Source organism: Agrobacterium sp. DSM 25558, from assembly GCF_900100825.1.
Taxonomy (GTDB): Bacteria; Pseudomonadota; Alphaproteobacteria; order Rhizobiales; family Rhizobiaceae; genus Agrobacterium.
In genome coordinates this window covers 56,505-171,847 of the sequence record NZ_FMUD01000004.1, presented here as the reverse complement: position 1 = coordinate 171,847, position 115,343 = coordinate 56,505, and the positions used below count along the sequence as shown (strand labels likewise).

Sequence of the window (115,343 nt, the reverse complement as noted above, 5' to 3'; positions counted from 1 at the left end):
GACCTTTCTGGATATCAGCCATCAAGTGGAGGTTCTCGATCTTCTGACCGACCTGAACCATATCAGGGGCACAACCATCGTCATGGTCCTGCACGACCTCAACCTTGCTGCCCGCTATGCCGATCACCTCGTTGCAATGGCGGCGGGACGTCTTCATGTCACCGGTACGCCTGAACAGGTTTTGACAGAACAAAACGTCCGCGAAGTCTTCGGTCTGGAAAGCCGCATCATAGAAGACCCCACATCGGGCAGGCCCATCATGCTTCCCATTGGTCGCCACCGCATGGCATGATCGAAGAGCGAACGCCAGCTCCGATCAAACTTTGAATGCTGTAATCAAACTGTCATCAACCATGGGCATTTTGCCGACCATTGGCGACATCTGCTGTTGCACACTCAATTTGTACAAAATGAATAAGGAGGCTGTCATGGCCAATTTGGGCGCGTTCCCCTTGCTTCGTTCAGCGCTGCTGGCATCCGTGGCAGCGTTCGGCATCGCTTCCCATGCCCAAGCTTTCGACACATCTGAACCTTCAGGTGTCGGCTTCGGAATCAGCGTACCAACCCCACCTGTTCAGTATCCACTTCCGATCACCGAAAACTATCACAACCAGACAGGCAAAAATGCCAAGGGCGAAGAGGTTCGCGCCTATGATGACAAGGACAATCCGGTCATTGAACTCCTGTCCGGTTTCAATCGTATCTGGACGCTGGGTGATGAGAAATGGGCCGACGGTGGTGCCAATGGCGATGGTCCGACCGATTACAGCAAGGTGGAAGTTCTCAATCCGGATATCTGGATTGAAAACATGCGCTATGTTCTGTCCGTCACCGGCAAGAACCGTACGGATGCGGAAGCTCTCAATGCCTATCTGAACGACCGTCGTTCACAGGGTTATAGCGTGATCGAAGGCCTTGGGCCGTTGGCTGACTGGTACCGCGAGGGCGCGGGTGCCACCACCACCATCAACCACACGCTTGATGACTTCAACGTCAATGAGGTTATCACCAAGCGGGAAGACGATAAGGGCACGGAGGCTGGTGCGCCGGATTCCAAGTTGAAAGATTTCGTCGCCTTCATGAAGCTGATGCGTGGTCCGGAAGGGACGACGTCGCCAGCGAAGTACTTCTATTCGACACCACGCCCCTGGCGTATGAACGCCAAGGGCGAAGTCATCGAAACAGGCACCGAAACCATCGGTGACAAGACATTCGAGCGCTACGAGACCGAGCCTGACGTCACGGTGCCTGCCTTGCGATATGCGCGTGAAAATCGCGGTCGCGCCAAAGATGGTGGCTTTCCAAGTGGGCATACCAACGCGGCCTATCTCTCGGCCATCGCCTATGCTTACGCCGTTCCCGAGCGTTTTTCGGAATTGCTGACCAAGGCATCCGAGCTGGGTGATACCCGTATCGTGGCGGGCATGCACTCACCGCTCGATGTCATCGGCGGGCGGATCACCGCGACGGCCATCGCTGCTGCCATTTTACATGATCCGAAATTGGCGGATGCAAAGAAGGCTGCGCATGACGAGGTGCAAGCCTATTTGAGCAAACGTCTTCCGCAGGGGGAAAGCTTGAGGGACTATGCCCATAGTGCTGATATTTCCACTGACCGATTTGCCAATGACGCGCTCAACAAGGCGGATTTCCGCAAGCGTATGACCTACTCATTCAGCCGGGACACGGCTGCACCGCAAGCTGCGATGGTGGTGCCTGAAGGTGCCGAGGTGCTGCTGGAAACCCGCCTTCCCTATCTGGACGATGCACAACGACGCGCGGTTCTCTTCTCCACAGGCATAGAATCCGGCTATCCTCTACTGGACGATAGCAATGGCTGGGGCCGGATCAACCTTGTTGCCGCCGCCTCCGGTTACGGTTCGTTCAATGGTGATGTGACCGTGACGATGAATGCCGCAGCTGGCGGGTTCAATGCGCAAGATCGCTGGACTAACGATATTTCCGGGCCGGGCCGACTTGTGAAAACCGGAACGGGTGCGCTGGATCTTGACGGTGCCAACAGCTATTCCGGCGGTACTATACTGAAGGACGGAATACTGACCGCTGCATCCAGCACAGCGCTTGGAACCGGCAGCGTGCTGGTGTCTGGCGGAACGCTGAAGCTTGCAGCGTCAGAAGTAGTGAATGTCACCGGCGATTACAGCCAGACGGGTGGCACGCTTTCTCTGGATGCGAAGCACACTGCGCTGCACATCAAGGGCAAGGCTGTCATCGACGGAGCGGTACTTCAACTCAATTTCGAGGACGATGCTCCGGCGTCTGGATCGAGATTCGAAGTATTGTCGACGGATGGTCTCAGTGGCAACTTTGCGTCGATTGAAACGGGCGGCGTGACGGTACGCCCGGTCTACACCGGCACCACACTGTCCGTCATCGTAGAATAACCGGCGCATCACCTTTCATAGAGGTGCCGGTCCTAAAAGGCCGGTGCCTCTTCACAACGATCCCGACTTGCGCTAAAAGCCGCAACCGTAATCCGGTCGCAGCCCACCCGGTCAAAACAAGGGATCCAACCTATGAAAACCATCGTCATCTGCTCCGGCGGATTGGACTCCGTTTCGCTTGCGCATAAAATTGCAGCCGAAAACGAACTTATCGCACTCGTCTCCTTCGATTATGGCCAACGCCATAAAAAGGAACTGGACTTCGCAGCGCTCTGTGCAAGCCGCTTGGGTGTTCCACACCACATCATCGACGTCCGCACCATTGGCGCGCATCTGACAGGGTCCGCGCTGACGGATGACGTCGCGGTGCCCGATGGCCATTATGCCGAAGAAACAATGCGCTCGACGGTCGTTCCCAACCGCAATGCCATTATGCTGACAATTGCATTCGGCCTGGCTGCTGCCCAGCAGGCAGACGCCGTTGCCATTGCCGTTCATGGTGGCGACCACTTCATTTATCCTGATTGCCGTCCAGGTTTCATTGACAGTTTCAACGATATGCAGCGCCACGCGCTGGAAGGCTATGCAAACGTCAAGCTCTACGCGCCCTATGTCACCGGCTCCAAAGCCGACATCGTGACCGACGGTGCTAGGCACGATACGCCCTTTGCCGAAACGTGGTCCTGCTACAAGGGCGGAATGCGCCACTGTGGACGTTGCGGTACCTGTGTGGAGCGGCGCGAGGCTTTTCATCTGGCAGGGGTTGATGATCCCACGGACTACGAAGACCCGGACTTCTGGCTTGCGGCCACCAGCGCCTATGTCGCGCAGGAGGTGAACTGATGTTTCGCATTACCAAGGAATTCCATTTCTCCGCGTCGCACCAGCTGAAAGGCCTGCCCGCAGATCACCAATGCGCGCGGCTACACGGCCACAATTACATCGTGGAAGTGGAGCTTTCCGGCGAGGCGTTGAACGAGCATGGCTTCGTACGCGACTATCAGGAGTTATCGCCACTGAAGCACTATATCGATGATCACTTCGATCACCGTCACCTCAATGACGTACTGGGGCATGACATGGTGACCGCTGAGCGCCTTGCCCACCATTTCTATGACTGGTGCAAGGCGCGCCTGCCGGAAACCAGCGCGGTGCGTGTCAGCGAAACTGCAAAGACATGGGCGGAATATCGCCCGTCGCGTCAGTCATGAGCAGCACCAAGGACACACCCATCCGGATCAGCGAAATCTTCGGTCCGACCATTCAGGGTGAAGGTTTGCTGATCGGCGTTCCCACCATTTTTGTGCGCACCGGCGGCTGCGACTATCGCTGCTCGTGGTGCGATACGCTTCACGCGGTGGACAGCCAATATCGCGATGATTGGAAGCCGATGTCCGTCGATGCCATCTGGCAGGATGTCACAACGCTTTCCGGCGGCAAGCCTTTGACCGTCTCCCTATCCGGCGGCAATCCTGCCATCCAGCCGCTCGGCAAACTCATCGAGAAGGGGCATGGCGAGGGTTATCGTTTTGCGCTGGAAACGCAAGGCAGCATCGCCAAGGACTGGTTTGCCGATCTCGACTATCTCGTGCTCAGTCCCAAGCCTCCCTCCAGCGGCATGGACACTGACTGGAACGCGTTTGAGCACTGTCTAGAAAAAGCAGGAGGCGGCCCACAGACCGCTTTGAAATTCGTAGTCTTCGATGATGCGGATTACGCTTATGCGAAACATGCCGCGGCCCGCTATCCTCATCTCGCAGTCCATCTCCAGCCGGGCAACCATACGCCTCCACCACCGGATGACGACGATGCCCTGGTGGATATCGACGGTGTGATGGACCGGATGTTGTGGCTGGTCGACAGGGTCAGCGCCGACCGCTGGTTCGACGTGCGCGTACTGCCGCAACTGCATGTTTTGCTTTGGGGCAACAAGCGCGGCGTCTGAAACGGCATCACACCTTGCGGATATGAAACCTGTGGCCGGAACTCGTCGCAACGGCCTCCATCAGACGATGACCATCTTCCCTGCACATATGGGGAATATCGATGACGGCCAGAGGATCGCTGGTTTCGACCCAGAGTTCATCACCCGTTGCCATGGCCAATAGTTTTTTGCGGGTTTTTAAAACAGGAAGGGGGCATTTCAGCCCCCTTAGATCATAGATTTCAGCGTCGGGACGCGTCATTGCTTGGACCAGAATTTCCAGAATGGTTTCTTCTGGGCATCATCGGCCTGTGGCGGTGCCGAGAAAGCTAGCGGATTGAGGGCTGGAACTGGCACACTCTGGGCAACGGCCGTTGGCTGTGTTGGAGCCGCTGGCGCTGCCGTTGCCGCAACCATAACCGTGGGTGCAACGCGGGCAGCAGCCGGTTGTTGCGTTCCAACCGTCGCCGCAGTCGTTGCGCCCGGGTTGGATGCCGAGGCCATCGCTGTTGCGGCCTGTCCGGAGATACCCTTGGCCGCCTTCTTTTCCATCAGCGCAGCGAATTCGGTTTCCTTCATCAGCTTGCCAGCCTTGAGGGCAGAGCCGGTGGGCGCATAGGCAGGTTCGCGACCTTTGCGTTTGGCGGCAACCAGCGCCTTGCGCTCGGCTTCGCTTGGATCGTACCAGACCATGCCGTCCAGCTTGCTGGTCGCCTTGGCATAAGCGACATCATAGGTCTTGGCGTAGCTTTGAAGCGCGCTGGCAAGCGCTGGCGGCGTGCTCATCTTCGGGCAAGAGGCAGAAGCGTTGAATTGGCCGCCTTCAGCCTGCTGATTGAAGACATATTTCTTTTCGCAGACATTGACCTCTGGTGGGCGCTTGGTGACTTCGAAATTGTCGTAGCCAACCTTCAGCATTTTCCAGAATTCATAATGCTCGCTGTTGCGGTGGCGCGCCATATTTTCCGCCGACATGCGGAAAGGCAGTGCCTGAAGCTGCACGGTCTTTTGACCGCCCTTGAAGGCGTCACGTGCAAAACCGTAAATCTCCAGCACCTGCGCGTCGGTCATCGAATAGCAACCCGACGACGAGCATGCACCATGGATCATCAGATTGGTGCCGTTACGGCCATTGGCCTGATCATAACGGTTGGGAAAGCCGGTGTTGATGGCGAGGTAATAATTGGAGTTCGGGTTCAGATGCCCGGGCGTCAGATTATAGAAACCTTCAGGTGCCTGCCGGTCGCCTTCCTTGACTTTGGGACCCAGTTTACCCGACCACGCGCAGATGTCGTAAGACGCAATAACGTCAAAGCGATTGTCGCGTTTGGCCTTCCAGATTTCGAGCTTACCCTCTTCCTTGAAGATACGGATCATGATCGGCGCATTGCGATCCATATTCTTCTTGTCCATTTCAGCCAGAATGGACGCGGAAAGCGGGTAATCGACCTTGTTTTTTACATGCGAAACATCACGCTCGACTGTTTCGAGCGTTTCGTTGCAGCCTGCGAGCATAGATGCGGTGCAGGCAAGAAGCGCAATATGTCTCAAACGCATGGCGTTTCACCGGTTTGCAGGAGGTGACACGGTGGTAAAATATTTCCGATTTGAATACAAGTCTGCCGACTTGCGATCAAAAGGCTATTTTTGGAAGATATTTCCCGGAAAGCGTTCATCGTGTCATCGGCTTTATCAAAAATTCTTGGCACCCGATATAGCTTACAAAGCCTTAACACATCGCTACTCCACCACGGGGCGATGCGGCTTGCGGCTTGGCGCAACTCCATTATATTCCCTATATGATTGATCTCTTTACCACTTATTGGCCGCATATACTGGCCACCCTCTCCATTGTCATGGGTGCTATCGCTGCCATTCACGCAACGATGACGAAGCAGGAGGTGCGTACAGCCCTTGGCTGGGTCGGCGTCATCCTGCTGTCACCCTTCGTGGGTGCCGCAATCTACGGCGTCGCCGGAATAAACCGCATCCGCCGCAGTTCTCTTGGCCAACAGCGCTCTTTGATGCACGGAACCATCATGGACCGTGTTGCCCTTTTCGATGCCGATGATGACCTGGTGATCGCCCGCTTCGGTCGTCGGTTCCTAGCCATGAAAAATGTCGGCGACCGGGTGACGCGCAATGCGCTGACGACCGGCAATGTTGTCGAGCCGCTTTCCTCAGGCGACGAAGCCTATGCCGCGATGCTGGAGGCCATTGCCAACGCAAAGCGATCCATCATTCTTGAGACCTATATCTTTGACCAGGACGGCATAGGACTACGGTTCGTGGAGGCTCTGTCCAACGCGCAACATCGTGGTGTCGAGGTGCGCATATTGGTCGATGCGGTAGGCGCGCGCTATTCCGTTCCCAGCATCATGCCGGGCCTCCAGAAACTCGGCATCAAAGCGGCCGTTTTTAATGGCAATGTCATCATCGGCTTGCGTTTGCCCTATGCGAATTTGCGCACCCACCGCAAGATTTTGGTTGTGGATGGGCGCGTGGCCTTCACCGGTGGAATGAACATCCGGGAAGGTTTTACGCAGGAGTTTTCCGGAGATCGACATGCGCGTGACACGCATTTCAGGGTGACTGGCCCCCTCGTGGCAGACCTCTTCACCGTCGCAGCCGAAGACTGGCGCTTCACGACCCGCGAATTACTGGATGGCCCGGTTTGGGACGTGACGCTTCCGGACGGCGAACCCGGCTCCCCTATTCTGGGCCGCGTCGTTGCGTCCGGACCCGACAACAGCATCGAAACCAGCCATAAAATGTTGATGGGAGCGTTTTCCATTGCACGCTCCTCCATCCGCATCATGTCTCCCTATTTTCTGCCGGACAGAGAATTGATTTCAGCCCTGACAACCGCTGCCAGGCGCGGGGTGCAGGTCGATATCATCGTTCCCGCCAACAACAATCTGACGCTTGTCGACCACGCCATGACGGCACAATTCGACCAGATGCTGAAAAGTTATTGTCGGATCTGGCGCGCGACAGGCCCCTTCAATCACTCCAAGCTTTTGGTGATCGATGACCGATGGTCCTATGTCGGCTCGTCCAATCTCGACCCGCGCTCCTTGCGATTGAACTTTGAGGTGGACATAGAAGTTATCGATGAGGGTCTTGCAAATGCGGTTTCCCAACGCTTCGGTGACGCCATGGAAAACGCAAAACAAGTGAAGCTCGAGGAGCTACGCGCGCGACCGTTTCTGATGCGCCTTTTCGAAAGGGTCCTGTGGTTGGCGTCGCCATATTTGTAAGGTTGCAAATGCAGCGTCGCAAAAAGGCTTCATATTTTGTGCGATACGCTGTGAGCAGTGGGAATGGGTAATGGTAGATGCAAGATAAGAAACCAAAGCGTGCGAAGCCGGAAAGCCTGCCCTCTGTGCTGATGACGTCCTTTCGCAATCGCAAGAAACGTCTTATCGAAAGCGATCCATGCGGCGATGAAGGTTTCCCCGTCATCGCGTCCTACAATGTTCATAAATGCGTCGGACGGGACCGAAAATTCGACCCGGACCGCACAAGCCACGTCATTCAGGAAATCAAAGCGGATATTATCGCGCTTCAGGAGGCGGATAGCCGCTTCGGAGAGCGAACGGGTCTGCTCGATCTCATCCGGTTGGAGCGGGAATGCGGGCTGTCCCCTGTGCCAATAGCGGCCGGTACGAAGGCGCATGGCTGGCACGGCAATGTCGTCCTGTTCAAGGAAGGTGCCGTGCGCGACGTGCACCCTCTCAAACTACCGGGGTTGGAACCACGCGGAGCACTGGTGGTGGAGCTGGACCTGAAACAGGGCGGAACGTTGCGCATCATCGCGGCCCATTTCGGTCTGTTAAGGCATTCTCGGGCTCAACAGGCAAAGGCCCTGGTGGAGTTGCTCAACACGAGAGACAAACAGCCCACGATCCTACTGGGCGATCTCAACGAATGGCGACTGGGCAACGGCTCGTCTCTCAACACGTTCCGCGATGCCTTCGGAACATTGCCGCCAGCCGTTCCAAGCTTTCCCGCTGGCATGCCCGTGCTGGCTCTCGACCGGATCATCTCCAATCGCGCCGGACTGATCGACAATGTGACGGCGCACAATAGCGTTTTGTCTCGCGTAGCGTCCGATCACCTGCCTCTGAAGGCCACCATCAGAACAGATGTTCTAACGAACGACCCCACAGCCTGAAGTGGCGGATACCTTTGAGAGTATCCGCCAACTGTGTTTAACGTAGCAACGCCTGCGCTTCTTCGATACCCAAGGCCGCTGGCTGGGTGCAGGTTGTCGTCAGCTCGATGAAGCGGCCTTCTTCGCCTGATTTCAAGATGGATGTCATGACATCGATCCCGTGAAGTGAGCGATCCAGAGAGCAGCGTGCATCACGTCCCTCCGTCAAGGCAATTGCCATGTCCGCCAAACCGGCAGTGCGGTAGTTTGCGCGCGGTCCCTGTGGGCTTTCCTGATTGGCGATGCCGAACGGATGATCCCAATTTTCGAGCGGCTTGATATCCTTGTCGCGACCGCTGGCCTCGACCACACCACCGAAGAAGTTGGGGTCCGGCACATAGATCGAGCCTTCGGTACCATAAAGCTCCATATTTGCATGGCGATGTGACCATACATCCCAGCTGGCAGACAGCGTGATCGTCGCGCCGTTTACAAACTCCAAGAGAGCATGAATGTTCGTTGGCGTTTCAACCGGAATGAGCTGACCGTTCAGCGGCTGGCTGGTCACGGTACGCGTTGAGCTGGCCATGGAGGTCAATGCGCCGACGCGTTTGACCGGGCCGATAAGGTTGATGAGATTGGCGACGTAGTACGGGCCGAGATCGAGGATCGGGCCACCGCCGGCAAGGAAAAAGAAGCCGGGATTGGGGTGCCACATTTCCATTCCAGGGCTCATGACGTGGCATGTGCCCGACGTGATGCGCCCGATGCCGCCTTCATCGATATATTTGCGGGCCAGTTGATGCGAACCACCCAGGAACGTATCGGGTGCGCAGCCAACCGCCAGTTTTTTTTCGGTTGCCAGACGCCGCAGTTCCTCGCCTTGTTCAAGCGTCAGCACGAGAGGCTTTTCCGAATAGACATGTTTGCCCGCTTCGAGAATGGCTTTCGAAACGAAAAAATGCGCTGCCGGAATGGTGAGGTTAACCACCACATCGATCTCGTCGTTCTGAAGCAGTTCCTCGATGGACTGCGCTTTGACACCATACTCTTCGGCTCTCAATTCCGCAGCGCTGCGGTTGAGGTCGGCGCAGGCCAGGACTTTCAAACCCCTGAACAGCGGTGAGAGCGAAAAGTAGGTTGTTGAAATATTGCCGCATCCAATGATGCCGACGCCAAGTTCCTTGGCCATGTCTCAAACTCCAGATTGATGGATTAATAGGTATTGAAGGATGCGATGGAACGCGTGATCAGCTGATCTGCATCCTTGGGATTATCGTGCTCGACCACGTAATATTTGACAGCTGTCTTCTTCAGCACGTCCACAAGTCCCTTCCAGTCCACTGTGCCATGGCCGACATCTGCCCAGCCGTCCTCGTCCGTGTTCTCACCCGCTGGCGCGATATCCTTCACGTGCACTGCGGTAATGCGGCTGGCATAGCGTTCGATCCACTCGAACGGATCGGCTTTTCCGCGGATGATCCAGGCGATGTCCGCTTCCCATTCCAGCTCAGGTCCACCGGCAAAAATCTGATCCTGCGGCGTGGAGCCGTCGTCCAGCTTTACGAATTCGAAGTCATGGTTGTGCCAACCAAATGCAAGGCCCGCATCGCGGAAAGGCGTGGCGGCTTCTTGAAGGCGCTTGCCGAAAGAGAGCCAGCCAGCAGCATCGTTTGGACGCTGATCGGGCAAGAGATAAGGGCAATAGATCGCCTGAATACCCAGAGTTTTCGCTATGTTGAGCGCTTTCTGTGGCTCTCCTTCGAGCATATCGAGACCGAAATGTCCTGTCGGCATGGTCAGATTGTTGGCATCGAGATCGCTGCGCAGGGCTTTCAAGGCCGCGTCGTCCATGCTGCCATAAATGCCGCCGAATCCTTCGACGTGAGCGTATCCTGCCGCCGATAGCTTTTTCAAAACATCCGAAAGCGGCGGAAAATTGCGCGCGCTGTAAAGCTGGAAACCAAGTTTCGTCATCTGTCTCTCCTGACATTGGGCCTGACATTGGGCCTGACATTGGGATTGTGCCCGGTGGAATTTGGTAGTGTGGATTAGATGCGCTCTTCCGTTGTCGCTTCGAAGAGCGATGCCATGGACATATCAAAGGCGAGCTTGACCTTAGTCCCTGGCGAGAAACGCCTGTGTCCGCCGACACGAACAGACAGCGTATGTCCGGCAAGCTTCAGCCAGATGAGGTTATCCGCCCCCATCGGCTCTTCGATATCGACCACAGCATCGTGGATTTCGCCGCTGGTGATATCGCTATCGACACGCACATGTTCCGGTCGCACGCCAAGAACGGCCGAGGTGCCGGGATTGAGTGGCGACGATGCATCGTATCCATCCAGCGTGAAGCTAACGCCATTGGTGACGAAATGGACTTTCCCGTCCTTTTCGACCAATTCCCCGCGCAGAAAATTCATCGACGGTGAGCCGATAAAGCCAGCCACGAACAGATTTCTCGGCTTGTTATAGATCGAGATCGGGTCGTCCAACTGCTGAATGACACCGCTTTTCATGATCGCGATGCGGTCTGCCAGAGTCAGCGCCTCGATCTGGTCGTGCGTGACATAGATCATCGTGTTTTTCAGCGACTGGTGAAGCCGCTTGATCTCGACGCGCAGTTCGGACCGCAGCTTGGCATCGAGGTTGGACAGAGGTTCATCGAACAGGAAGACATCGACGTCGCGCACAAGCGCACGTCCAATGGCAACACGCTGACGCTGACCGCCGGACAGTTCTGCGGGCTTGCGTTTCAACAACGGCTCGATCTGGAGGATACCGGCTGCGCGCTTGACACGCTTATCGATCTCTTCCTTAGGGATCTTGGCGACCTGCAAGCCGAAGGACAGGTTCTTTTCCACCGTCATCTGCGGATAAAGTGCATAGGACTGAAACACCATGCCGATGCCTCGATCTTTCGGCTCTTCCCAGGTGACGTTTCGGTCCTTGATGAAAATCTGCCCGTCCGTCGGTTCCAGCAGCCCCGCAATGCAATTGAGCAAAGTGGATTTGCCACAACCCGATGAACCCAGAAGAACGAGAAACTCGCCCTCGTAAATATCAAGGTTGAGGTCTGAGAGCACGGTGACCGCGCCAAAGGACAGGGACAGGTCGCGAATGGAGACGCTTTTATTCATGAAGCTTAACCCTTGACTGCGCCTGCGGCGATGCCGCGGACAAAAAGTCTACCTGAAACAAAATAGACGAACAGCGGAACGGCACCGGTCAGAAGGGTCGCCGCCATGTTGACGTTGTATTCCTTCACACCCTGAACCGAGTTGACGATATTGTTGAGCTGAACCGTCATCGGATAATATTCCGGTCTGGTGAACACGACGCCGAAAAGGAAGTCGTTCCAGATGCCGGTGACCTGCAGGATCATTGCCACCACGAAAATCGGCAGCGACATAGGGGCCATAATGCGGAAATAGATTTGCCAGAAATTCGCCCCATCGATGCGTGCCGCCTTGAACAACTCCTCCGGCAAACCGGCGAAATAATTGCGAAACAGCAAGGTCAGGATGGGCATGCCGAAAATGGTGTGAACCATGATGAGGCCGGTCAATGTTCCGTAGACGCCCATTTCGCGCAACACGATCACGATTGGATAAATCATCACCTGATAGGGAATAAAGGCACCTATGATGAGGATGGAGAAGAAGAACTCGGAGCCTTTGAACTTCCAGTTGGCCAGTGCATAGCCGCTGACGGACGCAATCAGGATCGACACAAAGGTCGACGGTATCATGATGCGGACCGAGTTCCAGAAACCGCGCGAAAGGCCATCGCAGTTCAAACCCGTGCAGGCATTGGACCATGCCTTGACCCAAGGCTCGAAGGTAATTTCCATCGGCGGGGCAAAGATGTTGCCCATGCGGATTTCCGGCATGCCTTTCAGCGATGTCACGATCATCACGTAGAGCGGCAGCAGGTAATAAAGCGCGGCGACGAACAGGCTGCCATAGAGAATGATATTGCGTCGAGATATCCGCTTGCGCGGCTTGCGTCCGCGTGGGCCACCAAGTTGAGAGGACACCGGGTCCACGCCTGCGGCGACGGTATTGAGCGTTGAGATATTAGCCACGTTTGCGCCCTCCGAATTCGAGATAGGCCCATGGAACGACGATGATTGCGACAGTTAGCAACATCATGGTGGATGCGGCAAAGCCCTGCCCCAGATTCTGTGCCTGGAACATGTAGTCGTAGACGTATTTCGCAGGGACTTCGGACGCGATGCCGGGACCGCCGCTGGTCTGCGCGACCACGAGATCGTAAACCTTGACGATGCCGCTGGCGATGATGACGAGCGTTGTAATGAAGACCGGGCGCATCATGGGGATGACGATGAGAATATAGGTCTTCCACATGGGAATGCCGTCAACGCGTGAGGCCTTCCAGATGTCCTCATCTATCCCACGCAGGCCCGCTAACATGAGGCACATGACGAGACCGGTCCCCTGCCAGAGTGCGGCAATCAGAATACCATAGATCACAAAATCCGAATTATAGAGCGGATCGAAGGTGAAGCTTTCCCAGCCCAGCGACCGCACCACGGCCTGAATGCCGAATTCCGGGTTCAGGAGCCATTGCCAGACGAGGCCGGTAACGATGAAAGACAATGCAAAGGGATAAAGGAAGATGGTTCTGAATGTATTTTCAAAGCGTATCTTCTGATCCATCAACGCGGCGAGGACGAAGCCGATCACGAGGCTGAAAATCAAAGAAAGAATGCCATAGATGGCCAGATTCTGAATCGAAATAATCCAGCGGGGTGCCGCCCAAAGGCGTTCATACTGCTCGAAGCCGATAAAGGAAGCGCGCGGCAATAGCTTTGAATTGGTAAAGGAATAAACGACTGTCCAGATCGTTCCACCCATGAAGATGACCATTGCGGTCACGATCATGGGTATCGATGCAATCTTTGAATTCAGATTGCGGAATAGCTGGTTTGGACGACCAGAATGGCGTTTCACTGCCATGTCCCACTCCTTATCAATCGTAAAGGTTGATTGTGCAGCGGGTAGCTCGCAAGCATATCCCGCAACACATGTCCCAGACAAGCCAAAGGCGTTTCATGTCTGGCAAGGAGGTGCCTGCAAGCTGTCAGTTCGACTGATCGCTCACAGGCAAGACGATCAGTCTGCGGAGCCGATAATGTCAGCAAAGCGCTTTTGCGCAGCTTCAGCCGTCAGAGATGAATTGGCAAAGAACTCTGCCATCAAATCTTCTTTCTGCTTTTGCGTATCGGCTGAAATGAGCTGATCGGTACTCGTCAGGGCATTGCCCTTATTTACGATTGCCAAACCCTTTTTCATGCAGTCATTGGCCGCTGAGAGGTCGACATCACCCCTAATAGGAAGCGAACCCTTCTTCAGGTTGAACGCGACCTGCGTTTTAGGATCAACGATCACTTCAGCCAAGACTTCCTGCGCCTTTGATTTCGCTTCATCCTTCAGCAGAGGGAAGTAGAAAGCATCACCGCCCGTCGTGAGATAGTCGCTGAGGCCAAGCCCTGGCAGGCAACTATAATCAGTTCCGGCTTTCTGACTGGCAAGTTGGAATTCGCCCTGTGCCCAGTCACCCATGACCTGACCGCCAGCCTTGCCAGTGATGACCATGTTGGTTGCCTGGTTCCAGTCCTGAACGTTGGAACCCTTGGCAAGCTTGCGCGCTTCATCGGCTGCAGCAAAAATTTTCTGCATCTCCGGCCCGGCAGCAACTTCAGCGTCCTTATCCTTGTAGACCTTTTCGTAAAGGTCTTTGCCGCCTATCGACAGCACCAAAGTATCGAACAGTCCGTTTGCCTGCCACGCCTGGCCGCCAAGGGCAAGCGGCTGGATACCCGCTTTCTGCAGGGCTGGACCAGCTGCAATGAACTCAGTCCAGTTTTTGGGAACTTCTACGCCAGCTTTCTTGAAAGCAGCGTTGGAAAGCCATAGCCACTGCCACGAGTGAATGTTGACGGGCGCACAATAGATCTTGCCATCTATGGTGCAGCTATCCAAAAGGCTGGCTGGTTTGATGATGTCCTTCCATTTACCCTTTTCCGCGACATCGGTGAGATCGCGCATCAATCCAGACTGCGCAAGCTCCTCCGCTTGCCGTCCATGGTTGAACTGCGTTGCACCCATGGGATCACCACCGGTGATACGGCTGATCATGATAGGACGTGCGGTGCCGCCCGAACCGGCAATGGCACCATCCACCCACTTATTTCCGGTTGCATCAAATGCCTTGGCAAGCTCTCCCACCGCAGCAGCTTCACTGCCCGATGTCCACCAGTGCGTTACTTCCAAGTCAGTGGCCCCCGCAATACCTGCAGGTAACATGACACCAGCCGCCAGAGCGGCCAGAATAGAACGAATGCGCATGAGTCTCCTCCCTCACTGAAACGTTGCCGTAAAAACCTATGCGAAAGATCCCGCTTCTGCAACAGCGATGGCAGAAAAAAATAAAACTTAAAATAGTTATTTAATTACAATTAGTTGTGATCCGCATGTGAGGCTGGACGGTGCACACTTTGTCGAAATATCCCCAAGCCTGATGCAATCGTCGCGGATTGCTGTGGATACTGTAATCCCATTGAGAAGCCGCAACACAATTAGTGCATCTAAGGGGTTTCGAGAAATTGATTACTCAAGTGAGTTTACCCTCAATCAAATCGAAACGGTACTATGCTGGACTCGGACAATGTATATCTCCGGTAGAACCGGTCATTATTATTGAAAATTCAATGGATTATCGCATTTTAGCCACAAACTTTAAGATGCCTGCGACTAATCGCAACCTCCATTAACTGCGCCTTAACCACTACAGCCATATCAATAAGCTAATATGATAAGCAGTTACAACACATAGCGATTTCTCGCTGGGTTGTGGTGCTATCGCTGCGGGTTGCATGACGCCGATCCGATTTTCAAAAATGAACCGATTTGGAACGCTTTACTTGCTTGAGGCAAGGACAGCGCCGCGATGGCTATGTCTGAAATGACCAGGTGTATGTCGAGAGCTGTTAATCCAGCCAATTGACAGATGCCCTGCGTGTTCAGCGGCGACAGCTTGTCGTCTGTGCAAAACATAGCCTGCCGGGCACAAATCTTCAGAATGTTCCATCGACGCGGAGACGCCAGATCGCATTGGCGAAACTTCCAGCGTTGGAAGACACGCCAAAGGGCATTTTTTTGCTCGCCGTCAATTCGAGGCAGCCGGGAAGTAGGAAGACTGATGACGCCAGAAACACTCAATTTGCCTCCGTCACTCTCCATACGCGGTATCGTGCCCGTCCATGAGAGCCTCCTTGAGGCACTTCAGATGCACAAAGCAGTGACGATCGATATTCCCGCTGATGCGCAAACCGATTTGAGCTTCATCCAGCTCATCGAATCATCGCGGCTCTATGCGCGGGCGAACGGCAAGTACATCACACTGACAAAACCGGCCTCTGCGAGCGTTGTCGATACACTTCGCCGGGGCGGGTTCCTTACGAATATGGACGAGGCTTCTCGCCTCTTCTGGCTGCATGGAAAGGAAATTCAATGAGCGCCAATATTCTTACTGTCGATGACTCTGCCAGCATCAGAATGACAACCAAAATCGCACTGACGAATGCTGGTTATCAGGTGACTGAAGCGGTTGACGGCGCTGATGGACTGACAAAGGCAAAAGGCGGTCCGTTCGATCTGATCGTCACCGATCTCAACATGCCCAATATGAACGGTCTGGAAATGATCGAAGCCTTGAGGCAGTCGCCGGCACACACGGGCATACCGATCATATTCCTGACCACCGAGTCAGATGCGGACATGAAAGCACGTGCGAAAGCCGCTGGAGCGACAGGTTGGGTCACCAAGCCTTTCGATCCTGAAAATCTGGTCAAAATCGTCAAAAAGGTTCTTGGTAGATGAACATACTGGACCCCATTCAGGTTTTCAGAACAGAAGCAGCCGAGCTTTTCGAACAGATCGAGAGCGGTTTGCTGGACCTGTTGCATGACCTGTCCAACCAAGGACAGATCGACGCCGTGTTTCGCGGCCTGCATACCCTCAAGGGGTCCGGAGCCATGTTTGGTTTCGAAGCCTTGGCCGCCTTTACCCATCACTGCGAAACCGCGTTCGACCGCGTCCGCAAGGGTGAGGTTCCTGCAAGCAGCGAACTGATCGCAGCCGTGCTCGAGGCGCAGGACCACATGCGCCGCTTGGTCGATAATCCCGCAACTGCATTTCCAGAAACGGGCGATCGTCTGTTGGCAAAATTGCAGGCCGCGGTCGGCACGAACGAAAGTGCGACTGCAAAACACGCCCAACCTGTGGCGACCGTAAAAGCGGATGAACCGTCCACCGTAACTTGGCAGATCGATTTCAGCCTGCCGACCAATTCCATGGCAAACGGTACGAACCCGTTGGGTCTTCTGGATGAGCTGGCCGAACTGGGCGATTGCACGATTGCCGTTAATGCGACGGCAATTCCGGCACTGGATCTCATCGAACCTACCAATCTGCACCTCTCCTGGAGCGTCACTCTGACAACGGATCAGCCGCGCTCGGCCATTGATGACGTCTTCATCTTCGTCATGGACGATATGGAAATCGACGTCAAAAAAATCTCGAGCGACCCTGTAGCGACCGCCGAGATCGTTCAGCCACTCGCACCGGTCGAAGCGGCAAAGGCAAACCCGGCCGCCGCGCAGGCAAATAGTGATGGCAAACAGAACAGAAACGCCGAAAACGTCCGCGTTCCGGCCGAGCGTCTCGATGAATTGATGGACCGCGTCGGAGAGCTGGTGATCGCACAATCGCGGCTATCACAGCTTGCAAACACCAGTGTCGACATCCAGCTCCGCTCCGTTTCCGAAGATGTGGAGCGTCTTTCCGGCGAGCTTCGCGACACCATGATGGTGCTTCGCATGGTGCCGATCTCGCAATTGTTCAGCCGTTTCCGCCGTCTCGTCCACGATCTTGCCCGCGAAACCGGAAAGCAGATCGAACTTTTGACGGAAGGGGAAAGCACCGAGGTCGACAAGGTCGTAATCGAACGGCTGGCTGATCCTCTGGTGCATCTGGTCAGAAACTCCTGCGACCACGGGCTGGAAACTCCAGAAGACCGTATTGCTGCAGGCAAGAACCCTGCGGGTCAGGTGACGCTGGTAGCGCGCCAGACCGGCGGCGATGTGACCATCACCATCAGGGATGACGGTCGCGGCATCGATCGCGAGAGGGTTCGGGCAAAGGCTGAATCGTCCGGTCTGGTGGCCCCCGGTGCCACGCTGTCTGATCAGGAACTTCTGCAAATGATTTTCGAGCCGGGGTTCTCCACGGCAGCGCAGGTCACCAATCTGTCCGGCCGCGGCGTCGGAATGGATGTGGTGAAGAAGACCATCGAAGGGCTGCGCGGCACGATCAATGTCAGCAGTTCGCCTGGTGCAGGTTCAGAGATCACACTCGCCATTCCGCTGACACTGGCCATTATCGATGGTCTCCTGGTGCGCGTCGGCACAGGCTGCTACGTCATTCCGCTTTCCGCCGTGGAAGAATGCCTCGAGCTGACACCGGAAAACGACGTGAAATCACGTGGTCGCTCTTTCATCTCGCTGCGTGAAAGTCTCGTTCCTTTCATTCGTCTTCGCGAACTTTTCCATACGGGCACCACGCCGGACCAGTTCCAGAAGGTCGTCGTCATCTCCACGGGATCGGAACGCGTCGGCCTCGTCGTCGATCAGATCATCGGCGACCACCAGACGGTCATCAAGGCGATGTCGAAACTCCATCACGACGTCGCAACCTTCTCCGGCGCAACCATTCTTGGTGATGGCAGTGTCGCACTCATTCTCGACGTCGGGCACCTGGTGGCCGCAGGACAGCAGCAGGAGGCGCAGATGCGCATCGCCGGATGAACCAGTCTCGTTTGAAAAAATCCGAAGATTTGTGGGGCGACCGCGACAGCCTCGAAGTCCTGACCTTCTCCATCGAAGGAGAAACTTTCGCGATCGAGGCCATCCGGGTTCAGGAAATCCTCGATCTTCTCCCTGAAACCGCCGTGCCCGGTGCCAAGCCGTTCGTGGCCAGCGTCATCAACTTTCGCGGCAAGGTCATACCGCTGGCGGATATCCGCCTGGCGTTCGGCATGGGTGCCGCCGAAAAGACGATAGATAGCCGGATTATCGTTATCGAACTTCCGATCGAGGACGAGCGGTTACTGATCGGCCTGCGTACGGACAAGGTCTATGAAGTGACCAATTTTTCAAAGTCCGCCAGTGAACCGCCGCCGAGCGTAGGCATGCGCTGGAGGCCGGACTACATCCACTGCCTTATCAAGCGTGGCCCGCAATTCGTCATCATGCCGAACCTGATTGCGATTTTCACGGCCCAGCGCGACGCCTCAACTATGAAAGCCACGTCCAGAAGCAACGTCATCGAACTCTCGAAGGAAATCTGAAATGCGATTTACAATTAAATTGAAACTGGCAATCGCGTTCGGATTTCTGATCGTGATGCTCGCTGGAACAGCAGGCTACGGAATTTACAGCCTGGGCACCGCAAAAGACGCCATGGATGACGTGGTTGACGGCACCGTCGTTCGTCTCGACAAAACGCACCAGATCAACGCACTGTCGCTTGCGACCGTGCGTGCGCAGAAAAATCTTATTCTGGCGAGTTCTCCGCAGGAAGCGCAAAAACACATCGCTACCAGCAACGAGATTCGCGGTGAGATGGACAAGATGATTACTGACATGGCGGCCACGGCCAGTGCGGAAACACGCGGCTACTGGACCGACCTGCAGGCAATCACAAAGACATTCGAAACAAGTGACGATCGGGTTCGCGAATATGTTACCGAAGGCAACGTACCTGCCGCATCGGTTTATTCTTCGGGTGATGGCCGTGTGGCGGCAAGTGCACTAACGCAGAAACTTGATGATGGCGTGCAGATGAACCGCGCGCGTCTTAACGAAGCCAAGCAGTCTGCGGCTTCCGAGTACGAACAGACACGCATTATGTTAATTGCAGCATCGGTTGCCGCCGTTGTTATTGCTGCCATCACCGCATTGTGGATTGCGCTGGGCATCAGCAGCGGCCTCCGCAAGATTATGATGGTTGCAGAAGCCGTATCGATCGGCGACCTCGATCAGGAGGTCGAAATTAAGACGAATGACGAAATCAAGGATCTCGTCACGCGCATCAACACAATGACCGGCAATCTGCGCAACACGGCAAGCGTTGCCAACGAAATCGCCGACGGAAACTTGACGGTTACACCAAGACCGCTTTCTGACAAGGACACGCTGGGTCTTTCGCTTCAGCGCATGGTAGAGCGCCTTCGTGGCGTCGTTTCAGATGCGCTGTCGGCAGCCGACAACGTTTCGTCCGGTAGCCAGGAACTCTCTGCAAGCTCAGAGCAGCTTTCGCAGGGTGCAACCGAGCAGGCATCCTCTGCCGAAGAAGCATCTGCTTCGATGGAACAGATGGCCGCCAACATAAAGCAGAACGCCGACAACGCCGCTCAGACCGAGAAGATTGCTCGCCAGTCCTCGAAGGATGCGGAAGCCAGTGGCGAAGCCGTGGGTCGTGCGGTTTCGGCCATGCGTACCATCGCTGAAAAGATTTCGATCGTTCAGGAAATCGCTCGCCAGACCGACCTTCTTGCGCTGAACGCTGCTGTCGAGGCCGCCCGTGCTGGAGAACATGGCAAGGGCTTTGCCGTGGTCGCATCCGAAGTTCGCAAACTGGCAGAGCGTAGCCAGGCAGCAGCAGCCGAAATCTCATCGCTATCGGGCGAGACCGTTCAGGTTGCGACCGAAGCTGGCGAGATGCTGAACCGTCTGGTTCCAGATATTCGCAAAACGGCAGAACTCGTGTCGGAAATCTCTGCCGCATGCCGCGAGCAGGATATCGGTGCAAGCCAGATCAATGAAGCCATTCAACAGCTTGATATGGTAACGCAACAGAATTCCGGCGCGTCCGAACAGATGTCCTCGACCTCGGAAGAACTGGCAGCGCAGGCTGAAGAGCTTCAGGCAAGCATCGCGTTCTTCAAGGTGGAACGTTCCGGCACCAGCCAAGCACCAAAGGCCTACATGGCCCCACGTGCTGCCGCTCCCGCACATCGCCCAGTTGCAAAGCCCGCAAAGCCGGTACGTCGCCCGGATCAGTCTATTCAAGCACAACAGGCCCGCGCAAAGGGTTTCGCGCTTGATATGTCCATGGGTGGCCCAGACGCCAATGACGCCGACTTCCGCGAAAGCGCATAAAGCCAATTAAATATGGGTTCGGGGAATATTTTCCCGAACCCTTGAGACCGGTGCGACGATGAGTGTCGTAAATTTTATCGCGGAAAGTGAATGTATCACTTCGAGCGTGATTTTAGGGGCTGGAAATACCCCACACACAATCATTTCAAGCACTGTCTTAGAGGACTTATTATGCGGTTCACCATCAAACTGAAACTCGGCCTTATATTTGGACTACTCGTCCTTCTCATGGCGGCATGCGCTGTCTTCGGCATCAACGGCCTGAGACAAATGGACAGCCTCAAGGACAGCATGATCAGCGGCCCGATCCGTCAGGACGACGCCGCGAACGAAGTGTCGGGCGCGTTCGACGGTCTGGGTCTCGCCGAAAGCGACTTGCTTCTTTCAACATCGCCCGAGCGTATGCAAAACGCGTTGTCGATGATCGAAACCGAACGTAAGAACTTCACAGATGCCCTCACGATTGGCGAGCAAAGCGCGTCGGAAGAATTCAAACCAAAGTGGGCAGAAATTCGTAACTTCTGGGGCGATTTTATCACCCTTCAGGACCGCGTCATTAGTCTTGTGAAATCGAATAATCGTGACCAGGCGCTGGAACTCAACCAGAATGAAGGAACGGTCGCATCCGAAAAGCTCGATGCTATGACGGAAAACCTCGCCGTCCTGACGGAAGAGGGTATTACGGCATCCGACAAGGCCAGCGAAGCAGCTTACAACAGCACGTTCACCGCACTCTTGAGCCTCGCGATCGTCGCCGCCATCATCTCCGTGATTTCTGCAATCCTGATTTCGATCTCCATCAGTCGCGGCCTTAACAAGGCAATCGTCGCCGTTCGCAACGTCTCCGAAGGCGACCTGACGAATATGGCCACCATTACCACACGCGATGAAATCGGAACGCTTCTCGAGCATGTCAACACGATGATCGAACGTCTTCGCGGCGTGGTTTCGGATTCGATTTCCGCAGCGGAAAATGTTTCGTCTGGAAGCCAAGAGCTCTCCGCCAGCTCCGAGCAGGTATCGCAAGGCGCGACAGAGCAGGCATCTTCCACGGAAGAGGCATCCGCATCGATGGAGCAGATGGCAGCCAATATCCGTCAGAACGCTGAAAATGCTGCTCAGACGGAAAAAATCGCCCGTCAGTCTTCAACGGATGCCGAAGCAAGCGGCGCAGCCGTCGGCCGGGCCGTGGTCGCCATGAGGACGATCGCCGAAAAGATCTCCATCGTACAGGAAATCGCTCGCCAGACAGACCTTCTCGCCCTCAACGCTGCTGTCGAGGCTGCCCGTGCAGGCGAGCACGGAAAGGGTTTTGCCGTCGTCGCATCTGAGGTTCGCAAGCTTGCCGAACGCAGCCAGTCTGCCGCTGCCGAAATCAGCTCCATGTCCAGCGAAACGGTAAAGGCCGCGGCTGATGCCGGTGATATGTTGAACCGTCTGGTCCCCGATATTCGCAAGACAGCGGAACTGGTTGCAGAAATTTCTGCAGCCTGCCGCGAACAGGATATCGGTGCGAACCAGATCAACGAAGCCATTCAGCAACTGGACAAAGTCACACAGCAGAACACCAGCGCTTCAGAAGAAATGTCTTCGACATCGGAAGAATTGGCAGCACAGGCTGAAGAGCTGCAGACGAGCATCGCCTTCTTCAAGGTCGACCGTTTCAACACCCGCGGGGCGTCATCTGCTCCGCGTCCGGCGAGCCTTCAACAGAAGAAGCCCGTTCGCAAAGCTGCCTCCGACAACTCGGTCAGGACGCAACAGGCACGCGCCAAAGGCTTCGCTCTTGATCTTTCCATGGGCGGCCCTGACGACGATGACCACGATTTCCGCCAGTCCGCATAGGACCTGAGGCTGGCCGGTGCGGGAGAGTGTTCGTGCTCATCCGCGCCGGCTCATTTCGGAACCCGGCAACGGCACAGAGCAAATTGACTCAATGAACAGGACTTTGGAGACAACGTAAAATGGCGAGCCCATCCACTCATACTCAATACGTGACTTTTAGTCTTGGTGAGGAAATCTTCGCCGTCCCTGTGGATGTCGTTCGCGAAATTCTCGACCACGAAGAGGCATTTAAAATTCCTTACGGTCCGGACTACTTGCTCGGCCTTCGGGACGTTCGCGGGCAGGGCGTTCCTGTCATCGATCTTCGTTTGCGTCTCGGCATGTCCAAAACGGTAAAAACACCGCACACCCGAATATTGGTTCTCGATATTCCGTTCGGTGACAAGTTGCTGGCTCTGGGCTTGGTTGCCGACAAGGTTTTCGAAGTTACACCTTTCAACCTGGACCAGATCGAAACCGCACCTGACATCGGCATCAGCTGGAATTCCAGCTACATCGCCGGTGTCGTCCGTCGGGAAGGTGATTTTGTCGTGATCATCGACCTTGCACAGTTGTTTTCAAGCGAAGCGGGCGATCTTGCCAAGGTCAATGCCGGGCCAATGCGCGCTGCGTGAAAGGAATATAAGAGTTGAGTACCGCTGTAAGCGTTAATTTCGACGACAGCCTGAGCACACGCGATTTTCGTGAGCTTTCCAGTTTCATCTATGATTACTGTGGCATCAAGATGCCTGAAACGAAACGGTCCATGCTGGAAGGCAGGCTGCGAAAACGCCTGCGTGCAACCGGTCATCCAACCTTCAGCACCTATTGTGACTATTTGTTTCGCCATGATGGCATGGAAGCGGAAGCGATCTTCCTGATCGACGTCGTGACCACCAACAAGACCGATTTCTTTCGCGAGCCCAATCACTTCGATTACATGCAAAAGACCGCTCTGCCGGCTCTGGCTAAAAGAGGCATTGGTCGCGTTCGGGCATGGAGCTCGGCCTGTTCAACCGGCGCGGAACCCTACACCATGGCAATGGTCATGGCAGAGGCTGTCGAAAAAGGTGTGATCTCCGACTTCAACATCCTGGCGACCGATCTGTCTACCGACGTGCTGATGAAGGCTCAAAGCGGAATCTACAGCAAAGATCTCGTGGATCCGGTACCTCCGGAATTCAAACGCAAATACGTCATGCAGGCAAAGGAAAAGCAGCGAAACGATGTGCGTATCGCTACAAAGCTGCGCTCAAAGATCGGCTTTGCACGCATGAACCTGATGAACGCGACCTACGAAATCGGTGACCCTGTCCACATCCTGTTTTGCCGAAATGTACTGATCTATTTCGATAAGAAGACCCAGACTCACGTTTTGACCCAGTTGTGCAAGTGCCTTGCACCTGGCGGCTATCTTTTGATAGGCCATTCGGAGACTGTGACCGGCATCGATCTGCCCATCAAGCAGGTTGCCAATACAATTTTTATGAAACAATAGTCTCAGACATGGTCAAAAAAGTACGCGTCCTCATCGTTGATGACTCTGCCAGCGTCCGGCAAACGCTGACCGCGGTTCTTGAGGCAGACCCCGCAATCGAGGTGATAGGTGCTGCCTCTGACCCTTTCGCGGCGGCGAAGAAGATCCAGGAAGACTTACCGGACGTCATAACGCTCGATGTTGAAATGCCGCGCATGGACGGCATTACCTTTTTGCGCAAGATCATGGCGCAGCATCCCATTCCGGTCGTCATGTGTTCATCACTGACGGAAGCCGGCTCCGAGACCTTGCTTCAGGCGCTTGAAGCTGGCGCTGTCGATATTATTCTCAAGCCACGCATTGGTGCCGCCGACCATTTGGCCGAATCCGCCCAACGCATCTGCGAAGTGGTCAAGAGCGCCGCGCACGCCCGCGTCAAGGGCATCAAGACACTCTCGCGCCATGCAATTCCCAATGCCCCACAGGCAAAGTTGACCGCAGACGCTGTTCTCCCACCTCCTTCCGGCAAAGCGATGGCACGGACGACGGAAATGGTGGTCTGCGTGGGAGCTTCGACGGGTGGGACCGAGGCATTGCGGGAAATGCTGGAAAGGCTGCCTGCCAACTCGCCTGGCATATTGATCGTGCAGCATATGCCGGAAAAATTTACGGCAGCCTTTGCCCGGCGTTTGAACACACTTTGCGACGTTGAAATCAAGGAAGCCGAGGATGGCGACACCGTTCTGCGCGGCCATGTGCTGATCGCACCGGGTGACAAGCACATGCTGCTGGAACGTCAGGGTGCGCGATACTACGCGTCGGTCCGGAATGGCCCCCTCGTCTCCCGTCATCGTCCTTCCGTTGATGTGCTGTTTCGGTCGGCAGCACGCGCGGCGGGCTCCAACGCCTTGGGCGTGATCATGACCGGAATGGGCGACGACGGTGCGCGCGGAATGTTGGAAATGCATCAGGCCGGTGCGCTGACGATTGCACAGGATGAAGCCTCCTCCGTCGTCTTTGGCATGCCCAAAGAGGCGATCGCGCATGGCGGTGTGGATAAAATCTTGCCGTTGAATCAGATCGCCCAGGAAATCCTGAACGAAGACCGCCGCCGCCGATAGGGATTCGCCGGATTTCTTTAGAAATCATTAACCATAATGTTCAATGATTGGCACGCGCCATGATCTCGGCGTGCCAATCAGACGATGACCGTCTCAGCTCTTATCGGATCCATCATGGCGGTCATCACATTCGCAAACACCAAGGGCGGCGCGGGCAAGACAACGGCAGTTTTGCTGCTTGCGTCGGAACTGGCGCGGCGCGGATTGAAGATTTGTGTTATCGATACCGACCCGCAACGCTGGCTTTCCAAATGGAGCGAAGCTGCCGATCACCGCGTTGACCTCTCCGTCATCACCTATGTTTCGGCCTCCAGCCTTCAGCAACATGTGCTGAACAACCGCCGCAAATTCGACCACGTCATCATCGATCTGCCCGGCGCTCAATCACCCCTTCTGGCAACCGCGGTCGGACTTTCGAACCATGTGCTGATACCGGTGCAGGGTAGTACCATGGATGCACAGGGTGGAGCGCAGGTCCTCGAATTGCTTCGTTATCTCGATGACCGGGCATCCATCAAAATCCCACATTCGGTGGTGCTGTCCCGCGTCAATTCCATGGTGACGACACGGGCACTTCTTGCTGCCAAGGCCCTTTTAGCGAAACGCAACGTACATGTGCTGGATACGCCGATCATTGAACGCGCCGCGTTCCGCGACATGTTCGAGTTTGGCGGGTATCTGCACATGATGAGCCCGTCACAGGTCAGCAATCTGGACAAGGCATTGCAAAATGCAAACGCATTTGCCGACGAAGTTCTTCGGCTTTTGCCAGTCCAATCCGTCGCACGATATTCATCTGCCGCATAGGTTCGATCTGAACAATTTACAGAGTGACGTCCCCGGCCTTCCCGCAAAGGAAAACCAGGGACGCAGTTCATCAGACGGTGTGCGCCTTGGGCGACATTTGTCGTCACGTCACGGCGCTAGCTCGCGGGCAATGTCCTTAAGGTGTTTGTGCGGTGGTGGTGGGCCTTTCTGCGGGCCGAGTGCTTCCGTTTTCCCGTCCTGACGAACCAGATAGCTGGCATGCACGAAACCGTCGTCAAAGCGACCCTGTACCGTGACGGCCTCATTGCTGGTCACCAGTTTGCCATCCTCACCACCAGGACCCGTTTCGATCAACGCTTTCCCGCTGTCATCCTGAAGGACGAATTTGTTGCCGTAGATCTCGGCGACCGTGCCTTTGATGGTGACGAGACTGGACGCTGGCATCGTCGATATCGCAACGGGCGTCATGGGTGCCATCTCCGCTGATGGGCGCACCAGTTTCATGGCAGCTGCGCCACCGGCTGCACCCACGGCAAGGGCAACCACTGCGGCAAGAGCTGGCAGCGCCAGTCGGCGACGATGCTTGTGTGGCGGGTGGGCGGATGCTGTATTTACAGGCTCGTGGGCTTGATCTTCGTTGTGCATTTTCGGTGCTCCTTTTGAACGACAAGTCCAATCTAGCCGAACCACACCCACGCCTCGCTGAACCTTCCTGTTCAGTTTGAGTTAAGCTGCCATACTTAAGTTTTCGGTTTTTCTTTCATTCGAAAGTCCCCTCATGCGCGTACTGCTCGTAGAAGATGATGCCGACCTCAGCAGCAGAATAGCCAGCGCGCTTCGGCTCGAAAACTTCGTTGTCGACATTGCCCGCAACGGGGAAGATGCGCTTCATGCCGGGCTGACGGAATTGTTCGACGTTGCCATTCTCGACCTCGGTCTTCCCAAAGTCGACGGTATTTCCGTCCTGAAAGGATGGCGCGAAAGCGAGCGAAACCTGCCCGTTCTGGTGCTGACGGCGCGCGATGGCTGGCCCGACAAGGTGGCCAGCTTCAAGGCGGGTGCGGACGATTTCCTGCCGAAGCCATTCAAGGTCGAGGAACTGGTGCTGAGACTTCGCGCACTGGTGCGGCGTGCGGCCGGATATGCGTCATCGCGGCTCAATTGCGGGCCTCTTGTTTTCGATGCGCAACTGGGCACGTTCGAACTCGATGGTCTTCCATTGAAATTGACCGCCCTCGAATGGCGCGTTCTGTCCTGCCTGATCCTGCGAAAGGGGACAGTGGTGGACCGTCGCGAACTCAACGAGCGCGTTTATGAGGGCGATGCAGAAGTCGACTCCAACTCGATGGAGGTCATCATTGCGCGGCTGCGCAAAAAGGTGGGTGCCGAACGCATCGAAACGGTCAGGGGACGTGGCTACATGCTGACGGCTGCGGTGGCACAGTGAAGACGATTAGGCTGCGCGCACCGGCATCGCTTGCGAAACGTCTGCTGTTGTTTTCCGGGTTCTTCGTCACTGCGGCGCTCGTGGTTGCGTCGATCATTCTGTGGTTGGCTTTGAAGAATGTCGTGCGTGAGCAAATCGATCAAAGATTGGATACCCAGATCAGCGCGCTGGCCAATGCCGTTCAACCACTTTCGGATGGAAGGCTATCACTTTCCACGCCGATGGATGCTCCTCCATTCGACCGGAGCGGGTCAGGCTGGTATTGGCAAATCGACGCCGATGGACAGCATTTGACCTCCCGCTCCTTGATCCAAGGTGCCATGGATGCCCCTCCTCCCCGTCAGAGTTTGAAACACATGCTGACGGGCATGGCCTCGCCCGGAGAAGCTAGAGACAAGGATGGCCAGGCGCTCTACACGCGTCAAATCACGCGCAGCATTCACGGGACGATGATGACCATAACGGCAAGCGCACCTTCCGCAGCATTGGTCGACCCCGCTCTTCGGGCACTGTTTTGGTTGATCCCTTGCATGTTGCTACTGGGCATCGTTCTTTTAGGCGGAACGCTGTGGCAAATCCGGTTCGGTTTGCGCCCACTCGCATCCATGGTCGCGGATATCGATGCGATCAATCGCGGAGACCTGGAGCGCTTGCCGCAGCAACCGTCTCCAGAGCTTGCGCCGCTTTCAGCGAAGACGAACGCGCTTCTGATTGCAAATGAGGAGCGTCTGATCGCAACACGGATGCAATTTGCCAACCTCGCCCATGGACTTAAGACGCCGGTCGCGAGCCTTTTGCTGGCGCTAAGCGACAGCAATGACCCGGACGGCACTTTGCGCGACCTCGGCAGGCGCATCGACCACAGGATCAAGCATCACCTCAGTTCCACCCGTCAGGCCATGGCCACGGGTGGTCGTATCTCTAGTGCGCCCCTAGCCGACACCGTCGCGAATTTGCATCTGGCAATCAGCTCTATTCATGCGGACAAGGATGTGAGGTTCGAGACGGAGATCGACGGAGATTTTTCGGTTGCTTGCGAAGAAAACGACCTAGAAGAAATGCTGGGTAACCTGATCGAGAACGCTTTCAAGTGGACCTCTTCGACAGTCAAAGTCGTCGCCACCAAAGAAGGATCGAACATTCGTATATCCATAGAGGACGACGGACCGGGCATTGCCAATGATCGAATGGACGCTGTGTTGCTTCCGGGCGTCAGAGAAGACGAACGCATATCTGGAACCGGCTTTGGACTTACGATTGCCAATGAGCTCGCCGAACTCTACAGCGGCTCTCTTCTTCTGGAAAACAACTCCCCGCGCGGCTTGAAGGCAGTTCTCGTTTTGCCCGCGACCGTACCATCGCGGGCAGCTTTGGTTTGAAACCAGTTCGCCTGATTTAAGGCTTCCGTTTCAGCGCATCCTGATCGATGCCAAAATGATCGATGATCATATTGACGTTTCGGCGATGCGATTTGAAATAGACGTCGAACAGGTCGCCGACGAGAGGCACACTGCCAACCACAGCGTCCATGCCAATATTGCCCACCATCCGGGCAAGCTTATCGCGGGGAACGCCGAGGCGGCGGGCTTCGTTGACGATGTAAAGACCAACCAAAGCGCCTGCACCATCTCCAACCAGCGGCACCAGACCCATGATGGAATCGGCACCGAAGCGGATGCGGGTACCCGGTATGCCGATTGCCGTATCCATCAGGCGGGCAATACCGGACAGCCGTCTCAAACGCCTGATACGTTCGGCACTATCGATGAAATCGCTAGACGCATTTGGACCCGTATGTGCATTCCAAGTTCTTGCGGCCATCAAAGACTCCAACCCGAAAGAGAAATTATTCGTTCTATAAATGAATGGGTATGACAACGCCTGCGTTCAAGGGACATTGGCAAGGCGGTAGTGAACCTGTTTATCTGTAGACACGGCCCTTCGTTTGGGCCGCGCTGCAGTTTTCCGGAGTTCAGTTCAGCCTGCTGAAACGCGGATCGCGCCAGCTTCGCCGAGACTGCGCTGCGCTGCTGAGACTTCGCTGGCGGAAATGTCGGCAGATACTTCGATCTCTCCACCAAGCGGAGCATCCTCACGCGCATTGTCGTTGGCGGAAACATCACCGCCAGACGGCGTAACACCAACGGTGTTCTCAGAGGTCGCTGACTGAATGAAGATGTCAGGTCTTGGCACGCCATGCTGCTGAACCAGATGCTCAACAGCAAGGTCTGCCGCCGCACGCGTGTCGAAAATGGCTTTTATCGTCGTCGTGCTGTCATCGGCCATAGGTCTTCTCCTGTTTTAAGTGTCACGATAGGCAGACTCCCCTACGCCCTGAGAGTTCCCTTCCCCTCCAAACGAAACCGCAACAGCACTGGAAATTTGCAAAAAAGCTGATATGTTCTCTCTTTGTTTCAATTTGATCTTAAAGGGAGGTGCGTAGAAATGAATGTCATGGCGCTGCCTCCCATTCGCAAAATCATTCATGTCGATATGGACGCTTTTTATGCGTCGGTGGAACAACGCGATAATCCCAACCTTCGCGGCTTACCACTGGCTGTTGGTGGATCGGCAGCGCGCGGTGTTGTGGCGGCTGCGAGTTACGAGGCCAGAACCTTCGGTGTGCATTCCGCCATGCCATCCGTCACCGCGAAGCGGAAATGCCCGGACCTGATATTCGTGTCGCCTCGCTTCGAGGTTTATCGGCAAGTCTCGCATCAAATTCGTGAAATCTTTGCCGAATATACGCCGTTGATCGAGCCGCTTTCTCTGGACGAAGCCTATCTCGATGTCACCGAAAACCTGAAAGGCATGGAAATCGCAACCGAGGTTGCCCTTGAAATTCGTGCCAAAATAAAGGCGGTCACTGGCCTCAACGCTTCTGCCGGCATTTCCTACAACAAATTTCTGGCGAAGATGGCCAGCGATCTCAACAAACCGAATGGACAGGCTGTCATCACGCCCAAAAACGGTCCAGGCTTTGTTGAAGGCCTTGCCGTCAAGAAATTCCATGGGGTTGGGCCAGCCACGGCGGAGCGGATGAAAAGCCATGGCATCGAGACAGGGCTTGATCTGAAATCGAAACCGCTCACCTTTTTGCAGCAGCATTTCGGCAAGTCTGGGCCATATTTCTACGGCATTGCCAGGGGCATCGATGAAAGACAGGTGCGGCCCGATCGCATCCGTAAATCCGTTGGCGCTGAAGACACATTCGTAGACGATATCAGTGACCTTAGCCTGGCAAAAGCCGAGCTTCGGCCACTGGTCGAGAAGGTCTGGCGCTACTGCGAATCACACGACATCACGGCAAAGACTGTTACCGTCAAAATCAAATATTCCGACTTCAGTCAGGCAACACGCAGCAAGACGGTGTCAGACTCCGTTTCCGATACCGAGATGATCATCAACATCGCAGAAGTCTTGCTCGCATCAGTCGCCCCATTCAAACGTCCCGTAAGGCTGCTGGGAGTCACCCTGTCCTCACTGAACACCCAACAGACAAGCCAGGAGCCGCAACTCGCTCTCGAGCTGTGACACGCTGTTTCTGGGAACAACTGATGCCCTCCGTAGTTCGCTGTAGTGTGGGAGATAAAACCTACGAGACGGCAGTCAAAGGAGATGCGTAATGACACCATCAAGTGATGATAAAGGCTCCGTAGAAGACATTCACAACGACGCCAAAGGGCAATTTGCCAAGGGTCTAAAGCACAGCGACAACAACGGTGTAGCCAGTGCCAAACCCCGTGTTATCACGGGCTCGGATGATGCGACGACGCACAAGTCTCCTCCTGGAAAGAAGCCTGTCGAAAAGGAGTGGGATTTAAATTATGACGAGCGAGAGACCAACGAAGGCGATTTTCGCGGATAGTATGCAAATAGACCGGATTGTCTAAAGGGAAGCCACTCGGCTTCCCTTCAGTTATATGGCCTCGTTAAGGCAAACTTCATTCCGGGCATCGAGATCAAGGTTTACGCATCAGTCCTAGAGCGTATCCCAGCGTTGCGGCGAGGCCCAGTGATGCCAGTGGGTTTTTATAGACGAAGCCCCTCGTGGACCGGACCGTGCTGACGGCATTCTCTTTCGCCGAGACCACGGCGCGTTGCGAAAGGCTTTCCACTTCTGCTTTGATCGCCGTCAGATCTTCACTGACAGAGTTGCCAATGCCGTCATCCCGTTCAGCAACCTGTTGAAGGGCAACATCGACCAATGGCGTATATGGTTTCGACTCGATGTTATTCTCGTCTGGCACAGTGTTGCCAGGATCGGTTTGAAGCGAGAGATCGGGATTCGCAGGATCGGACGTTGGTGATTGAGTGCTCTTATCATTCATGACAGGATTCCTTATTTCAAAACCTAACCGGGCACCATCCCGTATGTTCCCGCCGAAGGTCGCCTAAAAACAATCCCGCGTAAAATTAAATCCAGCCAAAAGCGCATTGCCCGCAAAAGGTATAAATGACATAATGTTATAATCTTTTGAATTGCTGCCGTCTCACCATTGTGAGATTGATGCCTAAAAGTAAGCAGCCGTTGAAGAGGCATGATTTTATAGGGCTAATTTCCGTCATAGCCCGCAGCTAATGTAATTCGATTTCTCTTTTGGAATTCCTTGATTGATGCCTGAAGTCCGTTCTCCTACCCCGCTTTACCACCGCATTTACGCGGTCATGCGCGAACGCATCGTAAAGGGCTACTACCCCGGTGACGCACCTGTGCCGAGCGAAGCAGAACTTGCGGAGAGCTTCTCCGTCAGTCGAATTACCATACGCAAAGCGATGGAAATGCTGACGGCGGAGGGACTTGTGACCCGTACGCGCGGGCGCGGAACCTTCATTACCGACCGCAGCAAAGAGAACAAACTCAATCGCGTTGTCGTCTCCAACATCAACAGTCTGTTCAGCTACCTCAACGCAGTGGGAAAGAGCACCCGGTTGAAGGTCGTCAGTCTTGATCTTGGCGAAGCGCCACCCCGCATATGCGAGCAGATGGGCATACCGCCAACAACGGAACTGGTTCGGGCCGTGCGGGTCCGTTCGCTGGACCGCCGCCCCTACTCGCTTTCGACCGCCTACCTTCTGCCGGAAATCGGCAAGACGTTGAACCGCCAGGATTTGGCAACGACCGATATGATCGATCTCGTGCAAAAGGCGGGCGCCGAGGTTGAAAAGGTCGAACAGACGCTGACCGCCACCTTGGCCGACGACTGTGCGGCCAAACATCTGGAGATACCGATCGGCGCTCCACTGATGTTGGTCAATCGGCTATTTTTCAATACGGAACTAAAGCCGTTCTATGCCGCCGAGATTTTCTATCGCGCTGACCGTTACGAATACCGTGTCTCGCTGAAGCGAGAAGACGGCAAGGATTTCTCACTCGGGAATTGATCGTCTTATCGCCAAAGGAAAGGCCGCACATCGGATGCGCGGCCCTTATCGAAACTATTACATCAGCAGCGTGAAAATTATCGCTCAGCCGTTTGCCGCATTCTCCGCAGCAGCTCCCGCCTTCATCATCGCGTGCAACATATCCAGCCGCGGCTCGACCGGCGGCGGATAGACATCTCTGCCGTGGGTTAAGCCGAGTGCAAGAAAGGTTTCCACAAGCTTATACGTCAGCGGGCCTGGATTGACGACGGGTACCGGCAGGTTGGCAGCGAGATACTCGCCAGCCTGATGCATGGTCGTTGAGCCCAGGCAGATGACCTCCGCTCCGTCTTCCTCGATGCAGCGCATGGCAACATCACGCATGCGCGGGAAAACACTGTCCTCTTTGCCGCCCAAGAGATTGGAGAAATCCGGCGGCTGATCGAAGCTGCGGACCGAGGCGCATTGCCGGTCGAATCCATATTCGCGGATGGCCTTGCGGTATCGCGGCAGTGCCGGTTCCCATTGCGCCAGAACCGAGAATTTGCCGCCCAGCGTCAGCGCATAGAGCATCGAAGCCTTACCCGCGCCGATGACGGGAATGGAGAGGACCGAGCGCAGCATGACCATGCCGCTATCAGACATCGTGTCGATGCAAACGGCATCAAAGCCTTCGTCCTGCGCCTTGCACCCGGCCTCGAAGATGGCGAGGTCCATCAACCCCCAGTCATGCGGAGACATGAAGGATGTCGGGCCGCAGGTGACCGGGCGATAGGTCAGCTCCCAATCCGCAGGCAGCGGCACATATTGTGACTGCGCCTGGCGATTACGTACACCCTCCTCATCCAGCGCGAAGGGAACGATGACAAGAATGCGGGTCATTGACTGCCCTCCAGATAGGCTGCACCGGCAGCACCGATGGCGCGGATCATGTCGTGCTTGGGAGACAGCGGCGTCGGCCATGTCGCCTTGCTGTGGGTGAGGTTCAGGTCGAGCGCGATCGATGCCAGCTTGTAGGTCAGCGGACCGGGATTGATGACGGGAACGCCGATGCGGGCAGAGAGCCAGGAATGAGCCTCGTGCATGGTGGTGGAACCCAAGATCAACACCTGCGCGCCATCCTCTTCGACGCATTTCTTGGCCGCATCGAGCAGAAGCGGGAACACCTCGTCTTCCTTGCCAGCAAGCAGGCTCTTATTATCGGGCGTCACGCCAATCGAGCGCATCGACGCACATTTGTGCTCCATGCCAAGCTCGCCCAGCGTCTTGGTGTAGAGCATTTTCCAGCGATCCCACATCATCAGGATCGAGAACTTGTCGCCCAACATCTGTGCCATCAGCATGGAATGACGGCCCGGCGCAATGACCGGGATGGTCAAGACAGAGCGCAACATCGACATGCCGCTGTCGGACATGGTGTCGATGCAGACAGCGTCGAATCCCTCTTTCTCGGCATCAAGCCCGGCGTCGAGGATCGAGAAATCTGCGAGCGCCATATCGTGCTGGCTCGAGTAATTCTTCGGACCCACCCGCACGGCGCGATAGTGGAACTCGATGCCCGGGCCGAGATCGACCGCCTTGATCTGCGCTTGCCTGCGGGCGAGATCATCCTGCCCCATGGGAAACGGTACGATGACCATAAGCTTCTTCATCATGTCCTCCTCTTACTTTCAACTCTCGGCAGCAATCCGCGCGGCGGTGATGCCGGCCAACCTGCCAAAGCTGGTCGCCGTCAAAAGGCCGTTGCCGGACAGGTAGCCGTAATTGGAATCTCCAGACACACCACGCGCCGCGCCGCCGCCTGCTAAAAGGTTCGGCAAAACAGTGCCATCTTCGCGCAGCACCCGCGCCTCGGCATCGATCACCAAACCGCCCTGCGTGTGGAATAGCGCACCGTTGACCTTGACGGCGTAAAAGGGCGCGCTCAGGAGCTGATCCGGCGTGAAGTTGCGACCAAAGCGATCGGGTTCGCCGGTGCGTGCGGATGTTTCGATGGCTTCGAACTCTTCGCGAATAGTGGACAATGAAAGCCCCGTGACCGTGGCAAGGTCCTCCAGACTGGTTGCCGTCTTGATGGCTCCCAGCTTGCGGATTTCGCGGTAGTCATAAAACCCCATCCCGGCCTCATCACCCTTGGCATCATAGATGTCCCAAGCAACATGGTCCGGCTGCGCGGCGACTTCTGCGGCATGTTCGGAGTAGCCGCGCATCTCATTGGAAAATCGCTGGCCTTGCGTATTGAGAAGAATGCCGCCCTTGGTGATGACAGCCCATGTCAATGGCAGAGCATGCGGGTGAGCGACCGATCCATGCCCCTGATAGGCTCCCATATCTGCGAGCGCCGCGCCGATCTGCGCGCCCCATTTCACCGCATCGCCCGTGTTGGAGAGATGACCGCAGCACTCGGCATCGGCAATTTCCGGGATGTATTTCTGGACGAGCGCGACATCGCCAGCAAAGCCACAGGAGGCAAGAACGAGCGCCTTGCAGCCCAGCATTTCCAGCGCGCCATCCGGCCGACGAAAACGGACGCCGGTTACGTGACCAGACGCATCCACATAGAGATCTTCGACGGACGCATTTGTCACGACATCGATATCGGCGTTGGACACGGCAGAAAGAAGCGACTGTTCCAGGTCGGCACCGGTGCGGCTTTTCGGGCCGTGCATGCGAAGGCGCGAATGGCCGGGATAGGTGAACCCCGTGACCAGTTCGAATTCCACCTTATGCGTGTCCATCAACCAGTCGATCATCGGACCTGCGGTCTGTGCAGCGACCAGCGCCATATCATGGGGCGTGTGGTCATGGGTCTTGGCGACAAGGTCTTGCGCGAAGAGTTCGGGGCTGTCCTCGATGCCCGCTTCCTTCTGCAAACGGGTGCAGGGTGCGGGAATGAGACCTGCGGACAGCGAGGTGGAGCCCGTCGGGTTCTCGTCCCGCTCCAGCACCATGACCTCCTGGCCCGCATCGTGGGCCGCAAGGGCTGCGACCAGACCACAGGCTCCTGCCCCGACCACCACGACCGGCATTTCAAAATCGAACGTCACGCCTTCCGCAGATAGCACTGCCATGGCTCAAATCTCCTGCTCAATAGCTGGTGCGGTTTGCTTCCGGTGTGCCGTAGCGGGCTTCCAGTTCCTGAATTTCAGGCATCCGCGCCATATCGAAGAACTCCTTGAAGTTCATGACGTTGGGCGCGACCGATGCGATGGTCTCTTCGGTTTTGAGAACCTGAAGCGTTTTACGTGCAGCTTCACAGGCCGAAAGCAGCAGCCAGTTGGGGTAGATGATCAGCTTGAAGCCTAGCGCCTCGATTTCAGACCGCGTCAGGAACGGCGTCTTGCCCGAGGTTGCCATGTTGTAAAGCAGCGGAATGCCGGGAAAACGCGGTGCAATATGCGCCAAGTCATCCGGGCCGGGGCTTTCGATGAAGATAACATCTGCACCGGCTTCGCGGTACATTTCCGCACGGTCGAAGGCAGCGTTGCGACCGTGCAGCGCCAGAGCATCCGTGCGGGCAATGACGACAAAGTCTTGGTCGATACGTGCGTCCACGGCGGCCTTGACCTTGGCCACCATATCTTCGGCTGGAACGATCTGCTTGCCTGCTAGATGGCCGCAGCGCTTCGGCAGTACCTGGTCTTCCAGATGCACGGCTGCTACGCCCCCGCGTTCATAAAGCTGAATGGCACGGCGCACGTTGAGCGGGCCGCCGAAACCATTGTCGGCATCGGCAATCAGGGGAATGTCCGAGGCATCGGCGATACGCGTGGCGTTATCAACCATCTCCGTCATGGTCAGCAGACCGACATCCGGATAGCCCAGCCGCGTGGCGGATGTGCCGGCACCCGTCATATACATGGCGTCAAAACCGGCTTCGGTCACAAGGCGGGCATACATGGCATCGACCACACCGGGAGCCATAAGGGCTCGTTCGTCTGAAAGCAGCTGCCGCAGACGTTGGGTACGTGTAAGGGACATTGTATTCTCCATTTCTCCGTAATTGGCCCCGGCTCACTCCATCCGGGGCAGCGTCTCACATTCCGAGATAGGCTTGGCGCAACTGCGGATCGGCCAGCAGCGTGGCGGCCTCTCCCTGCATGACGAAACGACCCTGCTCGATGACATAGGCGCGCTTTGCGACACTCAACGACTGCATCACGTTCTGCTCGACTAGCAGCACGGCAACACCGTCAGCATTGATCTTGGTGATCAGACCGAACATGTCTTCGACCATGATGGGGGACAGGCCGAGAGACGGCTCATCCAGAATGAGCAGTTCCGGCTCCGACATCATGCCGCGACCGATGGCCAGCATCTGCTGTTCACCGCCAGATAACGTGCCCGCAAGCTGGTTCATTCGCTCCCGAAGCCTCGGGAAGATTTCGCAGATGCGCTCGAAATTCTGCTTGGTGTTTTTGCCAGCCCGGCGAAACGCACCGAGCTTTAGGTTTTCACCAACAGACAGGTTAGGGAAAACCTTTCGTCCCTCCGGCACATGGGCGATGCCGAGTGCCACGATGTCGCGCGCATTTTTGCCTGTGATCGTCACGCCCTTGAAGGAGATCGATCCGGCGCTCGGCTTGATGAAGCCTGATATGACATTGTTGAGCGTCGTCTTGCCCACGCCGTTGGAGCCCAACAGGGCAACGATTTCACCATTATCGACGCGCATATCGATGCCTTGCAGCACACTCATCGAGCCATAGCCTGCGCGGATACCCTTGATATCAAGCATGGTTTTCCTCCTGCAAGCGGGCAGCGGCCCCGTGGCCGAGATAGGCTTCCACCACGGACGGGTCCTTGACGAGTTCGCGCGGCGTGCCGTGAGCAATCATCTTGCCCTGGTTCAGCACATAGGCTGTTTCGGCCAGTTGCATCACCGCCTGCATGACGTGTTCGATCATCAGGAAGGTATGCCCTTCCTCGCGGATTTTACGAATGATGCCGACAATCTCGGTGATTTCAGAAGGTATCAGGCCCGCCATGACTTCATCGAGCAGCAGTAATTTCGCACCGGTCGCCAGCGCACGCGCAAGCTCCAAGCGTTTGCGACCCGCAATGGTGAGCGATGATGCGGGACGATCAAGCATCGCGCCCATGCCCAGCCGCTTGCCGACATCCCGCGCCACCGACATGGCTTCGCGACGGTCATGGTGGTGGAGATACGCACCTACAGCGATGTTTTCCTGAACCGTGAGCCCCGCAAAGGGCTGAACGATCTGAAAGGTGCGGATCATGCCAAGCGCGCAGATGCTGTGCGGCGCAAGGCCGGTGATATCCTTGCCCTGAAAACGCACCGCGCCTTCATCAGCCTTGGTAAAACCGGCAATCATCGTAAAGCAGGTCGTCTTGCCCGCGCCGTTCGGGCCGAGAAGTCCGACGATGGAGCCTTCAGGCACATCGAGCGATGCATCCGTGACAGCCTTCAAACCGCCGAAGCTTTTGGAAAGATTACGAACCTCAAGCATTGTCGTCCACCTTCTTCTTGAAGGTGCCGAGCTTACCCGCAAGGCCGACAAGACCATTGGGCAGGAAGCGCAGCGCACAGATCAGCACAATCGCGTAGAGTACGAAGTTCAGCCCTGGGGCATTCGGCAGCAAGTGCTTGGCACCTTCGCCAAGAAGATGCAGGCCGAGCGTGCCGAGCAGCGGACCCCAGATCGTCCCGGCACCGCCAATGATCGGGCCGATCAGTGCTTCGATGGAAACGGCGCTGCCATAGACCACGTTGCTGTCGATAAAGAGCCAGAGCTGGAGATAAAGCACACCGGCCAGACCACCAAAGGCACCGGAGATTGCCATGGCCTGCACCTTGATCTTGTAGGTGTCGATACCCAGCGCGCGTGCTGCATCCTCGTTTTCCCTGACGGCGATGAGATAGGCACCGAAACGGGAATATTTGATGAGAGCCGTCAGCGCCATGACCAGCGCTACCACGACCAGAAGGGCAGTGTAGGCGATGGCACGGTCGTTGAATTGCAGGTTGGCAACGCCAGGGACCAGCTTCAATTGCAGCCCGCTGCCGCCGCCGGTGAAATCGAAGGACGATGCGCAGATGCGCAGCACTTCGGCAAAGGCTAGGGTGACGAGTGCGAAATAGGAGCCCTTCAGGCCATAACGAAACGCCAGAGCGCCGATGAAGGCACCCATGGCAGCGCCCGCAAGAATGCCCGCACCAAAGCCCACCCATGCGTTTACGCCGTACTGCACCTGAAGGATGGCCGAGGCATAGGCACCGGTTCCGTAAAGTGCGGCATGACCGAAGGACGACATGCCACCGAAACCACCGGTGATGTTCCACGACAGGGCGACGACCGCGACGATCAGCGCGTTGATGGTAAAGCCCATCCACACCGGCGATGATGCGAAATAGACGCCGAACAAATAAGCGAGAGCCGCCGCGATAAGGGCGATCTGCCCAATGGATTGAGGTCTCATGTCCTTGCCCTCCCGAGAAGCCCTGACGGTTTGAAGAGAAGGATGAGGATAAAGGCGAGGAAGATGCCGATCTGGCCGAGGCTTTCGCCAAGGAAAAGACCGCAGAGCGACTCGATGACGCCGAGAAGCAGACCGGCGACCAGTGCGCCCAGCAGGCTGCCCATTCCACCCAGCACCACGGTGGTGAAGGCCACGAGCACGAAGGTGTAACCAACCTGCGGCGTAATATAGAAAGTCGGCAGCAACAGGCACGCCGCAAGCGCCACACAGGCCGTGCCGATACCGAAACAGACCGCATAGGTGTGGTTGACGTCGATACCGACGAGTTCTGCCCCACGCTTTTCAATCGCCACGGCGCGAATGGCAGAGCCCGTGCGTGTATAGGCCATGAAGCACCACAACAGCGGCGCGACAGCGAGCGCGGCACCGAAGGCGATCACCCGACCGAGCGGCAGATAGGCACCCAGCACTTCGACCGTATCATAGGCGTAAGCGATATCAGCCGTGCGCGTATTCGACGTCCAGAAGTAGAGCGCCAGATTGTCGATGATCATCGACACGGCAAGCGTGATGAGAAGAACATTCTGTTCCGAGCCGCTGCTCATCGGCGCAATCAGGAAACGCTGCAACACGTAACCGAGCGCGAAGAAGGCCGGAAGAACGATGGGAATGGCGAGATAGGGATCGACGCCGAAATAGAAGTACAGGAAATAGACGGCGTAAAGCGCCAGCATCAACAGGCTGCCATGCGCAAAGTTGATGATGTGGAGCACGCCGTAGATGAGGGTCAGGCCCAGCGCCACCAGCGCATAGACGGCTCCCATCATCAGGCCGCTCAACACGGCAGGTAAGATCAGACTTGACATCAGGGCTCGCCTCTCTGTCGTTTGAAGAGCGCCCCCAGGGACATTGACGTCCATGGGGGCGAGACCGTGTCAGTTTTTGGCAGGGATCGGGAAGACCGCTTCGGCCGTGGCATATTCCTTCGGGAAGACCAGTTCGATCTTGTCGCCACGAATCTGCGTGTTTACCGGCTGCGAGTTGACATTGTCACCATTGACGAACTTCGTCGGGCCATACGGCATAATGGACTTGTCGAAGGTCGATGCGGCCAGAGCTTCGATCATCTTCTGACGGTCGGCGGAAGCGCCGCGTTCCAGAGCGTCGGCGATCACCTGTATCGTCGCATAGGACACCATCACGTCATAGGTCAGGTCCAGCTTGGCAGCTGCAACGCTGGCAGCGAGCGCCTTCGACAGGTCCTTGGATGGATCGTACCAGTGGTTGCAGTCCATCACATATTGAGCGACTTCCCTGTTCTCGCGGACGAACTTGATGTTGGATGCCGCGCCACCGAGGATGGAATAGATGGCCTTGAGTTCGACGCGCTGCTGGTTCAGCGCACGCGCCATCAGTGTGTATTCGTTGATGTAATTCGACGGAATGAGGATGTCGGCCTTCGATGCCTTGACGCGAAGCGCGATGTTGGAAAAGTCACGCTGCGGTGTCGGGTGCGAGATGGTCTCGACCACTTCGATACCCTGCTTCGGCAGCTGTTCGGCCAGAATTTTCGCCATATTGGAGCCGAAGGGACCGTCTTCATGGACGATGGCCGCTGTCTTGATGGAATTGCCCGCGCCGGCATTCAGAAGCTTGAGGTTCTCAAGCGCGACGCTGGTGCATTTGTTGACGCCCGGCGTGAAACGGAAAACGTTGGGCAGGCCGCGCGTTACAACAGTTTCGGCGGTGCCGATGGAGAAGACCTGCGCAAGATTGTACTTTGCTGCTGCCTGCGAAGACGCAAGGCCTAGCGCGGATGCCGTTGCGCCGGTGAAGGCGCAGGCATTGGCCTCGATCAGCGTATCGACGGCGGCAGCGGCGGCTTCCGGGCGGCTTTGCGCGTCCACCACGACGAGTTCGATCTTGGCACCGCCCATCGACTTGATGCCGCCTGCGGCATTGATGGCTTCCGCCGCAAACTTTGCACCGGCAGCACTCTGTGTACCGTTATAGGCAAGGTTGCCTGTCAGCGGTTCGATGACGCCAACCTTGATGGCCGGTGTCTGCGCGCGCAGGATGGATGGCGCAGCCAGGCTGACGGCTAGCGCTCCGGAGACCTTTAAAAGGTCGCGTCGTTCAATTTTGAATGTCATTTTATGCTCCCAGTTTTTTTATGAGACGGCAAAAGAAACTCGCTGGTCCGCCCGTCAACGGCCCAGCCAGGAATGCGACGCCATTCGATCCGTTTCGAAGGCGGTGATCTGCTCCATGAAAGTGAATGTCATTTCGATCTCGTCCAAACCGCGTAAGATACAGTCGCGCGCGAAGGGATCGATGGTGATGGGATGCGTGCCAAGATTGCCCGGCAAGATCAGCTCGGCAGCCTCCAGATCGACCGTAACCTCGGCTTCAGGAAAACGGTTGAGATGATCTGCCAGTGCCTCGCAATGCTCTGAGGATAAGCGAACCGGCACGAGCCCGTTTTTCAGGGCATTGTTGAAGAAAATATCGCCAAAACTCGGCCCGATGACTGCCCGGATGCCATGATCGACCAGCGCGTAAACCGCACCCTCGCGGGACGATCCGCATCCGAAATTGTTCTCGACAAGAAGAATGGTCGCGGCGTCGGCACCAGGCTTGTTGAGCGGGAACGATGGGTCCAGTTCTTTCTGCTCATCGCGACGGATGTCGTGGAACAGGAACTGGCCGTAGCCCTGCGCGCGGTCTGCCTTCAAAAAGCGACCGGGAATGATCTGGTCCGTATCGCAGTTGACGCCGGGGATGGCTACTGCTGTGGATGTTTCGCGAATGAATGCTTTCATCATTGTGCCCTCACAGCCTGCGCACATCGGTCAGACAGCCGCTGATGGCAGCAGCAGCCGCCATGGCGGGGCTGACCAGATGGGTGCGCGCGCCGGGGCCCTGACGACCGACGAAATTGCGGTTGGAGGTGGAGGCGCAGCGTTCACCGGGACCAACCACGTCACCGTTCATCGCCGCACACATGGAACAGCCCGACTCGCGCCATTCGAAGCCCGCCTCACGGAACGTGCGGGCAATGCCCTCGGCTTCCGCCTGCTCTTTCACCTGTGTGGATCCAGGCACGACGATGGCGGGGATCATGGCCTTTCGGCCTTTGAGAATAGAGGCAGCAGCCCGCAAATCCTCGATCCGGCTGTTGGTGCAGGAGCCGATAAAGACCTTGTCCAGTTTCAGGCCATCCAGCGGGGTGCCGGGTGCCAGCTCCATATACTCAAGCGATTTCGTCGCCGCCTTGCGCTTGTCGGAACTGTCGAAACTTGTTGGATCGGGCACGCGCCCATTTATGGAAACGGCGTCTTCCGGGCTGGTCCCCCATGTCACCATCGGGGCAATATCCGCACCGTCCATTCTCACTTCCGCGTCAAAGAACGCATCACTATCGCTGGCAAGCGTGCGCCAGTGCGCAACGGCACCGTCCCATTCCTGCTCCGATGGCGCGAAATGGCGACCTCGGACATAGGTAAACGTCGTTTCATCCGCCGCGACCATGCCGAAGCGGGCAGCAGCCTCGATCGACATATTGCAAAGCGTCAGCCGACCCTCAATGGAAAGGTCTCGCACGACCTGTCCGGCGAATTCGATGGCATGGCCACCTGCACCGGCCGCACCGATCTTCGCGATCAGCGCCAGCATGACATCCTTGGCCGTCACACCCTGCCCCAGCACGCCATCAATCGTCACCCGCATGGTCTTGGGACGAGACTGCCACAGCGTTTGCGTGGCCAGAACATGAGCGTTTTCTGATTGGCCGATACCGAAAGCAATCGCACCTAGCGCCCCTTGCGTCGAGGTATGGCTGTCGGAACAGACGATGGTCAGGCCCGGCAGCGTGATGCCCTGTTCCGGTGCAACAACATGGACGATGCCCTGCTGACGGCTCGACAGACCGAAATGCCGTATACCGCCCCATTCCATGTTTTCATCGAAGGTGTCGATCATGTGGGCGATGGCCGGGCTTGCCGCATCGCTCGACTTTCGGCCCAGCGTCGGCACATAATGGTCGGCCACCCCAAAGATTTGCTGAGGACGCCTAGGTTTCAAACCACGCCGCTTGAGATCGGCAAAGGCATGAAAGCTGCCTTCGTGAATCATGTCACGGTCGATGTAGAGCAAAGACGGGCCTGCCGGATGGCGCAATATCTCATGCTCATCCCAGATCTTGCCCAACATTGTGCGCGGTGCGGCTGCGTGCGCCATGACCTTGTCTTCCTGTTATTCGGCTCGACGTTCGGTTTTAGCCAGCAGCACGAAACGACGCACAGATGTCACCCGCGGGTGCATTCCACACGCCCTCATGTGACAGAATGTAATCGAGCACTTGACGCAGATATTCGACGCGATACGGCATACCAGACACCCAGCTATGCAGCGGCAGGCTCATGACGCGACCGCCATATTGGGCGCTTTCGCGGTACAGTACGTCGAAGCGGTCCTTGACCTGCTGCACCCATTCGGCTTCTGACTGGAAATATTCGTCAGCCACCACCCGGTCGTCAGTCTCGTAAGCCATGGGCATGGCGAGCAGCGATCCATTTTTCGTCTGCATCTCATAGGGAAGATCGTCGTTTGCCCAATCAAGGCTATAGGCAACACCGTTGCGCGCCAGCAGATCAGGCGTGTTGAAGCCCTGCGCACGACCCGGCGACAGCCAACCCTCAACCTTCTGACCGCTCGCTTCGCGAAGCAGGCTCAAGGCCTCGGCAATGATGGCATTCTCTTCGTCTTCGCCAAGCCCGGAATGATGGACCTTGCCCATATCCAGACCGTGGGCGATGATTTCATGCCCGCCCCGGACCACAGCGTCGATCAGCGCCGGGTACCGCGCTGCGATCACGCCATTGATTGCGAAGCTGGCTTCCAGTTCCTTTTCCGCAAGCAGCTTGAGGATGCGGAAAATGCCGATGCGATTGCCGTAGTCACGGTTCGTATAATAGCGAAAATCCGGGTAAGGCATCGACAAAGCGCCCGGCGCCTTGAACGGCTTCGAGGGCATATCAAGCGGAAAATGCTGGACGTGGGTGACGATGGAGAGTGCAATACGCGCACCATCCGGCCATGCAACCGGCTTGCGAGAGAACATGTCGCTCCACTCGTAGCGATCATGGTCCATGCCGTACCGACGGGCGGGATAGTTGAGATAGTCTTCAGGCATAGACATCAGCGCGCTCCCTTCCCTGAATTGTGGCCAACCATGGCGGCGCTCATGGCGTCATAGGCACCGGTGGTGTGATAGGCGGCTGCGATCTCACGGCCTGTCGTCTGCCACACGCCCTCATGCCCTGCGATATATTCGATGGCTTCGGCAAAGGCATCGATGCGGTGTGGCTGTCCTACGAGATAGGGATGCAGCGGAATGCACATGACCGTGCCACTTTCATCGCCTTCCTTGTAAAGCTGGTCGAACTGCCGCTTGATGATTTCGCCGTAATGGCGCGGCGTAACCTTCTGGCTGTTGTAGACGATGACGTCGTTCATCTCGAGCGAGTACGGCATTGAAATCAACTTACCGGACTTCACCTTAACCGGCATCGGCTGGTCATCATGGAACATGTCGCAGGTGTACTGAATGCCCGCTTCCGACAGAATATCCATCGTCCAGAAATTATTGGACAATGCAGGCGAGAGCCATCCCGCCAGTTCCTGACCGGTGTGCTTGCGCACCGTGTCGAAAGCGTCGCGGATGATCGCGCGCTCCTGTTCGATATCGAGATTGTAGACATAACGCGTGTTGTAGATACCGTGGGAGAAGAACTCCCAGCCACGATCCGCGCAGGCCTTGATGATTTCAGGATGGTGATCACACAGCGCGACATTAAGCGAGACGGAGCCGCGGAAACCGGCCTTGTCCATCGCCGCCATCATCCGCTGCCAACCGGCGCGATTGCCGTAATCGCGATGGGAATATTGCAGGACATCCGGGTTGGGCCGCGCCCAGGGTGTGCGGGTGGGATTGTTGGGTGGATTGTATTCATAGAACTCAATGTTCGGCGCGATCCAGACGGCGATCTTCTTGTTGCCGGGCCAGACGATCTTGGGGCGGTTTGGCCAGGGCAGGTAATCGTAGAGCCCCAGATCCGACTTCATGGCGGTGTCTTCAGCAGCCATCTCAGCGAACCTCCGGCTGATAGGCCTCATACCAGGCAATGGCATCCGAAACCGGGATCACGTCGCCATATTTGACCGAAATATCATAGAGATTGGCGAAATGCGGGCTCTCATGCTTGTCCGCCACACACTCCTCGGGAACGATGACACGGTAGCCGCGCGAGATGGAATCAACCACACAGGCGCGAATGCAGCCCGACGTCGAGCCTCCGGTCAGGACAACCGTGTCGCACTGGTGCCAGACCATCAGCGACTGAAGATTGGTCTCATGAAACGGCGATGCCATGCGCTTGTTGATGATGATGTCCTTGACGTGATCGATCTTGAGGCGCGGATCGAACTCGGCCCGGCGCGAACCGACCTTGATGTTCTGCAGGGAATCCGGCGTGTTGGTGCGCGTGCCCCAGACACCGCAATCCTCACCGGACTCCATATAGGCCACATAGGTCCATGTGACTGGCAGGCCTTTCTCACGAGCCAGACCGGAAAGCGTGTTGACGTAGTCAAGCTGTCGAGGATCCGTTTCGTAACTGGTGATGAATTCACCGAGAGACGTGTAGGCGCACTGCAAATCGATGTTGATCAGCATCGGCTTTTTGCCGAACCCAAACCGTTTGCGCGTAGGATTTGCTTTAGCCTGCTCGTACAGTTGACGGGCGGTGAGCGATGAGATTTCCATGAAGACCTCCTTTGCATCGCAACCCTCCACACGGCCTGAACACAGGCCGTTTCCCCAGCGAAGGCGTCGCGTTATTATTCCTATTGTTATCACTTTATATCATTTGTAAAGCCACTTTTAGAGGACTCGTCATCTCTTTTTAGAAGACGCTTTTTGTCTGTGCAGATGCCTTTTATTCGTCTGGGGTGATGCCGATAAATTGAGCATTAGCAGGTAGATAGACAAAGAAAGCCGAAAACTCCGCTATGCTCTGCCTGCACCGCCAAATGCAATCAGAACGGGATCCAGCCAGTATTTGGAATTTCTTCGAGTGACGGCTCTCTACGAGTCCCGCCTCTTGAATCGTCCCATCAAGAAGCGATGCATTGCAGCAAAATTTCGGGCGGTGCTTGCATCATATGCCTGTAACAAACAGGAGGGTACTCAGTCATGACCATCGCAAACGGCATGAGGTTTAAAGTTCAGTCAGCCTTTCGCGCGCCCGATACGTCGGGAAAAAACATCCACGTTGCGCAGGCTGGATGCGGTGCTGATTGGCTTTCAAGTGAACTTGTCGATTATCGATTGCTCTTGCAATCAGGTGCGGGCTTCCAGCGCTCGAACCATTCTTTGAAGACCCTCTTCCAGCAAAACGCGCGGGCAACCGAAATTCACGCGCAGATGGTTCGAAAACTCGGCTCCAAATTCGGAGCCGGCGCTGAAACCAACTTTGCCGTGTTCCAGAAAGAAGTTCTGGGGATCGGGCTGGAGACCGAGCGCGGAGCAGTCCAGCCAGGCAAGAAATGTCGCCTCGGCCTTGATCAATCGGATTTGCGGAACATGCTTTGCGAGTTCGGTCGTCAGGAAATCACGATTGGCCTGGGTATAGGAGAGCATGCCCGACTTCCAGGTGTCGGCATGCCTATAAGCCGCTAACGTGGCTTCGAGGCCGAGTATGTTGACGCTATCGACCATGCCAAGACGATATTGCACATATCTCTCGCGCATCTCCCTGTTCTGAACGATAGCGAAGGCAGTTTTCAGGCCGGCGATATTATAGGTCTTTGCCGCCGACATGAGCGTGATCGTCCGGTTGGCGGCTTCGGGCGACAAAGAGGCGATGGGAACGTGCTTTCTGCCATCAAACAGCAAATCACAGTGAATTTCGTCGGAGATGATCAGCGTATCATGGCTCTCGCAAAGGTCGGCAATCGCGCCCAACTCCTCGCGCGTAAAAACCTTGCCCGTCGGGTTCTGCGGATTGCAGAGCAAAAAGGCCCTCGATTGTTTTAGTTTGGAAGAAAAGTCACCGAAATCGAGTTTGTAGCCTGAATCGGTGGCGACCAGCGGCGCTTCGATCCGCTTCATATCCCAGTGGCCGGGGGCATTAAGGATGGGGCGATAGACCGGGGTCTGAACCAGAACGCCATCATCAGGAGCGAGCATGGCTTTCAGCGCCATGTTGAAGCCCGGTTCGACACCAGGCAGAAAAACGATGTCCTCGGGGGTGATCGTCCAACCATATTTGGCCTGCAAATCAGCGACGATGCAAGCACGCAACTCGTCACGCGCTACGCCGTAACCCAGGCAGGGGTGCTCCAGACGGGATTTGATGGCATCGACAATTTCGGGAGCCGATGGGAAATCCATGTCGGCCACCCACATGGGCAGAATATCGGCACCATATTTGCTCCATTTGGAACTGCCAGTACCACGCCGCTCAACCACCCTGTCGAAATCAACCATCCGTCTTAGAACCCCTTGATCATGCCGCCATCGACCCGTATGGCCGAACCGGTGACGTAGCTTGCCTGCGCGCTTGCAAGGAAGACGGCGACCGCTGCAAATTCTTCTGGTTTGCCGTAACGTCCCGCTGGGATTTCCGCGCGCGAAGCTTCCTGCACGGCTTCGATCGTCTTTGCTGTCTTTTCTGCCTTGCCGGCATCCAGTTCCCGAACGCGGTCGGTATCGATACGACCGGGCAGGATCATGTTGACGGTGATGCCATGACGGGCAACTTCGCCGGCCAATGTCTTCGACCAGCCGGACACCGCAGCGCGAATACCGTTGGAGAGCGCCAGATTGGGAATGGGCTGCACGACACCGGAGGAACCGATGGTGATGATACGGCCCCATTTGCGCGCAATCATGCCTTCCAGCATAGCGTCGGTCACGGTGAAGATGGAGGTTGCCATGCTGTCGAAGGCACTGGCCCAGCTTTCTTTGGACTGACCGGCAGCCGGTCCGGCCTTCGGGCCACCGGAGTTGTTGACGAGAATATCGACGCCACCCGTCGCAGTGATGGTGGCAATCATCGCTGCAACGGATGTTTCGTCCGATAGATCGACGGTGAGAGGCGTGATGTTGTCGATCTTTTCCATCGCTGCCACATTGCGCGCGGCGGCGAAGACCTTGACGCCTTCAGCGGCAAGCGCCTTGGCGATAGCGGCACCCAGTCCGCGGCTGGCGCCCAGAACGAGGGCGGTTTTGCCGGCAATCAGATAATCCATTATTTCAAAGCCTCAAGTTTGCGTTCCTGGCGTGCCATCAGCCGTTCGACTTCGGCAATGGCCTGTGCGTTGAGCGCGGCACCGGGACGGCGCTGGGCACCGCTGGCAATAGCGCCGCGTTTGGCCAAGACATATTTGCGGATAGCAAGGCCAAGGCCCGGCTGCTGTTCGTAACGCATCAGGGGAAGATACGCGTCGAACAGATCCTGTGCGGCGTCAGGGTTGCCTTCGTTGCTGAGGCGGCAAACCTCAACCATCATTTCGGGATAGGCAAAGCCGGTCATTGCGCCATCTGCGCCGCGCTGCATTTCTTCCGGAAGAAAAACACCCGCATTACCACACAGAATAGAGGTTCGGCGGCGTCCCTTGGCCTCGGCATCCCGCAGATCGCTGATCTTCTGCAATCCGGGCCAATCCTCATGCTTGAGCATCACGATGCTGGGATGCGCTTCGAAGATGGTACCGAGCGTGTTCGATGAAATCTGCACACCTGTGACAAGCGGGAAATCCTGCAGAACGACGGGAACGTCCGTTCCGATTGCCTCGACCACATTGCGGTAATAGCCGATGATCTGCTCGTCGGTACGCAGGCTGGATGGCGGTGCAACCATGACACCGGCTGCGCCGAGGTCCATGACGGCTTTGGTCATTTCGCCAATGGCTGCAAGACCCGGTGCCGAGACGCCGACGACGACGGGCTTATCTGCGGAACGCGCCAGTGTCTGGCGGGTGATGGCAATGGATTCGGCCTGTGTCAGTTTTGGCGCTTCGCCCATCATGCCAAGGATCGTAAGGCCGTCCGCACCCTTGCCGTAGTAGAAATCCACCATGCTATCGACGCTGGCGACATCAATTGCGCCGCTTTCGGTGAAGGGTGTGCAGGCAATGACGAAAACACCTGACGTCTGGTTGTTGATCAATGGCATGTCGTTCTCCTTTAATTTTCAAACCAGCTGGATGTGCCGCGTGCGGCATATTTTCCGTCACCGGCTGCATTGACGATGGCGGCACCATCCCAGGCTAGCTTGCCACCGACATAGGTGCGGACCACGCGAACCGAAAATTCACGTCCGTCAAACGGGCTCCAGCACAGTTCATCATGCGCCTTGGACGAATCCCATATTTGCGGTTCCGCCTTGAGGATTGCGATATCGGCGTCCGAACCCACGCGCAATGCGCCTTTTTCGGGCCATAGGCCGAAGAATTTGGCAGGCCTTTCGCACAGTTGCTCCACCGTCATCGTCGCGGCATCGTAACCACGGAGTTCCGCACCCGTGTAGAATGCCGGAAGCAGGGTTTCGAGGCCCGGCACACCGGCACCGGCCTCGAAAATGGACGGCGTGAATTTGTTGTCGACGGGCCAGCTGGAATGGTCTGAACTGACGAAGGCCACCCGGCCATTGGCCACATCTTCCCACAGCGCCTCGATCTGGCCGGGGCGGATGGGCGGGTTCACCTTCATTTTTGCACCGAGTTCGGGGCCATCGATTTCCGGGTCCAGCCACAGATAGTGCACGCACAGTTCACCCGTGGCACGGAAACCGTCCAGCAGGTAGTTTTCGACAATGTCGAAGCCACGTGTCGTCGTCAGGTGGACGATATGCGCATGTGCGCCTGCGGCGGCACCGAGTTCCAGAAACTGCGCCGTTGCCGCCATTTCGGCCGCTGGTGGTCTGCTGGCGGAATGTGCCTCAATGCCATCGCGACCGGCAGCCTTGGCGGCGGCGATGTGGGCGCGAACGATTTCCTGATCTTCATTGTGCACGCCAAGCGGAATATCCGTATCTGCCAGTGCGGAAAAGATATCCAGCGTCTGGTTGGAGGAAATGCGGGGAAAGCGCGTCGGGCTGCTTTCGAAGGTCGAGATCTTGAACGCCACCACACCACCGGCAATAAGGCCGTCGATGTCCTTCGTCGACTGGTCCGGCATGACTGTGGCGTAAAGTGCCACGTTGCAATGGGCGTGCTCTTCGATCGCGGCAATCTTGGCATCCAGTCTCGCAACCGTGTTCAGCGGATCGGGATTGTCATAGGGCATATCCACGATGGTGGTGATGCCACCAGCGACCGCCGAGCGTGTTGTCGAGCCGATGCCAGGAAGACCGCCATAGCTACAGGCATGGGTTTGCCCATCGATGACACCGGGAATGATCAGGTCTTCTCCGGCATCGAAGCGCTCGGTTGCATCAGGCACGTCACCGGTGCCGATGGCGGCAATCTTGCGGTCCTTTATGGCAATCCAGCCGTTTTCCAGCGGACCATCCGGCAGAACGACAGTGCCGGTTATCACGATATCATAGCTCATGACGCTTGCCTTCCATAGTGCAGATCCAGTGTCGTGCAGGCCAGCGCCACACCGGCCTGAACCGGATCGATGACGGTTAGACCTAGTGTTTCCTCGAGCGCGCGGCGATATCCGCCAAGGCCGGCGCAGCCGAGAATGATCACATCGGCACCATCCTCATCGCGCAGCAGCTTGGCGGTGCGCGAGACGGTTTCGACGACGTCTCCCGCCATCAGTTCGACCACCGTTTTGTCGATGGAGCGGTCGCCGGCCAGACGACCTTCGAAGCCCAGATGCTTCAGATATCGCAGGTGCCGGTCGATGGAGGATTGGCCAAGCGAGATGATGCCGAAGCGCTCTCCAAGGCCAAGCGCTGCCAGATAGGCGGCTTCGGCAATGCCGACGACCGGGCGCGTCGTGGTTTTTCGAACCGTCGCAATGCCGGGGTCCGAGAAACAGGCGAGCACGAAGGCATCGGCAGAAGCGTCGGCAACGGCTTCGATGATGTTGGGAATGACCTGGGCAACATGCGCATCCGTCTCGATGCCGGCGGGTGATTTGGCAAGCTCCGTGCAGCGGATGTCATGACGCGTGGCCGCGCGCACGAGGCCCAGGCAAGCTTCCATGGAGCGCGTGACGGAAACGGAACTGTTGGGATTGATGACGAGAATTTCGGACAAGACGATACCTGCGGAGTGGGCGTGTGCGAGGATTGTATCTCTAAAATATATTACGTAGTATATCAGTGCGTCGCCGGTTGTCAAAGTTCTGTTGGTGATGAAATCATGGCAGAATGCGTGCATGGCAATGACGCGACGACTGACCTATGCTGGCGACGACCTGCTTAAGTGCGGCGCGTCTATGCGAAACTGGAGAGTGACTTTGAACAAAGCGGACGTGTCGGGCGATAAGCGGAGCAAGTCTCTTACCGAAAAAGCCTATGCCGTTTTGCGTGAACGGATCATCACCGGAGAACTGGCACCGGGCATGGATGTGTCCGAACCGGAGCTTGCCGAGCAGCTTTCCGTCAGCAAGACGCCGGTGCGAGAAGCGCTTGCGCGGCTTTGCGTCGAGGGTTTCATGGAGGCCTATCCGCGACGGGGCTACCGCGTCACGCCCGTGACCGTGAAGGACATGAACGACCTCTTCGCCATTCGCGGCATGCTGGAAGGCACCGCGGCGGCTCTTGCTGCCAAAAACCTGAGCGATGACGAACTGGACGCGCTCGATCAACTGGCGGATGTCACCTATGTAATCGGCGAGGAAATCAGCACGAAAACCTTCGTGGATTCCAATCAGGAGTTCCATTCCGCCATTGCGCGCGGCTCTCGCAATCCGCGCCTTTATTCGCTGGTGATGAGCCATCTGGAGGAATGCGCGCGGCTGTTCTACATGGGCGCACGCGTGCGCGACATCAATCCGGAAACCAATGTCGATCATCACCGCATCGTCGCGGCCTTGCGCAAGCGGGATGCCGACATGGCGCAGCAGGTCATTGTCAAGCACAACGAAAACACACGCGCTGGCCTTCTGGGCGCGCTGATCGCGACCGGGCAAGGCGGCCTGACGCTTTAAGGCCTCGTTTAAACGCAATTCGGGCGGCATACGCACACCTTTCAAGCGACCTTGACGAGATGACCGGGTGTAGGCTCCGCATAGCGTGCTGCCACCGGCACGTAATCGACCGGACGCACAGCGCTGCCGATCTCTCCGCCTTCCGCCACCTTGCGCAGATGGCGTCTTGCAGGGTCTGCGATTGGAACCGCGCTGAGAAGCCTTCGCGTATAAGCATGTTGCGGATTGCCGAATATCTGCGCACGCGTGCCGATTTCAACGATCTCACCCAGATACATCACCGCCACCCGGTGGCTGACGCGCTCCACCACAGCCATGTCATGGCTGATGAAGAGGTAGGCGATTTTCAGCTGTTCCTGAAGCTCCATCATCAGGTTGACGACCTGCGCCTTGATCGAGACATCCAGCGCGGACACGGCTTCGTCAGCCACGATGAGACCGGGATTGAGCGTCAGCGCGCGTGCGATGCTGATGCGCTGGCGCTGTCCGCCTGAGAATTCATGCGGAAAACGCCGGGCCATATCGGCCTGCAAGCCGACACGTACCAGCAGGTCCGTCGCCCTGTCGCGGGCCTCTTTCGCCGACGCCAGACCGTGCGAGACCAGTGGCTCCATGATGGCCTCACCCACACGCATGCGCGGGTTGAGGCTGGAGAACGGATCCTGAAAGATCATCTGCATATGCTGGCGCTGCCTGGACAACTGTGCAGGATCGAGTGCGCCGATGTCGTTGCCGTTGATGCGGATGGAGCCGCTGACGGGTTCGATTAGCCGCAGGACCGAGCGTCCGGTGGTGGATTTTCCGCAACCCGATTCGCCCACCAGCGACAGGGTTTCACCCTTATGCAGATCGAAGGAGATATTCTCCACGGCATGAACGCGACCACTCACGCGGCCGAGAAGGCCTGATTTGATGTCGAAACGGGTGACGAGATTGCGTACTTCGAGGATCGGCGGCTTGTTGGCCTCAACCGTTCCCGAAATCTCGCGCTCGGTGGAAGCCACGCCCGTATCCGTATCGGTCAGCTTGAATGTTGCCGGAAAATCCTTGCCCTGCATCGACCCCAGCCGTGGAACAGCGGACAGAAGGGCCTTCGTATATATATTGATAGGATTTGCGAATATCTGTTCGGTTTTTCCGGTTTCGAGCGCGCGCGAGCGAAACATGACCACGGTCCGGTCGGCAATCTCGGCCACCACGCCCATGTCATGTGTGATGAACAGCACGGCCATGTTGTCTTCATCCTGCAAGGATTTGATGAGTTGCAGGATTTCGGCCTGGACCGTGACGTCGAGTGCCGTGGTCGGTTCGTCCGCGATCAGCAGTTTCGGGCGGCAGGCCAGTGCCATGGCAATCATGATGCGCTGAAGCATGCCGCCGGAAAGCTGGTGCGGATATTCGTCGAAACGGCTGGATGCGGCGGGGATGCGCACTCTCTCCAGCAGCTTCACGGTTTCGCTGCGCGCCTGTGCCTTCGACAGTCCGCGATGCCGGATGATGGCTTCGGCAATCTGCCGGCCCACCGACAGAACGGGGTTCAGCGACGTCATCGGCTCCTGAAAAATCATGGTAATGTCATTGCCGCGAATGTCCTGCATCTGCCGCTCCGGCAGGGACAGAATATCCGTGTCTCCCAGCTTTACCGTGCCGGTGACGCGGGATGTGCGCTCCGGTAGCAGCCGCATGATCGACATCGCCGTCACGCTCTTGCCGGAACCGGACTCGCCGACGATAGCCACCGTCTCACCGGCATCGATGCTGAAACTCACATCGTTGACCACGGCGTTCCAGATGCCGTTGCGGCGGAAGGCGGTTGTCAGATTTTCGACGGAAAGAACTGTCAAACTTCCATACTCCGGATCGTGCAATGCTTCACCGACTGGTATTGCACAGTGCGAACCGGCAGATGTCAACAAAAATATCTCGTGGAATATCATGTGAGATATTTATCTCTTGTCATCGTCTGCACGATGGATAACCTTATCATGATGAGAGACGATCGACCTTATCAGCCAACCCATTCGGAGACCACGATGTCTGATACCACGCGCATATCGGTTCTGCTGACGCCGGTGCAGTTGCAGGAGATGCTGTCGTCCGGTACCGATGTCACGATCATCGCCGTGCACTCCATCAATCCCTACACCGGCCAGGATTCGTTCAAGGGACTGAGGATAAAAGGCGCGGTCGATACCCAGGCCTACACCGATTTCCAGTCCCCGGCGAGCTTCGAGGGCGGACAAAGGCCATTGCCTGATATCGCGCAGTTGCAGCACAAGGCACGCGCCTGGGGGCTGCGACCTGAAAGCACCATCGTCGTTTACGATGCTGACCGCAGCATGACGGCTGCACGGGCGTGGTGGGTGTTGCGATGGGCGGGATTGCCGGATGTCCGGGTTCTGGATGGCGGGTTTCCGGCCTGGGTGGCTGCCCATATGCCGGTCACTGAGCAAGAGACGGCGGTGACGCCGAGCGACATCGTTCTTTCTCCCGGGCACATGGCCGAACTGGGTGCTGACGCCGCCTTGAAAATGGCGACCGAGGGCGTTCTTCTCGATGCGCGGATCAGGCCCAACTATATTGGCGGACAGGTGGCACCCGGCCAGCCGCCGCGTGGTCACATTCCCCATGCGTTGAGCGCGCCGGCACCAGACAATGTGACGGATTACGGAAATTTCACCGATGATGCGACGTTGCGGGAAATGTACCGGGTGCTGGGTGCCGATGGCAGCAGGCCGGTCGGTGTCTATTGCGGGGCTGGAATGTCCGCGGCGCACACCGTTCTGGCGCTGGCCTCTATCGGCATAGATGCGGCCATGTATCCCGGATCATGGTCCGCATGGGTCAGCGATCCAAAGCGCCCAGTCGTGATTGGTGCCGATCCGGCCTGAGCCGATGTGATGATCAGATTTTGCTCGATTGACGTTTGGGACAGTATAATATTTTCTCTTTTGCACAATAAATGAGCCATATTGCCTATTTGTTTAAATAGCTTGCAGATGTTCTTTACAGCACAAAAAGCGATGATATATTTCGTGGAATATCAGAGGCGAGAGCCGCGATTAAACCGACAGCATGCAGCCGAAGAGAGGCGATAAATGCCTCGATCAGACCGCGAAAGGGTCTTGCCCATGAAACTCTTTAAAGGACTAGCAGCCGCAGCCTTCGTGGCCCTGCCGCTGTTTGCAGGTGCGGCGAACGCGCAGAGCAATGACCCGTTGAAGACACTCGTCATTGCCGTGCCATCCGATCCCGTCAGCCTGGAACCCGGCACCAACAAGGCCGAGCCTGTTGGCAGCGAGATCATTCTCAATGTTTTTGATACGCTTGTGGCCTGGACTGCTCCGGACTTTAACGAACTAGAAGGTCGCCTTGCATCCAGCTGGACTGTGTCAGCGGATGGCAAGGAATTCGACTTCAAAATTCGCGAAGGCGTCAAGTTTCAGGATGGTACGCCTTTCGATGCTGCCGCCGTGAAGTTCTCGCTTGAGCGCACCAAGGCGACAAATTCCTACGTCAAGGCAACTTTCGGCCTGATCAAGGACATCGCTGTTGTATCTCCGACCGAAGTCAAGATCAGCCTGACCGAACCCTATCCGGCGTTCCTGTCTATTCTGGCGCAGCCGCAATCGGCCATCGTCAGCCCGGCCGCCGTGGAAAAGTTTGGCGATAAATTTGCGGCCAACCCTGTCGGCACCGGCCCCTTCGTCTTCAAGAGCGCGCAGGCTGATACCAATGTGGTGCTCGAAGCCAACCCGGATTATTTCCGTGGTGCGCCCAAGCTGTCGCGCATCATCTACCGCGTCATTCCGGAAGCCTCGACGCGTCGTCTGGAGCTTGAAAGCGGCGGCGTCGATGTCGTCCAGCAGCAGGGCCAGCTTTCCTCCATCGCCGCTGAAGATATTGCCGCGTTGAAGTCCAACCCTGACGTCAAGATTCTGGAAGTCTCCAGTCAGATCATTCGCCAGCTTGAATTCAACAACAGCAAGAAGGACGGCCCGTTTGCGGATCTCCGCGTCCGTCAGGCCGTGGCCCACGCTATCGATTATAACGGTCTGCTGAACGGCGTTTTCGGTGGCACGGCCGAGCGCGTCTATGGACCTTTAACGACCAATAGCTGGGCGTTCGATCCAAAGATCAAGGATCTGGCCCCGAATTACGATCCTGAAGCATCGAAGAAGCTTCTGAAGGAAGCCGGTGTCGATCCATCCACGATCCAGTTGAAGCTCTACAGCTTCCAGGGCCCGCTCTGGGCAGCCGTTGCCACCTATGTGCAGGCCAATCTGGCCGATATCGGCATCAACGCCACCATCGAACAGACCGAGTTCCCTGCCTACCGCGCTCTTCAGACCGCAGGCCAGTTCGATGCCGCGCTTGACGGTCGTCAACCCTGGTACAATGATCCGGATGCGCATATTACCATCGGCTATCTGTCGTCGCTTGCCAATTCGGCCATGACGTTCCGCATGCCTGAAGACAAGGCTCTGGACGATCTGATCCTCAAGGCCCAGCAGACTGTGGATGTTCCGGCCCGTACGGCGCTCTATCATCAGGTGCAGGAAGAAATCGTCAAGCGCGTCCCCGGCGTCTATCTCTTCAGCCCCAAGCTGATCGTCTTCCAGCGCGCCAATGTCGAAGGTCTCGTCGTCAACAGCGCACCGCCGCTCAATGAATATTGGGGCGTTTCCAAGAAGTAAGGTTTTCCGGGCCCGCAGCCTTGCGCGCCCGTCAATCCGATCTGCAACGGGAAACCGTGGCAGATCATTTTTCGATGTTATGAGTAGGCAGGGAATGGCGAGTTTTATTCTGCGACGGTTAATCGCCCTGATACCCGTCATGTGCATCGTGCTGGTCATCGTGTTTTCGCTGGTGCGGCTAATACCCGGAGACCCGGCTGTCACCCTGCTTGGCCCCGGTGCAACGCAGGACCAGATCGATGCCTTGCGGGCGCAACTGGATCTCGATCAGGCGTTTCCCGTTCAGTTCTTCAACCACGTCACCGGCCTGTTGCAGGGCGATTTCGGGATATCTTTGAAAACCGGACAGCCGGTTGCCCATGAGATACTCACACGCCTGCCTGCCACGATCGAGCTTTCTGTTTTGGCGGTCATCGTCGCCATCATCATCGGCATTCCCATTGGCGTTTTATCCGCCACCAGACCCAACTCCACCTTCGACCATATCACCCGCGTCGTTTCGCTGGTGGGGGTGTCCATGCCAGCCTTTCTGCTGGCGTTGATCCTGCAACTGATCTTCGGCACCTATCTCGGCTGGCTGCCGGTTTCGGGCCGCATGAGCTCCTTCATCATCGCCGAATCAGTGACAGGATTTGCCATTCTCGATGGCATCATCACCGGCAACTGGGCCGCCGCCTGGAGCGCCTTGCAGCACCTCATTCTGCCAACCGCTGTTCTGGCAGCGTTTCTCGGTGCCACGCTTGGCCGCTTCGTGCGCAATACCATGCTGGAGGTGATGGGCGAGGACTTCATCCGCACTGCCAAAGCCAAAGGTTTGCGAAGGGCCGATGTCATTCTAGGTCACGGATTGCGCAATTCGCTGCTGCCGGCCATCACCGTCATCGGTCTGAAATTCGCGGAAATGCTGGGCGGTGCGATCCTGACAGAAACAATTTTCGCATGGCCCGGCATTGGCCGTTACATGTTCGAGGCGATCAAGAACCGGGATTATCCCGTCATTCAGGGCACGACGCTGGTGTTTGCGCTGCTGTTCGTGTTCACCTCCATCGTGGTCGATGTTCTCTACGGCGTTCTGGACCCGCGCGTCCGCAAGAAAATGAAGTGAGCCGGATGTCAGAGCTTTTCACCTTTCTGCGCAAAAACACGCTCGCTCTTGCGGGGTGCATCATCCTGCTGTTGCTGGTCGCCGTCATCGTGTTCGGGCCGATGATTTCGCCCTATTCGCCAACCAAGCTGGATGTGCTGCACAAGCTGGCCGCACCGAGCTTTGAACACTGGCTTGGTACGGATGCCTTCGGGCGCGATATTTTTACGCGCATCATGTATGGCGGTCGGGCCACATTGGCCATCGGCGTCGGTGTCGTCGCCATCGCCTTTGCCGTCGGTGTCACAATCGGCATGCTGGCGGGTTTCCTCGGTGGCTGGTTCGATAGCATTGCCATGCGCATAGTCGATGCCATCCTTGCCTTCCCGGCGCTTGTGCTGGCCATCGCGCTGGCCGCGGCCTTCGGCCCCAGTCTTGAAAATGCGATGCTGGCTGTTGCCATCACGCTTGCCCCGCAATTTGCCCGTGTTGCCCGCAGCCAGGCGCTCAGCATTTCCGTCAAACCTTATGTGGAGGCTGCGGTTTCGCTTGGCCTGCCCACGCCGCGCATCCTCTTCCGCTACATTTTCGTCAACGGACTGGGGCCGCTGCTGGTGCAATCCACACTGGCGCTCGGCAGTGCCATCCTGCAAACGGCAAGCCTTGGGTTCCTGGGTCTTGGTGCCCAGCCGCCCATGGCGGAGTGGGGTGCCGATGTCTCGGCCAATCTTCAATATGTGCGCAGTGCCGCATGGGTGGCGCTTGCACCCGGCATGGCGATCCTGCTTGCCGTGCTCTCCTTCAACCTGATTGGTGATTCCCTTGCGGACTGGTTCAATCCGCGCCGCCGCAACGAACTCGACTGAGGTCAGCCATGTCCATTTTGACCCTTGCCCTCGAAAAAGTCGATTTCCTGCCGCCAACGCGGGTGACGGACGATACCAGCGTTCTGACGCTGAAAAATCTGGTGTTCGAACCGCTTTTGAAATGGAACGACGGGCACGTTCAGCCTGCCCTGTTCTCGACATGGACGCACAGCCCGGATGGCCGGGAATGGCGGTTCACCATTCGCGATCGTGCGACGTTTCACGATGGCAAACCGTGCACCGCATCCGATATCACCGACTTCATCGATGGCATCATGGACGCTGTCGATACGTTCGGCATGAAATGGTCCTATGCGCGCTATCTGGCCGATGCCGAAATTGTGCCGGATGGGGACACGGCTATTATCGTGCGCAATCCGCATCCGATTGCCGATATTCTCGACATATTTTCCGAATTCTACATCTGCCGTTTTGCAGCGGATGGAACGCCGGTTCTCGGCACAGGACCGTTTCGTGTTCTGAGTTTTGAACCCAAAGTCCGCACAGAGTTGGAGCGGGTATCCGGCAATGGTGAGCCGCAGCGCGTCATCGCCCTGTGCGAACCATCTGCGGACGCACGATACGCATTGCTGAAATCCGGCGATGTCGATGCCGCGCTCAATATGGAGCGTGTCGAGGACAAGCTGGTGTTCGATGCAGCCTTCCAGTGGGGCAAGGCCGTCAACACGCTGTCGGTCATGTATTATCTCAATTGCAGCAAGGGCATTTTCCGCTCTCCGCAGGTACGGCTGGCCGCCAATCATGCCGTCGATACTGCGGCGCTGTGCCGCGAGATATTCGCTGATCTGGCAGTTCCATCGGCCAGCATCGTCAGCCCGTTTCACCTGGGCATGGCAACGGCCGGGCTATCGCCCATCGCCTATGATCCAGACAAGGCACGCGCCCTGCTGGCCGACCTGGATGGAGACCGCAAGATAACCCTTCGAACGCCCACCTTCATGCCGGAGCGCGCGCCTGAGATTAGCGACTTCGTGGCCAAGGCGCTGGAAGCTGTCGGGTTTGAGGTGGAGATCGAGGTCGAAACCGACCGTCCCGAATATGCACGCCAGATCGGGCGCAAGGAGATGGGCGATATGGCGATTTTCGATTCGTCGCCGCACAGCACCTATCGTATTCTCAACGACAAGATTTCAAGCGTGACCAAAGCCGTGTGGTGGCAGGGCTATGATGATGCCGAAGCCGAGCGGCTGATTGCTGCGGCCAATGCGGCGGTCGAGCCGGACGCGCGGGAACAGGCTTATGCGGCCTGCCTCACCCATCTCAACGCCAATCCGCCCTGGCTCTATCTGTTGCACCCGGTCGATGTTTTCGCGGCGCGCAAGGATATTGCGGGGCTCTCGATCGATCACAAGGGTACGCTGACGATCGCCTGAACACGAGGATACACACGATGAAAAAAGACCACTCGATCACCTTCTTCTATTACGACGATATTCACGCCGTGGTGCCGTTTTATGAAAACGTGCTGGGCTTCGAACTGGTGCTGGATCAGGGGCTGGCGCGCATCTATCGCATTGCCGAAAACTGCTATTTCGGCATTGTCGATGGCAATCGCGGCCACTTGAAACATCAGGAAAAAAGCGCCGTGCTTTTGACCATCGTCTCGCAGGATGTGGAAGGCTGGCACAAGCGGATCAAAGAAGCAGGCGTCGCCGGTCAGTCGGAAATGCTGCGCGGTAATTTCTGCGAGCATTTCTTCTTTGAAGATCCAGCCGGTTATGCCATCGAAATCCAGAGATTTCACAATCCCGATGTGGCAAAGCTTTTTCCATGACCCATGACGATAGAGATACGGTGGACAGCCCGCTTTCGCAAGCGCGCGCATTCGCAACGGCACCGCTTTTTGCACTTCCTGACGGCTCCATCATCGATCTGGTGACCGGCTATATTCCGCTGCTTGTCAACTTCACCTTCGAGGACAAGGCCGCAAAGGGCCTGCGCAAGCTGACCGATCAGGCGGAGCCGGAACCAGCCGTCTATTTCACAGCGCTTGAAATGGTGCGCGACCATTCGGCTGTCATGCTGACGGGTGAAACCGGAAGCGGCAAGACTACATTTGCGCGGCATCTGGCGGTTTCGCTCATGCAAGGGACACCGTCACCTCGCCCCGTCGCGCGCAACGATCTCGGCGCAGTGCAGGATGAGGAGTGGACGCTGGAGGGCGTGCTGCCGCTTTATCTCACGGTCGGGCCTTCAAGCACGTTCAGTTCCTTGATTGAAGCCGCACTCCCGGATGGTGAACACGCACTGTCGCTGGACCCCGCTTATGCCGGCCACGGGATTTTGCTGATCCTCGACGGCATCGAGGCCGCCGGTGATGCCGGGCCGCAATGGCTGGCCGATGCGCTGGCATTCCAGAGCCGCCACCCGGACCTGAAACTGCTGGTCCTTGGAGAGGTTTCGGTCGTCAAGAGCTGGCCACTTCCGGCGGGTTATGTACGCTACGATCTGTTGCCCCTTCTGAAAAGCCAACGTCGGGAAACCGCCGCACGACTGGCTGGCCTCGATCTCGATGCGACGGGCGTGGCGCTTGGCCATGCCGCAGCCAATCCGGCACAGTTCGTCATGGCCATGCATGGGGAAGATGCCGGTGACAGCGCCGAGGCGATCACCGACCGCTGGCTTGCAAAGATTTCCGGGGATGCGCAGACGAGCGAACTGTTTTGCGGTCTGGCTTTCGATGCGCTGACGGCCGAGGTCGATGATCCAACCATCATGCCCATCACCCGCGTTCGCCAACTGCTGGCCGCCGTGCATCTCGCCTCCAAGCCGGTGGACGTGGCGGTTGCGCATTTTCGCAAGATGCCAGCTCTCTGGACACCGGTTATCACCAGTATTGCAGCACGTCTCTCCGGCACCGATGCCGCTAATGCCTTGATCGAAGCCCTGATAGAAGGCGAGGGCGACCAGGTTCTGAGGGGCGCTTTGCTGGCCGCCGATCTGGTGGCAGATACCGGACCCTTGCGCACCGCTATCGCCGGGCATCTGCTGGAGATCGTCAGCAAGGGACGGCTCGCCGCACCGGAGCGTGAAGTTGCAGGGCGCATTCTGTCCCGGTGGGGCGATCCCCGCACGCTCGATGTGTTGACAGATGTTGCGGGCGGACAATTCACCTTCGGATCCGATACGCATGTGAATTCCGCGCCACCGCATACCGTCACCGTGGATGCCTTTCGCATCGGCATGTACCCAGTCACGAATGGTGCCTATGGCGCGTTTGTTCGCGAGACCGGGCGGTTGTGGCGCAGCCCGGATGGCTTTGCCGAAAACCGGCGCAATGCACCTGCCACCGATCTGACCTGGCACGATACGCGCGCCTATTGCCAGTGGCTGACGGATCGCTGGCAGGCAGAGGGCCGTATCACGGCAGACGAATATGTCCGCCTGCCCACGGAGCCGGAATGGGAGCGGGCGGCGCGTGGTGACCAGCCGGATATGGGTGCGAATAGGATTGTGTACCCTTGGGGACAGGCGTGGATAGACGATGCCGCCAACTCCGAAGAATCAGGGTTTAACACCACCTCTGCCGTCGGCCTGTTTCCCAAGGGGCGTTCTCCCTACGGCTGCTACGATATGGTCGGTCAGGTCTGGGAATGGTGCACGACGCTTTGGGGGGACGACATGGCAACGCCCGATTTCCGATATCCCTATTCGGAAGATGGCCGCGAGGCGCTTGATGCGGCACCCTCCATTCGGCGCGTGCTGCGCGGCGGTTGTTTTTCGAGCGGCAAGCAAAAAGCCTGCTGCACCTATCGCGGCAGTCTGGAGCCCGATGGATTCTGGCGCGGCAACGGTTTCCGCATCGTGGTATCTGGACGAAAATAAGAAAACGATGGGCGGCGGACTATTCAATCCGCCGCCCTTCAATGATCTTAGAAGCGGTAGTTGACGCCGCCCTTGACGACATGATCGCTCAAATCCGTGTGGGATGCGACACCATTGGAAAAGGTGCGTACATCGTCCGTCGCAACGTAGTTGTATTCAACCTTCGCAGAGATTTGCGGCGTGAAGCGGTGTTCCGCACCGGCACCGAGCAGGTAGCCTTCTTTCATGCCATCCGGTCCGGTCACATTGGCACCGTCACGCAGGCTCGTCACGGTCAAACCGGCAGTACCGTAGACGAGCGTGTCGTCCAGCTTGACGCCGGCTCTGACCTTGGCGGCAGCGCGCCAGCGTTCACGCAGGTTGCCGTTTGGAACCTTCTGCTTGGCATCACCCAGATAGGTTCCTTCGACTTCACCGCCAACGACGGCTGACCCGAGATCGTAGTCATAGCCACCCTGGGCACCGAGGGCCAAACCCTTACCGCCTTTGAACGGATTGGCACTTGGCATGGCCGCACCGATGTGACCACCGACATATGCACCTGTCCACGAGGTGCTTGGTGCCTCATTGTAAGCGGGAGGAGCCTCGTAGTTCGCCATATCAGCTGCCAGCACGGGGGATGCCGCGATAGAAGCGAGGGCTGCGACTGCCATTGATTTCAGGGTCTTCGACATAAGTTAACTCCACACCTTATACACTCGAGGTGGCCGAGTGGGCCATTGAATTTCCAAAACGCATTTACGACTGCTCGTCTGATTGCGGTTTTGACTAAGAATGGCACAAAGATAAGACCCGTTCCGCAATTCCATTAGAATTTGACTAAAACTTTAACGTCATAGCTAACGAAGGGTTAACAAGATTTGGCGTGCGCGCGCTCTACGTTTTAAATCGACCGCAGGCATGCAGGATTACGCGCTCGTATTGCACGACGAACTTCCTGCCTTCCCCATGAACGATTGGAACTGAACCGCTACGACGAACATTTCGTAATCGATAATATAAAACCTATCGATCTTTATTGCGGATGATAAAGTCATTAATGACGACGGAAAACAGGAACGACCATGAGAGATATCAATAGTAAGGCAATGACGGGCGTCGAAGGACTGGATGATATTTTATCTGGAGGTCTATCTCGGCGTCACGTGTTTTTGCTTGAGGGATCTCCCGGTACCGGCAAAACAACTATTTCTCTCCAGTTTTTGATAGAGGGCGCGGTCAATGGCGAGCGGTGCCTGTATGTCAGCCTGTCGGAATCTGAATCGGAATTGCGCGACAGCGCTGCATCTCACAACATGACTTTGAATGACAATATCGAGATATTCGAGCTTGTACCGCCTGAAAGCCTGCTTGATGCTGACCAGCAACAGAGCCTTCTCTATTCTTCCGATCTTGAGCTCGGCGAGACGACGAAGCTGATCTTTAGCGCCTTCGAGAGGGTCAAGCCGGACCGCGTTGTGATAGACAGCCTGTCGGAAATTCGACTTCTGGCGCAGAGTTCCTTGCGATATCGTCGGCAGATACTGGCGTTGAAGCACTATTTCTCGAAATCTGGCGCGACCGTTCTGCTGCTCGATGACCTGACGGCTGATGTTCTGGACAAGACCGTTCACAGCGTCGTCCACGGGGTTATCCACCTAGAGGAATTGTCTCCCAATTACGGATCGGAGCGTCGCCGTGTCAGAATCCTGAAATATCGGGGGCAAGCCTACCGTGGTGGATATCATGATTTCGTCATCCGCACCGGTGGCGTGGCCGTGTTTCCACGTCTGAGGGCGATCGAGCACAAGACATCATTTAAACGCGATATGCTGAGCAGTGGTATTGACCGCCTTGACGGATTGCTCGGTGGAGGCGTCAGTCGCGGCTCGAGCACCCTATTGATCGGTCCTGCGGGGACGGGTAAATCCACCTTCGGTTTTCAATTCATTGTTGCTGCCATCAAGCGTGGGGAAAAAGCGGCGGTCTTCATTTTTGACGAAGAGCTCGGTCTGCTTTTCGAACGCATGAAGCAGATGGGCATCGATCTTCAGAAAATGCAGGATGAGGGTGCGTTGCACATCGAGCAAGTCGATGCGGCAGAGCTTTCACCGGGGGAGTTTGCCCAACGTGTCAGAGATCGGGTTACGACAGAAAACGTCAAAACGGTCCTGATCGATAGCATCAACGGCTATCAGGCCGCCATGCCGGAAGAAAACGCACTTATTCTCCACATGCACGAACTGCTGCAATTCTTGAACAGACAAGGTGCCAACACGTTTCTCACGGTTGCCCAGCATGGGCTCGTTGGGGATATGAAATCGCCGGTTGACGTCACCTATCTCGCAGACACCGTTATTTTGCTGCGTTATTTTGAGGCGGTCGGTCGCGTGAGAAGAGCCGTTTCCGTCATAAAGAAACGAACCGGCATGCATGAAGACACCATTCGCGAATATAAGATCAACCAAAATGGTCTGACCTTGGGAGAGCCGATTTCCGCATTTCAAGGTGTTTTGCGAGGCGTCCCCGTTCTGATGCCTGACAGTCTGCCTTCACCTGCCAATGAGGGGGGTCTCGAAAATTTTTGATCCCTGCCATTTGGCACTTGTCTATGCACCGACCGGTCGGGATGCGCAAATTGCAGCGTCGCTTCTCACGGAAGCCGGAATTCATTCCAAATCTGTCGAGACGATCTCAGGCATGGTGTCAGCGCTCGATGACGACGTTGCATTCGTGGTCGTCACGGAAGAGACCTTGCGCTCCACAGACTTGCGGCCTTTGTCGGACTGGATCGGTAACCAACCCGCTTGGTCGGATCTGCCGTTTATCGTTTTGACGCATCGCGGAGGCGGGCCTGAACGCAACCCGGCCGCGTTGCGATTGTCAGAAATTTTGGGGAACGTCAGCTTCGTGGAGCGCCCGTTCCATGCGACGACCTTCATCAGCGTTTCGCGAACCGCCTTCAGAAACCGGTTGCGCCAGTTCGACGCGAGATCCCAAATCGGGGCTCTTGCCGATAGCGAACTCTGGCTTCAGACGGCACTGAGCGCAGGCCGGCTGGGATCCTGGGAGCTCGATCTGGCCTCAAAGACATTGGTCTGCTCAGATACATGCAAGTCCATTTTCGGTTATCCTCCCGAAGCGCGGTTCGAATACGAGGATCTTCTCGAAAGCGTTCACCCGGATGATCGCGAACGTATGCGCGCCGCAGTCGCCGATACGATCGAGAACGGCAAAGAATACTCCATCGAATACCGGATCGTGTGGCCGGACAGGTCCGTACATTGGGCAGAAATCAAAGCTCAGCTTTATCGTGACCGACGCGGCGTGGCCATCAAGATGGTCGGTGTCTCGGCAGATATCACCGCGCGAAAGGAAGCAGCCGAAAAGCAACGGCTTGAAAATGAAACCTTGGAGCTGCGTGTCGCCGAACGGACTGCAGAGCTTCTTCAGGCCCATGAAAAGGTCATGGCAGAAGTCGAGCAACGGCAAAAGGCCGAAGAGCAGCTCCGCCAAGCTCTGAAGATGGAGGCCATTGGCCAACTCACGGGCGGCGTTGCCCACGATTTCAACAACCTGTTGATGGCCGTCATGGGCAATCTGGAGCTTTTGGCAAAACATGTGCCTTACGACGAGAAGGCTATGCGCCTGATAGATGGCGCGTTGAAAGGTGCCAAGAGAGGTGCTTCGCTGACCCAACGCCTTCTCGCCTTTGCCCGTAGACAGGATCTTCAAGTCAAGCCGGTGAATATGCTGAGGCTAATTGAAGACATGGATGATCTTCTCAGACGCTCCGCCGGTTCAAACATCGCGCTGAACCGCAGCTTGGGGACGGACCTGCCATTTGCATTGGGCGACGCAAATCAGATCGAGCTTGCCCTCCTCAACCTCGTGGTGAACGCACGTGACGCGATGCGCGAGGGTGGGACGATCAGCATTGGGCTTCGCGAAGACAAGCTTCAGCGCTCTACACCGGAATTGGCGGCAGGTGACTACGTCGTTCTGTCAGTGACAGATACGGGAACCGGTATGGATGCAGAAACACTGAAGAAAGCAATCGATCCATTCTTTTCCACGAAAGAACTGGGCAAGGGAACAGGTCTCGGCTTGTCGATGATCCATGGACTTGCTCTCCAGCTCAAGGGTGCCCTCGTCCTTCAAAGTACCTTGGGTAAAGGAACGACTGCTGAGCTCTGGATTCCCGTGAGTGACGATGAAGCCAATGACAAGCAGCAGGCCATGCCTGTTGAAACTCCTCAGACATCGTCCACGGACAGGCAGTTGAGAATTCTCATGGTCGATGATGACGCGCTGATCGCCATGAGTTCCGTCGATATGCTGGAGGACCTGGGGCACGAGGTCGTTGAGGCCAGTTCCGGCAAGCAGGCTCTTGAAATACTGGCAAACGCCGCACCGTTCGATCTGCTTGTGACAGATTTTTCGATGCCCGGAATGAACGGTGCCGAACTGTCGCGCAAAGCGCGCGAACTGGTTCCAAATCTACCTATTCTGATCGCGACCGGTTACGCCGACCTTCCAGATGGGATGGATCTTGAAATCAGCAGGCTGGGCAAACCCTACACCCAGGACCAGCTCGCAAGTGAAATATCCAAGGTGCTCGCCACTAATGTGGGATAAGGCGGCTTGCTTTGCGTATCATGTCCCACATGGGTTAATGATCTGAGCTTTCATCGCTGACCAGCCGATATCCTACACCCGGTTCGGTTTGGACTATTATCGGCTGAGAGGGATCACGTTCGATCTTCTGGCGGAGTTGGCCTATGAAGACGCGCAGATAATGCATGTCCTCTTCATGAGCCGGACCCCACACAGATGTCAAAAGCGTTCGATGGGTAACGACACGGCCAGCGTGGTGGGCAAGAAGCGTGAGCAGATCATATTCCTTCGGCGTCAGGCGAATGGATTTGCCACTGCGGGAAACGACGCGATGAACGATATCGATGATAAGGCCATCCGCGTTCACAAGTGACGGAACGTCTTTGTTGGCGTTTGCACGGTGGCGCATGGCCGTTCTGATACGTGCGGTCAGTTCGCCGATGTGGAAAGGCTTTTCGATATAGTCGTCCGCGCCAAGATCGAGGGCTGCGATTTTTTCCGCCTCCCGGTCACGCGCAGACAGGATTATGATGGGAATGGTAGACCAGCCGCGCAGACTGGCGATGACGTCCTTACCGTCCATATCCGGCAGGCCCAAGTCGAGGATTACGACGTCGGGCGCAGCCGTCGCCACGGCTTTCAGTGCATCAGCGCCGTTTTCGGCCTCGATGACATCATATCCCGCAGCGGCAAGTGCTGGCCGAAGAAAGCGCCGAATCTGGGGTTCGTCGTCAACGACAAGAATGCGGGCAAGTGTCATGATGTTCCTGAAATCTGGCCTTTTTCCTCTATCGGAAAACGCATGACAATACGAGTGCCTCTCTTTCTGACCGCGGGACTTTCGGCATAGATGCGCCCGCCCAGCGCTTCCACGAAGCCGCGGGCGATGGAAAGCCCAAGGCCGGTTCCGGGAGAGCGGCCATCGGATTTTGAACGCCGGTAAAATTTCTCGAAAATGCGGTCGAGATCGGCAGCGGGAATGCCCTTGCCCATATCGGTAACGGAGATCGCCACCTCTTTCCCATCTCTGCGGACGTAAATATTGACAGGCTCACCGCCCCCATATTTGGCAGCATTGTCGAGAAGATTGAACAGAACCTGTTCCAGTAAAACGCTGTCGCCCCGCATCAAGGGCAGGTCGGTTGCGATACCGGTTTCGAAGGTCTGGGCCGGAAAATATTTCCGTGCCCGTTCGGTTGCCGAGCGCACCACGTCAGCCAGATCCACCCAGTCACGCTTGGCTTTCAGCGTTCCTGTCGTAATCCTCGTCATATCCAAAAGGTTCGCCACGAAACGGCTGAGCCTTGCCCCCTCCTCCTCGATGGATTGCAAAAGATCGTCGCGGCTTTCCGGCGTCATACGCTCCCCCAGTTCGCGAAGACTGGTGACCGCGCCGGTGATCGTTGCAAGTGGCGTGCGCAGATCATGGGAGATGGAGGATAGCAGGGCATCCCGGTAACGTTCGCTTTCCAGCCGAAGGGACTGTTCGGCACTCTCGGAGGAGAGGCGTGCGCGGTCGATGGCCGTCGCCGTCTGGTCGATGATGGCGGAAAACATGCGCTCTGCGTTGGAATCCAGCGCCTCTTCGCCGACCTCGTAACCACACACGCCGACAACACCGTGTGGGCTGGTGAGCGGCCTGAACTGGAAACGGCAATTGGGCAACGTGCCGGTGCCGGCACCGGCTGGTTCCTTTTTCGTGTTGGCCCAGCGCGCTGCGGCGATCTCGGCAATGCCCAGTTCCGTATCCGGCGGCCACGCAGCCGCGGTCTCCAGCGTATCGCCATTGGGCCGAAGCAGTACGATGTTGCGATTGATGCCTGCATGCAGCTGCGTAACGGCGGCCCACAGGACTTCATCGACATCGGCAGTGCCGGACAATTTGCGGGCGAAATCATAAAGCGCCTGCATGGCGGCAGCACGAGAGCGCGCCGTTTTGGCCTGCTCACGAATGCGCGAGCCGAGGCTACCCGCGAGAACCGCTGCGACCACAAAGATAAAGAGCGCAAAAACCTCGTGCGGCGAGGCAATGGTGAAGGTGTAGAGCGGCGGAATGAAGAAGAAATTATAGGAGAGCGCAGATAGCAGCGCGGCCATCAAGGCGGCTGCGAAACCGGCATAGGTGGCGGCACCGAGCACAGCGATGAGAAACAGAAGCGAAATATTCGGCAGATAAACGATGCGGTCGATCAGCGCGCCGATCAATGCGGCTGGCAGCACACATAAAAATGCGATGCCAAAGGGCTTTGCAAGTGTCGGGAGGCGCGGCCAGACCGGTTTTGGCTTGGCACGATGCGACGTCTTTTCATCGGCGGTGACGAGGTGAAGGCCAATGCCGCTCGTTTCGCGGGTCAGCGCATCGGCAAGGCTTGTGCGCAGCGGGTTTCGCCACCATTGACGGCAATGGGATCCGATGACGATTTGTGTGGCGTGTTCGCGCTTGGCGAGTTTCATGATTTCGGTCACGAAATCGCTGCCGGTGACGCGCCGCGTTTCGGCACCCAGCTTTTCCGCCAGCCGGAACGTATCGTCTATGCGCCGCAAATCTTCGTCGTTCATGGTTTCCCGATCAGAATGGGAAATATTAACGACCAGCCAAGGCGCGTTGAGGCCCGAGGCAAGGCGGCTGGCAACGCGAACGACTTTTTCGGACAGATCATCGGCACCGATGCAGACGAGAAGCCTCTCCCCCGTCGCCCATGGCCCTTCGATGGCGTTCTGGCGCAGATAATCGATCATCTGATCGTCCACCCGGTCCGCCGTGCGCCGCAGCGCCAGTTCTCTGAGCGCTGTCAGATTTCCAAGCCGAAAGAAACGATCGGCGGCGCGTCTTGCGCTTGCGGGCAGATAGACCTTGCCGTCCTGCAGGCGGGTGATCAGCTCTGCGGGCGGCAAGTCCACAAGCAGGACTTCATCGGCCCTTTTCAGCACCGTATCGGGAATTCTCTCGCGCACATTGACGCCGGTGATTTGGGCAACGAGATCCGACAGGCTTTCCAGATGCTGAATATTGAGCGCCGTCCATACGTCGATACCGGCATCGATGAGCTCGTCAATATCCTGATAGCGCTTGGGGTGCCGGAAGCCTTCCGGGTTGGAATGCGCCAGTTCGTCCACGATGATGATGCGAGGCTTTCGGGCCAGCGCGCCATCGAGATCGAATTCCTGCAATTCCTTGCCGTGGTAGGAGACCGACAGGCGAGGTAATATTTCCAGCCCTTCCAGAAGGGCCGAGGTTTCGCTACGGCCATGGGTCTCTGCCAGCCCGACGACGATCTCCGTTCCGTCGGCACGCAATCGCTGAGCGCGGTTCAGCATCGCATAGGTTTTGCCGACACCGGGTGCTGCGCCCAGAAAAATCTTCAACTTGCCCCGGCGATCTTTATCCGCCAGGGCAAGCAATGCGTCAGGGTCGGGACGGTTCGTCTCGTAGGGCTCGGTTGTCGGCATCCGTATCAGCTCTTGTGCGCATCCAGCGCAAGGTTAAGCTCTAGCACATTCACGCGCGGTTCGCCGACAATTCCAAACACCCTGTCTTGCGTATGGCTTTGAACCAGCGCACGAATTTGCTCCGGTGGCAGCTGCCGCGCAAGTGCCACCCGCGCAACCTGCGCTTCGGCAAATTCCGGGGTGACATGGGGGTCGAGCCCTGAACCTGATGTGGTTACGGCATCGGCTGGAACTGCGCCGGTGATTCCAACAGCATTTAACCGTCCGATGTCACCTTCGACGCGGTCGCGCAGCTTGGCCGATGTCGTGCCCAGATTGGAACCTGACGAGGCGGAGGCGTTGTAAGGGTCCGGCGATGTTGCGGATGGACGAGGCCAGAAATAGCGTTCCGATGTGAAATTCTGGCCGATCAGCGAGGAGCCGATGATGGTTTCGCCTCGCTTGACCAGGGTGCCATTGGCCTGGTCCGGCATGACGGCCTGGGCGATGCCGGTGACGGCGAGCGGATAGGCAACGCCGGTTACGAGTGTCAAAAGGACGAGAAAGACAAATGCGGGTCTGAGAAGTTTGAACATGATTACACCAGATGCAGGGCCGAAACGGCGAGGTCGACGATCTTGATTCCGGCAAATGGCAGCAGCAGCCCGCCAAGGCCGTAAATCAGGAGATTTCTACGCAGAAGCGACGCAGCGCTTGTTGGCCGGTAAGCAATGCCCTTCAACGCAAGCGGGATGAGCGCGATGATGATGAGCGCGTTGAAGATGACGGCAGACAGAATGGCCGATTGCGGCGTGGACAGGCCCATGATGTTGAAGGCAGCCAGTGCCGGATAGGTCGTGACGAACAAAGCCGGGATGATCGCGAAATATTTGGCGACATCGTTGGCGATGGAAAACGTCGTCAGCGAGCCGCGGGTCATCAGAAGCTGCTTGCCGATTTCAACGATCTCGATCAGCTTGGTCGGGCTGGAGTCGAGATCGACCATATTGGCGGCTTCGCGTGCCGCCTGCGTGCCGCTTTGCATGGCCACGCCGACATCGGCTTGAGCGAGCGCCGGCGCATCATTGGTGCCATCGCCGCACATGGCGATCAACCGCCCGCCTTGCTGTTCGCGGCGGATATAAGCCAGCTTGTCTTCCGGCGTTGCCTCGGCCAGGAAGTCATCGACACCGGCCTCCGAGGCGATTGCAGCGGCAGTGACCGGGTTATCGCCTGTTACCATGACGGTGCGGATGCCCATGGCACGCAGGGCCGCAAAGCGTTCCTTGATGTCGGGTTTGACGACGTCCTTGAGGTGAATGACGCCAAGCAGGCGATTGCCGTCTGCAACACCAAGCGGCGTACCGCCTGACCTTGCAACACTGTCCACGGCCTGCATGAATTCGGCCGGGGCTTCCTTGTCGGAGATGCCGGTGAATTTCAGCACGGCATCGATTGCGCCTTTGCGCAGGCGATGGGTGCCCATGTCGATGCCCGACAGGCGCGTCTGTGCGCTGAACGCAATGGTTTGATCGGCAACGGCCTTCGGTGTTGCCAAGCCGAACTCACCCGTTGCCAGCGCCGCGATAGAGCGGCCTTCCGGCGTCTCATCGGAGAGGCTAGCAAGGAGTGCAGCTTCTGCCAATTGCTGCGGTGTGACGCCCGGTGCCGGAATGAAATCGGATGCCATACGGTTACCGAAAGTTATAGTGCCGGTCTTGTCCAACAGCAGGGTGTCGACATCGCCCGCCGCTTCGACCGCACGACCGGACGTGGCAATGACATTGAAGCGAACGAGCCGATCCATACCGGCAATACCGATAGCCGAGAGCAGACCGCCGATTGTCGTTGGAATGAGGGTTACGAGCAAAGCTGCCAAGACGGTGACCGTGAGAACCGTTCCCGAATAGCCCGCAAGGCCCCAGATCGTCACGACCACGATGAGGAACACCAACGTCAGGCCAGATAGCAGGATGGACAGGGCGATCTCATTGGGCGTCTTCTGGCGTTCTGCACCTTCGATCAGCGCGATCATGCGGTCCACGAAGCTTGCGCCCTGTGGCGTGGTGATACGGATTTTGAGCTGGTCGGACAGAACCTGCGTGCCGCCGGTCACGGCTGAGCGGTCGCCGCCGGATTCGCGGATGACAGGAGCGGATTCGCCGGTGATAGCACTTTCGTTGACGGAAGCGACACCCTCGATCACCTCACCATCGCCGGGGATAAGCTCCCCGGCATCTACGATGACGACGTCCCCCACCTTTAGGGCAGTGGCGGGAACCGCCTCCTCCTGACCATTAGCAACAATGCGTCGGGCAGTGAGATCAGACCGTCCGCGCTTCAGACTTTCCGCCTGCGCGCGGCCTCTGCCTTCAGCGACGGCTTCGGCAAAGGTGGCGAAGAGAACCGTAAACCACAGCCAAGCGGCAATCTGGCCGGAGAAGACTGCCGTGCCATTGCCGGTGACGAGATCGCGCAGAAACAGGATCGAGACCATCGCAGCCACCACCTCGGTCACGAAGATGACCGGCGTGCGCATGAGCTGTCTTGGGTCCATCTTTACGAAAGCCTGCCGTGCGGCGGGCCCGATGATGGAGAGATCGAAAAGACCAGGTTTTGCTGGCTTTTGTGACATGAATTTTGTCCTTTAGAACGTCTGGCCGGCAAGCATCGCGAAATGTTCGACGATGGGGCCAAGGGCCAGAGCCGGGAAATATTGCAACCCGCCAAGAATGATGATGATGCCGATCAGCAGACCAACGAACAGCGGCCCATCCGTCGGGAATGTTCCATTGGAGGCGGGAACGCGGACCTTTGCAGCCAGCGAACCGGCAATGGCCATGACCGGGATGACGTAAGCGAAACGACCAAGCAGCATGGCAAGCCCAAGCGTCGTATTGTACCAGGTCGTGTTGCCGGAGAGGCCGCCGAAGGCCGAGCCATTGTTGCCGGCAGAAGACGTATAGGCATAGAGAATTTCCGAAAGCCCATGCGGACCTGCTGTACCGATGCTGGCAACTGCCGCCGGCAGGACTGCCGAGATTGCCGAGAAGCCGAGAATGGCGACGGGCAGGATCAGAACCGCCAGCATGGCGCATTTCATCTCGCGACCTTCGATCTTCTTGCCCAGAAATTCCGGCGTGCGACCGACCATCAATCCAGCGACGAAGACGGACAGAAGCGAAAAGACCAGCATGCCATAAAGACCGGAGCCGACACCGCCGGGCAGAATTTCACCCAGCTGGATGAGGAACATCGGCACCAGACCACCAAGCCCGGTGAAGGAACCGAGCATGCCATTGACGCCACCATTGGAAACGCCCGTGGTCACCGCTGCATAAAGCGCCGTCATGGCCTGTCCGAAGCGAACTTCCTTGCCTTCCATATTGCCCTGCACGGCATCGACGCCGAGCGCGGTCAAAATGGTGTTTCCGGATGATTCCGCCCAATAGATCGTCAAGACGCCTGCGATCAGCAGAAATGCCATGGCGGAGAGCAAAACCCAGCCCTGCCGACGATTGCCGACCATCTGGCCAAAGCAGTAAACCAGCGCGGCGGAGACGGCCAACATGGCGTAGATATTAAGGTAGTTGGCAAAGGCAGTCGGATTTTCAAAGGGATGGGCGGCATTGGCATTGAAGAAGCCACCGCCATTGGTGCCGAGCTGCTTGATGGCTTCCTGGCTGGCAACCGGTCCTAGCGAAATAACCTGCTGTGCGCCTTCCAGCGTGGTTGCCGTGACACTGCCGTCCAAAGTTTGTGGAACGCCGGTCCAGACGAAAACGAGTGCGACGATGATCGCAAGCGGCAGCAGGACGTAGAGCGTCGCACGGGTCATGTCGACCCAGAAATTGCCAAGCGTGGTGGCCTGCGAGCGAGCGAAGGCGCGGGTGAATGCCACGGCAAGCGCTATGCCCACCGCACCGGACAGAAAGTTCTGTACCGATAAGCCGACCATCTGGCTGAAATTGCTCATGGTCGCTTCACCGGCATAGTTCTGCCAGTTGGTGTTGGTGACAAAGCTGACGGCGGTGTTGAACGCCAGATCCGGCGGCACATTTGCAAAGCCCTTCGGATTGAGCGGCAGATAGGCTTGCAGCCGCAGCATGGCATAGAGAAAGAGGAAACTGGCGAGCGAGAAGGCAAGCATGGAAAGCGTATAGGCAAGCCAGCTCTGTTCCTTATTGGGACCTGTGCCTGCTGCCAGATATATCCCCTTCTCAACCGGGCTCAGCAATGGGGAGAGGAAGGTGCGCTCACCTGCAAAAACCTTTGCCATGTAAAGACCGAGAGGTTTGGCGGTGACGAGCACGGCAAGGAAAAGGAGGCTGATTTGCAGCCACCCGAGAATGGTCATGGGAATTCTCCAGACAATTAGAAGCGTTCGGGACGCAGCAGCGTCACGACGAGGTAGACGACAAGGGCAGCGGCAACGGCCAGCGCAAATAGAGGCTCGATCACATCACCCTCACAGCCTGTTGAGGGCGCGTGCATAGATCGCAAAAGCGATCAGCACCGCACTTCCGAGAAGAACGAAAAAAAGGTCGGACATTGGTTTCTCCGGTTGGTTCAGGAGAACACCCTAGGCTTGGACCGGGTCAGGGTTCGATTGGGAAGATGGGCGAGGCACATAAGGAAAACATAAAGACAGCCGCGTGCGAGCTATCCGCCTAGACAAGCCTGACCTTACGCAGAAAGCCAACGCGCTACGGAAGTCGACGTGTGAAGCACCTTAAATGTTGTTTATCACATTCAAAACAATGGCTTAAATCATTACTCGGAAACCGCTCAATTGCGGCGCTTGACAGGTATGAACTAACTGGTACAAACATTGTCAGATTGAGGGAGCGCGGGAGGCGCTGACTTCAGATCATTCTTCAGTGGTTTACGGACACATTCCGCCCCTCTGAGGAAGACAGGCATGGCGCAAGGAAACAAGAGTTTCTGGCGCTGGAGGGGAGGATGGATGTCATATACGCTTGATTTTTCGGCAGTTTACGATCGCCTGCCCGAACTGTTTTTTGCCTGCCTGGCGACAATTGGTCTGGCGCTGGCCGGCATGTTTCTGGCAACAATCATCGGTGTTCTGGGTGTCGTCGCCCGTGGTTCACGCTTTAAGCCTCTCCGCGCGCTGGTCATCGGATTTGTAGAACTCATCCGCAACACGCCGTTTCTGGTGCAGATCTTTTTCATTTTCTTCGCACTTCCTCAGCTTGGTCTGCGGCTCAACCCAACGACGACGGCGATTGTTGCTCTGGCGCTGAATGGCGGTGCCTATGCGATCGAAATCATTCGCGGTGGTGTGGATGCAGTTCCCAAGGGCCAGGTCGAGGCCGGACTTGCGCTGGGGCTGCGCCGGGCGCAAATCTTCCGCCACATCATTCTGCGTCCTGCCTTGCGCGCCGTGTATCCTTCACTGACCAGCCAGTTCATCATGCTGACGCTGACGACCTCCGTCTGCACGTCGATTGCAGCCTATGAGTTGACCTCCGTCGCTCAACGGATCGAGGCAGAGACATTCCGGTCGTTCGAGGTCTACTTCTCCATCACGCTGCTTTACCTCGTCATTTCCTCGCTGATGATGGGCGTTTTCGCTCTCATTTCCCGCCTGTCTTTCAGCTATCCGGTCAAGTGAGGAGAAAACGATGACACCTATCGGTACCAACGAATTGTTCTTCCTCATGCAGGGCCTGAAATGGACCCTGGCCCTGACACTCATCGGCTTCATCGGCGGCGGTATCTTCGGGCTTTGTGTGGCTCTTGCCAGAACCGTGGAGAACCCCATCGGTCGACGCATCACCGCAGGCTACATCGCTGTGTTTCAAGGTACACCGCTCCTGATGCAGCTTTTCGTCGTTTATTACGGCGTGGCGCTGGTCGGCCTGGATATCGATGCCTGGATCGCCGTCGCCATCGCATTTACGCTGCATGCCAGCGCATTTCTGGGTGAAATTTGGCGCGGTGGCATTCAGGCCGTGTCGAAGGGCCAGACCGAGGCTGCAAAGGCGCTTGGGCTCCACTACGTGTCGCGGATGAAAGACGTCGTTCTGCCGCAGGCCTTCAAGATTTCTCTGCCCGCCACCATTGGCTTTCTCGTTCAGCTCATCAAGGGCACGTCGCTGGCTGCCATCGTCGGCTTCGTGGAATTGTCGCGCGCCGGGCAGATCGTCTCCAACCAAACATTCAAGCCGCTGACGGTCTTTGCCATTGTCGGGCTCATCTATTTTCTCATCTGCTGGCCACTTTCATTATGGGGTGCCGGCGTCGAGAAGCGGTTACAGACCGCGTCTCGTTGATCCAAATCCATCATCAGCTTTGTAAGGAGGAGCAAAAGATGAAATCCAAGAGCATGAAACTGAACCGCCGTATGCTGCTAGCACTTGCCGCAGTAACGGTTTCCCTGCCCTTTGTTGCGCCGGTCGATGCATTCGCCGGGACTGTCGAAGAAGCAAAAGCCAAAGGCAAAGTCGTCATCGGCATTCAGGGTGATAACTCGCCATGGGGCTTCGTGAACTCCAGCGGCGTGCAGGATGGTCTCGACGCCGACATCGGCAAGGCGTTTGCAGACTATCTCGGCGTCAAGGCCGAGTTCGTACCGCTGGCCGTTGCAAACCGCATTCCAGCGCTGATGACCGGCAAGGTCGATGTTCTCTTCGCCACTATGGGCATGACAGCGGAGCGCGCAAAGACAATTCAATACTCGCAGCCCTATGCTGGTAACGTTCTGTCTGTCTACGGACCCAAGGACAAGAAAATCGCCGGTTACGATGATCTGACAGGCGTTTCCGTTGGCGTTCCCAAGTCGAGCGCCATGGACACGTCCATCACCGCCGGTGCCGGCACCAAAGCCAACATCCTGCGTTTTGACGACGATGCCGCCAATATCCAGGCTCTGATCTCGGGTCAGGTCGAAGTCGTCGGTGGCAACCAGTTTTATGGGGACCGCCTGAATGCCGCAGCGGCTGGCAAGTACGAACCGAAGTTCGATCTGACGACGCTCTACAATGGCGCAGGCACTCGTCCAGGCGAAAAGGACTGGAATGAAACGATCAATTCCTTCCTCGTAAAGATCAAGGCCGACGGCGAACTGGCAAAGATCTATACGAAATGGATGAAGCGCGACGTTCCTCCTTTCCCTGAATCCCTGCCCGATATCCCGTTCACCGCAAAGTAATCTGGAGGCCACCATGCCGCAAACCACCGCCGCACAGGTTCCGCTCATCGCCCTTGAAGGGGTGGAAAAGTGGTATGGAGCCTTTCATGCGTTGAAAAACATCAACCTCACGGTTCGCAAAGGCGAGAAGATCGTTCTTTGCGGCCCGTCCGGTTCCGGCAAATCCACGCTGATCCGCTGCATCAACCATCTGGAGGAAATCCGGGAGGGTAAGATCACTGTCGAGGGGACCACGCTCACCTCTTCCGCCAGCGCCATCGACACGGTGCGGCGCGAAGTGGGCATGGTGTTTCAGAACTTCAATTTGTTTCCCCACAAGACCATTCTTGAGAACTGCACGCTCGCACCCATGCGGGTGAAGGGCCTGTCGAAAGCCGATGCGGAGAAAACCGCACGCAAATATCTGGAGCGCGTCCGCATTCAGGATCAGGCGGAGAAATATCCGGCACAGCTATCCGGCGGTCAGCAACAACGTGCCGCCATTGCGCGCGCTTTGTGCATGGAGCCGAAAGCCATGTTGTTCGATGAACCCACATCCGCGCTCGACCCGGAAATGGTCAAGGAAGTGCTGGATACTATGATCGGACTGGCGCGCGACGGCATGACGATGATCTGCGTCACCCATGAAATGGGTTTTGCACGACAGGTGGCCGACCGCGTGGTGTTCATGGCGTCCAGTGAAATCATCGAGGAAGCGCCGCCGGAAGAGTTCTTCCGCAATCCACAACATCAGCGAACCCGCACCTTCCTGGGCGAAATCCTCGCCCATCACTAAGTTGCCTTCCCTTTCGTCGTTTCGCCCCATGAGTAATGCCCAGCCATGACAGACAAGACATCTTTGAAAGTCGGCCTGATCGGTGCCGACATCCAGCTTTCCAAAACCCCCGCCATGCACATGCGGGAAGGTGCAGCGCATGGGCTCGACTATTCCTACGAGTTGATGGACATCAACGGTAGGGGACTGTCGGAGAGCGCTTTGCCTGCTCTGCTGGATGAGGCGGAAGCGAGAGGTTTTGCTGGCGTCAACATTACCCACCCTTTCAAGCAGCTGGTTATTCCGCTCCTTGATGACCTGTCGGATGATGCGCGCATGCTGGGTGCCGTCAATACCGTCGTCTTCCGCGATGGGAAACGAACCGGCCATAATACGGACTGGTACGGCTTTTACGAAAGCTTCAAGCGGGGATTGCCGGATGCCAAGCGGGACCGCGCGCTGTTGATCGGTGCTGGTGGTGCAGGTGTCGCGGTTGCCCATGCAGCGCTGAAATTGGAAATCACTCGTCTCGATATCTACGATCAGGATGTGAAACGCGCCGAGCAATTGGCAGATAAACTAAACGCACGCTTTGGCGATGGCCGGGCTTTTGCGGTCGATGCCCCTGAAAGCTCAATGCCACACACGGATGGTTTGATCCACGCAACGCCGATGGGTATGCCCGCTCATCCCGGCATGCCGGTGCGTGGTGAATTGATCGAGCCCCGCCACTGGGTGGCCGACATCGTCTACATGCCATTGGTCACCGCTCTGCTGGCCGCGGCCATGTCCAAAGGTTGCCAGACGCTGCCCGGCGGCGGCATGGCCGTTTTTCAAGCAGTGGGTGCCTTCCGGCTGTTTTCCGGCCAAGAGCCAGATCCGGTTCGCATGAGTGCACATTTCAACGAGCTCTGCGCCGATGAGAATGTGGCATGAAAGGCGTGACATCAAATGTCGTCAATCGCCGACAGTGTCGGTATCCCTGATATGATCGACACGAAGCACGTAGCGCAAAACCATATCGGCGACATGCTTCGACAGAGCTTCCTGCCCCTCGTCAGTAAACAGGCTGTTGCCGAAAATGAACGAGAAGGTGGCCGCATTCGAGACGTTGAAGAAGGACAGAGCGCTGATTTGCCAGTGCAGTTCGAGGGCATCGATGCCTTTGCGGAAAACACCCTGCTGCTGACCACGCGCCAGCACGTTTTCCAGCGCTTCGATCGCCGGGCGGTTCAACTGCCTAATCGTTTCGGAGGCCTGCATGTGCCGACCGTGGTGAACGTTCTCGATCATGACCATTCGGATGAAAGCGGGATGGCGGCGATGGTGATCGAAGGTGAAACGACAGAGCTTGTCCAGCGCAGCCAAAGGCTCCATACCATCAAGTTCCAGGTCGCTTTCGCCGCCACGCACCCTGGCATAGGCCTCCTCAAGCACCTGCTGGTAGAGCCCCTCCTTATCGCCGTAATAATAGTAGATCATGCGCTTGGACGTGCGCGTGCGCGCCGCAATTTCATCGATACGCGCGCCAGACAGGCCGTTTTGCGAAAACTCGTCCATGGCGACGGAAAGAATGTCGCGGCGCACGCCTTCAGGGTCGCGCTTCGTCTGCCGCGTCGCGCTGGTATTGTTCGAATTCGCGGCCTTTGTCATCGTCCACCCATCAGCGCTCAGCCCATCCCAAACCGAAGCCGTCATTATTAACCAATCAGTACATAACACTGGAAAGGAAGGCAATATGGTCATCCATGGCACAGAGCAGCAAAAGCTGCCGATGCGGACCTCCATCGCAACCGTTTCCATCAGCGGTGAATTTCCCGAAAAACTTTCCGCCATCGCAAAAGCGGGATTTGCAGGCGTTGAAATTTTCGAGAATGATTTTCTGACCTATGACGCGTCGCCGCGCGAGGTGCGTGAAATGGTTCGCGATCACGGCCTCGAAATCACGCTGTTCCAGCCATTTCGCGACTTCGAAGGCATGCCTGACCATCACCGGCAACGTGCGTTCGAACGCGCAGAGCGCAAATTCGACATCATGGGCGAGCTCGGCACCGACCTGATGCTGATATGCTCCAACGTCTCGCAGATTTCGCTCGGTGGCGTGGATCGCGCGGCAGCCGACTTCAATGAACTGGGAGAGCGGGCCGCCAAGCACGGACTTCGTGTCGGCTATGAGGCTCTTGCCTGGGGACGCCACATCAGCGACCACCGCGATGCGTGGGAAGTCGTTCGCCGCGCCGATCATAAGAATGTCGGCATCATCCTCGACAGCTTTCATACCCTGTCGCGTAAAATCGATCCAAATTCGATCCGCTCCATTCCCGGCGATAAGATCTTTATCGTTCAGCTGGCGGACGCGCCCCTCTTCGACATGGACCTGCTCTATTGGAGCCGTCATTTCCGCAACATGCCAGGTGAAGGCGATCTGCCGGTTGTCGAATTCATGCGGGCTGTCGCCGCAACCGGCTATTGCGGCCCACTTTCGCTGGAAATCTTCAACGACCAGTTCCGTGGTGGTTCTGCCAGACTGCTTGCTGAAGACGGCCACCGCTCACTCATCAACCTGATGGATCAGGTGAAGCGTCAGGAGCCGGATATCCGCATCGGGGTGCCAGAAATGCCAAATCCCGTCGAGACGACGGGCGTGGAGTTCGTGGAATTTACGACGGGGCAAACCGAAAAAACAGGCCTCGAAAAACTGCTCACTACGCTTGGCTTCAACAAGTCCGCCCGCCACTGCAACCGCGAGGTCGAGCTTTACACACAGGGCGACATCCGCATCGTCATCAACACAGATAGTACCGGCGACAGCTTCGCCGGCGCGTCCTATTCCGTTCATGGCACCAACGCCTATGCCTTCGGCCTCAAGGTCGAGGACGCGAATGCGGCAATGGAGCGAGCAGCAGCTTTGGGTGCTCCCACCTTCTTCGAGCCGCGCAAAAGCGGCGAGGCATCTATTCCCGCCATCCAGGGCGTCGGCAATGGTGTGATCTATTTCCTCGATGATACTCCGGCCTTATCTTCGATCTGGAAAAACGAATTCGTGCCTCTTGCCTCCGATGCACCTGCGAATGCCGGACTAACGCGGATCGATCACCTTGCGCAAACGACGCGCTATGATGAGATGCTGACTTGGCTGCTGTTCTACACCTCGATATTCTCGATGCGCCGAACACCGATGGTCGATGTGGTGGAACCCGGTGGGCTCGTTCGCAGCCAGGCAATCGAAAGCCGCCCCAAACCCGACTTTCGACTGACCATGAATGGGGCGGACAATCGCAAGACCTTTGCCGGCAAATTTCTGGCAGAAGGCTTCGGCACCAGCATCCAGCACATCGCGTTCTCGACCGATGATATTTTTGCGACGGCGAGACAACTTCAAAGTCTGGGTTTTCTGGCACTGCCGATTTCGCGCAATTATTATGACGATCTGGAAGCACGTTTCGGGCTTGAGCCGGAATTGTCGGATACGCTTCGCGCCTTCAGCATCCTCTATGACCGCGACGACAATGGCGAATATTTCCAGATTTACAGCCAGACCTTCGGGGAGGGTTTCTTCTTTGAAATCGTGGAACGGCGCGGCCAGTATAATGGCTATGGCGCTATGAATGCACCGTTCCGCATCGGCGCGCAACGGCGACTGCTGCGCCCGGAAGGCATGCCGCGCGACTGAGCCCCATCAGACGCGGTCTTGTATGCTTGCCGTTGTAAAGCCTAGCCGATCGAGACCGCGTTGAACTTCTGGTGCGCCCATGAACAAAGACCACAACAGCCCGGAGCGGTAATTCTCCATCATTGCCACGATCGGCCCCTGATCGATGGCCAGATGGGTCTTGGCGGTCCAGCCTGTGCCGGGCGAGAACGCATCCAAGAAGCCGTATCTGCCTATGAGCTTACCATCTCCGTAGCGCAGAAAGGCACGCGCTGCATCTGTCGCCTCCTCCGGGCAAACCGGAAAACTCGACAGGGCAGCAGTCGGCGAAATCACGTCGTTATCCTGCGTCGGAGAGTGTACACTGTAACCCTTGGGACCATCGCTGGCTGTCATGCCCCACAGATCAGTTTCGGGATATCTGGACTGGCAGTAGTCGTAATTGATCCGTGTATGTGCTTTAACTTGCTGCCAGTAATTCCCGTAACGATCAGACAACTGTCTGGGATCAAGGCCGCAGAACGAATATTGCGACAAAAAGAGAGGGCCGCCGAAGGGTTCTCCCAATGGCAGAACCGTTCCTAGATAAGTGTTGCCATTGACCATGGCACCGGCGCGCGCCCAACCTTGATGGTAATGAACGGGTTCGATGGAATGGTGTTGTGCACCTGTGGCCAGCACATAACATACCAGCGCCTCGTTCCAGCCGCTGATCGCGATGTCAAAACACCACCTGTGTTTCGGGCTCCAGTGCCACCAAAGCGGTCCATCTTCACCTTTGGTGTACCAGTCCCATTCAACACCCTCGATCAAATCCTGAGCGAGGGTGCGAAACCTGGTTTCGGCCAAAGTTTGACGAGAGAAATATTGTCGCGCGCAAATCAGACCCTGCAAGAGAAAAGCCGTTTCCACAAGATCGCCGCCATCATCCTTCGGCCCGAATGGAATAACCTCGCTTGTGTCGCCATGCAGGAAATGCGCAAAGGCACCGTGAAAGCGTTTGGCCTTGTGCAACGCTCCAACCATCGTCGTGACACGATCAAGCGCTTGATCACGTGTTATCCAATGGCGCTCCGCACCAACGATGATGGCCAGGAATGAAAATCCAGTGCCTGAAACCGAGGCGATCTCGTTTATCGATTCGCCATCGGAGCTCAGACGGTCTCTGGCCAATCCTGAAACGGGATGACTGCCCAGCCAGAAATACTCGAATGTTCTATATTGAATGTTTTCAATATCTTCGGGGAACGAGCGGTGAATGGAGAGTGATTGCGCGTCGCGGTGGTTGCTCTCGGAATCCAAAATGCTATCCAGTTTTTCTTTCGCCGTGCATCCTAGCCGAAAAAATCTGGCAATTTAATAGCATTTGTTGATCGGCTGAGATTGTTGCCTCAGCCGATAACGCCCATTAGCTTTCGAAGACAAACACGGTGTCGCCAGCCTGAAGATAATCGCCTTCCTTAACGCCCAAGCGAACCTTGCCGGATTTCGGCGCAACCAGCTGCGTTTCCATTTTCATGGCTTCCATGACGGCGACCAGATCACCCTCCGATACCGTGTCACCATCCTTGACTTTGAAAGATTGTAGTGTGCCGGAAACAGGTGCCAAAATACCGTCCACCGGTGGCTTGGTCGAGGCTGCCGGGGAAGCGGAACCCGTCCCGGCACCGCTGAAGCCGGCGAGCAACACATGCGGCAGGCCAACGGCCACGCGCTTGCCGTCGATTTCCAACCACGTGCGCGTCATTGACGCATCATCTGCCGGAGCGGGGCGCTCCATCGCATCCGGCATGTCAGCGAAATCGGTCTCGATCCAGCGGGTGTGAACCTTGAACCCATCGGTACCGATGAAGTCTCCGGTGTCGATTGCGGCGCGATGGAACGGCAGGACCGTGGCAATGCCTTCGATGCGGAATTCCTTCAGCGCACGGCGGGCGCGACGCAACACCTGATCACGATCCACGCCCGTAACGATGAGCTTTGCCATCAGCGAGTCGAAAACGCCGGGGATGGTCGAGCCGGACACAACACCGCTATCCAGACGGATGCCGGGGCCGGATGGCGGATCGAAAGCGGTGATCGCGCCGGGGGTCGGCAGAAAGCCGCGACCTGGATCTTCGGCATTGATGCGGAATTCCATCGAATGGCCGCACGGCTCCGGCGTTTCCAAACTGCGCAGCGGCTGGCCTTCCGCAACGCGGAACTGCTCGATCACGAGATCGATACCCGTAGTCTCTTCGGTAACGGGGTGTTCCACCTGGAGGCGTGTGTTGACTTCAAGGAAGGAAATCGTGCCGTCGACACCTAGGAGAAACTCCACCGTACCCGCACCGGAGTAACCCGCCGCCGCACAGATTGCCTTGGCGGAATCATGGATTTTTTGACGTTGTTCAGGCGTCAGGAAAGGGGCTGGCGCTTCTTCGATGAGTTTCTGGTTTCGACGCTGCAACGAGCAGTCACGGGTGCCAAGGACAACGACATTGCCATGCTTGTCTGCGATGACCTGCGCTTCGATGTGGCGCGGGCGATCCAGAAAACGTTCGAGGAAACATTCGCCGCGTCCAAAGGCAGCTGTGGCTTCACGCACGGCGGATTCGTAGAGATCGGCGATCTCTTCCATTTTCCACGCGACCTTGATGCCGCGCCCGCCACCACCATGCGCCGCCTTGATGGCAACCGGCAGGCCGTGTTGTTCTGCAAAGGCAATCACCTCAGCCGATGTCGAAACCGGACCATCGCTGCCGGCAACGAGAGGCGCGCCGACGCTGGTGGCGATGCGCCGTGCTTCGACCTTGTCGCCCAGAACCTTGATGACATCAGGATCAGGGCCGATCCAGATCAGTCCCGCATCGATAACGGCCTGCGCAAATTCCGCACGCTCCGACAGGAAGCCATAACCGGGGTGAACCGCATCGGCACCGGAACGCTTGGCAATGGCAATCAGCTTGTCGATATCGAGATAGGTTTCAGCAGGGCGAACGCCCTCCAGCCCATAGGCCTCATCGGCCAGACGCACGAACAGCGCATCCTGATCCGGATCGGCATAGACGGCCACGGACCCGATATCATAGTCACGGCAGGCACGGATGATACGCACCGCGATCTCGCCACGATTGGCGATCAGCACTTTCTTCATGGTTTGTCTCCCGAAAATTCTCTGTTCTTGACCGCCGGAATCTCAGTGAAAGGCCCAAGCGGGCGAAACTGGATTTTGGCGTTGATCGGTATCTGGCCCGCAAGATCAAGGTGATATTCCGCAACCGCCCCGATGACGGGGTACCCGCCCGTTAGCGGATGATCTGCGAGAAACAGCACCGGTTGACCGCTGTGTGGAATCTGGATTGCGCCGTTGGCCGTGCCTTCGCTCGGCAGTTCTGCGCTATCCTTGCGCTCCACCGGCACCTCGCCTGCAAGCCGAATGCCGACGCGGCTGGACTGCGGCGTGACCTGCCAGAGCTGGCTCGTCAGCGTCTCAAGACCCTTTTGTGTAAACCAGTCCGTGCGCGGACCACAGACGATATCAAGCGTGACGACTTCCCCTGCTTTCGGCAGATCGAAGGCTGGCACCTCGTCGATGGAGACGCTGGAAAGACCGGTTTTCTCGTCGCGCAGATTGACCACCGAACCAGCAAAGACACTCTCCGGCCCAACGACGGCCAGCGTATCGGTTGCAGCGCTCCCCAAAACCGGCGCAACGTCGAAACCGCCACGGACAGCGAGATAACAGCGCATGCCAGCGGAAGGATTGCTAAATGTCACGACATCACCGGGCTCCAGAGAGATCGGCGCGTAGGGGTTTGCCTCGAAGCTATATTCTTCGGACTTGATGGTGATAACGCAAGATGCGCCTGCCACTCCGATTACGGTTCGACTAGAACTCTTGAAAGAAAAGCCGCCCAGTGTGAGTTCCAGGCATGGGGTATTGGCCGGGTTGCCGACGATGCGGTTTGCGGTGTTGAAAGCCGAACGATCGAGAGCGCCAGATGCGGAAACGCCCTGCCCCGTTTGCCCGTATCGGCCAAGGTCTTGAAAAACGGCGGGCATAGGTGCTGCCAGCACTTCGAAATGGGCAGCATCTTTGTTTATCACGGCCTTGGGGGCAGCAGGTTTTACTGCGGGCACATCGATACTGCGTCCCGCCTTGTCCATATCAAAGAAGCGAACGCGATACCCGGGCTGGAACAGTGCGCCCGGGTCCCGCTCTATATCCCACATTTTCAAAGGCGTGGTGCCGAGGATTTGCCAGCCGCCGGGGCTGTTTTGCGGGTAAACGCCGCTGAAAGCACCGGCAAGCGCAACCGAGCCGATGGGAATGCGCGTACGCGGGCTTTGGCGCCGTGGCACATGCAGCGCTGGATCACCGCCCACCAGATAACCGAAGCCGGGGGCAAAACCACAAAAGGCAACGGTGAATTCGCTGTCCGTATGACGACGAATGACCTCTTCGACACTGAGTCCCGTTAGTTCGGCAACGTCGGCCAGATCCTCGCCATCATAACGTACCGGAATTTCGACCAGCTTGTCGGATGGCGCGATCTTAGCAGACAAATCGCGCGTGGCGATTTCAGCCGCCAGAGCCTCTGCCCTGATGCTCTCCGGGCGAAAACGGATCATCAGCGTGCGGGCCGCCGGAACCGTCTCCTCGATACCGTCGATAGGGTGGGCTTCAAGCGATGCGAAGAGCGCAAGCGTCTGATCGAGATCGGCGAGTTCCACCAGAATGGTCGTGAGGCTGACGGGTAAGAAGCGCATCTTTTCCTCACGCATGATAGGCAGAATCGGGAATGTCGGTGATGAACATATGGCCGGGAGAATGGGTGATGGCAAAGGGCACGCCCGATGCCATGACTGCCGCCTGCGGGGTTACTCCGCACGCCCAGAACACCGGGACTTCGCCGGGTTCGATCCGCACCGCATCACCGAAATCCGGCTTGGCAAGATCGGCAATGCCGATTTCTGCCGGGGAGCCGACATGCATCGGTGACCCATGCACGGCGGGAAAGCGACCGGAAATCGTCGCCGCGTCCGCTACCCGCGAGGCGGGGATGGGACGCATGGAAACGACCATATTGCCCTTCAACCGACCCGCCGGACGACAGGGCTGGTTGGTGAGGTACATCGGTACATTGCACTTGTCCGTCATATGGCGGATTTCGATGCCCGCTTCCACCATCGGTGTCTCGAAGGTGAAGCTGCAGCCGATGAGAAAAGCGACGAGATCATCTCGTTCCGCCCAAGCGCTGGTCGCATCCGCGGTTTCCTCGACCAGCTTTCCATCCCGCCAGATGCGGTAGAGCGGCAGATCGGTGCGAAGATCGGCACCGGGGGCAAGCAAAGTTGTCGGCACGCCGGGATCGGACACATCGAGCACCGGGCAAGGCTTCGGGTTACGCTGCGCGTAAAGCAGGAAATCGAAGGCCCAGTCGCGCGGCAGCACAATCATATTGGCCTGCGTAAAACCGGGCGCGATGCCTGATGTGGGCGCGACCAGACCGTTGCGGTAATCGGCGCGCGCCTTGCGGGCGGCTGTCGCATCCGTGTGATTGAGGTAGGATGTCGGGATCGTCATGGACGCTCCTTATGTGCTGGACGCGAAAGAACGGATATCGATGCCTTCGGCTTCGAACCGCTGCCTGATTTGCTGGGCAATGGCAACCGCACCGGGGCTATCGCCATGAACGCAGATGGATTGCGCTTCGATCTTGATGATGCTTCCATCGATGGCTTCGAGCGTGCCTTCACGGGCAAGCTGCACCATACGGGCTGCGATCTTCTCCGCATCATGCAGCACGGCACCAGCCTCGCGGCGGGAAACGAGCTGGCCTTCCGGCGTATAGGCGCGGTCGGCAAAGGCTTCCGCCACCACCGACATGCCAGATGTGCGGGCAAGGTCGAGAATAGGCGCATTGGCAAGTCCCATCAGCACCAGCGATGGGTCGATGGCCTTGATGCCGTCGATCACCGCCTGGCCTTGGCGCACATCATTGGCGACGCGGTTGTAGAGCGCGCCATGCGGCTTGACGTAACGCACCCTGGTTCCGGCCGCGGCTGCAATGCCTTGCAGCGCACCGATCTGGTAGATGACATCGGCAATCAGTTCTTCCGACGTCACATCCATGTCGCGCCGGCCGAAGCCGACGCGGTCGGGATAGGAGACATGGGCTCCAACGACGACACCGTTTTCGGCGGCGGCTTTGACCGTGCGGTAGATGCCCGAGGGATCACCCGCATGGAAACCGCAGGCAATGTTGGCGCTGGAAACGACCGACAACATCGCGCTGTCATCTCCCATGCTCCATGCGCCGTAGCTTTCGCCAAGATCACTGTTCAGATCGATGGAGGCCATGTCTCTCTCCCTGTTTTAGTAGCCGAGCAATGCGAAGATCGCACCGGCGGATTTGTAGGCCATATACCACGTCAGGCAGCAGGTCAGCGCACCCAGGATCAACAACCAGCGCGGATAGTGGTAGCCGTGCATGAGATCGGACCGCTTCCAGGCCGCATACAGCAGAATGGAAAGGCCGATGGGCAGGACAAGACCGTTCAGACCACCGACGAAGACAAGCATGGCGGCGGGCGGCGTGGTGATGAGGATATAGGCGATCAGCGAAATACCGATAAAGGCGACCGTTGAAAGGTTGCGCTGACGTTCTGTCATCTCTGGCTTGAAAGCTGTCAGGAACGACACGGACGTATAGGCCGCGCCGATGATGCTCGTCATAGCCGATGCAAGGAACACTGCGCCGAACAGGCGGAAACCAATATCGCCAGCCGCAGCATGGAAAGCTTGCGCCGCAGGGTTTGCACTTTTCCCAGAAAGGTCAATGACCGTGCCACTGGCAACGACGCCGAGAATGGCGAGGAACAAAATGTAGCGCAAAACACCAGTGATCGCGATGCCGCTCATGGCTGCCCGGTTGACGGCACCAAGGTTTTCCACACCAACCGTTCCACGGTCCAGCAAACGGTGAGCACCAGCATAAGTGATGTAACCGCCAACCGTGCCGCCAACGATGGTCGTGATCGTCAGGAAATCAATCGTATCGGGCATGAATGTCTGTTTAAAAGCTGCTGCGACTGGAGGTCCCGAAACGATGGCTGCGTATACGATCAAGGCCAGCTTGATGAAGGCGGCAACGAAGACCACACGGTCCATGGCGATGCCGGCGCGGCGCGACAGGAAGATGCCGATGGCAACAACCGCACCGATGACGCCGCCGATCTTGGGGTCAAGATCGATCATGGCGTTAAAGCCAAGTCCCGCGCCGCCGATGTTACCGACGTTGAAGAACAGACCACCGATGATGACGAGGACCGCAAGCAGATAACCCGAACCCGGAATGGCCGCGTTGGCAATAGCAGGTGCACGCATGCGGGTAATGGTGACGATGCGCCAGATGTTGGCCTGAACGACGAAATCGATCAGGATGGAAATGAGAATGGCGAAAGCAAAGGCTGCGCCGAGCTTGACGGTGAAGGTCGCAGTCTGGGTGATGAAGCCAGGCCCCACCGCCGACATCGACATCAGGAACATGGCGGAAAGGAGCGCATATCGCTGCTTCTTTGATTTCTGCGCAGCCGTCTCCACGCTCGCCACCTGTGGCTCACTCTCATTCATGGATTTTCTCCTATCACGCTCCGCCCCTCGCGGATGCTTTGGACCGATCTTGGCGGCATCTACAAAATTGTCAATATTGTTGAACAATAAAATTATATCGTTCTTTCAATTTGCGTAATCTTTGGCGCTTATGGACTAAAAATAAGCACGATTTTTACCTGCGACGCTCAATATTTGTGATATTGCCAGCTTCATCGACGGTGCACGGGACACCGCGCCTCAAAGATGGACTGCGAATGAGTTCCCAGGAAGAGAATGTCATGACGGAATCCCTGCCGCTTGCGGATCGCGTGGCCAGAGATATTCGCGATCTTCTGATTACCGGCGCCCTGACGCCAGGGCAACGAATATCCGAAGCGGCGTTCAGCGAGCGTCTGGATGTATCGCGCAACTCCCTGCGGGAAGCCTTCCGGCTTTTGACCAAAGACGGCCTGCTGCGACACGAAGCCAATCGCGGCGTTTTCGTCTCCACGCCCAGCACGGATCAGATCATAGATATCTACCGGGTCCGACGCATGCTGGAGTGTGGCGCGCTGCGTCAGGCGTGGCCCAAACATCCGGCAACATCGAACATGCGTGAGGCGGTTGAATACGCCAAGTCGCAACGCGATCAACGCCAGTGGCGGGAAGTCGGTAGCGCCAATATGAGGTTTCACGCCGCCGTGGTCGACTTGTCGGACAGCAGCCGGCTCAGCGATTTCTATGCCCGCGTCGCTGCCGAGCTTCGTCTCAGCTTCGGGCTGTTGAACGACCCGGAGCAGTTGCATTCCCCTTTCGTCGACATGAACGAGCAGATTCTCAATCTTGTCGAAAAGGGTCAGGTGACAGAGGCAGCGACCCAGATGGAGCTTTATCTGACCCTTTCCGAACGCACCGTGCTGAAGGCACTGGAACGCGCCGCGAAATAAACCAAGCCAGTTGCGCATGGTGATACCACACATAGCAGTGGAAAGCGGCGGCACGATGTGCCATGACGGACCGATCACGCAGTCGATGGCGTCAAGTGGAAGCCGTTGCTGCTACCAAGTTGAATGAGTACGCCATGCAGGACAACACAAACGGCTCCGTCATCGTCATCTCCAGCCACGTCATGCGCGGCTCCGTCGGCAACAGGGCGGTTGTTTTCGGGCTCGAGACGCTGGGCTTTCCCGTTTGGGCCGTTCCGACCATCGTTATGCCCTGGCATCCCGGCCATGGCCCATCAACGCGACTGCGGTTCGACAACACCGAATTCGATAAGGCCATGCAGGATTTGGCGGGTTCCAAATGGTCGGGAGAGGTGCGGGCCATCCTTACCGGTTATTTTGGCAGCGCCGATCAGGTACGATCCGTCGCCCGCCTCATCCGCACCATGAAAGAAGCCAATCCGGATCTCATCTATCTCTGCGATCCCGTCATGGGCGACAAGGGCGGATTGTATGTGCCGATTGAAACGGCGGAAGCCATCCGTGACGAGCTCGTTCCACTGGCCACCGTTTCGACGCCCAACCGCTATGAACTGGCCTGGATGAGCGGCGCGGAACTTGAGACCAACAATGAGATCATGGACGCGGCTCTGGCACTCGGGCCACCGAAGATGCTGGTAACATCCGCTGTACCGATGATGGCGGGTGGCATTGGCAATCTGTTTTTAAGTGGACGCCACGCGCTTCTGGCCGAGCATCGCTCAATCGACAATGTCCCTAATGGCCTTGGCGATCTTCTCTCTGCCCTTTTCCTTGCTCGGTTGTTGCAGGGCATGGATGATGAAAGGGCGCTACAATTGGCGACCGCAAGTGTGTTCGAGGTGCTGGCGCGCACCATGAAACGTGGGTTGAACGAACTGACCCTTGAAACCGATGCGTCGAGCCTTTCCACACCCATGGCCATGGTGCAGATGCGTCATCTCTTGCATCCTATGCGCAGCAAGCGCAAATAGCGGCTGAAAGATGAATTTTTCAACGCGCTGGGCTCGTTTAGAGCTAAGCCTCAAGCATAGCGGTACCGCGATATCATGAAAGATTTTCCAGACTACCTCCTCAAAGGCTATAAGAACTTCATGGACGGGCGTTACACGGATGAGCGCGAACGCTACCGCGCACTGGCGGACACCGGCCAAAAGCCACAGACCCTCATCATTGCCTGTTGTGACTCCCGTTCCGCACCGGAAACCATCTTTGACTGTGGGCCGGGAGAACTCTTCGTCATGAGAAACGTGGCCAACATGGTGCCGCCATACGAGCCAGACGGGCAGTACCACGCTACGTCCGCTGCCATTGAATATGCCGTGCAGGTGTTGAAGGTCAAAGATATCGTGGTTATGGGCCACGGCCGCTGCGGCGGCATTCAGGCTGCACTCGACCCTAATCTCGAGCCACTGTCTCCCGGTGATTTCATCGGCAAATGGATGAACATGGTCAAATCGGCTGCCGAGCAAATCCAGAGCAACGACGTCATGACGGCAGGCGAGCGGCAGACAGCCTTGGAGAGGGTGTCCATTCGCAACTCCATCAGCAACCTGCGCGCATTTCCCTTTGTCAGGGCGCAGGAAACCGCGGGCAAGGTAAAGCTGCACGGTGCATGGTTTGATATTTCGACCGGCGAATTGTGGGTGATGGACAGCAAAACGGGCGACTTTCGCCGCCCGGAAGTTTGATCAACCTTGAAATCCGGCGGCCAGATTATTGGCCGTCGATAGCCTTGCCGATATAGGCGATGGCCTGCTGGTAGACGCTTGCAGCGTTCCAGCCCTGAATGGCGGCGAAGTTCGTCTGGCCTTGCTGGTATCCAGCACCGCGCTGCCAGCCATGACCAACGAGAAAATTCGCGGTTGAGGCGAGAGCATCGGCACGCGAACCGACGAGATCAATGCGACCGTTGCGGTCGAAATCGACGCCGTAACGGACGACGTTCAGAGGCAAGAACTGTGTCTGGCCGATTTCGCCGTGGGCGGCCCCCTTGGCCGTTACGCTCAAATTGCCGCTGCCAACCAGTTTCAAAGCCGCATAAAGCTGTTCTGTGAAGTAGTCCGAGCGACGGCAGTCATAGGATAGGGTTGCGACGGCAGACAGCGTATGCTGATTGCCCATGAAACCGCCAAAGCCGGTTTCCATGCCCCAGATCGCCAGAAGCGGACCGGCGGGAACGCCATAGGCGCGTTCGATATTGGCAAACAGGGCCGCGTTGTTTTTCTTCATGGCCTTGCCCCGCGAGATGATCGCCTGACCGCCGCGCTTTTGCATGAACTGGTCGAAGGAAAGCTTGAAGCTGTGCTGGCCACGGTCTGCGCTGATTGTCGGCCTGTTATAGGATACATTCGAGAATGCGCGATCGAGAACGGAAGCGCTGACGCCACGACCTGCCGCCTCCTGTTTGAACGCGCCGACCCAGGCGTCAAAGCCTGCCGATGTGTTACCGCACTGCGCCGCCAGAACCGGTGTAGCCGCAAATGCGGCAACCATGACTGCGCCAACGGAAAAAGCTTTTAGTGCCCGCATCAGAATCTGCCTTCAATATGTCTTGGGATCATGCCCTAACTCGGTCACCACTTGACTGAGACGTCGTTGGTATTCAACCTGCCTGTCGATATCATAACCGGCAAATAAACTGCCCGTGATAAGCAACTCAGCTGAAAAACCCGTCCGTTCCCACAGTGGAATAGACGGGTTATAGTTAATATTTGTTAAAAAACAGTATCAAGCTGCCTCTTTGCGTGGCTTGATAAGGCCGCGATTGATCAAAAGCTCGGCAATCTGAATGGCGTTGAGGGCTGCACCCTTGCGCAGATTGTCGGAAACCACCCAAATATTCAGGCCGTTTTCAACCGTCGCATCCTCGCGGATACGCGAGATATAGGTCGCGTCTTCGCCAGCGCATTCGACCGGGGTGATGTAGCCACCGTCTTCATGCTTGTCGATAACGAGGCAGCCGGGAGCTTCACGCAGGATATCGCGAGCCTGATCTGCCGTGATTTCGTTTTCGAATTCGATGTTGACCGATTCCGAATGGCCGATGAAAACAGGAACGCGCACGGCCGTGCAGGTGACCTTGATCTTCGGGTCCAGCATCTTTTTGGTTTCGGCCAGAACCTTCCACTCTTCCTTCGTGTAGCCGTCTTCCATGAACACATCGATGTGCGGAATGACGTTGAAGGCGATACGCTTGGTGAACTTCTTGGTTTCGACAGGATCGGCGACGAAGACGGCACGCGTCTGCTGGAACAGTTCGTCCATGCCTTCCTTGCCCGCACCTGACACCGACTGGTAGGTGGAGACGACGACGCGCTTGATCTTGGCCGCATCATGCAAAGGCTTCAAGGCAACGACGAGCTGCGCTGTCGAGCAATTGGGGTTTGCGATGATGTTGCGCTTGCGGAAACCTTCGATGGCGTCGGCGTTGACCTCAGGCACGATCAATGGAACGTCTTGATCATAGCGCCATGCGGACGAGTTATCGATGACGACGCAGCCCTGCGCACCGATCTTTGGCGACCACTTCTTGGAAATATCGCCACCGGCAGACATCAGGCAGATATCGGTATCGGAGAAATCGTAGTTCTCCATATTGGAGACCTTGAGTGTGTGGTCGCCATAGGACACTTCAGTGCCTTGGCTACGGGCCGATGCCAATGCAACGACCTCATCTGCCGGAAACCCGCGCTCAGCGAGAATATTGAGCATTTCGCGACCGACATTGCCGGTGGCGCCTGCGATTGCAACTTTGAAACCCATGATTAAGCTCTCTTTCTGCCTCTCCTCGTTTCTGGTGAGGGGGAACCCGCAAGTCGGCGGCTTCCTTCTTCCCCGACCATACCGGGGAGAGAGCGGCGGGCCAGAGACGTCAGACGGTTTTAATCGTCGTTTTGGCCGTAATTCGGATGGAGTGGGCAAGGCACGAACGAGCACCGGCAAATCCTGCCGGGTTCTGCATGACAACCATGTCGTGGACATGTCTTATCAAAATCGTGCTCCTTTTCGTGGCAAAGCTATTATGGTGTTTCGATTTTCTGTCAAGCGCAAACCGGTCTGAATTTCGTCGCGTTGCGCGCAAAGCTGCCATCACCTCAAACATTTCACACAGACAACATTAGACTAAAGTCATAAGCCGAAAGCATTGCTCTTCCTTTCGTTAATTTTCTGTCACTCTGCGGTCAGGTGCATCGCACTGTCAGGGCAGCTCGTGGGAGAACAGAGCTGCATGCGATGTGTCATTTTATTATCTGTGGAGGACAGAGAATGGCGAATGCAGCAATCGCGGGCAACGAAAAGGCCCGCCCCATGACCGGTGAGGAGAAGAAGGTGATTTTCGCCTCTTCTCTCGGAACAGTCTTCGAATGGTATGATTTCTATCTGTATGGCTCTCTGGCCATCTATATCGGCGCGAACTTCTTTAGTCAGTATCCGGAAACGACGCGCAACATCTTTGCCCTTCTTGCCTTTGCTGCGGGCTTTCTCGTTCGCCCGTTCGGCGCACTCGTGTTCGGTCGACTGGGTGACCTCGTCGGCCGCAAATACACCTTCCTCGTCACCATTCTGATCATGGGTTTTTCAACCTTCCTGGTCGGCGTTCTGCCAAATGCATCGCAGATCGGTATCGCGGCACCGATCATCCTCATCCTCCTGCGCATGTTGCAGGGCCTGGCCCTTGGCGGCGAATATGGCGGTGCGGCGACATACGTGGCCGAACATGCGCCCAATGGCCGTCGCGGCTATTACACGTCATGGATCCAGACAACAGCGACGCTCGGTCTCTTCCTGTCCCTCGTCGTCATTCTCGGCGTGCAATTTGCGGTGGGTCGTGAAGCCTTTGCCGATTGGGGCTGGCGCATTCCGTTCCTACTATCCGTCATTCTCCTTGGCGTCTCCGTCTGGATTCGTCTGAAAATGAGCGAGTCGCCTGCCTTCAAGAAAATGAAGGAAGAGGGCAAGACCTCCAAGGCACCATTGAGCGAAGCTTTCGGTCAGTGGAAAAATGCCAAGATCGCTATCATCGCGCTTGTCGGTGCTGTCATCGGTCAGGCCGTGGTCTGGTACACCGGCCAGTTCTACGCCTTGTTCTTCCTGCAGAGTATTCTGAAGGTGGACGGCCAGTCGGCCAACATCATGGTCGCCTGCGCTCTTCTGCTTGGTACGGGCTTCTTCGTGCTGTTCGGCTGGCTTTCCGACAAAATCGGCCGCAAGCCGATCATCATGGCGGGCCTCGTTCTGGCCATGCTGACCTACTTCCCGCTGTTCAAGGCACTGACATGGGCTGGTAATCCTGCACTGGCCCAGGCGCAGGCTTCGGTTCGCGCAACCGTCACCGCGGCACCGGGAGATTGCCGCTTCCAGTTCAACCCAACCGGCACAGCGAAGTTCACCACCTCCTGCGATATCGCCACGTCGTTCCTGACCAGAAACTCAGTGCCCTATGATGTCGTAGATGGCCCTGCTGGCCAGCCAGCGACGGTGAAGATCGGTGACAAGACAATCACCAGCTATGATGCCGCCGCAGCCGGTGCGAATGCGGCAGCAACCGACCGTACCTTCCAAAAGCAGGTCAACATTGCGCTTCACGATGGCGGCTATCCGCTCGTGCGTGGTGCGGCTCAAGTGCCAGCTGCCAAGCTTGATGGTTTCATTGCAGCAAACCCGGAACTTGGCCTGAACGCAGACGCGGTGCGTGCCACGCCCGCCAAAACGGTGCCAGCCGACAAGTTGGTGGCAGACAAGTTGCTGACGCCCGCCGAGTTGAATGGTGCAACCGAGATGGCCGTCTACACGGTCGCTGGCGGCGGCGCCTTTACCATGGTCGCTGATCCAGCCGCCGTGAACTGGATCGGTATCATCGCGGTTCTCACCGTTCTCGTTATCTACGTGACGATGGTCTATGGCCCGATTGCCGCGCTGCTGGTCGAAATGTTTCCGACCCGCATCCGCTACTCTGGCATGTCCTTGCCGTATCACATCGGTAACGGCTGGTTCGGCGGACTTCTCCCCGCAACTGCATTCGCCATGAGTGCTGCCAAGGGTGATATCTATTACGGCCTCTGGTATCCGATCATCTTTGCAGGCATCACGCTGGTTGTCGGCTTGCTGTTCCTGCCGGAAACCAAGGATCGCGACATCCACAAAATGGAATAGCTCACCCAATGAAACAAAAAACCCGGCGAGATTTCGCCGGGTTTTTTGTTGCTCACCTGCCCTAAAATCAGAGGGCAAATTTTGCCAACTCGCGATTGACCAAGTCCCGCCAGCTGCGATTCTTCACCAGTTCCGCCAGGAACAATCCCTCTATAGCGAAGAACGGCGCGGAAGGATCGGTATTGTCGACATGCTTGGCTGCTGCCAGTATTTCCGATTTGCGAGGGTCGTTGAGGTCCCCACGCTTGTGAATGGATGCAATCCACACCGCCACAACATAGGCGAACTCGGTGGCATCTTTACCCGCGGCCAAGGCTTCCACAGTGGCAGCCAGAATGCGCTGGGGCAGCTTTTGGCTGGTGTCCATGGCGATCTGTTCATTGCGGTGGGCAATAGTTGGGTTTGAGAAGCGCTCGAGCAATTCGTTTCGGTAAAACGGAAGATCGATGCCGGGAACCGGTGCCAGCGTACTGGCAGCAGCCTCCATGTGCCGTTTCACCTTCTCAACGAACTCCGGCACAGCCATGACATCCCGCACGAATTCCAGATTGTTCAGAATGCCCAAATGCGCAATCAGCGTATGCGAGCCATTCAGCAATCGAAGCTTCATGTTTTCATAGGGCTCGACAGACTGCGCAAAGACCGCTCCCGCGGCTTCCCATTGAGGACGACCCGATACGAAGTCGTCTTCGATCACCCATTGCAAAAACGGCTCTGTCTCAATGGCAAGCCGGTCTTCAACACCCAGCATGCGGGCTGCGCGCGCCCTCGTTTCATCGGTCGCCGCTGGCACAATTCGGTCCACCATGCTGCACGGGAACTTGCCTTCCTTGCCAATCCACCGTGCCAGTTCCGGATCACGTCGCTCTGCCATGTCAAGCACCAGACGACGCACCACATGGCCATTGGATGGCAGGTTATCGCAGCACAGCACCGTGAAGGGTAAAAGTCCACCTTCCCGGCGTCGGCTAAGACCTTCCACCAGAAAGCCGATTGCTCCGACCGGCGCGTGCGGATTGGCCATATCGGCCACAACAGAAGGATGCTTGAGGTCCAGCCCGCCCGTTACCGGGTCCAGTCCGTAAGCCTTTTCGCTGACGGTCAGGGTGACGACCCGAATACCGGAGCTGGCGAGATAATTGAGAACATCCTCGCCGCGGTCAGCGGCACAAAGCCAGTCTACCGTCGCGCCGATCACCTCAGCACGGTCGCCCTCGGCGTTGCGGACGATGACGGAATAGAGGCCATCCTGGTCGGCCAATGCTTGAACCGGTTCTGGTGAGCGCAGATTGACGGCGACGATACCCCAGGGACCAAAGCTTTGCTCAAGGGCTTTTTGCGTGAACACAGCCTGATGGGCGCGGTGAAAAGCCCCCAAGCCGATATGTACGATACCAGGCTTCAAGGCCTTGCGATCATAGGCGGGACCGACAACGCTTTCCGGCAGGATCGTGGAGGAAGATAGTCTGTCCATGGCTACTATACTCGACCGTATTGTGGATGAAGAAGAGCACGCTCTATTCCGCGCAGTTCGGCCAGACCCTTCAGGCGGCCGATAGCTGGATAACCGGGCTGTGCGCCACGCGTCAGGTCATCCAGGATTTCCTGTCCGTGATCCGGGCGCATGGCGATGCGATGGTCGTCGCGACCTTCCGCCCGTCTGCGCTTTTCCTCGTCCAGCAACGCTGCGATAACGGCGACCATATCGGTAGCCCCCTCAAGATGCTCATCCTCGAAAAATGAGCAAGGTACGGTATCGGTATCACGCGTCACGTTGCGCAAGTGGACGAAATGGATGCGGTCGGCAAAGGACTTGGCGATCAGCGGCAGGTCGTTATCCTTATGCGCACCGAGAGAGCCGGTACACAGAGTGACACCGTTTGCGCGACTACCCACCTGCCCCAGCATATACGCGTAATCGGCCTGCGTTGAGAGAATGCGCGGCAAGCCCAGCAGCGGCCAAGGCGGATCATCGCCATGCGCGCAGATATTGATCCCCACCTCTTCTGCGACAGGCACGACCTCAGATAGAAAATCCACCAGATTGGCTTGCAGCCTCAGACGATCCACACCCTGATAGGTCCGCAATTTTGCCAGAAGCTGGTCCAGCGTGTAGCCATCCGCCGAACCGGGAAGACCAGCGCCGATATTGAGCCCGAGAGCGATGATCTTCGTATCGGGCATCTCGGAAAAGCGTTTGGCGGCCTCCTCCACCAGCCAATCCGGGTAATCCGCCTTGGCATCCGGACGTTTGAGGATGTGGATGTCGAAAGCAGCGAAATCGGTCAGATCGAACCGCATGGCTTTTGCGCCATGGCGTGTTTCCCAGCGCAGATCGGTCCGCGTCCAGTCAAGAACCGGCATGAAGTTGTAGCAAACGGTGCGGATGCCGCTGGCCGACAAGCGGCGCAACGTTTCCTGCCAATTGGCGATGTGGGATTTCCAGTCTCCCGTCTGGGTCTTGATATCTTCGGAAACCGGAACGCTTTCGACAACGTCCCAGTAAAGACCGCCCGCCTTGATGGCGTCGTGGCGCTTGGCAATTTCATCGACAGGCCAGACGGCACCGGTTTCAATGTGATGCAGCGCGCTGACAATGCCCTCTGCACCGGCTTGAGCGGCGTCCCTGACCGTTACCTTGTCCACCGGTCCAAACCAGCGCCATGTATGTTTCATCGTTAAGTCCTCAAAAAATCAATGGTCTTGGCCGAACGTGATCTGTACCTTGCAAGCAACTGAACGGTCGCCTGCCTGCTCGAAGGCTTCGACTGCGCGCTCCAGCGGAAACTCATGGGAGATGATCGGGCGCACATCGATGGCTCGCGACGAAATCAGTCTTACGGCGTCACCGAACTCCCGGTCGAACCGCTGTGACCCGCGCCAGACGATTTCCTTGCCGACGAGAGCGTTGAGCGGAATGGTCACATCGCCCGTCACGCCAACCTGCACAAGGGTACCTCGTGGCTTGATGCAGGCGAAAGCGGCGCGCAGTGCCGGGCCTGCGGCAGAGCAATCGAACACGACATCGAATGTACCTTTGCCCTCCTGATAGGGTGTAAGGCTATCGGCGTTGGATGCGACATTGATCGTGCGGTCTGCGCCCATGGCAGGTGCACGCGACAGGGCGGCATCGGCCAGATCGGTCACGACGATTTCACCGGCCCCAGCATGCTTGACTGCGGCGACCGTCAGCAATCCGATTGGTCCGGCACCGGTGATAAGAACATGCTTCCCAGCCAGATCACCAGCCTGCGCGACCGCATGCAGGCAGACGGCCATAGGTTCGGCGCAAGCGGCTTCTGCGGGTGTCGTGTGGGCATCAAAAGCGAAGCATTGCTGTGCAGGCACGACCAGCCAGTCGCGAAACATGCCTTGTTCATGCGGAAGGCGCATGGCGCTGCCCATGAAGCGCATGTCGAGGCAATGGATCGGCTGATCGATGTTGCAATAGTGGCAGTTGCCGCAGGGCTGGGAGGGATTGACGGCGACCAGCGCGCCAATCGCCAAGGCACTGACGCCTTCCCCCAGCTTTTCCACATAACCGGATGCCTCATGACCTGAGATAATCGGTTCACGGACCTGAACGGGGCCAAAGCCGCCATCCTGATAATAATGCAGATCGGAGCCGCAGATGCCGCCAGCCGCCATGCGCAGCAGCACTTCGCCGGGGCCGGGCTGGGGCACATTCTGGGTTTCGACCTTGATGGATTGTTTGCCGTAAAGACGCGCCACGCGAGTGAGCATGCGTTTGCTTTCTATCATGCAAAGGGGAAGGAACGCCCGCGCAGCAGGTGCGCGGGCGTGGTTGTCTTAGCGGATAAGTCCCATTTCCGTTGGCAACCACAGGGTAATCGCCGGAATGAAGGTAATGAGAATAAGCGCGACGAACAGAGGTACAAGCCACGGCAGAATGGCCATCGTCGTTCGCTCCACCGACAGTTTGGCGACACGCGATAGCACGAACAACACCATGCCAAGGGGCGGATGCAGAAGACCGATCATCAGGTTCAGCGTCATGATCAGACCGAAATGCACCGGATCGATATCGAACTGCAGCACCAGCGGCAGAAGGATCGGCACGAGGATGGTGATTGCCGCAATCGTATCCAGGAAGCAGCCGACAAAAAGCATGAGGATATTGACAAGGATCAGGAATATCCACTTGCTGTCCGTCAGCGTCAGAATGGCCGTGGAGAGAAGCTGCGCCGCCTGACTGACCGTCAACAGCCATGCAAAGACAGACGCGGCCGCGACGATGAACAGAACGGCGGCAGTCGTCTCGATCGTGTCGAATGTGGCTTTGGCCAGCGACTTCATCGTCATGGTCCGATAGCGGACAAGACCCAGAAACAGCGACCATAACACGGCTGCGACAGCCGCTTCGGTCGGCGTGAACCAGCCCATCGTCATGCCACCGATGAGAATGACCGGCGTCATCAGCGCCATGACGGCGGAGAAGTCGAAATACCAGTCACAGGCAATCAGGATGGCCAGAACGATGAAGATGGCGAGGTTGAGTGACATGCCGAACATGGTCAGCACATAGATCCCGATCGGCACCAGCATGACGACCAGAACTTCAAGCGATGCGCCGAAGATGGTGCGCAGGCTGAACGGTGTGTCCGAGCCCCAGTTCTTGACATAGGCGAAGACAGTAACCGTGATCATCATCAGCAGAGTCATGACCACGCCGGGAACGATGCCTGCCATGAAAAGAGCACCGATGGAGACATTGGCCATCATGCCATAGATCACGAAGGGCAAGGACGGCGGGAAGATCGGCCCCAGCGTGGCGGATGCGGCGGTAACGCCAACGGCCGCCTCCACCGGATAACCGTGGTCCTTCATCGCTTTGATTTCGATGGTGCCGATACCGGCGGCATCGGCAAGAGCCGTACCCGACATGCCGGAGAAAATCACCGAACCGATGATGTTGACCTGGGCAAGTCCACCCTTCATCCAGCCGACAAGGGCAACGGCAAAGGAATAGATGCGGCCCGTGACGCCGGCGCTGTTCATGAGATTGCCCGCCAAAATGAAGAACGGCACGGCAAGCAGCGGAAAACTTTCGACACCGGCAATCATGCGCTGCGCGGCGATGATGTCAGGGGCGACATTGTAAAAGAGAATATAGGCCAGTGACGATACGGCCATGGAAATGGCGACCGGCAGACCGATGACCATCAAGACGAGAAAGGAACCTATCAACAGCAACATGGCATCAATCTCCCGCGCTCTGGAACTCTTCAGGCCGCTCCAGAACGGAGTAACCACGGCGAAGATTGGCAACGAACACCTGAATGGACCGCAGGAACATCAGGACGAAAGCAGCAAAGACGGTGTAGAAAACCAGACTGCGTGGCAGCGCAACCGTAACCATTTCCTCATCTGCGACGATTTCCAGATAACGCCACATCAGCCACGACATGTAGCCGAAGAAGCCGATCCGCAGCACATCCACGGTCAGCGACATGACCCGCGTGAGGTTTGGCGGCAGATAATGGTAGAGAACATCCACCTGAATGTGGCGCGACATGCGCACGCACATGACAGACCCCATGAAGACCACGCCGATCAAGCAGTTGACCGCGATTTCTTCCGTCCAGGCATAGCTATCGTTCAGCACGTAGCGTGTGAAAAATTGCAGGAAGACGCAGGCGGTCATCATCCAGAACAAGGCAAGCGTGAGCCAGTCTTCGAAGGAATAAACCGAGAGATCAACGTCCAGTGGTGCTTCGTCAAACGTATGGGCAAGTTCCTCAGGGGTGACCTGAGTGTGAATTTCCTGCGACATTGCATTGTCCCAACTGAAAAGAGAAGGACGGCGCAGCTTGTGACGGCCGCGCCGGAGACGGTGTTACTTGATGGCGCGAATGGCTTCCCAATCGGACTTTTCGTAACCGAAGTCTTCGAACTTCACTTTCTCGACCACGTTCTTCTCGAAGTCTGCCTTATCGACTTCCGTGACCGTCAGGCCACGTTTCTTGAATTCATCGACCAGCGCGTTTTCACGCTCTTCGATGATCTTGGTGGTCTTGGTTGCTGCTTCCTGCATGACATCGACAAAAATCTTCTTGTCCTCGTCGGAAAGGCTTGCCCAACGGCTCTTGGAAATCAACGTGTTGAGATGGTCGACGATGTGGCCGGTCAAAACGATGTTCTTCTGCACTTCGAAGAACTTCTTCGCTTCGATGGTCGTCAGTGGATTTTCCTGGGCATCGACGGTTCCGTTCTGGAGTGCAAGATACACTTCGGCAAAAGCAATCGGCGTGGTGTTGGCACCGCAGGCACGCGGCATGGCGAGGTAGGCTGGAACATCCGGAACGCGCATTTTCACGCCGGCCAGATCAGCACATTTTTCGATGGGTCGATTGGATGTGGTGTGACGCGTACCGTAATAGCTGACCGCCGCTATGATGTTACCTGTCTTGTCAGCATAGCCTTTCGCCAAGCGCTTGAAGACGTCGCTTTTGGTATAGGCGATCAGATGCTCTGGATCCCGAAAGATGTAGGGAAAGTAGGTTACGCCAATAGGCTTGAAATCACGCGCCGCAAAGCTGGAGCCGGAAATGATGATATCGACCGTTCCCAGCTTCAGGCCCTGGTTGATGTCGGCCTCTTTACCCAGCTGCGATGCGGGGAAGACGTCGATCTTGTATCGGCCTTCGGTACGTTTTTCGATTTCCTTGGCGGCCCATACGGATTCCGTGTGGAACGGCTCGGTCGTCTCATAGACATGCGCCCATTTGAGAGCGGTCTGTGCTTGCGCTGCGAATGCGGATGCCACGACCATGGCCGTTGCACCAAGCAATGTTGTCAATCTTGATATCATTTGGTTTCCCTCCCGGATTGAAATCAGATGTCTGTCGTCCAAGTCCCGCCCTCTCTCCTGACGGAACCATCGCTCTCCTACGGCTCCTCACCAAAGCTTTCGGAAAATCTCTTCTGCGACAGCTTCAAATGCCGTCGCATTGCGTCGCGCGCGCCGTTGGCATCATTGGCTGCAATCGCGTTGCGTATGACCGTGTGCTCCTCGAGCGCTGCGCGCCACGTATGCGGCCCTTCAAAGTGCGCCGCCAGCCGTTCGAAATAGGGCGTCATGCGCCGGTCGAAGATATGGCCGGTAAAATTATGAAGCGTGGCGTTACCGATAATGTCGGTAATCGCAGTATGAAAGGCACGGTCGTGGACGAGCATCTTGACCGGATCCCCTATCGCGCTTTCCATACGGCTGATGGCATCATCCAGAGCAACGATGTGCTCGGGGGTCGCAAGTCTTGCAGCTTCCTCGGCAATTGCACTTTCGATAATGCTTCGGGCCTGAAGGATTTCAAACGGTCCGTCGCTCTCATCGACCGGCAAAATAGGCGGCACCAGATGTGGACGCTGGCTGACATAGACGCCGGATCCCATTCGAATCTGAACATATCCTTCCACTTCCAGAACGATCAAAGCTTCGCGCACGGTCGGTCGCGACACGGCAAATCTCTCGGCAAGGTCGCGCTCGGCTGGGAGCTTTGCTCCCAGGGCAATCTCTCCCGCTTCGATGAGCGCACGTATCTGGTCCGCGACCTGTCTATGCAGGCGTCGCGGCTCCAAAGCGACAAACATGTGAACCCTCCCGACGCATTATCCCGAATGCGGTTTGGTAAAGTGGCCTTACCAGTTTCCATTTAGAGCGGATAAAATCATCAAGTCAACCGGCAAATTAAAGATTGTTAATATCCCTCGAGAATTCACTCTCCTAGCACCCTCACGCCAAAACGCTTACCCAATGCAAGAAAGGCGTCACGGGTGGCAGGGTCGATCAGCACACCGGTCTCTTCTCGTTCAGCCGCCACCGCCCATTCCCGGTCACCGGGTGCCATGACATGGCAATCTTGTCTGGCTGCAGAACTACGCAAGGCATGCAGATAGCGCTGCATCCCCTCGTCAAAGATTTCCTTTTCAACGAAAGCTTCAGGTTTGAGAGCCAGAACGAACGCACCCAAACCCCGCGGCTTCGAAAAATCTGGCCCACCCATGGGTGGAATGTCGAAGCTCAACTTCATGCCGGTCAGCACTGCACTGAAAATTTCCGCCACCCCTGCAAGCGCTGCACCCTTGAAACCGAACTCACCACCCAAAGGGGCCAACATGTCTGCGGCGTCGGCATCAAGCGTATCGTGCCCGCCCGCATCCGATGCTGTGGCTTGCGGCAAAGCCTGGCCAAGGCTGCGATAGAGCAGCACGCGATTGTAGGGAATGGAACTGGTCGCCATATCGAGCAGCCATGGATTTTCACCCGCAACTGGTACGCCAACCGAAATGGGATTGGTGCCATGGAAACGAGTCGCGCCATCGTGGAGGCGCACGAAACTATCGGAATTGCAGAAGGTGATACCGATGAAGCCTTTTTTGGCAGCCTCAAACGAGTAAGCGCCTGCTGGTCCGAAATGCGACGTGTTGCGGATGGCAACCGCACCAATGCCGAATGTTTCAGCAATCTTGGTAGCGCGATCCATAGCTGTATAGGCCGAAAGTGCTCCATGAGCATTATCAGCATCCAGCGTTTCGACCGCGCCAAAACCTGCGACCCGTTTCAGGTTGGGGCTGCGGTTGATCCTGCCGCCCTCCAGCGCTGAGATGTAGTGATCCAGCAAACGAACACCGTGGCTGTCCACCCCATGTCGCGTGCCATGCATCATCGCCCGGCTTGCCGCGTCAGCCGTTGCCGTGTTTGCACCGGCAGCGGCAAAGACGGCTCGACAAAAGCGATCGAGAATGGAAAGCGGCACTTTCAAAGCGCACTTGCCTTAAACATTTCGGCTCCTCCCATCAAAATGTCTTGTGCATACACTAGACACAAATATTTTGTCGTGCAATCCCTGAAGCGTCAAAACATCAAAGCCGGTGGGAACAGAGCGGGACAATTTTTCATGAAGGGCACGACGGGCATTGGCCTGAAACTCTATCGCCGCGCCAGCGAGGCCCTGTCTGCCGATATCCTCAACGGCGTGATTGGAGAGGGTACGAGGCTTACAGAGACGATGATCGCCAAGCGTTTCGGCATCAGTCGAGCACCCGCCAGAAAAGCGCTTGTTGAGCTTGAACAGTTGCAATTGCTGCGCAAAGCGGAAGCCCGGGGTTATGATGTCGTCGCTCATACATCGCTGCCAGCAAAAGCGTTGGAGATAGTTGCGCCACTTTCCATTTCAGCTACAGATGCTCGCATCCACAGCCAGTCCAGCTGGGAAATCATTTATTCCGACATAGAGATCGAGATCGTTTCCCGCACGTCCCTCGCCAGTTGGCGCATCAACGAAGCGCTTTTGGCAAAGCATTACGGCGTTAGCCGAACCGTTGCCCGCGATGTCGTTTCCCGCCTTCAGCAGCGTGGTATCGTGCGCAAGGACGATAGCGGCCGTTGGTACGCACCCGCGCTGACTGCAAAACATATCGAAGAGCTCTATGAGCTTCGCTGGATATTGGAGCCATTGGCTCTGGCAAAGGCCGTTCCCAATCTGCCAGCCGGATTGCTTGAGACGCTACGCCGAAACGTCATGGATGCGATTGCCTCTATCGACACCATCGAAGGGCACACGCTGGATGCGTTGGAACAACAGCTTCACGTCGAACTGCTGGGATATTGCGGCAATGAATCACTGATGCGGGCCATCAGCCTGCCCCAGGCTTTGTTGGTAGCGCACCATTTTCTCTACCATTGGACCATGGAATTGTTCGACACAGAGCCGTTTCTGCCGGAGCACCTGGCCATTTTCGACTGTCTGCTCGCTGGCGATCTGGTCGGTGCGCAAGATGAATTGGCCCGCCATCTGCAAATCTCCCGCAGCCGCGCCATGCTGCGCATTCAGGCGGTCGCGGAAGTTATTTCACCCGACGAACTACCCTATCTCGAACGGCTGGATTCGCATTGACGATCTGTCTGTAAACTCGACGTCATCATGATAATCGGAGGAGGATTATCCATCATGAAAATAGCATCCATTCATCCCTTCATTCTACATCTACCACTGACATCGGACTCGATTTCAGATTCGACCCACAGCATTACCCATTGGGGTGTTGTCGGCGCAAAGATCGTCACCGCAGACGGTCTGGAGGGGTACGGCTTCACCGGCACCCATGCACATCTGGCATCCGACCGGTTGATCACATCCTGTATTCGAGATTGCTACGCACCGCTTCTGATCGGCGAGGATGCCAGCGATCACACGCGGTTATGGACCAAGCTGGCCCGTCACCCATCTTTGCAGTGGGTCGGCAGAGCCGGCATTACGCAACTGGCACTGGCCGCCGTCGACGTGGCCCTGTGGGACCTGAAAGCGAAAAAGGCGCAGCAGCCATTATGGGCCTATCTGGGCGGAGCCCGTACAGACAAGCTTGAGGCCTACAATACTGATATCGGATGGCTTTCCTTCTCCAAAGATGCCCTTTTGAGCGGTTCGGCAAAGGCCGTGGAAGAAGACGGTTTTAGCCGGATAAAGATCAAGGTCGGGCATGACGATCCCAATGTCGACATCGAACGGCTGACAGCGGTTCGCAAGCGCCTCGGCTCGTCCATCCGCATCGCGATCGATGGAAACGGCAAGTGGGATCTGCCCACCTGCCAACGCTTCTGCGCCCTCGCCCGCGATCTGGATATCTACTGGTTCGAAGAGCCGATGTGGTATGACGATGTCGTCAGCCATGCGACGTTGGCGCGCAACACATCGATCCCGATTGCGCTGGGTGAACAGCTTTATACCGTTGACGCTTTTCGCTCCTTCATCGCGGCGGGTGCCGTCGCCTATGTGCAGCCGGACGTAACGAGGCTTGGCGGTATTACCGAATACATCCAGGTCGCCGATCTGGCGCTCGCACACCGGCTGCCTGTCGTTCCGCATGCGGGCGAAATGAGCCAGGTGCATGTGCATCTCAGCTATTGGCATCCGGCCTCGACGATCCTTGAATATATTCCGTGGATCAAGGATCACTTCGAAGAACCGGCCAATGTCTATGATGGCATCTATAAACGCCCCGAACTGCCGGGCACCGGAACGACTGTGCTTGCGGAAAGCTTTGAACGCTTTGGAAAAAGCATCGACTGAACGCCATACAACGCGTCAGAGTGTGCGGTAGCCCCGTTTGAAATAGATCAGGGCTTCCTCACCCTCGCGGATGACCGTATCGAGCACTTCACACATGAGAATATCGTGCGTGCCACCATCGTGAATGGTGCGGATGCGGCAATCGAAGGAGACCAGTGCGCCCTCCAACACCGGTGCCTTGGTTTCCAGCGTGGTCCATTCTCCAGATGAAAACCGGACATCCATCGGTGTCTTGCCGCCAAAAATGCCGCTTAACTGTTCTTGCTCAGCTGCCAGCGTATTGATGCAAACGACGCCGTTGGCGATGACGAATTTATGCGCGGAGGAATTTCGGTTGAGGCAGACCAGCAATGTCGGCGGATTATCCGAGACGCTGCACACCGCCGTTGCCGCAAAACCGGCCCTGCCCGCTGCGCCATCCGTCGTGACGATGTTGACGGCGCCGGCAAGTTGCGACATCGCGTTGCGATAATCCAGCCCGCGCTGTTCTACAGTCTTCGTCTCCATTGTAGCATCCTTTTTGAGAGACAACGTCTGCATCTAAACGAACCTTCCCTTACAAATCATCAAATTTACGCCGATGCCGGGGCAAGCAGGAATTTCTCCAAACTTGCATTGAAACCTGTGACATCGGTTATATTGATCGCATGTGCGCCCTCATCGAAAAGCACGAGCTCGGCGTTTGGCAAACCGTCTGCAAGCCTGACGGAACGCGTATAAGGCACCAGCAAGTCATCTTTCGCAGCAACAACCAAGGTATAATTGTTGATGTCTGCCAGTTGCCCGTCCACATCGAACGACCGGAGCGCTGCTACGCGGCGCAGAACATTGTCTCTGCCCTGAAAATGCTCAACACCATGGGCGTCGTCCTTCGCCAGCCGCTCGGCATTATCGGACATCCATACGGCAGGGTATAGAAAGAGCGGCTGCGCCTTTACGAAGGCCTCGACGCCGGAATTTTCCAGCAGCGATATGCGCGCATCGAAGCAGCGTCCGGAATGGGCATCCGCCTTGCTCCACGCATTCACGAGCACCAGCCGATCGATTAAACTGGGTTTGCGCAGCGCGATATCGAGACCGATCAGGCCGCCTAGTGCATGACCCATGAAGTGAAATTTTTCGAGGCTCAATTGGCTTGCCAGCTCCAGCACATCATCGGCCATGGCGGAGATACCGCCGTTGACCGGCACTTCTCCACCGGTTCGGCCAGTGCCGCAATGATCATAGACGACAACGCGGAAATGCTTTTGCAGCATGTCCATCTGTGGTGCCCAGTAGGTGGAAGAGCCGCCAAGGCCTGACGATAAGACAATCGTCTCGACAGCAGGCTCTTGCCGACCATGAACCTCGAAATGTATCATTGCGCGGTCCCTACCGTTATTTGCCGATATGGGCGACGGTGGCGATTTCCACCAGCGCGTCGGGCTTTACCAAACCGCATTGGATGCAGTAGCGGGCTGGCTTATCACCGGGGAAATATTCGGCATAAACAGTGTTGATCGCCTGGTAATTGGCCCAATCGGTGATGAAAATATGGTTCATGGTCACATCTTCCATAGTACCGCCAGCGGTTTCGATGACCGACTTGATGGTTTCTAGAACGTGGCGCGTCTGCGCTGCGGCGTCGCCCACATGCACCACGTCATTGTTCTTGTCGAAGGGTAGCGTGCCGGACACATAGACCACGCCATCGGCCAATGTTCCGGGTGAAAACGGCGCGATGGGCTTGGCTGTGCCTTCCGGTACGATGATTTTTTTAGGCATGTCATGTTCCTCTTTATCGTTGCTGCATCAATCTTCGATGGGTGCCGCTTGCGAAATGACGGCGCAGAAATCATTGACCGTCGCCACCCAGCCAAAAAATTTCTCGACATTATAGACGGTGGCCTGCTGGATGAAATCCGGCCCCAAATGATGGGTCGCGTCCTCCAGCATCACGCCGAAATATTCCAGATGGAACGCATCTCGTAGCGAGCTTTCCACGCAGACATTGGTGGCAATACCGACGAAGACGAGATTGCGAATGCCCCTCGCCCGCAACACGCTGTCCATATTGGTGTTGAAGAAACCGCTATAGCGCGTCTTGGGCACCAGAATATCACCCGGTTGCGGCGTCAGCTCATCAACGACGGCATAATCCCATGTGCCTTTGGCCAGCAGCTTTCCCTGCAAATCCGGTCGCGCACGCATGGTTTTCAGCGCATTGGATTTATGCCAGTTGGGAGAACCAGGCCCGCCTGCCTCAACATAATCGCTATCCCAACCATTCTGGAAATAGATGACCTGAACGCCCGCCGCGCGCGCTGCATCCAGCGTTTTGCCGATATTGGCGATGGTGGATTTGGCACCGGCTATATTGAAACCAGCCAGATCGACATAACCGCCTTCGGTGGAATAGGCATTCTGCATATCCACCACCACGACCGCAGTTTCGCTCGGTTTCAATGAGATCGGCTCTGGCCTTGCAGGAAGCGTGACACTCTCCGATCGGCTTTTTGGCGGCTGATAGCCAGCAACAACGGCTTGCGTCATTCTGCGGCCTCCAATGTCGCTGTTACATGCTGCCTGCTTTTCATCAGCGGCTGTACATATTTGCCGAACTTCTCGATGCCCTCGACGAAGTCATCAAATGTCAGCATGACGCCGCCGGTGCCGGGAACTTCACTCATCTCATCCAGCATGGCCGCAACCTCTTCATAGGAGCCGATAATGGTACCCATATTGATGTTCACGGCTGACACCGGGTTCGCCATATGGCGCACATTGGTATCGGAGCCCGACTTTGTATCGACAGAGCTTTGTAGGCCCAGCCATTTGATGGCTTCCTGATCTGCACCGGCCTTGTAGTGTTCCCACTTTGCCCAGGCGTCCTCGGATTTTTCTTCCGCAAGCACCATGGTCAGCACGAAGGAACGGACATCTCGCCCCGTTTTTTCGGTGGCTGCCAGCAAACGTTCGTTGGTGGGTGCAAAGGCCTTTGGCGTGTTGACGCCAACACCGAAACAGAAGCTGTAATCCGCAAATTTCGCCGAGAATTCCATACCCTTGTCAGATGAACCTGCACAGATGAGCTTCACATCACCCTGCGGCACCGGTTTCATGCGGCAATCGTCCATGGTGAAATATTTGCCTTTGAGGTCCGATTGGCCCGTCGCCAAAAGCTCCTGAAGCACCGTCGTATATTCGCTGAGATAGGTGTAACGGTCACCAAAATACTCATCGCCCGGCCAAAGGCCCATCTGGCTATATTCCGGGCGCTGCCAACCGGTGATGAGATTGATCCCGAAACGGCCGCCAGAGATGGAATCGATGGTGGTCGCCATGCGCGCCACGATCGCGGGAGGCATGACAAGCGTGGCGGTGGTGCCAAAAAGCTTGATTTTAGAGGTGACCGCTGCAAGTCCCGCCATCAGCGTGAAGGATTCCAGATTATAGTCCCAGAACTCGGTCTTGCCGCCAAAACCGCGCAGCTTGATCATCGACAGCGCGAAATCGAAGCCATATTTTTCAGCCGCCAACGTGATCTGTTTGTTGAGCTCAAAACTTGGCTTGTATTGCGGCGCGTTTTCCGAAAGCAGCCAGCCATTGTTTCCAATTGGAATGAAAACACCGATTTCCATTTGCACCCTCCATGTCCTGTGTTCGTATCGAACTGATGAGAAGTAAAATGCAGGTTCCGTGCCAGTCTCGTATGGTGTGTAAAAACAATGATTTATAAGGTATCGGAATTTTTATTTTTATCAAATGATAAAATATTTATCGCTTGATAAAAATATTGCTTATTTCTTCGGCAGATCGATTGGTTATAGACGGACTTATAATTTGATTGTCGGATGTGTCCGTTCGCGGCCCTAACGCTAGAGCACAAGAATGCTCTGATCACAGGTACCCCTTTGCCTCAAATGTGCCCGGCTTGGGGATAATGGCGATCAGTCCGGAGACTGATCGCCGCTAGTTCAATCCATCTGAACATTTGCGTCTTTGACGACTGGACCCCATTTGGCGATTTCCTGTGCCACATGGGTCTTGAGCTCATCTGGCGTGGAGCCGACGATCTTGGCGCTGAAATCTGCCATTCGGGCAGCAACGCTTGGGTCTGCAAGCGCTTTTTTTGCAGCGGCGTTCAGTTTATCGATCGCTTCCGGGGGAGTTCCCGCTGGCGCAAACAGTGCGTTCCAGGTGTAGGTTTCATAGCCTGGAACTGTTTCGGCAATCGTCGGCACGTCGGGGAAGGATGTTGCCCGCTCAGCCGTCGTTACGCCCAGCGCCTTTAACGTACCGGATTTGACGTGCCCTGACGACGACGGCAAATTGTCGAACATGATGGAAACCTGGTTTCCGAGAAGATCGTTCAGCGCCGGACCTGATCCCTTATAGGGAACGTGCTGCATACTGACGCCAGTCATAGCTTTGAAAAGCTCACCGGAAAGGTGGAGCGGCGTTCCATTTCCGGATGACGCATAGGCATATTTATCCGGCTCTGCTTTCAAAAGAGCAACCAGTTCGGCCACCGTGTTGACGGGTAGCTGTGGGTTGACGACCAGAACATTGGGCACGACGACCAGCAGCGAGATCGGCGCGAAGTCCTTTTCAGGATCATAGGGTTTGGTCTTAAGAATAAGGGGATTAAGAGCGTGGGTAGCGACCGTGCCCATCAAAACCGTATAGCCATCGGGCTCAGCCCGTGCGACCCGGTCAGCCCCGAGATTTCCGCCAGCACCTGCGACATTTTCCACAACGATTTGCTGACCGAGTTCATCACCCATTTTCTGCGCAATAACGCGAGCGACAACGTCGGTAGAGCCGCCGGCAGCAAAAGGAACGACCAGCGTTATTGTTCTATCGGGAAAACTCTGAGCTTGAGCTGAAGCGCCAATCGCAAGAAAAGTAGCAGCGGATGCGGCGAGTGCAAGAGCTGCTCGCCGTTTAAAAAGTCGATACGTCATTGAACCTCCTATGGAGTGGCCTCCCCGCCACCGTTTCATAGTAGCTCAACCGCATCTGAGGGCAAGTCGCACAAAGGACTATGCAACCGCCCCTCGGTTAGAGAAGGTTAAACCATCACACGCTTTGCATGGTCATGGACAGTGTGGAAAGCGGCTTCTGCGCCAGCGATCACTCGGTTTTCTTCCTCTGCGGTCAGCTCTACTGCGTCAAGCGCAGCAACGAAGGTACGCCAATGCAATCCCCGCCCTTCGGGTGCGCCTGCAAGATGCCGAGCACCAAATGTTTCGCCAAGGCCGATCTTCGCAGCGTCTTTCAACAGAAAGGCAGCACCGAGGTTCGAGCCCTCGACCACGTAAAGCCATCCCAGAGCCTCGGGCAGATCGAATGCAGCATCATCGTGGCTGAAATGAGTTGCGGAGCTTGCAGGCACTGTTGTCGACAAATCTGCCAGATCTTGCTCGATAAAGCCCAAACGCCGGCGTCCTTTAAGGTCAGGCAAGAGTTCGGCGAGAGTGTCGTTGAAGAAGAAGGCGTCGAGATCTCTGTGAAAAAGATACTGCGTCTGAACGAACTTCGCAAAATTCTCGCGGCTTTCGAACGGTTTTGCCGACATGATGAAGCCGTCCAGAACCTTGTGAGCGTCCTGCGTCGCTGCTTTCAAACGCTTTGTCCGGCTGGGTTCAACCTGAGACGTTTCGATGGCCAGTTCTGCAGCAGTCATATGTCATTCCTTTTTCGCAGTCGCTCCAGCGCACATAAAAATCTTTCCTCAAAAAGTCAATTTTATTGCAGAGGTCCCCAATCTAATTTTTTCTTTTAGCATAAGGCATAGGCAGCAGCAGCTTGTGGTGATGTACGAGCGCGTAGAAGTGCCATGAGCATTGGTTTTATTGAGAATTGTTTCGCTCGCGATTTTTCGGTCAAGCTGCGTAGATATCCACCCGCAGATTGAATTGTTGCTGAACGTTCCAGAATGCACGCTATGATTGCATTGGTATTCTGTGAGCCCATGGTTTTTTCTGCTGCTTCATAGGCAGAATGGCTAATGGAGAGCATTGTTCTGACCACATGAGTGGCTTGTTTCAGGTCGTTCCAGCTTCTCACATCCCCATTGGGGCCATAGAGGGCGATCTCTGGGCATGCTTTGAGCAGCGTTTGGAGATCGAAACCTTCGCTCCTAGCCCGTTGGAGGCTGAAAGAGCGATCCTTTGCAACGTTTGTCTCTTCTAAAGCCGCTTGAGTTTCTACTGGTGTTTCGGTCGGAGGGTTTCTCTCGTTATCCACATGTTGGCTTTCAATAAAGGATTCGGATTCTGAACTCTGTATAAGCCGCTCATTTTGATAGGCATTGGCGCTTATTTTTTGTTTTTCTATGTGTTTTTCCAACTGCTTAGCCATGTCTGCGCGCAAATGGTCCAAATCTTCCAGAACAAGAGCGAGATGTGCAGCCTTTGATTTACGGTCAAGCGTGGATGTCGTGATCAGATAGAGTTGCCGATAGCTGTCCCAATCACCATCGACACCGTCAACCACGGCAATTTCACCAAACTTTATGATGTCTCGTCTGCACAGGCTGATTTTTTCCCGCAATCTTTGTAGATGCAAACGCTCTTCGATGACCTGATCGGCAATCGTTTGTATTTCATCGGCCCGCGTAATCAGCGGGGCAAGCGAAAATCCGTATGCATCGCTAATGCCGCCGCTTCTGTCTTTGCGTGCGTATCGTTTCCCGTTTGGACTGTCTTTACGCAGAATGAGACCGGCTTCGATGAGCGCGGTAAGATGCCGGCGGAGTGTTTGCTCTGTCATGCCATGTGCACGAAGAGAGAGCTGCTGGTTAGATGGAAACACCACCAGGCCATTTTGCTCTGACAATTCTGCTTTGGGATAAAAACTGAGCAAAGCATTCAGCACTGCCAGTGATCGGTCCGAAATACCGAGTAAGGGACGAGCTTCGCATGTGGCGCGAAACAGCTTCCATTTATCGATTGACCGCGCAGGGTCAATGTTTCTGGACGCAAACTGACGTGCGAGACGGCCAAGTGATAGCCCTCGCCGCCCGAATGGCGTCGTTACAATATCGCTATTCATGTCTTTCACCTTCAAAAAGGCAAAAGAAAATCGCTCACCGAAGAAATATCG

Annotated in this window: 109 protein-coding genes (1 of these 109 only partly in view); 44 read left to right on the top strand and 65 right to left on the bottom strand. The window is 56.7% G+C overall.

The genetic code is table 11. The features are described 5' to 3' along the window. The 5 genes from DSM25558_RS05740 to queE form a co-directional block, all read left to right on the top strand. Positions 1-292: the final stretch of an ABC transporter ATP-binding protein gene (locus tag DSM25558_RS05740; protein ID WP_077102702.1), read on the top strand. Its footprint begins 506 nt before the window's first position; only the last 292 of its 798 coding nucleotides appear in the window; the start codon falls outside the window, past its left edge; its stop codon occupies positions 290-292. Positions 293-428: 136 nt separating this feature from the next. Next, positions 429-2,405 (top strand): acid phosphatase, encoded by a 1,977-nt coding sequence (locus tag DSM25558_RS05735; RefSeq protein ID WP_077102700.1) that lies wholly within the window; start codon positions 429-431, stop codon positions 2,403-2,405. A gap of 132 nt (positions 2,406-2,537) precedes the next feature. Continuing rightward, positions 2,538-3,248, top strand: a complete 711-nt coding sequence (gene queC / locus DSM25558_RS05730) for a 7-cyano-7-deazaguanine synthase QueC (RefSeq protein WP_077102698.1) — start codon at positions 2,538-2,540, stop codon at positions 3,246-3,248. Beyond that, on the top strand, positions 3,248-3,616 hold the full coding sequence (gene queD, locus DSM25558_RS05725; protein ID WP_077102696.1) for a 6-carboxytetrahydropterin synthase QueD: 369 nt from the start codon (positions 3,248-3,250) through the stop codon (positions 3,614-3,616). The genes queC and queD overlap by 1 nt, the downstream gene beginning before the upstream one ends. Continuing rightward, positions 3,613-4,350 (top strand): 7-carboxy-7-deazaguanine synthase QueE, encoded by a 738-nt coding sequence (gene queE, locus DSM25558_RS05720; RefSeq protein WP_077102694.1) that lies wholly within the window; start codon positions 3,613-3,615, stop codon positions 4,348-4,350. The genes queD and queE overlap by 4 nt, the downstream gene beginning before the upstream one ends. Positions 4,351-4,357: 7 nt before the next feature. Here queE and DSM25558_RS05715 read toward each other — a convergent pair whose 3' ends face one another. Together DSM25558_RS05715 and DSM25558_RS05710 are read right to left on the bottom strand one after the other, a co-directional pair. Further along, a complete protein-coding gene (locus DSM25558_RS05715) occupies positions 4,358-4,591 on the bottom strand; it encodes a sulfurtransferase TusA family protein (RefSeq protein WP_077102692.1) in 234 nt (77 codons plus the stop codon). Further along, complete coding sequence (locus DSM25558_RS05710; RefSeq protein WP_077102690.1) at positions 4,588-5,886, bottom strand: L,D-transpeptidase family protein; 1,299 nt, start codon at positions 5,884-5,886, stop codon at positions 4,588-4,590. The genes DSM25558_RS05715 and DSM25558_RS05710 overlap by 4 nt, the downstream gene beginning before the upstream one ends. Positions 5,887-6,128: 242 nt before the next feature. On the opposite strand from DSM25558_RS05710, the gene DSM25558_RS05705 reads away from it, so the two are divergent. Together DSM25558_RS05705 and DSM25558_RS05700 are read left to right on the top strand one after the other, a co-directional pair. Further along, positions 6,129-7,589 (top strand): phospholipase D-like domain-containing protein, encoded by a 1,461-nt coding sequence (locus DSM25558_RS05705; protein ID WP_077102688.1) that lies wholly within the window; start codon positions 6,129-6,131, stop codon positions 7,587-7,589. A gap of 77 nt (positions 7,590-7,666) precedes the next feature. Beyond that, entirely contained in the window at positions 7,667-8,506 is an 840-nt protein-coding gene (locus tag DSM25558_RS05700) for an endonuclease/exonuclease/phosphatase family protein (RefSeq protein ID WP_077102686.1), read from the top strand. A gap of 37 nt (positions 8,507-8,543) precedes the next feature. Here the strand turns inward: DSM25558_RS05700 and DSM25558_RS05695 are convergent, their stop codons facing one another. From DSM25558_RS05695 to DSM25558_RS28140, 7 genes are all read right to left on the bottom strand, one after another. After that, entirely contained in the window at positions 8,544-9,677 is a 1,134-nt protein-coding gene (locus DSM25558_RS05695) for a Gfo/Idh/MocA family protein (RefSeq protein WP_077102684.1), read from the bottom strand. Positions 9,678-9,700: 23 nt separating this feature from the next. Next, a complete protein-coding gene (locus tag DSM25558_RS05690) occupies positions 9,701-10,462 on the bottom strand; it encodes a sugar phosphate isomerase/epimerase family protein (protein WP_077102683.1) in 762 nt (253 codons plus the stop codon). 74 nt (positions 10,463-10,536) lie between these two features. Continuing rightward, complete coding sequence (locus DSM25558_RS05685) at positions 10,537-11,625, bottom strand: ABC transporter ATP-binding protein (protein WP_077102681.1); 1,089 nt, start codon at positions 11,623-11,625, stop codon at positions 10,537-10,539. A 5-nt stretch (positions 11,626-11,630) separates the two neighbouring features. Further along, on the bottom strand, positions 11,631-12,572 hold the full coding sequence (locus tag DSM25558_RS05680) for a carbohydrate ABC transporter permease (protein ID WP_077102679.1): 942 nt from the start codon (positions 12,570-12,572) through the stop codon (positions 11,631-11,633). After that, the gene (locus DSM25558_RS05675; RefSeq protein WP_077102677.1) at positions 12,565-13,467 is read right to left on the bottom strand and encodes a carbohydrate ABC transporter permease; all 903 of its coding nucleotides are present in this window, start codon (positions 13,465-13,467) and stop codon (positions 12,565-12,567) included. Before DSM25558_RS05675 ends, DSM25558_RS05680 begins: the two co-directional genes overlap by 8 nt. 156 nt (positions 13,468-13,623) lie before the next feature. Then, entirely contained in the window at positions 13,624-14,859 is a 1,236-nt protein-coding gene (locus DSM25558_RS05670; protein WP_077102676.1) for an ABC transporter substrate-binding protein, read from the bottom strand. 510 nt (positions 14,860-15,369) lie between these two features. Further along, positions 15,370-15,732, bottom strand: a complete 363-nt coding sequence (locus DSM25558_RS28140; RefSeq protein ID WP_143240025.1) for a hypothetical protein — start codon at positions 15,730-15,732, stop codon at positions 15,370-15,372. Here DSM25558_RS28140 and DSM25558_RS05660 point away from each other — a divergent pair. The 10 genes from DSM25558_RS05660 (at position 15,713) to DSM25558_RS05615 (ending at position 25,961) form a co-directional block, all read left to right on the top strand. Further along, on the top strand, positions 15,713-16,027 hold the full coding sequence (locus DSM25558_RS05660) for an STAS domain-containing protein (RefSeq protein WP_077102672.1): 315 nt from the start codon (positions 15,713-15,715) through the stop codon (positions 16,025-16,027). The two genes, DSM25558_RS28140 and DSM25558_RS05660, sit on opposite strands and share 20 nt — an antisense overlap. Beyond that, positions 16,024-16,392, top strand: a complete 369-nt coding sequence (locus tag DSM25558_RS05655; protein ID WP_077102670.1) for a response regulator — start codon at positions 16,024-16,026, stop codon at positions 16,390-16,392. Before DSM25558_RS05660 ends, DSM25558_RS05655 begins: the two co-directional genes overlap by 4 nt. Further along, positions 16,389-18,377 carry a chemotaxis protein CheA gene (locus DSM25558_RS05650; protein WP_077102668.1) on the top strand — a complete coding sequence of 663 codons (1,989 nt, stop codon included), beginning with the start codon at positions 16,389-16,391 and terminating at the stop codon, positions 18,375-18,377. Before DSM25558_RS05655 ends, DSM25558_RS05650 begins: the two co-directional genes overlap by 4 nt. After that, entirely contained in the window at positions 18,374-18,919 is a 546-nt protein-coding gene (locus tag DSM25558_RS05645) for a chemotaxis protein CheW (RefSeq protein ID WP_077102666.1), read from the top strand. Before DSM25558_RS05650 ends, DSM25558_RS05645 begins: the two co-directional genes overlap by 4 nt. 1 nt (position 18,920) lies before the next feature. Continuing rightward, on the top strand, positions 18,921-20,732 hold the full coding sequence (locus DSM25558_RS05640) for a methyl-accepting chemotaxis protein (RefSeq protein ID WP_077102664.1): 1,812 nt from the start codon (positions 18,921-18,923) through the stop codon (positions 20,730-20,732). 171 nt (positions 20,733-20,903) lie between these two features. Further along, positions 20,904-22,577, top strand: a complete 1,674-nt coding sequence (locus tag DSM25558_RS05635; RefSeq protein WP_077102662.1) for a methyl-accepting chemotaxis protein — start codon at positions 20,904-20,906, stop codon at positions 22,575-22,577. A 119-nt stretch (positions 22,578-22,696) separates the two neighbouring features. Next, the gene (locus DSM25558_RS05630) at positions 22,697-23,191 is read left to right on the top strand and encodes a chemotaxis protein CheW (RefSeq protein ID WP_077102660.1); all 495 of its coding nucleotides are present in this window, start codon (positions 22,697-22,699) and stop codon (positions 23,189-23,191) included. Between the two features lie 14 nt (positions 23,192-23,205). Next, positions 23,206-24,054 carry a CheR family methyltransferase gene (locus DSM25558_RS05625; protein ID WP_077102658.1) on the top strand — a complete coding sequence of 283 codons (849 nt, stop codon included), beginning with the start codon at positions 23,206-23,208 and terminating at the stop codon, positions 24,052-24,054. 8 nt (positions 24,055-24,062) lie between these two features. After that, positions 24,063-25,154 carry a protein-glutamate methylesterase/protein-glutamine glutaminase gene (locus DSM25558_RS05620; RefSeq protein ID WP_077102656.1) on the top strand — a complete coding sequence of 364 codons (1,092 nt, stop codon included), beginning with the start codon at positions 24,063-24,065 and terminating at the stop codon, positions 25,152-25,154. A 114-nt stretch (positions 25,155-25,268) separates the two neighbouring features. Continuing rightward, the gene (locus tag DSM25558_RS05615) at positions 25,269-25,961 is read left to right on the top strand and encodes a ParA family protein (protein ID WP_077102832.1); all 693 of its coding nucleotides are present in this window, start codon (positions 25,269-25,271) and stop codon (positions 25,959-25,961) included. Positions 25,962-26,069: 108 nt separating this feature from the next. Here DSM25558_RS05615 and DSM25558_RS05610 read toward each other — a convergent pair whose 3' ends face one another. Then, positions 26,070-26,567: a hypothetical protein gene (locus DSM25558_RS05610; RefSeq protein WP_077102654.1), complete on the bottom strand. Its 498-nt coding sequence runs from the start codon at positions 26,565-26,567 to the stop codon at positions 26,070-26,072. Between the two features lie 133 nt (positions 26,568-26,700). Between DSM25558_RS05610 and DSM25558_RS05605 the strand changes: the two genes are divergently transcribed. Next, positions 26,701-27,369 carry a response regulator transcription factor gene (locus DSM25558_RS05605; protein ID WP_077102652.1) on the top strand — a complete coding sequence of 223 codons (669 nt, stop codon included), beginning with the start codon at positions 26,701-26,703 and terminating at the stop codon, positions 27,367-27,369. Further along, positions 27,366-28,748, top strand: a complete 1,383-nt coding sequence (locus tag DSM25558_RS05600) for a sensor histidine kinase (RefSeq protein ID WP_077102650.1) — start codon at positions 27,366-27,368, stop codon at positions 28,746-28,748. Before DSM25558_RS05605 ends, DSM25558_RS05600 begins: the two co-directional genes overlap by 4 nt. A gap of 16 nt (positions 28,749-28,764) precedes the next feature. On the opposite strand, the gene DSM25558_RS05595 is transcribed toward DSM25558_RS05600, so the two are convergent. Together DSM25558_RS05595 and DSM25558_RS05590 are read right to left on the bottom strand one after the other, a co-directional pair. After that, a complete protein-coding gene (locus tag DSM25558_RS05595; RefSeq protein ID WP_077102648.1) occupies positions 28,765-29,190 on the bottom strand; it encodes a DUF4112 domain-containing protein in 426 nt (141 codons plus the stop codon). Between the two features lie 156 nt (positions 29,191-29,346). Continuing rightward, positions 29,347-29,655: a hypothetical protein gene (locus DSM25558_RS05590; RefSeq protein ID WP_077102646.1), complete on the bottom strand. Its 309-nt coding sequence runs from the start codon at positions 29,653-29,655 to the stop codon at positions 29,347-29,349. 159 nt (positions 29,656-29,814) lie between these two features. Here DSM25558_RS05590 and dinB point away from each other — a divergent pair, with 159 nt between their 5' ends. Further along, positions 29,815-30,903 carry a DNA polymerase IV gene (dinB, locus tag DSM25558_RS05585; RefSeq protein ID WP_200800727.1) on the top strand — a complete coding sequence of 363 codons (1,089 nt, stop codon included), beginning with the start codon at positions 29,815-29,817 and terminating at the stop codon, positions 30,901-30,903. Between the two features lie 91 nt (positions 30,904-30,994). Further along, a complete protein-coding gene (locus DSM25558_RS05580) occupies positions 30,995-31,237 on the top strand; it encodes a hypothetical protein (protein WP_077102644.1) in 243 nt (80 codons plus the stop codon). Between the two features lie 94 nt (positions 31,238-31,331). Here the strand turns inward: DSM25558_RS05580 and DSM25558_RS05575 are convergent, their stop codons facing one another. After that, positions 31,332-31,700, bottom strand: a complete 369-nt coding sequence (locus DSM25558_RS05575) for a hypothetical protein (protein WP_077102642.1) — start codon at positions 31,698-31,700, stop codon at positions 31,332-31,334. A gap of 286 nt (positions 31,701-31,986) precedes the next feature. Here DSM25558_RS05575 and DSM25558_RS05570 point away from each other — a divergent pair, with 286 nt between their 5' ends. Beyond that, the gene (locus DSM25558_RS05570; RefSeq protein ID WP_077102640.1) at positions 31,987-32,754 is read left to right on the top strand and encodes a GntR family transcriptional regulator; all 768 of its coding nucleotides are present in this window, start codon (positions 31,987-31,989) and stop codon (positions 32,752-32,754) included. An 84-nt stretch (positions 32,755-32,838) separates the two neighbouring features. On the opposite strand, the gene DSM25558_RS05565 is transcribed toward DSM25558_RS05570, so the two are convergent. From DSM25558_RS05565 to DSM25558_RS05475, 19 genes are all read right to left on the bottom strand, one after another. Then, the gene (locus DSM25558_RS05565) at positions 32,839-33,615 is read right to left on the bottom strand and encodes an aspartate/glutamate racemase family protein (RefSeq protein WP_077102638.1); all 777 of its coding nucleotides are present in this window, start codon (positions 33,613-33,615) and stop codon (positions 32,839-32,841) included. Next, a complete protein-coding gene (locus DSM25558_RS05560; protein ID WP_244554124.1) occupies positions 33,612-34,388 on the bottom strand; it encodes an aspartate/glutamate racemase family protein in 777 nt (258 codons plus the stop codon). Before DSM25558_RS05560 ends, DSM25558_RS05565 begins: the two co-directional genes overlap by 4 nt. Before the next feature lie 15 nt (positions 34,389-34,403). Further along, on the bottom strand, positions 34,404-35,804 hold the full coding sequence (locus DSM25558_RS05555) for an FAD-dependent oxidoreductase (RefSeq protein WP_077102634.1): 1,401 nt from the start codon (positions 35,802-35,804) through the stop codon (positions 34,404-34,406). Between the two features lie 16 nt (positions 35,805-35,820). Then, positions 35,821-36,714: an isocitrate lyase/PEP mutase family protein gene (locus DSM25558_RS05550; RefSeq protein ID WP_200800726.1), complete on the bottom strand. Its 894-nt coding sequence runs from the start codon at positions 36,712-36,714 to the stop codon at positions 35,821-35,823. A gap of 55 nt (positions 36,715-36,769) precedes the next feature. Further along, positions 36,770-37,471, bottom strand: a complete 702-nt coding sequence (locus tag DSM25558_RS05545) for an ABC transporter ATP-binding protein (RefSeq protein ID WP_077102630.1) — start codon at positions 37,469-37,471, stop codon at positions 36,770-36,772. Beyond that, on the bottom strand, positions 37,464-38,204 hold the full coding sequence (locus DSM25558_RS05540) for an ABC transporter ATP-binding protein (protein WP_077102628.1): 741 nt from the start codon (positions 38,202-38,204) through the stop codon (positions 37,464-37,466). The genes DSM25558_RS05545 and DSM25558_RS05540 overlap by 8 nt, the downstream gene beginning before the upstream one ends. Beyond that, complete coding sequence (locus DSM25558_RS05535) at positions 38,197-39,174, bottom strand: branched-chain amino acid ABC transporter permease (protein WP_077102626.1); 978 nt, start codon at positions 39,172-39,174, stop codon at positions 38,197-38,199. The genes DSM25558_RS05540 and DSM25558_RS05535 overlap by 8 nt, the downstream gene beginning before the upstream one ends. Beyond that, entirely contained in the window at positions 39,171-40,040 is an 870-nt protein-coding gene (locus DSM25558_RS05530) for a branched-chain amino acid ABC transporter permease (RefSeq protein WP_077102624.1), read from the bottom strand. Before DSM25558_RS05530 ends, DSM25558_RS05535 begins: the two co-directional genes overlap by 4 nt. 69 nt (positions 40,041-40,109) lie before the next feature. Next, positions 40,110-41,327, bottom strand: a complete 1,218-nt coding sequence (locus tag DSM25558_RS05525) for an ABC transporter substrate-binding protein (RefSeq protein WP_077102622.1) — start codon at positions 41,325-41,327, stop codon at positions 40,110-40,112. A 54-nt stretch (positions 41,328-41,381) separates the two neighbouring features. After that, positions 41,382-41,999 (bottom strand): 3-isopropylmalate dehydratase small subunit, encoded by a 618-nt coding sequence (gene leuD / locus DSM25558_RS05520; RefSeq protein ID WP_200800725.1) that lies wholly within the window; start codon positions 41,997-41,999, stop codon positions 41,382-41,384. A gap of 7 nt (positions 42,000-42,006) precedes the next feature. Beyond that, positions 42,007-43,413, bottom strand: coding sequence for a 3-isopropylmalate dehydratase large subunit (gene leuC / locus DSM25558_RS05515; protein WP_077102620.1), 1,407 nt, complete (start codon positions 43,411-43,413; stop codon positions 42,007-42,009). Between the two features lie 37 nt (positions 43,414-43,450). Then, positions 43,451-44,374 (bottom strand): polysaccharide deacetylase family protein, encoded by a 924-nt coding sequence (locus DSM25558_RS05510; protein ID WP_077102618.1) that lies wholly within the window; start codon positions 44,372-44,374, stop codon positions 43,451-43,453. Continuing rightward, positions 44,374-45,321 (bottom strand): polysaccharide deacetylase family protein, encoded by a 948-nt coding sequence (locus DSM25558_RS05505; RefSeq protein ID WP_200800724.1) that lies wholly within the window; start codon positions 45,319-45,321, stop codon positions 44,374-44,376. Before DSM25558_RS05505 ends, DSM25558_RS05510 begins: the two co-directional genes overlap by 1 nt. Before the next feature lies 1 nt (position 45,322). Further along, positions 45,323-46,000, bottom strand: a complete 678-nt coding sequence (locus DSM25558_RS05500) for an isochorismatase family protein (protein ID WP_077102616.1) — start codon at positions 45,998-46,000, stop codon at positions 45,323-45,325. A 576-nt stretch (positions 46,001-46,576) separates the two neighbouring features. Further along, positions 46,577-47,725, bottom strand: a complete 1,149-nt coding sequence (locus tag DSM25558_RS05495) for a MalY/PatB family protein (protein WP_077102614.1) — start codon at positions 47,723-47,725, stop codon at positions 46,577-46,579. Between the two features lie 5 nt (positions 47,726-47,730). Beyond that, complete coding sequence (locus DSM25558_RS05490) at positions 47,731-48,489, bottom strand: SDR family oxidoreductase (RefSeq protein WP_077102612.1); 759 nt, start codon at positions 48,487-48,489, stop codon at positions 47,731-47,733. Further along, the gene (locus DSM25558_RS05485) at positions 48,489-49,415 is read right to left on the bottom strand and encodes a dihydrodipicolinate synthase family protein (RefSeq protein ID WP_077102573.1); all 927 of its coding nucleotides are present in this window, start codon (positions 49,413-49,415) and stop codon (positions 48,489-48,491) included. The genes DSM25558_RS05490 and DSM25558_RS05485 overlap by 1 nt, the downstream gene beginning before the upstream one ends. A gap of 11 nt (positions 49,416-49,426) precedes the next feature. Continuing rightward, on the bottom strand, positions 49,427-50,794 hold the full coding sequence (locus DSM25558_RS05480; protein WP_077102571.1) for a dihydroorotase: 1,368 nt from the start codon (positions 50,792-50,794) through the stop codon (positions 49,427-49,429). After that, positions 50,791-51,453 (bottom strand): aspartate/glutamate racemase family protein, encoded by a 663-nt coding sequence (locus DSM25558_RS05475; protein ID WP_077102825.1) that lies wholly within the window; start codon positions 51,451-51,453, stop codon positions 50,791-50,793. Before DSM25558_RS05475 ends, DSM25558_RS05480 begins: the two co-directional genes overlap by 4 nt. Positions 51,454-51,655: 202 nt before the next feature. Here DSM25558_RS05475 and DSM25558_RS05470 point away from each other — a divergent pair, with 202 nt between their 5' ends. Beyond that, positions 51,656-52,348 carry a GntR family transcriptional regulator gene (locus tag DSM25558_RS05470; protein WP_083716329.1) on the top strand — a complete coding sequence of 231 codons (693 nt, stop codon included), beginning with the start codon at positions 51,656-51,658 and terminating at the stop codon, positions 52,346-52,348. A 41-nt stretch (positions 52,349-52,389) separates the two neighbouring features. On the opposite strand, the gene DSM25558_RS05465 is transcribed toward DSM25558_RS05470, so the two are convergent. After that, positions 52,390-54,192, bottom strand: a complete 1,803-nt coding sequence (locus DSM25558_RS05465) for an ABC transporter ATP-binding protein (protein WP_077102569.1) — start codon at positions 54,190-54,192, stop codon at positions 52,390-52,392. 189 nt (positions 54,193-54,381) lie between these two features. Between DSM25558_RS05465 and DSM25558_RS05460 the strand changes: the two genes are divergently transcribed. From DSM25558_RS05460 to DSM25558_RS05430, 7 genes are all read left to right on the top strand, one after another. Then, complete coding sequence (locus tag DSM25558_RS05460) at positions 54,382-55,239, top strand: sulfurtransferase (protein WP_077102568.1); 858 nt, start codon at positions 54,382-54,384, stop codon at positions 55,237-55,239. A gap of 240 nt (positions 55,240-55,479) precedes the next feature. Beyond that, complete coding sequence (locus tag DSM25558_RS05455) at positions 55,480-57,045, top strand: ABC transporter substrate-binding protein (protein WP_077102566.1); 1,566 nt, start codon at positions 55,480-55,482, stop codon at positions 57,043-57,045. A gap of 94 nt (positions 57,046-57,139) precedes the next feature. After that, positions 57,140-58,150, top strand: a complete 1,011-nt coding sequence (locus DSM25558_RS05450; protein WP_077102564.1) for an ABC transporter permease — start codon at positions 57,140-57,142, stop codon at positions 58,148-58,150. Positions 58,151-58,155: 5 nt separating this feature from the next. Next, complete coding sequence (locus DSM25558_RS05445) at positions 58,156-58,995, top strand: ABC transporter permease (protein ID WP_077102562.1); 840 nt, start codon at positions 58,156-58,158, stop codon at positions 58,993-58,995. An 8-nt stretch (positions 58,996-59,003) separates the two neighbouring features. After that, entirely contained in the window at positions 59,004-60,389 is a 1,386-nt protein-coding gene (locus DSM25558_RS05440; protein ID WP_083716324.1) for an ABC transporter substrate-binding protein, read from the top strand. Positions 60,390-60,406: 17 nt separating this feature from the next. Continuing rightward, a complete protein-coding gene (locus tag DSM25558_RS05435; RefSeq protein WP_077102560.1) occupies positions 60,407-60,790 on the top strand; it encodes a VOC family protein in 384 nt (127 codons plus the stop codon). Then, positions 60,787-62,841: an SUMF1/EgtB/PvdO family nonheme iron enzyme gene (locus tag DSM25558_RS05430; RefSeq protein WP_077102558.1), complete on the top strand. Its 2,055-nt coding sequence runs from the start codon at positions 60,787-60,789 to the stop codon at positions 62,839-62,841. The genes DSM25558_RS05435 and DSM25558_RS05430 overlap by 4 nt, the downstream gene beginning before the upstream one ends. A gap of 47 nt (positions 62,842-62,888) precedes the next feature. Here DSM25558_RS05430 and DSM25558_RS05425 read toward each other — a convergent pair whose 3' ends face one another. After that, positions 62,889-63,515: an outer membrane protein gene (locus DSM25558_RS05425; protein WP_077102556.1), complete on the bottom strand. Its 627-nt coding sequence runs from the start codon at positions 63,513-63,515 to the stop codon at positions 62,889-62,891. A gap of 390 nt (positions 63,516-63,905) precedes the next feature. On the opposite strand from DSM25558_RS05425, the gene DSM25558_RS05420 reads away from it, so the two are divergent. Together DSM25558_RS05420 and DSM25558_RS05415 are read left to right on the top strand one after the other, a co-directional pair. Beyond that, positions 63,906-65,408, top strand: coding sequence for an ATPase domain-containing protein (locus DSM25558_RS05420; RefSeq protein WP_077102554.1), 1,503 nt, complete (start codon positions 63,906-63,908; stop codon positions 65,406-65,408). A 10-nt stretch (positions 65,409-65,418) separates the two neighbouring features. Continuing rightward, positions 65,419-67,458: a PAS domain-containing protein gene (locus DSM25558_RS05415; protein WP_371479499.1), complete on the top strand. Its 2,040-nt coding sequence runs from the start codon at positions 65,419-65,421 to the stop codon at positions 67,456-67,458. A gap of 34 nt (positions 67,459-67,492) precedes the next feature. Here the strand turns inward: DSM25558_RS05415 and DSM25558_RS05410 are convergent, their stop codons facing one another. Genes DSM25558_RS05410 through kdpF form a run of 6 tightly spaced genes read right to left on the bottom strand, consistent with a single transcriptional unit; the run spans position 67,493 to position 75,360 of the window. Continuing rightward, entirely contained in the window at positions 67,493-68,197 is a 705-nt protein-coding gene (locus DSM25558_RS05410) for a response regulator (protein WP_077102550.1), read from the bottom strand. Continuing rightward, a complete protein-coding gene (locus DSM25558_RS05405) occupies positions 68,194-70,887 on the bottom strand; it encodes a sensor histidine kinase (RefSeq protein ID WP_077102548.1) in 2,694 nt (897 codons plus the stop codon). The genes DSM25558_RS05410 and DSM25558_RS05405 overlap by 4 nt, the downstream gene beginning before the upstream one ends. A 5-nt stretch (positions 70,888-70,892) precedes the next feature. Beyond that, entirely contained in the window at positions 70,893-71,462 is a 570-nt protein-coding gene (kdpC, locus tag DSM25558_RS05400; protein WP_077102546.1) for a potassium-transporting ATPase subunit KdpC, read from the bottom strand. Between the two features lie 2 nt (positions 71,463-71,464). Next, positions 71,465-73,501, bottom strand: a complete 2,037-nt coding sequence (gene kdpB, locus DSM25558_RS05395) for a potassium-transporting ATPase subunit KdpB (protein WP_077102544.1) — start codon at positions 73,499-73,501, stop codon at positions 71,465-71,467. A 12-nt stretch (positions 73,502-73,513) separates the two neighbouring features. Then, complete coding sequence (gene kdpA / locus DSM25558_RS05390; protein WP_077102543.1) at positions 73,514-75,223, bottom strand: potassium-transporting ATPase subunit KdpA; 1,710 nt, start codon at positions 75,221-75,223, stop codon at positions 73,514-73,516. Between the two features lie 17 nt (positions 75,224-75,240). Beyond that, positions 75,241-75,360: a K(+)-transporting ATPase subunit F gene (gene kdpF, locus DSM25558_RS05385; RefSeq protein WP_083716322.1), complete on the bottom strand. Its 120-nt coding sequence runs from the start codon at positions 75,358-75,360 to the stop codon at positions 75,241-75,243. A gap of 472 nt (positions 75,361-75,832) precedes the next feature. On the opposite strand from kdpF, the gene DSM25558_RS05380 reads away from it, so the two are divergent. Genes DSM25558_RS05380 through DSM25558_RS05360 form a run of 5 tightly spaced genes read left to right on the top strand, consistent with a single transcriptional unit; the run spans position 75,833 to position 79,730 of the window. Next, positions 75,833-76,501, top strand: a complete 669-nt coding sequence (locus tag DSM25558_RS05380; RefSeq protein ID WP_077102539.1) for an amino acid ABC transporter permease — start codon at positions 75,833-75,835, stop codon at positions 76,499-76,501. Between the two features lie 10 nt (positions 76,502-76,511). Next, positions 76,512-77,162: an amino acid ABC transporter permease gene (locus tag DSM25558_RS05375; protein WP_077102537.1), complete on the top strand. Its 651-nt coding sequence runs from the start codon at positions 76,512-76,514 to the stop codon at positions 77,160-77,162. Positions 77,163-77,200: 38 nt separating this feature from the next. Beyond that, a complete protein-coding gene (locus tag DSM25558_RS05370; RefSeq protein ID WP_077102535.1) occupies positions 77,201-78,040 on the top strand; it encodes a transporter substrate-binding domain-containing protein in 840 nt (279 codons plus the stop codon). A gap of 13 nt (positions 78,041-78,053) precedes the next feature. After that, positions 78,054-78,815 (top strand): amino acid ABC transporter ATP-binding protein, encoded by a 762-nt coding sequence (locus DSM25558_RS05365; protein ID WP_077102533.1) that lies wholly within the window; start codon positions 78,054-78,056, stop codon positions 78,813-78,815. A gap of 45 nt (positions 78,816-78,860) precedes the next feature. After that, on the top strand, positions 78,861-79,730 hold the full coding sequence (locus DSM25558_RS05360; RefSeq protein WP_077102531.1) for a shikimate dehydrogenase: 870 nt from the start codon (positions 78,861-78,863) through the stop codon (positions 79,728-79,730). Positions 79,731-79,751: 21 nt separating this feature from the next. Here DSM25558_RS05360 and DSM25558_RS05355 read toward each other — a convergent pair whose 3' ends face one another. Next, the gene (locus DSM25558_RS05355) at positions 79,752-80,447 is read right to left on the bottom strand and encodes a TetR/AcrR family transcriptional regulator (RefSeq protein ID WP_077102819.1); all 696 of its coding nucleotides are present in this window, start codon (positions 80,445-80,447) and stop codon (positions 79,752-79,754) included. A gap of 121 nt (positions 80,448-80,568) precedes the next feature. Here DSM25558_RS05355 and DSM25558_RS05350 point away from each other — a divergent pair, with 121 nt between their 5' ends. Then, positions 80,569-82,467: a bifunctional sugar phosphate isomerase/epimerase/4-hydroxyphenylpyruvate dioxygenase family protein gene (locus DSM25558_RS05350; RefSeq protein WP_077102817.1), complete on the top strand. Its 1,899-nt coding sequence runs from the start codon at positions 80,569-80,571 to the stop codon at positions 82,465-82,467. A gap of 6 nt (positions 82,468-82,473) precedes the next feature. Here DSM25558_RS05350 and DSM25558_RS05345 read toward each other — a convergent pair whose 3' ends face one another. The 6 genes from DSM25558_RS05345 to DSM25558_RS05320 form a co-directional block, all read right to left on the bottom strand. Further along, entirely contained in the window at positions 82,474-83,748 is a 1,275-nt protein-coding gene (locus tag DSM25558_RS05345) for a glucoamylase family protein (RefSeq protein WP_244554122.1), read from the bottom strand. Positions 83,749-83,854: 106 nt separating this feature from the next. After that, positions 83,855-85,582 (bottom strand): acetyl/propionyl/methylcrotonyl-CoA carboxylase subunit alpha, encoded by a 1,728-nt coding sequence (locus DSM25558_RS05340; protein WP_077102529.1) that lies wholly within the window; start codon positions 85,580-85,582, stop codon positions 83,855-83,857. Continuing rightward, positions 85,579-87,198, bottom strand: coding sequence for a 5-oxoprolinase subunit B/C family protein (locus DSM25558_RS05335; protein ID WP_077102527.1), 1,620 nt, complete (start codon positions 87,196-87,198; stop codon positions 85,579-85,581). Before DSM25558_RS05335 ends, DSM25558_RS05340 begins: the two co-directional genes overlap by 4 nt. Before the next feature lie 7 nt (positions 87,199-87,205). After that, entirely contained in the window at positions 87,206-88,015 is an 810-nt protein-coding gene (locus tag DSM25558_RS05330) for a putative hydro-lyase (protein WP_077102525.1), read from the bottom strand. Positions 88,016-88,024: 9 nt separating this feature from the next. Continuing rightward, positions 88,025-88,792, bottom strand: coding sequence for a LamB/YcsF family protein (locus tag DSM25558_RS05325; protein ID WP_077102523.1), 768 nt, complete (start codon positions 88,790-88,792; stop codon positions 88,025-88,027). A 15-nt stretch (positions 88,793-88,807) separates the two neighbouring features. Further along, a complete protein-coding gene (locus DSM25558_RS05320) occupies positions 88,808-90,064 on the bottom strand; it encodes an NRAMP family divalent metal transporter (protein ID WP_077102522.1) in 1,257 nt (418 codons plus the stop codon). A gap of 260 nt (positions 90,065-90,324) precedes the next feature. On the opposite strand from DSM25558_RS05320, the gene DSM25558_RS05315 reads away from it, so the two are divergent. The 3 genes from DSM25558_RS05315 to DSM25558_RS05305 all read left to right on the top strand — a co-directional run bounded on the left by DSM25558_RS05315 (position 90,325) and on the right by DSM25558_RS05305 (position 92,699). Then, complete coding sequence (locus DSM25558_RS05315; RefSeq protein ID WP_077102520.1) at positions 90,325-90,972, top strand: GntR family transcriptional regulator; 648 nt, start codon at positions 90,325-90,327, stop codon at positions 90,970-90,972. A gap of 134 nt (positions 90,973-91,106) precedes the next feature. After that, positions 91,107-91,982, top strand: a complete 876-nt coding sequence (gene pdxY, locus DSM25558_RS05310; RefSeq protein ID WP_077102518.1) for a pyridoxal kinase PdxY — start codon at positions 91,107-91,109, stop codon at positions 91,980-91,982. Between the two features lie 75 nt (positions 91,983-92,057). Then, the gene (locus tag DSM25558_RS05305) at positions 92,058-92,699 is read left to right on the top strand and encodes a carbonic anhydrase (protein ID WP_077102516.1); all 642 of its coding nucleotides are present in this window, start codon (positions 92,058-92,060) and stop codon (positions 92,697-92,699) included. 25 nt (positions 92,700-92,724) lie between these two features. Here DSM25558_RS05305 and DSM25558_RS05300 read toward each other — a convergent pair whose 3' ends face one another. Both DSM25558_RS05300 and DSM25558_RS05295 read right to left on the bottom strand, forming a co-directional pair. Continuing rightward, entirely contained in the window at positions 92,725-93,540 is an 816-nt protein-coding gene (locus DSM25558_RS05300; RefSeq protein ID WP_103586155.1) for a lytic murein transglycosylase, read from the bottom strand. Between the two features lie 198 nt (positions 93,541-93,738). Further along, positions 93,739-94,773: an aspartate-semialdehyde dehydrogenase gene (locus DSM25558_RS05295; RefSeq protein ID WP_077102514.1), complete on the bottom strand. Its 1,035-nt coding sequence runs from the start codon at positions 94,771-94,773 to the stop codon at positions 93,739-93,741. Positions 94,774-95,277: 504 nt separating this feature from the next. Here DSM25558_RS05295 and DSM25558_RS05285 point away from each other — a divergent pair. Next, the gene (locus DSM25558_RS05285; RefSeq protein ID WP_077102510.1) at positions 95,278-97,164 is read left to right on the top strand and encodes an MFS transporter; all 1,887 of its coding nucleotides are present in this window, start codon (positions 95,278-95,280) and stop codon (positions 97,162-97,164) included. Positions 97,165-97,231: 67 nt separating this feature from the next. Here DSM25558_RS05285 and DSM25558_RS05280 read toward each other — a convergent pair whose 3' ends face one another. From DSM25558_RS05280 to DSM25558_RS05245, 8 genes are all read right to left on the bottom strand, one after another. Continuing rightward, the gene (locus DSM25558_RS05280) at positions 97,232-98,638 is read right to left on the bottom strand and encodes a mannitol dehydrogenase family protein (RefSeq protein ID WP_077102508.1); all 1,407 of its coding nucleotides are present in this window, start codon (positions 98,636-98,638) and stop codon (positions 97,232-97,234) included. Positions 98,639-98,643: 5 nt separating this feature from the next. Then, entirely contained in the window at positions 98,644-99,840 is a 1,197-nt protein-coding gene (gene uxuA, locus DSM25558_RS05275) for a mannonate dehydratase (RefSeq protein WP_077102506.1), read from the bottom strand. Positions 99,841-99,858: 18 nt separating this feature from the next. Beyond that, positions 99,859-100,908: an L-idonate 5-dehydrogenase gene (locus tag DSM25558_RS05270; RefSeq protein ID WP_077102504.1), complete on the bottom strand. Its 1,050-nt coding sequence runs from the start codon at positions 100,906-100,908 to the stop codon at positions 99,859-99,861. A 66-nt stretch (positions 100,909-100,974) separates the two neighbouring features. Further along, positions 100,975-102,381, bottom strand: coding sequence for a TRAP transporter large permease (locus DSM25558_RS05265; RefSeq protein ID WP_077102503.1), 1,407 nt, complete (start codon positions 102,379-102,381; stop codon positions 100,975-100,977). 4 nt (positions 102,382-102,385) lie between these two features. Then, on the bottom strand, positions 102,386-102,958 hold the full coding sequence (locus DSM25558_RS05260) for a TRAP transporter small permease (RefSeq protein WP_077102501.1): 573 nt from the start codon (positions 102,956-102,958) through the stop codon (positions 102,386-102,388). A 63-nt stretch (positions 102,959-103,021) separates the two neighbouring features. Next, complete coding sequence (locus DSM25558_RS05255) at positions 103,022-103,996, bottom strand: sialic acid TRAP transporter substrate-binding protein SiaP (protein WP_077102500.1); 975 nt, start codon at positions 103,994-103,996, stop codon at positions 103,022-103,024. 77 nt (positions 103,997-104,073) lie between these two features. After that, positions 104,074-104,775 carry a FadR/GntR family transcriptional regulator gene (locus DSM25558_RS05250; protein WP_077102498.1) on the bottom strand — a complete coding sequence of 234 codons (702 nt, stop codon included), beginning with the start codon at positions 104,773-104,775 and terminating at the stop codon, positions 104,074-104,076. 125 nt (positions 104,776-104,900) lie between these two features. Further along, on the bottom strand, positions 104,901-105,947 hold the full coding sequence (locus DSM25558_RS05245; RefSeq protein ID WP_077102496.1) for an Ldh family oxidoreductase: 1,047 nt from the start codon (positions 105,945-105,947) through the stop codon (positions 104,901-104,903). A 135-nt stretch (positions 105,948-106,082) separates the two neighbouring features. Between DSM25558_RS05245 and DSM25558_RS05240 the strand changes: the two genes are divergently transcribed. Continuing rightward, entirely contained in the window at positions 106,083-107,081 is a 999-nt protein-coding gene (locus tag DSM25558_RS05240) for a GntR family transcriptional regulator (RefSeq protein WP_077102494.1), read from the top strand. Between the two features lie 54 nt (positions 107,082-107,135). After that, positions 107,136-108,254 (top strand): mandelate racemase/muconate lactonizing enzyme family protein, encoded by a 1,119-nt coding sequence (locus tag DSM25558_RS05235; protein ID WP_077102492.1) that lies wholly within the window; start codon positions 107,136-107,138, stop codon positions 108,252-108,254. A 15-nt stretch (positions 108,255-108,269) separates the two neighbouring features. On the opposite strand, the gene DSM25558_RS05230 is transcribed toward DSM25558_RS05235, so the two are convergent. From DSM25558_RS05230 to repC, 8 genes are all read right to left on the bottom strand, one after another. Next, positions 108,270-108,794, bottom strand: a complete 525-nt coding sequence (locus tag DSM25558_RS05230; protein WP_077102490.1) for a flavin reductase — start codon at positions 108,792-108,794, stop codon at positions 108,270-108,272. A 32-nt stretch (positions 108,795-108,826) separates the two neighbouring features. Further along, positions 108,827-109,615 (bottom strand): pyrimidine utilization protein D, encoded by a 789-nt coding sequence (gene rutD, locus DSM25558_RS05225; RefSeq protein ID WP_077102489.1) that lies wholly within the window; start codon positions 109,613-109,615, stop codon positions 108,827-108,829. 16 nt (positions 109,616-109,631) lie between these two features. Then, complete coding sequence (gene rutC / locus DSM25558_RS05220) at positions 109,632-110,018, bottom strand: pyrimidine utilization protein C (protein ID WP_077102487.1); 387 nt, start codon at positions 110,016-110,018, stop codon at positions 109,632-109,634. Between the two features lie 27 nt (positions 110,019-110,045). Next, the gene (gene rutB / locus DSM25558_RS05215) at positions 110,046-110,786 is read right to left on the bottom strand and encodes a pyrimidine utilization protein B (protein WP_077102485.1); all 741 of its coding nucleotides are present in this window, start codon (positions 110,784-110,786) and stop codon (positions 110,046-110,048) included. Further along, entirely contained in the window at positions 110,783-111,874 is a 1,092-nt protein-coding gene (rutA, locus tag DSM25558_RS05210; protein ID WP_077102483.1) for a pyrimidine utilization protein A, read from the bottom strand. The genes rutB and rutA overlap by 4 nt, the downstream gene beginning before the upstream one ends. A gap of 336 nt (positions 111,875-112,210) precedes the next feature. After that, positions 112,211-113,200, bottom strand: coding sequence for a Bug family tripartite tricarboxylate transporter substrate binding protein (locus DSM25558_RS05205; RefSeq protein WP_077102481.1), 990 nt, complete (start codon positions 113,198-113,200; stop codon positions 112,211-112,213). Positions 113,201-113,307: 107 nt separating this feature from the next. Further along, the gene (locus DSM25558_RS05200) at positions 113,308-113,922 is read right to left on the bottom strand and encodes a biliverdin-producing heme oxygenase (protein ID WP_077102479.1); all 615 of its coding nucleotides are present in this window, start codon (positions 113,920-113,922) and stop codon (positions 113,308-113,310) included. Positions 113,923-114,017: 95 nt separating this feature from the next. Then, positions 114,018-115,292 (bottom strand): plasmid replication protein RepC, encoded by a 1,275-nt coding sequence (gene repC, locus DSM25558_RS05195; RefSeq protein WP_077102477.1) that lies wholly within the window; start codon positions 115,290-115,292, stop codon positions 114,018-114,020. Between the last annotated feature and the right edge of the window lie 51 nt (positions 115,293-115,343).

Excerpts from the sequence above, each read along its gene's own strand:
- DSM25558_RS05370 (WP_077102535.1), top strand. The coding sequence starts at position 77,201 with ATGAAATCCAAGAGCATGAAACTGAACCGCCGTATGCTGCTAGCACTT.
- DSM25558_RS05435 (WP_077102560.1), top strand. The coding sequence starts at position 60,407 with ATGAAAAAAGACCACTCGATCACCTTCTTCTATTACGACGATATTCAC.
- DSM25558_RS05295 (WP_077102514.1), bottom strand. The coding sequence starts at position 94,773 with ATGGGTTTCAAAGTTGCAATCGCAGGCGCCACCGGCAATGTCGGTCGC.
- DSM25558_RS05280 (WP_077102508.1), bottom strand. The coding sequence starts at position 98,638 with ATGGACAGACTATCTTCCTCCACGATCCTGCCGGAAAGCGTTGTCGGT.
- DSM25558_RS05500 (WP_077102616.1), bottom strand. The coding sequence starts at position 46,000 with ATGGAAATCTCATCGCTCACCGCCCGTCAACTGTACGAGCAGGCTAAA.
- DSM25558_RS05270 (WP_077102504.1), bottom strand. The coding sequence starts at position 100,908 with ATGCTCACTCGCGTGGCGCGTCTTTACGGCAAACAATCCATCAAGGTC.
- DSM25558_RS05640 (WP_077102664.1), top strand. The coding sequence starts at position 18,921 with ATGCGATTTACAATTAAATTGAAACTGGCAATCGCGTTCGGATTTCTG.
- DSM25558_RS05430 (WP_077102558.1), top strand. The coding sequence starts at position 60,787 with ATGACCCATGACGATAGAGATACGGTGGACAGCCCGCTTTCGCAAGCG.
- DSM25558_RS05645 (WP_077102666.1), top strand. The coding sequence starts at position 18,374 with ATGAACCAGTCTCGTTTGAAAAAATCCGAAGATTTGTGGGGCGACCGC.
- DSM25558_RS05660 (WP_077102672.1), top strand. The coding sequence starts at position 15,713 with ATGACGCCAGAAACACTCAATTTGCCTCCGTCACTCTCCATACGCGGT.
- DSM25558_RS05650 (WP_077102668.1), top strand. The coding sequence starts at position 16,389 with ATGAACATACTGGACCCCATTCAGGTTTTCAGAACAGAAGCAGCCGAG.
- DSM25558_RS05350 (WP_077102817.1), top strand. The coding sequence starts at position 80,569 with ATGCGGACCTCCATCGCAACCGTTTCCATCAGCGGTGAATTTCCCGAA.
- DSM25558_RS05490 (WP_077102612.1), bottom strand. The coding sequence starts at position 48,489 with ATGGATTATCTGATTGCCGGCAAAACCGCCCTCGTTCTGGGCGCCAGC.
- DSM25558_RS05495 (WP_077102614.1), bottom strand. The coding sequence starts at position 47,725 with ATGGTTGATTTCGACAGGGTGGTTGAGCGGCGTGGTACTGGCAGTTCC.
- DSM25558_RS05265 (WP_077102503.1), bottom strand. The coding sequence starts at position 102,381 with ATGTTGCTGTTGATAGGTTCCTTTCTCGTCTTGATGGTCATCGGTCTG.
- DSM25558_RS05655 (WP_077102670.1), top strand. The coding sequence starts at position 16,024 with ATGAGCGCCAATATTCTTACTGTCGATGACTCTGCCAGCATCAGAATG.
- DSM25558_RS05690 (WP_077102683.1), bottom strand. The coding sequence starts at position 10,462 with ATGACGAAACTTGGTTTCCAGCTTTACAGCGCGCGCAATTTTCCGCCG.
- kdpB (WP_077102544.1), bottom strand. The coding sequence starts at position 73,501 with ATGTCACAAAAGCCAGCAAAACCTGGTCTTTTCGATCTCTCCATCATC.
- dinB (WP_200800727.1), top strand. The coding sequence starts at position 29,815 with ATGAATGTCATGGCGCTGCCTCCCATTCGCAAAATCATTCATGTCGAT.
- DSM25558_RS05255 (WP_077102500.1), bottom strand. The coding sequence starts at position 103,996 with ATGATATCAAGATTGACAACATTGCTTGGTGCAACGGCCATGGTCGTG.
- DSM25558_RS05610 (WP_077102654.1), bottom strand. The coding sequence starts at position 26,567 with ATGCACAACGAAGATCAAGCCCACGAGCCTGTAAATACAGCATCCGCC.
- DSM25558_RS05715 (WP_077102692.1), bottom strand. The coding sequence starts at position 4,591 with ATGACGCGTCCCGACGCTGAAATCTATGATCTAAGGGGGCTGAAATGC.
- DSM25558_RS05240 (WP_077102494.1), top strand. The coding sequence starts at position 106,083 with ATGAAGGGCACGACGGGCATTGGCCTGAAACTCTATCGCCGCGCCAGC.
- DSM25558_RS05480 (WP_077102571.1), bottom strand. The coding sequence starts at position 50,794 with ATGAGCTATGATATCGTGATAACCGGCACTGTCGTTCTGCCGGATGGT.
- DSM25558_RS05540 (WP_077102628.1), bottom strand. The coding sequence starts at position 38,204 with ATGCTTGAGGTTCGTAATCTTTCCAAAAGCTTCGGCGGTTTGAAGGCT.
- DSM25558_RS05455 (WP_077102566.1), top strand. The coding sequence starts at position 55,480 with ATGAAACTCTTTAAAGGACTAGCAGCCGCAGCCTTCGTGGCCCTGCCG.
- DSM25558_RS05360 (WP_077102531.1), top strand. The coding sequence starts at position 78,861 with ATGACAGACAAGACATCTTTGAAAGTCGGCCTGATCGGTGCCGACATC.
- DSM25558_RS05450 (WP_077102564.1), top strand. The coding sequence starts at position 57,140 with ATGGCGAGTTTTATTCTGCGACGGTTAATCGCCCTGATACCCGTCATG.
- DSM25558_RS05380 (WP_077102539.1), top strand. The coding sequence starts at position 75,833 with ATGTCATATACGCTTGATTTTTCGGCAGTTTACGATCGCCTGCCCGAA.
- DSM25558_RS05710 (WP_077102690.1), bottom strand. The coding sequence starts at position 5,886 with ATGCGTTTGAGACATATTGCGCTTCTTGCCTGCACCGCATCTATGCTC.
- DSM25558_RS05595 (WP_077102648.1), bottom strand. The coding sequence starts at position 29,190 with ATGGCCGCAAGAACTTGGAATGCACATACGGGTCCAAATGCGTCTAGC.
- DSM25558_RS05575 (WP_077102642.1), bottom strand. The coding sequence starts at position 31,700 with ATGAATGATAAGAGCACTCAATCACCAACGTCCGATCCTGCGAATCCC.
- rutC (WP_077102487.1), bottom strand. The coding sequence starts at position 110,018 with ATGCCTAAAAAAATCATCGTACCGGAAGGCACAGCCAAGCCCATCGCG.
- DSM25558_RS05235 (WP_077102492.1), top strand. The coding sequence starts at position 107,136 with ATGAAAATAGCATCCATTCATCCCTTCATTCTACATCTACCACTGACA.
- DSM25558_RS05285 (WP_077102510.1), top strand. The coding sequence starts at position 95,278 with ATGGCGAATGCAGCAATCGCGGGCAACGAAAAGGCCCGCCCCATGACC.
- DSM25558_RS05570 (WP_077102640.1), top strand. The coding sequence starts at position 31,987 with ATGCCTGAAGTCCGTTCTCCTACCCCGCTTTACCACCGCATTTACGCG.
- DSM25558_RS05260 (WP_077102501.1), bottom strand. The coding sequence starts at position 102,958 with ATGTCGCAGGAAATTCACACTCAGGTCACCCCTGAGGAACTTGCCCAT.
- queD (WP_077102696.1), top strand. The coding sequence starts at position 3,248 with ATGTTTCGCATTACCAAGGAATTCCATTTCTCCGCGTCGCACCAGCTG.
- DSM25558_RS05445 (WP_077102562.1), top strand. The coding sequence starts at position 58,156 with ATGTCAGAGCTTTTCACCTTTCTGCGCAAAAACACGCTCGCTCTTGCG.
- DSM25558_RS05510 (WP_077102618.1), bottom strand. The coding sequence starts at position 44,374 with ATGTCTATGCCTGAAGACTATCTCAACTATCCCGCCCGTCGGTACGGC.
- DSM25558_RS05735 (WP_077102700.1), top strand. The coding sequence starts at position 429 with ATGGCCAATTTGGGCGCGTTCCCCTTGCTTCGTTCAGCGCTGCTGGCA.
- DSM25558_RS05535 (WP_077102626.1), bottom strand. The coding sequence starts at position 39,174 with ATGAGACCTCAATCCATTGGGCAGATCGCCCTTATCGCGGCGGCTCTC.
- leuD (WP_200800725.1), bottom strand. The coding sequence starts at position 41,999 with ATGATGAAAGCATTCATTCGCGAAACATCCACAGCAGTAGCCATCCCC.
- DSM25558_RS05580 (WP_077102644.1), top strand. The coding sequence starts at position 30,995 with ATGACACCATCAAGTGATGATAAAGGCTCCGTAGAAGACATTCACAAC.
- kdpC (WP_077102546.1), bottom strand. The coding sequence starts at position 71,462 with ATGTTCAAACTTCTCAGACCCGCATTTGTCTTTCTCGTCCTTTTGACA.
- DSM25558_RS05410 (WP_077102550.1), bottom strand. The coding sequence starts at position 68,197 with ATGACACTTGCCCGCATTCTTGTCGTTGACGACGAACCCCAGATTCGG.
- leuC (WP_077102620.1), bottom strand. The coding sequence starts at position 43,413 with ATGGCGCACGCAGCCGCACCGCGCACAATGTTGGGCAAGATCTGGGAT.
- DSM25558_RS05635 (WP_077102662.1), top strand. The coding sequence starts at position 20,904 with ATGCGGTTCACCATCAAACTGAAACTCGGCCTTATATTTGGACTACTC.
- pdxY (WP_077102518.1), top strand. The coding sequence starts at position 91,107 with ATGCAGGACAACACAAACGGCTCCGTCATCGTCATCTCCAGCCACGTC.
- DSM25558_RS05485 (WP_077102573.1), bottom strand. The coding sequence starts at position 49,415 with ATGCCATTGATCAACAACCAGACGTCAGGTGTTTTCGTCATTGCCTGC.
- DSM25558_RS05560 (WP_244554124.1), bottom strand. The coding sequence starts at position 34,388 with ATGATGAAGAAGCTTATGGTCATCGTACCGTTTCCCATGGGGCAGGAT.
- kdpA (WP_077102543.1), bottom strand. The coding sequence starts at position 75,223 with ATGACCATTCTCGGGTGGCTGCAAATCAGCCTCCTTTTCCTTGCCGTG.
- DSM25558_RS05675 (WP_077102677.1), bottom strand. The coding sequence starts at position 13,467 with ATGGCAGTGAAACGCCATTCTGGTCGTCCAAACCAGCTATTCCGCAAT.
- DSM25558_RS05420 (WP_077102554.1), top strand. The coding sequence starts at position 63,906 with ATGAGAGATATCAATAGTAAGGCAATGACGGGCGTCGAAGGACTGGAT.
- rutA (WP_077102483.1), bottom strand. The coding sequence starts at position 111,874 with ATGGAAATCGGTGTTTTCATTCCAATTGGAAACAATGGCTGGCTGCTT.
- DSM25558_RS05335 (WP_077102527.1), bottom strand. The coding sequence starts at position 87,198 with ATGCGCTTCTTACCCGTCAGCCTCACGACCATTCTGGTGGAACTCGCC.
- DSM25558_RS05315 (WP_077102520.1), top strand. The coding sequence starts at position 90,325 with ATGACGGAATCCCTGCCGCTTGCGGATCGCGTGGCCAGAGATATTCGC.
- DSM25558_RS05695 (WP_077102684.1), bottom strand. The coding sequence starts at position 9,677 with ATGGCCAAGGAACTTGGCGTCGGCATCATTGGATGCGGCAATATTTCA.
- rutD (WP_077102489.1), bottom strand. The coding sequence starts at position 109,615 with ATGATACATTTCGAGGTTCATGGTCGGCAAGAGCCTGCTGTCGAGACG.
- DSM25558_RS05615 (WP_077102832.1), top strand. The coding sequence starts at position 25,269 with ATGGCGGTCATCACATTCGCAAACACCAAGGGCGGCGCGGGCAAGACA.
- DSM25558_RS05590 (WP_077102646.1), bottom strand. The coding sequence starts at position 29,655 with ATGGCCGATGACAGCACGACGACGATAAAAGCCATTTTCGACACGCGT.
- DSM25558_RS05325 (WP_077102523.1), bottom strand. The coding sequence starts at position 88,792 with ATGGCCTCCATCGATCTGAACAGTGATCTTGGCGAAAGCTACGGCGCA.
- DSM25558_RS05460 (WP_077102568.1), top strand. The coding sequence starts at position 54,382 with ATGTCTGATACCACGCGCATATCGGTTCTGCTGACGCCGGTGCAGTTG.
- rutB (WP_077102485.1), bottom strand. The coding sequence starts at position 110,786 with ATGACGCAAGCCGTTGTTGCTGGCTATCAGCCGCCAAAAAGCCGATCG.
- DSM25558_RS05320 (WP_077102522.1), bottom strand. The coding sequence starts at position 90,064 with ATGAATGAGAGTGAGCCACAGGTGGCGAGCGTGGAGACGGCTGCGCAG.
- DSM25558_RS05250 (WP_077102498.1), bottom strand. The coding sequence starts at position 104,775 with ATGTTTGTCGCTTTGGAGCCGCGACGCCTGCATAGACAGGTCGCGGAC.
- DSM25558_RS05705 (WP_077102688.1), top strand. The coding sequence starts at position 6,129 with ATGATTGATCTCTTTACCACTTATTGGCCGCATATACTGGCCACCCTC.
- DSM25558_RS05340 (WP_077102529.1), bottom strand. The coding sequence starts at position 85,582 with ATGAAGAAAGTGCTGATCGCCAATCGTGGCGAGATCGCGGTGCGTATC.
- DSM25558_RS05670 (WP_077102676.1), bottom strand. The coding sequence starts at position 14,859 with ATGCGCATTCGTTCTATTCTGGCCGCTCTGGCGGCTGGTGTCATGTTA.
- DSM25558_RS05440 (WP_083716324.1), top strand. The coding sequence starts at position 59,004 with ATGTCCATTTTGACCCTTGCCCTCGAAAAAGTCGATTTCCTGCCGCCA.
- DSM25558_RS05700 (WP_077102686.1), top strand. The coding sequence starts at position 7,667 with ATGCAAGATAAGAAACCAAAGCGTGCGAAGCCGGAAAGCCTGCCCTCT.
- DSM25558_RS05565 (WP_077102638.1), bottom strand. The coding sequence starts at position 33,615 with ATGACCCGCATTCTTGTCATCGTTCCCTTCGCGCTGGATGAGGAGGGT.
- DSM25558_RS05530 (WP_077102624.1), bottom strand. The coding sequence starts at position 40,040 with ATGTCAAGTCTGATCTTACCTGCCGTGTTGAGCGGCCTGATGATGGGA.
- DSM25558_RS05375 (WP_077102537.1), top strand. The coding sequence starts at position 76,512 with ATGACACCTATCGGTACCAACGAATTGTTCTTCCTCATGCAGGGCCTG.
- DSM25558_RS05300 (WP_103586155.1), bottom strand. The coding sequence starts at position 93,540 with ATGCGGGCACTAAAAGCTTTTTCCGTTGGCGCAGTCATGGTTGCCGCA.
- DSM25558_RS05550 (WP_200800726.1), bottom strand. The coding sequence starts at position 36,714 with ATGTCCCTTACACGTACCCAACGTCTGCGGCAGCTGCTTTCAGACGAA.
- DSM25558_RS05505 (WP_200800724.1), bottom strand. The coding sequence starts at position 45,321 with ATGGCTGCTGAAGACACCGCCATGAAGTCGGATCTGGGGCTCTACGAT.
- DSM25558_RS05205 (WP_077102481.1), bottom strand. The coding sequence starts at position 113,200 with ATGACGTATCGACTTTTTAAACGGCGAGCAGCTCTTGCACTCGCCGCA.
- DSM25558_RS05405 (WP_077102548.1), bottom strand. The coding sequence starts at position 70,887 with ATGCCGACAACCGAGCCCTACGAGACGAACCGTCCCGACCCTGACGCA.
- DSM25558_RS05620 (WP_077102656.1), top strand. The coding sequence starts at position 24,063 with ATGGTCAAAAAAGTACGCGTCCTCATCGTTGATGACTCTGCCAGCGTC.
- DSM25558_RS05200 (WP_077102479.1), bottom strand. The coding sequence starts at position 113,922 with ATGACTGCTGCAGAACTGGCCATCGAAACGTCTCAGGTTGAACCCAGC.
- DSM25558_RS05685 (WP_077102681.1), bottom strand. The coding sequence starts at position 11,625 with ATGAATAAAAGCGTCTCCATTCGCGACCTGTCCCTGTCCTTTGGCGCG.
- DSM25558_RS05630 (WP_077102660.1), top strand. The coding sequence starts at position 22,697 with ATGGCGAGCCCATCCACTCATACTCAATACGTGACTTTTAGTCTTGGT.
- kdpF (WP_083716322.1), bottom strand. The coding sequence starts at position 75,360 with ATGCACGCGCCCTCAACAGGCTGTGAGGGTGATGTGATCGAGCCTCTA.
- DSM25558_RS05230 (WP_077102490.1), bottom strand. The coding sequence starts at position 108,794 with ATGCAGACGTTGTCTCTCAAAAAGGATGCTACAATGGAGACGAAGACT.
- DSM25558_RS05545 (WP_077102630.1), bottom strand. The coding sequence starts at position 37,471 with ATGCTTGATATCAAGGGTATCCGCGCAGGCTATGGCTCGATGAGTGTG.
- DSM25558_RS05330 (WP_077102525.1), bottom strand. The coding sequence starts at position 88,015 with ATGACGATCCCGACATCCTACCTCAATCACACGGATGCGACAGCCGCC.
- repC (WP_077102477.1), bottom strand. The coding sequence starts at position 115,292 with ATGAATAGCGATATTGTAACGACGCCATTCGGGCGGCGAGGGCTATCA.
- DSM25558_RS05555 (WP_077102634.1), bottom strand. The coding sequence starts at position 35,804 with ATGGCAGTGCTATCTGCGGAAGGCGTGACGTTCGATTTTGAAATGCCG.
- DSM25558_RS05305 (WP_077102516.1), top strand. The coding sequence starts at position 92,058 with ATGAAAGATTTTCCAGACTACCTCCTCAAAGGCTATAAGAACTTCATG.
- queE (WP_077102694.1), top strand. The coding sequence starts at position 3,613 with ATGAGCAGCACCAAGGACACACCCATCCGGATCAGCGAAATCTTCGGT.
- DSM25558_RS05365 (WP_077102533.1), top strand. The coding sequence starts at position 78,054 with ATGCCGCAAACCACCGCCGCACAGGTTCCGCTCATCGCCCTTGAAGGG.
- DSM25558_RS05425 (WP_077102556.1), bottom strand. The coding sequence starts at position 63,515 with ATGTCGAAGACCCTGAAATCAATGGCAGTCGCAGCCCTCGCTTCTATC.
- uxuA (WP_077102506.1), bottom strand. The coding sequence starts at position 99,840 with ATGAAACATACATGGCGCTGGTTTGGACCGGTGGACAAGGTAACGGTC.
- DSM25558_RS05525 (WP_077102622.1), bottom strand. The coding sequence starts at position 41,327 with ATGACATTCAAAATTGAACGACGCGACCTTTTAAAGGTCTCCGGAGCG.
- queC (WP_077102698.1), top strand. The coding sequence starts at position 2,538 with ATGAAAACCATCGTCATCTGCTCCGGCGGATTGGACTCCGTTTCGCTT.
- DSM25558_RS05605 (WP_077102652.1), top strand. The coding sequence starts at position 26,701 with ATGCGCGTACTGCTCGTAGAAGATGATGCCGACCTCAGCAGCAGAATA.
- DSM25558_RS05355 (WP_077102819.1), bottom strand. The coding sequence starts at position 80,447 with ATGACAAAGGCCGCGAATTCGAACAATACCAGCGCGACGCGGCAGACG.